Raw genomic sequence first — 113,936 nt, 5'->3', positions numbered from 1 at the left:
TGGCCGCCGACGCCTTCGAGGGTCACGGTGAGCAGGTCCTGGGAAGCCATCATCGGCCCGGTCCGCAGGCCCAGGTGGCCGGCGGGCAAGCCGGGCATGTTGTGCATGCCGAACAGGGCGTCACAGGGAAAGCGCTCCAGCAAGCCATCGGCGAGCATCGCTTCAGCGCCGCCCTGGCCTTCTTCGGCCGGCTGGAAAATCAGGTTGAGGGTGCCGTCGAACCGGCGCGTCGCCGCCAGGTAACGCGCGGCGCCCAGCAGCATGGCGGTGTGACCGTCGTGACCGCAGGCATGCATGCAGCCGGCGTGCTGGCTGCTGTAGGCGACGCCGGTGTTTTCAATAATCGGCAAGGCGTCCATGTCGGCGCGAATCCCCAGGGTACGCGGGCTGCTGCCATTGCGCAGCACGCCCACCACGCCGGTGTGGCCGATGCCGGTATGTACTTCAAACCCCCAGTTCTTCAGGGATTGGGCGACCAGGGCCGAGGTGCGGTTTTCTTCGAACCCAAGTTCAGGGTGGGCGTGGATGTCCTGGCGTACGGCGTGCAGGTCGCTGGCGACATCGCTCAGCCAATCCAGGATGTGCTGGTGTGGGCGCATGGTGACTCTCCTCGCAGGCGGGTATTCCCGTTCTTTTTTGTGGCACCGCCACAGATAACCGCGATGGGCGGGCGAGGACAATCAAAGGTGGTTCCACCCTGTGGAACCTTGTGGCAATAGGTGAGCACGCTTGCTTGAACTGAACTACGAACTGCCCCCAACAGGCTCATCCCTCACAGCGGAATCGCCTATCAGAGTGATAAAGAGCCAGTTTATTCACGTAGCAACATCTACACCATGAGTTCTGGGCACCAAACAACCAGGAGCGATGGGCACGTGGAGGAAAGTTATCCAAATCTCTCAAGCAAAAAACTCTAAAGGTTCAAGAGAAAACAAAAAAACAATATAAAAAACTGTCACTTTTCACAGTATTCAAAATACGCACAAAAAAATAAAACTACCTTCGAGCCACAACATCACAACCCACACCTAGGAAAAATTATCATGAAAAACTTCAGCACAGAAAAATGCCTATTGGCTTGCTTCGTAGTTTTGACTGCAATCACAAACGCCAATGCAGCACTAGACCCGAAATGTTACGACAACATCCAGGTCGCCAAAGGTATCAGCGACACCCCGCTAAAAAACCCCGATGGCAGCGATAAGATGGTAGGTACCAAAAAACCCATCAGCATCGATATTGCGTTTCCAAATCCCTTACCCGCAGGCGGCACCGCCACTTTTGACCTTTCTAAATCAAAAGTACCTAGTGTGGAAATGGAAACCCCTGCCCCAGTGCTTCATCCAGAGTTCACACTAATCTCTTCCACCAAATACACCTACACTTACAAAATCCCCATCCGTGCAAGTGACTATCACGGAAAGTTTACGGTAATAGACACTTACTGCGGCTTTTCAAACTCACAAACCAAGTTGCTCATGCCTGTCAGGTAAATCACCACATCACATATTTGGAAGTGCGGGTTTATGACCGATATTGAGAACCTTCTATCGGACAATCACATCATCGATTTACGATCCTGTCCGCCAATCTGCTTCCCTTGGCTGTTGGTCAGCGCCGAGCCTGCAGTTCTTTACCTTGCGCAGTGGTGAGCTAAACATCACAACAATCGACACCCCTGTCGTTCCCCTATCCACCGCGCCGTATGCGTGCGCCCCAACCCACTCGCCGTCACTTCACTGCGTTCCGGCGTGTCGACCAACGCACTGGTCGGCACGTACTGCTTCACATACCCCAGGCAATAGTCAGCCGGATTGCCCGCCACATACCGACACGAGCAATACTCCTTGGCCGTATACGCCGCGATGATGTCGGGGAACGCTTGCAGGTTGACGCGCTCGTGCCAGGCCCACCCCAGCAAAGCGAGCAACAGCAGGAGAAACAGGCTGATAAACGGACGGCGCCGGATCATGGTTGCACCGCCGCGAGCACGCGCTTGAGCAGTTCGTTGTGGTGATAGCTGCCGTCGCGGTCATCGCCATAGCGCACGATCACCAGCCTTGCCTCGGGCAACACATACAACGCCTGGCCCCAGTGACCCAGGGCCGCGAAGGTATCGTCGGGCGCATCCGGCCAGGGCCGGGCAGCGCCCTGCACTTGACGGTTGAGCCACCAGTGGCCGCCGGGCACCGCTTCGTCCTGACCCGCGATGTACTGCGCCAGGGGTTGGCGATTGAAGTCGACCCAGGCCTTGGGTAGCAACTGCCGCTCGCCCCAGCGCCCGTCCCGCGCCATCAACAAGCCAATCCGTGCCAGGTCGCGGGCGGTCATATAGGCATAGGACGAGGCAACAAAGGTTTCATTGGCGTCGCTTTCCCAAGTGGCGCTGCGAATGCCCAGGGGCGTGAACAGCGCGGTCCACGGGTAATCGACATAAGCCTTGTGGCCGAGCATGCCCTTGAGGGCGGCGGACGCCAGATTGCTGTCGCCGCTGGAGTAGCGAAACGCCTGGCCCGCAGCGCTGAAGGCGTGGGTGTCGGCGGCAAACTCTGCCATGTCGGCACGGCCACGGGTGTAGAGCATGGCCACCACCGAGGATTTCAGCGGCGCGTATTCGTAGTCTTCCTGCCAGTCCAGGCCCGAGGTCCAGTTCAGCAGGTGCGCCAGGGTGATGTTCGGGTGCTGTTTCATCGGTGGATAAAAGCGCGCGACCGGGTCGCTGAGCTTGAAGCGGTTTTCGCCGTAGGCAACGCCAAGCACCGTGGCCAGTAGGCTCTTGCTGATGGACCAGGTCAGGTGCGGCGTGCTTGCGCTAGTGGGTGCGGCGTAGCGTTCATAAATGACTTCGCCGTCGCGGATCACCAACAGTGCGTCGGTGCGGATGCCTTCGCGGGTGATGTCATTGCGGGCCGGGAACGCATAGTCCTCCAGCGCCTTGACGGCGGGACCGGCCAACTGCGGGCCCTGGGACCACTCCCGCGCCGGCCAGGCCTGGGCATGTGCGGTAGCGGTGAACAGCAGCAAGGCGACGCACAACAGGCCTTTGACCATGGACTAGCACTCGGGGGCATTCAGGCCCGCGAGCCTAATGCAGATAAATGACGGTTTGGCGACAGGCCTGGGAGCCACTATATAGCTCCTGTGGGAGCGGGCTTGCCCGCGATGGCCATAGGTATCTACACAACTCTTTCGTGGTTCTTGGGGTGGTGAACATATCCGTTTTTGCGGTTACGGCGGCTATTGGTTCCGCCCTTACGGCGGCTCACTTTTGTAGAGCGCAAAAGTAAGCAAAACGCTCTTGCCCCACCACTCGGTGCCTCGCCTAGGCTCGGCATGCCCGCAGTCAGGCATTGCTCCGTGGGCCCGCCGCGATCGGCCATCCATGGCCGTGTCGCGGCTACCCCGGCATCCATGCCGGGGTGCCCACTGCGCAATACCTGCCTGCGGCCATCGTGGTTTAACGGGGCGCTTAAGATCAAAAGCCAGATCAAAAGCAGAGCAACAGCAAAGCCAGAGCGCGAAGCTGCCTTCCCCTGTAGGAGCTGGCTTGCCTGCGATGGCGGTATATCAGTCGATAAATGTATTGGCTGATGCACCGCCATCGCAGGCAAGCCAGCTCCTACAGAGTACGCGCACGCTTCGATGATCAGGTCGGCTGTCAGGCCGCCTCGCTTTGCTTTTGATCTTAGGCGCCCCGTTAAACCACGCTGGCCGTCAGGGCGGAACCCCAAGTGGCCATGACCGCAGCAATGGATATGTACACAAACCTAAGAATCACTAAAGAGTTGTGTAGATACCTATGCCCCGATGGCGGTATATCAGTCACCGCCTGTATTGCCTGTCCCCCTGCTATCGCGGGCAAGCCCGCTCCCACACACGCTCATCCCACAGTCAGCGGGGGCCTGGGTTCAGGGCTTTTTCCAGGCGTTTGGCGCGGGCGCTGGCGGCGAGGTCCAGCACGGCTTGGTCGCGCTGCCACATGGCGGCCCACGCTCCTTGAGCCATCGCTTGATTGACCTGCGGCTTTAGCGCTTCGAACTGCGCAAACAATCCTCCCAACAACACATGCCCCGCCGCCGATGCGCTGGGCTGGCGAATGACCTCGGCGCAGCCGGCCAGCAGCGCCAATAACTGCAGGCGCAGGGCCTGGGGCCAGTCGCACTCCTGGCCGATGCCATGTAGCCAGGCGGTCATCGCGCTCAGTACATAGCTGTCCTCCAGGGTGCGGAAGGGTTTGACGTAATCGTCCCAACCATCCCCCGGCAAGCGCTCGCAGGCGGCGTGGTCGAGGTGGACGCGGCCGTGGCTGATGTCGGGCATCAAGGCGATCGCGGGCAAGGGTTCTACGCGTACACCGGGCTCGCCGGCCAGCACCACGGCCAGGGTCAGGCGTGGCTTTTCATCAGCGGCCTCGCAGCGGGCGGCGATCAACAGCCAGTCGGCCGCATCGCCGGCGGTGACGAAGTCTTTGCGCCCGCTCAGGCGCAGGTCGTCCAGGCGCGTTTGCATGTCCAGCGGGCGCAGGCTGCGCTGTTCGGTCGCACACAAGGCGCCCAGGCTGTGGGGCGCGCTGGGCCATAACGCGCGCAACGCCGCTTGATAGCCCACCAGGAACGCCAGGCCGGGCGTGGCCATCAGCCGCGCGCCCTGGGTCGCCAATTCAAAGGGCGCCACCTGCCCCAGGCGTTGCAATAAAACGCTGTAGCCCTCGGCCAGGTTGGCGTGGACGGGCAGTCGGTCGGGTCGATCGAGCAAAGCGTGCCAGGGCATGGAGGGCTCCTTGGGGGCTGTCATCTAAGCGTCACCGTAGATTCATGGAGATGACACCGGGGGTACATAGCCTGACTTTGCACAACAAAGTCGACTGGCCGCAACCCTGGCCGGCACCTGGAGACTCGCCATGACTCAGATCGCCCGCATCAGTGACACCGGCAATGAACGCCGTCTGCAAGCCGAACGCCTGATCGGCGCCCAGGCTTTGCAGGAAGCCCAGGCCTTGCGTTTCAGCGTTTTCAGCGGCGAGTTCAATGCCAAGCTCAAAGGCGCAGAACTGGGCTTGGACATGGATGACTATGATGTTCACTGCAGCCACATTGGCGTACGGGACTTGAACACCGGGCGACTGGTTGCCACCACCCGGCTGCTGGATCACCAGGCGGCCAGCACCCTGGGCCGGTTCTACAGCGAAGAAGAATTCAGCCTCCACGGCCTGTTGCATTTGCAGGGGCCGATCCTGGAAATCGGCCGTACCTGTGTCGACCCAGCCTACCGCAACGGCGGCACTATCGCGGTGCTTTGGGGCGAGTTGGCCGAAGTCCTCAACCAGGGCGGCTACAGCTACCTGATGGGCTGCGCGAGCATCCCGATGCATGACGGTGGCATCCAGGCCCACGCAATCATGCAGCGCCTGCGCGAACGCTACTTGTGCAACGAACACCTGCGCGCCGAGCCGAAAAAGCCCCTGCCGAGCCTGGATTTGCCGTCCAACGTCATCGCCGAAATGCCGCCGCTGCTCAAGGCCTACATGCGCCTGGGCGCTAAGATCTGCGGCGAGCCGTGCTGGGACGAGGATTTCCAGGTGGCCGACGTGTTCATCCTGCTCAAGCGCGACGAGTTGTGCCCGCGTTATGCCCGTCACTTCAAGGCGGCCATGTGATGGGCCGCCTGCGGGTCTACGGGCGGATCGCCCGCGTGCTGCTGGTGGTGGCGCTGGGCTTGAGCATGGCCGGGGTGTTTGGCCTGTTCGAACGCTTGGGCGTGGCCAATTCCATGGTGCGGCGCCAGCGCTGGTCGCGGTTTTTCATGGCGCGCCTGAGCAATGCCCTGCCCTTTCGTGTGAGCGTGCACGGTGAGTTGCCGCAACAGCCGATGCTGTGGGTCAGCAACCATGTGTCCTGGACCGATATCCCGCTGCTGGGGATGGTGGCGCCGCTGTCGTTCCTGTCCAAGGCCGAAGTGCGCACCTGGCCAGTGGCGGGTTGGTTGGCCGCCAAGGCCGGCAGCCTGTTTATCCGCCGGGGCTCGGGGGACAGCCAATTGATCCGCAAGCAGATGACCCGGCATCTAGAGCAAAAACACCCGCTGCTGATGTTCCCCGAAGGCACCACCACTGATGGCCGCAGCCTGCGCACCTTTCATGGCCGGCTGCTGGCCAGTGCGATTGATGCCGATGTGGCGCTGCAACCAGTGGCGATCCGCTATCTGCGCGATGGGCAGATTGATCCGCTCGCGCCGTTTATTGGTGACGATGATTTGCTCTCGCACCTGATGCGTCTGTTTGGCAACGATCAGGGCGACGTTGAGATTCATCTGCTCAAACCCATTGCCTGCGCCGGGCAGGAGCGTGCGGCGCTGGCGTACCAGGCGCAGCAGGCGGTGCAGAAGGCGTTGTTTGGAGCGGTGCCGCAAAGCGAGCAAGTGCCGGTTCGGCCGGCGTACGCGGCCTGAGGCAAACACGCAAAAAATGTAGGAGCTGGCTTGCCTGCGATAGCAGTGGCGACTGATACACCGCTATCGCAGGCAAGCCAGCTCCCACATTAGATCGGCGTGGATATTTGACTATCTGCATAGGCCTGCAACTGGGGATAGAACACCCGGAAATCCTCGCTCAACGGCTCATACAGCACCCGCAGTTCCTGCATCGCCCGGTCCAGTTCCTGAGGTTGGCTCAGGCGCCGGGCAATCCCCCGCAGTACGTGCTCCATTACCGCGAACTCGCGGTAAGAACCCAGCCAGTCATCGGCCGCCATATACGGTGCAATCTGCGCCAGGCGCCCTGGCAGCTGCGGTTCGGCCGCCAGCACCCGGTACACCTGGGAGGTAAAGCGTTCCAGCGGCTGGTCGGCATACTGTGCCCAATCGCGCGCCAGGCAATGGTCGAAGAACACGTCGAGGACGATCCCCGCATAGCGGCGCCGGGTCAGGGTGAACCGTGACAACGCCTGCCCGACCAACGGGTGGCTGTCGGTGAAACGGTCAATGGAGCGATGCAGCTGGATCGCCGCCTCGATTTGCGGGTGGTACTGGCCCTGCAGGCGGCCTTTGACGAAATCGCCATAGAGGCTGCCCAGCAGTTGTGCAGGAAGTTGGCCGCCGAGGTGTAGATGTGCGAGATAATTCATGGCGCGCAGTTTAGCACTGCCGCCAACGTATCGTTATAACCCGATATACCGATTTATCTGGTAACAAGATCAAAATCGTATTGGTATATCGGGATATAGCGATTTAAAGTTCGCCTCATCGCGATATAACGTTTTACCCACACCGAGCCCTGCCATGTCCATTGACCTCGACGAAATAATAAAAGCCCTGGCACACCCAGTACGGCGAGACATTCTCAACTGGCTGAAAGACCCGAAAGTGCAGTTCCCCGAACAAGTGCACAACCACGAGTACGGCATCTGCGCCGGCCAGATCGATCAACGCTGCGGCCTGTCGCAGTCTACCGTCTCGGCGCACCTGGCCACCCTGCAACGGGCGGGCTTGATCAGCAGCCAGAAAGCCGGGCAGTGGCACTTTTTCCGCCGCAATGAAGACGTGATCCAAGCGTTTATCCAAGCCATCACCGAAGAACTCAGCCCACCGCTGTAAAGGACCCCACAATGCCTCTCTCGCTACTCATACTGGCCTTAAGCGCCTTCGCCATCGGTACCACCGAATTCGTCATCATGGGCCTGTTGCCCGATGTGGCGGCCGACCTCGGTGTGTCGATTCCAGGCGCCGGCTGGCTGGTGACCGGCTATGCCCTGGGCGTGGCCATCGGTGCACCCTTCATGGCACTGGCCACCGCCAAGCTGCCGCGCAAGGCTGCCCTGGTAGCGCTGATGGGCATTTTCATCATCGGCAACCTGCTCTGCGCCCTGGCCAGTGACTACAACGTGCTGATGTTTGCCCGTGTAGTGACCGCGCTGTGCCACGGCGCCTTCTTCGGCATCGGCTCGGTGGTGGCCGCCAACCTGGTGCCGGCCAACAAGCGTGCTTCGGCGGTGGCCCTGATGTTTACCGGCCTGACCCTGGCCAATGTGCTCGGCGTGCCCCTGGGCACCGCGCTGGGCCAGGAAGCCGGCTGGCGCTCGACCTTCTGGGCGGTGACGGTGATTGGTGTGATTGCGCTGATCGGCCTGATCCGCTTCCTGCCGGCCAAGCGTGATGAAGAGAAACTCGATATGCGCGCCGAACTGGCGGCCCTCAAGGGTGCCGGGATCTGGTTGTCGCTGAGCATGACCGCGCTGTTTGCCGCGTCGATGTTCACCCTCTTCACCTACGTCGCACCGCTGCTCGGCGATGTCACCGGCATCTCGCCCAAGGGTGTGACCTGGACCCTGCTGCTGATCGGCCTGGGCCTGACCGTGGGCAACATCATCGGTGGCAAGCTGGCGGACAAGCGCCTGGCGGCCACCCTGATCGGCGTGTTCATCAGCATGGCCGTGGTGTCCACCGCACTGACCTGGACCAGCGTCGCCATCATCCCCACCGAAATCACCTTGTTCCTCTGGGCCACCGCGTCGTTTGCCGCCGTGCCGGCATTGCAGATCAACGTGGTGACCTTCGGCAAGGCCGCGCCCAACCTGGTGTCGACCCTCAATATCGGCGCGTTCAACATCGGCAACGCCCTGGGCGCCTGGGTTGGCGGCAGTGTGATTGCCCATGGTTTCGGCCTGACCAGCGTGCCATTGGCCGCTGCCGCCCTGGCGATCCTGGCGCTGCTGGTCACGCTGATCACGTTCCGCCAGAGCGGCGATGCCGACCTGGCCCCCGCCACTAATTAACCACTTAGAACAGACGAGTGTTTGCGATGACGACTATTTTCGATCCAATCAAACTGGGTGATGTGCAGCTGTCGAACCGCATCATCATGGCGCCGCTGACCCGCTGCCGTGCCGATGCCGGCCGCGTGCCGAATGCGCTGATGGCTGAATACTATGTGCAGCGGGCCTCTGCCGGGCTGATCCTCAGCGAGGCCACCTCGGTGACGCCGATGGGCGTGGGCTACCCGGACACCCCGGGCATCTGGTCCAACGACCAGGTGCGCGGCTGGACCAACATCACCAAGGCCGTGCACGGCGCCGGCGGCAAGATCTTCCTGCAACTGTGGCATGTGGGGCGGATCTCCCACCCGTCGTACCTGAACGGCGAGACCCCGGTAGCACCGAGCGCCATCCAGCCTGCCGGCCACGTCAGCCTGGTGCGCCCGCTGGCCGACTATCCGACCCCACGCGCCCTGGAAACCGCAGAAATCGCCGATATCGTCGACGCTTACCGCGTGGGTGCCGAGAACGCCAAGGCCGCCGGCTTTGACGGGGTACAAGTGCATGGGGCCAATGGCTACCTGCTCGACCAGTTCCTGCAAAGCAGCACCAACCAGCGCACCGACGAGTACGGCGGCTCTGTGGAAAATCGCGCACGGCTGTTGCTGGAAGTGACCGATGCAGTGATCGAGGTCTGGGGCGCTGGCCGTGTGGGGATGCATTTGTCGCCACGGGCCGACCTCCATGACATGGGCGATGCCAACCTGGCAGAAACCTTTACCTACGTCGCCCGTGAATTGGGCAAGCGTGGCATCGCCTTTATCAGCGCCCGCGAGAAAGACGCCGACGACAGCCTGGGCCCGCACTTGAAAGCTGCGTTCGGTGGCCCGTTTATCGCCAACGAGCGCTTCACCAAGGACAGCGCCAATGCCTGGCTGGCAGCGGGCAAGGCCGATGCGGTAGCCTTCGGCGTTCCGTTTATCGCCAACCCGGACCTGCCGGCGCGCCTCAAAGCCGATACACCGCTGAACGAAGCCATTGCGCAAACCTTCTACACCCCAGGCCCGGTCGGCTATATCGACTACCCGACCCTGGCGCTCTGACCCGCAACAACGCAAAAGCCCCGGCTCACAAGAGCCGGGGCTTTTTATTGGATCTTCAAAACACCGCTGCCCAATGTAGGAGCGGGCTTGCCCGCGATAGCGGTGGGCCAGCCAGCACATCACCTAGCGATAGTTCGCTCCCACAGGTTCGGTAACATTCCTTCACAGCAATGCAACAATATCGCTACAAAATACTTAGCCGGCTACCTTTCAACCTGGCGCCAGCGCGTATATAAAGTCACCCCACAAATAAGCCGGAAGGACGATTGACCGTCCTTGGGCTTTACTATTGACACAAACAGACGTAATTACGCATTTTGTATCAATTGCGCAGGCTGGGGCTCAAGCGCAGCATGTCCAGCCCAATATCCACCAGGCGCTCGGCCTGCTGATACAGCTCGAAACTGTCAGGCACCAGGAGCCACTGGCCAACAAGCCCGTTGATGTAGGCATGAATGCACACCGCCCCACGAGCGGTGTCGAGGTTTTCCGGAAGTTGCCCGCGGTGGACTGCATTGCGCAACGTCAGGCCGATACGCAGGTTGCACTCAAGGCTATGGGTCTGGCGTTGACGGCGCATGTCGCACATTTCGTCGGTAAATTCGCACTTATGGAACAGGATCTCATTAATGCGCCGAGTCTTCGGGTCCAGGGCCACCTGATGAAAAAGATGGATCAGCAGCTTGCGCATGCAGCCCAGCGGATCTACCTCATCCTCGCTTTCACTGGCCCTGGCCAATTCGTCCAGGGGTTCGTGCAGCGTGTCGAGCAGTGCCTGCAACAGGTCCGACTTGTTGCTGAAGTGCCAATAGATCGCGCCCCGCGTCACGCCCGCCCGCGCCGCGATATCCGCCAGCGTAGTGCGCGCAACACCGCGCTCATAAAAGGCTTGCTCGGCGGCTTCAAGTATCTGGCTGCGCGTTTCCTGAGCTTCCTCTTTGGTACGACGAACCATGGCAGTAACACCTCAATCAGGACACGGGCGGTGGTGGATAACCACCTTCTGAATAATTATGGGACGACGCCTTCATGGGCATCGAACGTACTAGAATCGAGGCTTTGGGCATTGCTTTGTAAGGAATCCGCGAAGCCTGTCAAGAGTTTACAAACAACCATGAACGTAAGTATATTGCCTAGCAAGCTACTTATCTACTCACTGTCTGTTTTTTACCCTTCCACACTTCTTGTGCGCATCAAGCGCGCCTGACCCGAGGATCTTCATGCAACTTAAGCCAGCTGTTACCGCTCTGGTCACTGCCGTCGCCCTGGCATCGCTGCTCAGCGGATGTAAAAAGGAAGAAGCGGCGCCGCCCGCTCAAACCCCTCAGGTCGGCGTGGTCACCCTTCAACCTCAAGCCTATACCCTGACCTCCGAATTGCCGGGCCGCACCACTGCGTTCCGCATCGCGGAAGTCCGCCCCCAGGTCAATGGCATCATTCTCAAGCGCCTGTTCAAGGAAGGCGGCGACGTCAAGGAAGGCCAGCAGCTCTATCAGATCGATCCGTCGGTGTATGAGGCGACCCTGAAAAGCGCCCAGGCCAACCTGCAACAGACCAAGTCGATTGCCGACCGCTACAAACAACTGGTCAACGAGCAGGCGGTCAGCCGCCAGGAATACGACACCGCCGTATCCAACCGCATGACTTCCGAAGCCAACCTGCAGACGGCTCAGATCAACGTGCGCTACACCAAGGTGTTCGCCCCGATCTCCGGGCGTATCGGGCGTTCCTCGGTCACCGAAGGCGCATTGGTCAGCAATGGCCAGGCAGACGCCATGGCCGTGATCCAGCAACTGGACCCGATCTACGTCGACGTCACGCAATCCTCCGCCGAGATGCTGAAACTGCGTCGCGACCTGGAAAGCGGCCAACTGCAGAAAGCCGGTGAAAACGCGGCCATGGTCAAGCTGACCCTGGAAGACGGCAGCGAATACACCCAGCAAGGCCGCCTGGAATTTTCCGAAGTGTCGGTCGACCAGACCACTGGCTCGGTAACCCTGCGCGCTGTGTTCCCCAACCCTGATCACACCCTGTTGCCGGGCATGTTTGTCCACGCACAATTGCAGGCCGGCGTGAACAGCAAGGCGATCCTCGCCCCACAACAAGGCGTGACCCGCGACATCCGGGGCATCCCGACTGCGCTGGTCGTCACCGCCGACAACAAGGTCGAACAGCGCGTGCTGGTGGCCAACCGTACCGCCGGCGCCTACTGGCTGGTGGAAAAGGGCCTGAATGCCGGTGACCGTGTGATCACCGAAGGCTTGCAGTTCATCAAGCCGGGCATCACGGTTGAAGCGAAGGAAGCCACCAACGCCAAGCCCGCCGGTTCTGCTCCTGCCGCCGCCGCTGGCAAAGGGGAGTAATACATGTCGAAATTTTTTATCGACCGTCCCATTTTCGCCTGGGTAATAGCCCTGGTGATCATGCTGGTCGGGGCATTGTCGATCCTGAAGTTGCCCATCAACCAATACCCGGCCATCGCGCCAACCGCCATTGATATCCAGGTGACCTACCCAGGCGCGTCCGCACAAACCGTGCAGGACACCGTGGTGCAGGTGATCGAGCAGCAGCTCAACGGTATCGACAACCTGCGTTATGTGGCCTCGGACAGTAACTCCGACGGCAGCATGACCATCACCGCGACGTTCAACCAGGGTACCAACCCGGACATCGCCCAGGTTCAGGTGCAGAACAAGCTGAACCTGGCGACCCCATTGCTGCCGCAAGAAGTGCAGCAGCAGGGGATCCGCGTAACCAAGTCGGTGAAGAACTTCCTGATGGTGATCGGCCTGGTGTCCGAAGACGGCACCATGAGCAAGGATGACCTGTCCAACTACATCGTTTCCAACATCCAGGACCCGATTTCGCGGACATCTGGGGTGGGTGACTTCCAGGTCTTCGGTTCCCAGTACGCCATGCGTATCTGGCTGGACCCGGCCAAGTTGAACAACTTCCAGATGACCCCGGTGGATGTCAGCAGTGCCATTGCGGCGCAGAACGTCCAGGTGGCCACCGGCCAGTTGGGTGGCCTGCCAGCCCTGCCCGGCACTCAGTTGAACGCCACCATCATCGGCAAGACTCGCCTGCAAAGCGCCGAGCAGTTTGAAAAGATCCTCCTGCGCGTGAACAGCGATGGTTCCCAAGTGCGCCTGGGCGATGTCGCCCGTGTCGAGCTGGGTGGCCAGAACTACAGCATCAGCGCCCAGTTCAACGGCAAGCCGGCTTCCGGCATGGCGATCAAACTGGCATCGGGCGCCAACGCCCTGGACACCGCCAAGGCCATCCGTGCCACGGTCGCGTCCCTGGAGCCGTTCTTCCCGCCAGGCATGAAAGCCGTGGTTCCGTATGACACCACGCCGGTGGTGACCGAATCGATTTCCGGGGTAGTCGATACCCTGGTCGAGGCGATCATCCTGGTGTTCCTGGTGATGTACCTGTTCCTGCAAAACTTCCGCGCCACCATCATCACCACCATGACGGTACCGGTGGTGTTGCTGGGTACGTTCGGCATCCTCGCGGCCTTTGGCTTCACCATCAACACCTTGACCATGTTCGGCATGATCCTGGCCATCGGCTTGCTGGTGGACGATGCGATCGTGGTAGTGGAAAACGTCGAGCGGGTGATGGCCGAGGAGCACCTGTCGCCCAAGGAGGCGACGGTCAAGTCCATGAGCCAGATCCAGGGCGCCCTGGTGGGTATTGCCCTGGTCCTGTCGGCGGTATTGCTGCCGATGGCGTTCTTCGGCGGCTCCACCGGCGTGATCTATAAACAGTTCTCCATCACCATTGTGTCGGCGATGGCCCTGTCGGTGCTGGTTGCACTGATCTTCACCCCGGCCTTGTGCGCCACCATGCTCAAGCCGATCGACCCCGAGAAACACGGCCAACCCAAGCGTGGTTTCTTCGGCTGGTTCAACCGTACCTTCGACCGTGGCGTACTGAGCTACGAGCGTGGCGTGGGCAACATGATCAAGCACAAGGCGCCTTCGTTCCTGGTGTACCTGATCATCTTCGCCGGCATGATCTGGCTGTTCACCCGTATTCCAAGCGCGTTCCTGCCCGAGGAAGACCAGGGTGTGATCTTCGCCCAGGTGCAGACACCGGTTGGTTCTTCGGCCGAACGCACCCAGACCGTTATCGACGACATGCGTGCCTTCCTGTTGAACGACAAGGAAGGTGAGCCCGGTGAAGGCAAGGCCGTGCAATCGGTATTTACCGTAAACGGCTTCAACTTTGCCGGTCGTGGCCAAAGCTCGGGCCTGGCATTCGTCATGCTCAAGCCATGGGACCAGCGCGACGCATCGATGTCGGTGTTCGAAGTGGCCAAGCGTGCCCAGGGATACTTCTTCCAGACCTTCAAGGACGCCATGGTGTTTGCCATCGTGCCCCCATCGGTACTGGAGTTGGGTAACGCCACCGGTTTCGACGTGTTCCTGCAGGACCAGGGCGGTGTGGGTCACGATGCCTTGATGAACGCACGTAACCAGTTCCTCGGCATGGCCGCGCAGAGCAAGATCCTGGCCGGCGTACGTCCCAACGGCGTCAACGATGAGCCGCAGTACGAGCTGACCATTGATGACGAGAAGGCCAGTGCCCAGGGCATCAGCCTGTCGAGCATCAACCAGACCCTGGCGATTGCCTTGGGTGGCAGCTACGTCAATGACTTCATCGACCGCGGTCGAGTGAAGAAGGTCTACATCCAGGGTGAGGCCGCTGGCCGGATGTCCCCTGAAGACCTGAACAAATGGTTCGTGCGCGCCAACGACGGGAAGATGGTGCCATTATCAGCAATTGCCTCTGGTAACTGGATCTTCGGCTCGCCGAAACTGTCGCGGTACAACGGCGTAGCGGCGATGGAAGTCCTCGGGACCCCGGCGCCTGGCTACAGCACCGGTGACGCGATGGCGGAAGTCGAGCGCATCGCCAAGCAATTGCCGGCGGGTGTGGGCTATGCCTGGACCGGTCTGTCGTATGAAGAACGCTTGTCCGGCTCCCAGGCGCCTGCGCTGTATGCCCTGTCGTTGCTGGTGGTGTTCCTCTGCCTGGCAGCGCTGTACGAAAGCTGGTCGATCCCGATTGCGGTGGTGTTGGTCGTCCCGCTGGGCGTGATCGGTGCACTGATGGCCACCAGCCTGCGAGGACTGTCCAACGACGTGTTCTTCCAGGTGGGGTTGTTGGTGACCGTGGGCCTGGCCTCGAAGAACGCCATCCTGATCGTGGAATTTGCCAAGGAGCTGCATGAACAGGGCAAGGGCATCGTCGAGGCGGCCATCGAGGCGTCCCGCATGCGTCTGCGTCCGATCATCATGACGTCCATGGCGTTCGTCCTCGGCGTACTGCCGCTGGCGATCTCCTCGGGCGCAGGTTCAGGCAGCCAACACGCAATCGGTACCGGGGTGATTGGCGGTATGATCACTGCCACCGTCCTGGCGATCTTCTGGGTGCCACTGTTCTTCGTGACCGTGTCCGCCATGGGTAGCCGGAAAAAAACTGACAAGTCCGATACACCGAATACTCCTAAAGAGGCTGGCTAATGCGCAAGTCGCTACTCTCCCTGGCAGTCACGGCATTCGTGCTCAGTGGCTGCTCGCTGATCCCTGATTATCAGCAGCCTGAAGCGCCGGTTGCCGCCCAGTTCCCGCAGGGGCCGGCGTACTCGTCGGCCCAGGCGCCGAGCCAGGCCGCTGCCGAGCAAGGCTGGAAGCAGTTTTTCCACGATCCTGCCCTGCAGCAACTGATCCAGGTCGCACTGGTCAACAACCGTGACCTGCGTGTCGCGGCGCTGAACATCGACGCCTTTGCCGCGCAGTACCGCATCCAGCGTGCCGACCTGTTCCCGGCCGTCGGCGCCAATGGCAGCGGCAGCCGCCAGCGCGTTCCGGCACGGGCCTCGCAAACCGGCGAATCGAACATCACCAGTTCCTACTCGGCGACCCTCGGGATCAACGCCTACGAACTGGACCTGTTCGGCCGGGTGCGCAGCCTGAGCGAAGAAGCGTTGCAGAAATACTTCGCCACTGAAGAAGCACGCCGCAGCACGCAGATCAGCCTGGTGGCCAGCGTGGCCAATGCCTACCTGACCTGGCAAGCGGACAAGGAACTGCTCAAGCTGACCCAGGACACCCTGGCCGCCTACGAGCAGAGCTTCAAGCTCACCTCGCGCAGCAACGAAGTCGGCGTGGCCTCGGCCCTGGACTTGAGCCAGGCGCGCACCTCGGTTGAAAGCGCCCGTGTGCAACTGGCCCGCTACACCCGCCAGGTGGCCCAGGACGAAAACAACCTGACCCTGCTGCTGGGCACCGGCCTGCCGGCGAATCTCGCCACCCAGCCGCTGTCCGACGACCTGTTGAGCGAAGTACCGGCCGGCCTGCCTTCAGACCTGCTGCAACGTCGCCCCGACATCCTGCAGGCCGAGCACAACCTCAAGGCTGCCAACGCCAACATCGGCGCGGCACGGGCTGCGTTCTTCCCGAGCATCAGCCTGACCGCCAATGCCGGGACCTTGAGCCCGGACCTCGGTGGCCTGTTCAAGGGCGGCTCGGGTACCTGGTCGTTCGCGCCGCAGATCAACATCCCGATCTTCAACGCCGGTAGCCTGCGCGCCAGCCTGGACTACTCGAAGATCCAGAAAGAGATCAACGTCGCGACCTACGAGAAGTCGATCCAGACCGCGTTCCAGGAAGTCTCCGACGGCCTGGCGGCACGCGCGACCTACAACCAACAGTTGCAGGCCCAGCGTGATTTCGTCGCGGCCAACCAGGACTACTACCGCCTGGCCGAGCGTCGCTACCGCATTGGGGTTGATAGCAACCTGACCTTCCTCGACGCCCAACGCCAGCTGTTCGCTGCCCAGCAAACGCTGATCACCGACCGCCTGGCGCAACTGACCAGCGAAGTGACCTTGTACAAGGCCCTCGGTGGCGGCTGGAACGAACAGACGGCGAAGAATGAGCCGGTGAAAGAAGAAGCGCCGAAGCTCAAGTTGTTCTGATCGGCGTAGCAACACATGAAGCCCACCCTTTGGTGGGCTTTTTCATGGGCGCACAGTTTCGTGCGATCACCGCCCAAAACCCGCCCTCCCCCAATTGAACCGCCCCACACACGCCCCGCACCATGGCCCGCACCTGAAAACCACCAATAACAACAGGTCCCATGCCATGAGCACCTTGCACCCTCGCCGGCTATTGCTGGCTACCGCTGTCGCCAGCCTTGCCCTCCCAGTTGTTGCCCAGGAACACGGCTTTCTGGAAGATGCCAGCGCCAACCTCAACCTGCGCAATTTCTTCTTCAACCGCAATTTCACCAACCCGACCAAGGCCCAGGGCGGCGCGCAGGAGTGGACGCAGAGTTTCATCCTTGATGCCAAGTCCGGTTTCACCCAGGGCACCGTGGGGTTCGGGGTGGATGTGCTGGGCATGTATTCGCAAAAGCTCGACGGCGGCGGCGGCTCCGGCGGCACCCAATTGCTGCCCCTGGACCACGATGGCAAGCCGGCCGATAACTTCGGGCGCCTGGGGGTGGCGTTCAAGGCACGGGTTTCCCAGACCGAGTTGAAAGTCGGCGAGTGGATGCCGGTACTGCCGATCCTGCGTTCGGACGATGGCCGCTCCCTGCCGCAAACCCTGCGCGGCGGGCAGATCACCTCCAAAGAGATCGCCGGCCTGACCCTGTATGGCGGCCAGTTCCGCGCCAACAGCCCGCGTGACGACAGCAGTATGACGGACATGTCGATGTTCGGGAAAACCGCGTTCACCTCCGATCGCTTCAACTTCCAGGGTGCCGAATACGCGTTCAACGACAAACGTACCCAGGTCGGCGTGTGGAATGCCCAGCTCAAGGACATCTACCGCCAGCAATACCTCAACCTGACCCACACCCAGCCCCTGGGCGACTGGACCCTGGGGGCCAACCTCGGCTTCTTCTACGGCCAGGACGACGGCAGCGCCCGGGCCGGCAACCTGGACAACAAGACCTGGTCCGGCCTGTTCTCCGCCAAGTACGGTGGCAACACCTTCTACGTCGGCCTGCAAAAACTCAGCGGCAACAGCGCGTGGATGCGAGTCAATGGCACCAGCGGCGGCACCCTGGCCAACGACAGCTTCAATGCCAGCTATGACAACGCCGAGGAAAAATCCTGGCAGGTACGCCATGACTACAACTTCGCCGCCCTGGGCGTGCCCGGCCTGACCTTGATGAACCGCTACATCAGCGGCAGCAACGTGCACACCGCCACTGTCAACGATGGCAAGGAATGGGGCCGGGAAAGCGAAGTGGGCTACACCGTGCAAAGCGGCAGCCTGAAAAATCTTACAATGCGCTGGCGCAATTCCAGCATGCGCCGCGACTACAGCAACAATGAGTTTGATGAGAACCGGTTGATCGTCAGCTATCCAATCAGCTTGTTGTAGTGACAGGGCGAACGGCAAAAAGCCCGCGCCGTCCGACGACTTTTCTGCACCGGGTGCGCCTACTTTATTACGCCCGGTAACAAAGGATCGACGGCGGCGACGGAACACTTTCATTCAATCGCACGACATACCTACCGCCCCTCCCCCCCCTGGAGGGGCGTTTGCGTTGAACTGAAAGGTACTGACCATGAACACGATCGCGCCACATCACGCCATGCCTGCCCTCCCCCCTCACACGCCGCAGGCCGAGCCCGCCGCCGTGCCAGGCAAAGGCCAACACCAGCCGTTTCCTTCTGCGCGAACCCCTTCACAGGCGCAACCGGAGCTTCCGAATTTTTCCTCGCAGGACAAGCAACTGACGTTGGTCGATGACGGCAACCTCAGAGTCCGCCAGTCCCTGAGCGAAGTACCTCTGGCGCCGGGAAAATCGATCATTGTGAGCGACGCCCTGACATTTGAAACCGGCAACAGCGCCGACACTATTCATCTGAGCAACCACCCTGATGGCCGGCTCAAGGTCGAGGTCAACGGTAAGCCCTACCTGTTTAATGTCAGAGACCCCAAGGACAGTGCGCCCACCAGCCTGCATATCAAAAGCCATGGCGGTGACGACAAGATAAAAATCGACCCCGGCGTCATGCTCCCGGTCAAGGTCGAAGCCGGCGATGGCGACGATGACGTGCAAGCGGGCGGCGGCCCCACCCAGCTGTTTGGCGGCAAGGGCAACGACACCCTGCGCCTGGGCAGCGGCAACGGGTATGCCGAGGGCAACGAAGGTGATGACACGATAGTGGGAGGCACGGGCTCCAACGTCATGTATGGCAATAACGGCAATGACCGGCTGTACGCAGGTGCCGGGGCCGCCCAGAAGCAAAGCTACCTGGATGGCGGCAGCGGTAACGACCAGCTATACGCTGGCGATGGGCATACGGTGATAAACGGCGGCCAAGGTGACGATGTGCTGGTGGGGCACGACCGCACGACCTTCTACAGCGGCAAAGGCCACGACACGATCTGGTCCAACCGGCCGGACAACCGCATCTATGCAAAACCCACTGATCGGCTCTTGGGCGGGTCTGATGCAACGATCACCCCGGTGACGCCAAGCAACGCCGGTAAAGAAGGGTTCCAGGCCCAGGGCACGCAGGCGTTCAAGCAACGGGTCGAAGATGACCTTGAATTGCTGCGCGGCTCGCCCGTGGGCCAGCAAATGCTCGCGGGGATGGACGCCGTGGCTCGACAAAACGGCGCGCCGTTGCCGATTATCGAAGGTTCCAGCAGTCATTTTGACGACCATCTGTCGCCAGAACAGACAAAACAAAGCCATATCAAAGAAGGGGCTGCAGGTCGCCGAATCAACAGCGGCACCCTGCAGTACAATCCGTTCGATATCTACGCCGACCCCAATGTCCCTGCCGCACCCATCGTCACCCTGCAACATGAATCGGCCCATGCCTGGAACGCCGGCACGGGCACCTCTTTCGGCGGCCACACCCAAGAGCAGGTAGGCGCAAACCCTCCAGTGGATACACCCAATGTAGAACGCCAGGCCGTTGGCCTGCCGACTACTGCCGCACCGTTCGACTTTGACAACGACCCACTCACGCCGCCTACTTCAACCAATCCCAAGCCGTTCACCGAGAACGGCTTGCGTGAGGAAATGGGCTATGGCCCGCGTGAGCACTACGCAGACTGACAGTGAACGGGGTACGCGCTTGCTGTATGTTGCCGGCCTCCATACCCCGATCACAAGGATGTGCATCATTGACCCCAGAGCCCCATGAAACTCATTGCCCTCTTGCTTGCCACACTATTGATCAGCCTCAGCGGCTGCATCGGCGCGCCCGTGGCATTGACCCCGCAGACCGCACAACGCCTGCAAAGCCAGGCACCGATCCGTTTCCTGCTGACGTTCGATGATGGCCCCAGCGCCTCGGGCTACGCCAATCCCAGCCGCTCGGTAATCCAGGACCTGGCTCAAAACCCGGTGCTGCCGGGGATCAAGGCAATTTTCTTTTTGCAGACCCAGGCCTGGCGTTCCGGCGGCAGCCCGCGCGGGCGCAAGACCATGGAACGCGAACACGCCGCCGGGCATATCCTGGCCTTCCACACCGCCACCCGCTGGCATAGCAACCATCGCCTGATGAACGACGAAGACCTGGCACAGACCCTGAGCCTGGGCGCCGCAAGCATTGCCTCGATCACTGGCACCGCCCCCAGCCTGGTGCGCCCGCCCTTCTGGAACTATGACAAGCGCACCTTCGCCGCCTATCAGCACCACGGCATGCAAATCCTGCTGACCGACTTGAGTGCCAATGACGGCAAGATCTGGGGCTTCAATGCCAGCCCGAGGCGGCGGGCCAACCTGCTGCGGCAACTATCGCTGGTGCGCGAACGCATTGCGCTGGGCGAACTGCCGACCGTGGACGGGGTGATTCCGGTCGTGGTGACCTTTCACGACATCAACCGCTACACCGCCCGGCACCTGCCGGAATACCTGCAGATCCTGATGGACAGTGCCCAGGCCAATGGCCTGAAGACTGCCGCCGCTCCCTTCTACACCGACCGCGCGAGCCTGGAACGCGCAGCCCTGGCGCGCACGGTGAAGGATACCAACGAGGTGGTGCACTTGCCGGGAGTGTGGAACTGGGTGTGGGACGCCGACGCTCACTGAACGCCACCCTGCTACGGGTCCCGAAAAAACCGGCATCGGTTCCCTTGGGAATCCTTGGCCACCGCTCAGCCACTAGTACTCAACGCACACACTAAAGCGAGAGTACGTAATGGCAATATCAACTGGCTTACAACCGTTAAATCTACCGCCACCAAGCACGCACCCGGTAACACTGGCGGGTAACTCCGTATCGAACCCCATTACGATTCAAAGCCCGCCATTGAAAAAATCACATACGCTCTTTACGCCACATTCAACATTGACAATCGATCAGAACTACGTTGAAAAATATCCCGTCTATACAAACGCATTCGCCCTATTTAGCGACAACACTATAAAAATAACCCATCAAGTCACATGGGAGAAATCCACGGATGATGGATATCTAAACAGAAGCAACGCGCTGCAAGTCGTTACAGGTAATCATTCAGACGTCATAAAGGTTAATCCCGCTTCAGGCGACAACATTCACTTGGAAGTCAATGGCATTCATTACCTATTAAAAATCAACAACCACGAAGATTACCCTGAAGAACTGCACATCAAGTCTAAAGGCGGTGATGATCACATCAGGGTTGATCCTCGCGTCACTATGCCGATTGTCATTGAGGGCGGCAGGGGGCGAGACAGGATTGAAGCCCTTGGCAGTGGTGAAACCCGTGTCTATGGCGGTGCGGGCGATGACGATATCACTCTGGGCAGCGCCAACAGCTACGCCGAAGGCAATAGCGGCAATGACACAATGCGCGGCGGCACAGGCAAGACCGTCATGTATGGCAACAACGGCAATGACCTGATGCTCTCCGGCCCCGGCAGCAAGGGAACGTTCAGTTACATGGATGGTGGCAAGGGCAACGACACCATGATCGGCGCCAGCCCGATTAACCTGATGCATGGCGGCCCCGGTGAAGACGTGATGTACAGCACAAGGCCGACCACCTTCTACACCGGCCGAGGCCGGGACATCGTCCTGGCAAACCATGCAAGCGACCAGATCTACGCTGACGCGGGGGATCGGGTTGCCAGGGTTGCCGGCTCAACCCTAAGACAAGTGCGCATAAGCGATGCGGGGCACAAAGCCTTTAAAGTCGAAGGTTCAGACAAGTTCAAGCAACACACCCAAGACAATCTTGAATTTTTCAGAAACTCGCCGACCGCACAAAATATGCTCTCTGAACTAGACCAGGCAGCCGAACTCAATGGTTCCCCCGTTACTATTCGAGAGACCACCGGCAACACTAGTTATTCATACGGCAACAACTTCACGAGAGAGCATGACAAACAACTAAAAGAATATGACGACCTCGCAGAGTCACCCTTGATAGGTTACATCCAAGGTAATACCAAAGGCTCGGTAGCAACTAGCGCAGCAATCAACAGCAACCCTGGTTTTATCTTCCGAGAGCCGCCGGTCGTTATCCTCTACCATGAAATGGCCCATGCCTATAACGGCGCCCACGGCACCTTCCTCCCAGGCAAAACCGATGGCGAGTCCAATATGGAGCGCCAAGCTGTTGGGTTGCAGACCACTGCTCCCGCCTTTGATTTTGACAACGACCCCACGACGCCCCCCACTCCCACCAACCCCAAGACCTTTACCGAAAATGCGCTGCGTGAAGAAACCGGTTTTCCACGGCGTAACACCTACATTCCAGCGGCTGAAGAGTGACTTGGCATAAGGGCGGGCAAATTGTCGTCAGTCCCGCGACTCCACCCCCAACTCGTCCCACACCGACTCTGCCAGGTGAAACGTCGCATTGGCCGCCGGGATCCCGCAGTAGATCGCACTTTGCATCAGCACTTCCTTGATCTCGGCGCGGGTCACGCCATTGCTGGCGGCGGCGCGCAGGTGCAATTTCAGCTCTTCGCTGCGGTTCATGCCGATCAGCATGGCGATGGTGATCAGGCTGCGGGTGTGCCTGGGCAAGCCCGGGCGGGTCCAGATATCGCCCCAGGCATGACGGGTGATCATTTCCTGGAACTCGCTGTTGAACTCGGTCAGGGCATTGAGACTGCGATCGACATGGGCATCGCCCAGCACTGCACGCCGCACCTCGAGCCCCTCGGCATAACGTTGTTTCTCGTCCACAAAAACGCCCTCAGCGATCCAGCAGGAAGGTCAGTACCCGGTCGCTGAACGCAGCCCCGGCTTGTACGTTGGATAGATGCGCCGCGTAGAACTCGGCGTATTCGGCGCCCGCTACACGCGCCTGGATAAAGTGCCCGCCCGCCGGGGGTGTGACGGCATCTTCAGTGCCGGCAATCACCAACGTCGGCACCTTGATGGACGCCAGTTGCTCGCGCAGATCCGCATCGCGCACCGCGCCACAGTTGGCGGCATAGCCCTGGGGCGATGTGGCCGCGAGCATGTCGGTGATGCGCTTGGCCTGGTCGGGATGAGCCTGGGCAAAATCGGCAGTGAACCAGCGGGCAATCGATGCATCACGCAAGCCCACCATTGCCGCCTGGCCATCGCGCAGAACCATGTCGATCCGCGGGTTCCAGATTTCAGGGGTGCCGATCTTGGCCGCCGTGTTGCACAGCACCAGTTTGAGCAAGCGCTCACCGGCGTTGATGCCCAGCCACTGGCCAATCAACCCGCCCATGGACAGGCCACAGAAATGCGCACGCTGGATATCCAGGGCGTCCAGCAACGCCAGCACGTCACGGCCCAGTTGTTCAATGCTGTAGGGGCCCTCGGTGACCAGGGATTTGCCGTGGCCACGGGTGTCCAGGCGCAGCACCCGAAAATGCTCGGTGAAGGCCGGCATCTGGGTATCCCACATCTGCAGGTCGGTGCCCAATGAGTTGGACAGCACCAGCACCGGTGCGCCTTCAGGGCCTTCCAGTTGGTAGTTCAGTTCGCCATCGGCGAGTCGTACAAATCCCACAGCAGTCTCCTCAGGCAGACAATGCAAAGTGCTCGGCCACGGCGCGGCTGACCCAGGTCTGTGCCAGGCCCAGGTAATGCGCCGGGTCCAGCAGGCGATCCAATTCCAGCGCCGACAGCTCGGCGGTGACTTGCGGCTCATCGGCCAACACTGCGCGCAAATGGCGCTGCTCGGCGACCGCGCGTTTACAGCACTGTTGCAGCAAGTGATGGGCGGTTTCACGGCCCAAACGCTGGGCCAAGACGATGCTTACGGCTTCGGCCAGCACCAGGCCCTGGGTCAGGTCGAGATTGCGCGCCATGCGCTGCGCATCGACTTCCAGGCCTTCGCCCAGCAGCAGCGCCTGATGCAACGCCCCGGACACCAGGCGGCAGATCTCGGGCAGGGTTTCCCATTCGGCATGCCACAGGCCCAGGCTGCGCTCGTGCTCCTGGGGCATGGCGCTGAACATCGTCGCCACCAGGCCCGGCACGCGCGTGGCAGCGCTGATCAGCACCGCCGCGCCAACCGGGTTGCGCTTGTGCGGCATGGTCGAGGAGCCGCCCTTGCCCGGCGCCGAAGGTTCGAACACTTCCCCCGCTTCGGTCTGCATCAACAGGCTGATATCCCGCCCGAGCTTGCCCAGGCTGCCGGCGATCAGGCCCAGCACGGCGGCAAATTCCACCAAACGGTCACGCTGGGTGTGCCAGGGTTGCTCGGGCAGCGTCAGTTGCAACTCTGCCGCCAGGGCTTGCGCCACCGGCATGGCGTGTTCGCCCAGTGCAGCCAAGGTGCCGGATGCGCCACCAAACTGCAGGACCAGCAAGCGCGGCTTCAACTCCAGCAGCCGTTGGCGATTGCGTGTCACCGCCCCCAGCCAACCGGCGATTTTCATCCCCAGGGTGACCGGCGTTGCGTGCTGCAACCAGGTGCGCCCGGCCAATGGCACATCGGCATAGCGCTGCGCCTGGGCCGCGAGCACCGTGCCCAGGCGGGCCAGGTCCGTATCGAGCAGCTCCAGCGCCCGCCGCAGTTGCAGGACCAGGCCAGTGTCCATCACGTCCTGGCTGGTGGCGCCCAGATGCACATAGCGCTCGGCGCCAGCGTCTTCACTGGCAATCAACTTGCCCAGGGCCTTGACCAGCGGGATCGCCGAATTGCCCGCCGTGGCAATCGCCGCGCCGAGGGCGTCCACGTCGTACAACGAGGCCAGGCACGCCTGGGCAATCGGCGCCACGGCGGCCTGAGGAATCAACCCGACCCCGGCCTGCACCCGGGCCAATCCGGCTTCGAAATCCAGCATGCCCTGCAAGCGTCCCTGGTCACAGAACACCTCGGCCATGCTGTCGGCGGTGAAGTAAGCGTCGAACAATTGGTTGCTCGTGCGCAGTGTCATAACTCATCCCTTACAGATCGTGGTGCAGGTACTCCGCCTGTTTCGGCAGGCGCAGGCTGAACAGGAACGCGATGGCCATCATGCCGGTCACGTACCAGTAAAAGGTGTTTTCCAGGCCGATGGATTTCAGGCCCAGGGCCACGTATTCCGCCGAACCACCGAAGATCGCGTTGGCCACCGCATAGGCCAGGCCCACACCGAGGGCGCGCACTTGTGGCGGGAACATTTCCGCTTTTACCAGGCCGCTGATGGAGGTGTAGAAACTCACAATCGCCAGCGCCAGGGTAATCAGCACAAAGGCCAGGAACGGGCTGGTCACGGTTTTCAGGGTCAGCAGGATCGGCACCGTGCACAGGGTACCGAGGGCGCCGAACCAGAGCATCGAGTTACGGCGGCCGATCTTGTCCGAGAGCATGCCGAACAGTGGCTGCATGCACATGTAGAGGAACAGCGCGCCGGTCATGATGTAGCTGGCGGTCTTGGCGTGCATGCCGGCGGTGTTCACCAGGTACTTCTGCATGTAGGTGGTAAAGGTGTAGAAAATCAGCGAGCCGCCAGCGGTGTAGCCGAGCACGGTGATAAACGCAGCCTTGTGATCGCGAAACAGCGCGGCAATGCTGCCGGCGTCCTTGTTTTCACGCATTTCCTTGCTGGTGGTTTCTTTCAGGGAGCGGCGCAGCAGCAGCGATATCACCGCCGCCACGGCCCCGATCACAAACGGAATGCGCCAGCCCCAGGCCCGCAGTTCGTCTTCGGTGAGCAGTTGTTGCAGGATCACCACCACCGACACCGCCAGCAGTTGCCCGCCGATCAGGGTCACGTACTGGAACGAGGCAAAGAAGCCACGCTGGCCCTTGAGCGCGACTTCGCTCATGTAGGTTGCCGTGGTGCCGTACTCGCCGCCCACCGACAGGCCCTGGAACAGTCGCGCCATCAGCAGCAGGGCCGGGGCCCAGGCGCCGATGTCCTTGTAGGTGGGCAGAAAGGCGATGACCAGGGAGCCGGCACACATCATCAGCACCGAGATCATCATCGAATTCTTGCGCCCATGCTTGTCGGCGACCCGGCCAAACAGCCAGCCGCCGATGGGGCGCATCAAAAAGCCTGCGGCGAACACGCCAGCGGTGTTGAGCAGTTGCACCGTGGGGTCGTCGGAGGGGAAAAACGCCGGGGCGAAGTAGATGGCGCAGAAGGCGTAGACGTAGAAGTCGAACCATTCGACGAGGTTGCCGGAAGAGGCCCCGACAATCGCAAAAATCCGTTTGCTGCGCTCTTCTCCGGTGTAGTGACTGGTATTGGTTGTCATGTTGTTTTCACTCGTGGGGAACGGGTTAGAGTCTAGACATACTTTGCAACAACCTCGTTCCGCAAGCAGACCTTTGGATAGCAGTTGCCTGTGCCGGCCCTATCGCAGGCAAGCCAGCTCCCACAGGTGAACGCATTCCACTGTGGGAGCGGGCTTGCCCGCGATGGCGCCCTTGCAGCCAACTCAGTAATCGAAAAACACCGTTTCTTCATCGGTGCCCTGAAGAATCACATTCCACTGATACACCCCCGACGCATCCGCCTTGGCAACCAAGGTGCGGCGCCGCTCTGCCGGCACACACGCCAGCAACGGGTCATCGCCATTGGCTGCCTCGCCGTCGAAATAGATCCGCGTCAGCAAGTGCTTGACCAAACCACGGGCAAACACCAGCACCACCAGATGCGGCGCCTGGGTCGTGCCCTTGAGGCCCGGCACACTGCCCGGCTTGATGGTGCTGAAACGAAAGCGCCCTTGCGCGTCCACCGGCACCCGGCCAAAGCCTTCGAAGTTAGGGTCCAGGGCTTTGTCCTGGTCATCCTCGGGGTGGTCATATTTGCCGGCAGCGTTGGCCTGCCAGACTTCCAGCATCGCATCGTTGACCACCTCGCCATTGCCATCGAGCACTTGCCCGGTGATGGCCACGCGCTCGCCAAGGGTGCCCGCATTCGCCAGGTCTTCGCGGTTCAGCCAGGTCAGGCCGATGTGGTAATACGGTCCGACGGTGTGGGACGTGGTTGCGTTGAGGGTCATGTCATTTCTCCATCGGCGTGGCGTCGCGGCCGCGCAGGACGATGTCCCAGCGGTAGCCGAGGGCGTAATGCGGCACGGTCTTTTCCAGGTCGAAACGGGCGATCAAGCGTTCCTTGGCCGAGGTGTCCGGCACGCAGTTGTAGATCGGGTCGTAGGCCAGCAGCGGGTCGCCGGGAAAGTACATCTGGGTCACCAGGCGCGTCAGCACACTGGGGCCGAACAGCGAAAAGTGGATATGCGCCGGGCGCCAGGCGTTGTGGTGGTTGCCCCACGGATAGGCGCCGGGCTTGATGGTCTGGAACTGGTACCAGCCATCGGCATCGGTGACGGTGCGACCGGTGCCGGTGAAGTTCGGGTCCAGGGGCGCGTCGTGCTGGTCGCGCTTGTGATTGTAGCGCCCGGCGGCGTTGGCCTGCCAGATCTCCACCAGGATGCCCGGCACAGGCAGGCCGTTTTCATCCAGGACCCGACCGTGAATGATGATGCGCTCGCCTTGCGGCTCGCCATCGTGCTGGGCAGTCAGGTCGTTGTCGTGCTCGGCAATGCGCTCGGCGCCGATAGTCGGGCCAGTGATTTCCGACAGCGAATGGGGCAAAAACACCAGCGGCTTGGACGGCGAACGCAGGTTCGTCGACTGGTATGCCGGGTGCAGGTAATCAGGCTGAGTACCCGCTTGCGGGCGCCGGTATCCGGGCTTGTCACTCATGGAGCAATCCTCTTTATTCTTGTAGGTCTCAAACGCGTTCGATCGCCAGCGCCAGGCCTTGGCCGACGCCGACACACATGGTCGCCAGGCCTTTGCTGCCGCCGGTTTTTTCCAGTTGATGCAGTGCGGTCAACACCAGGCGCGCACCGCTCATGCCCAACGGGTGGCCCAAGGCAATGGCGCCACCGTTCGGGTTGACCTGCGGCGCATCGTCCGCCAGGCCCAGTTCACGCAGCACCGCCAAGCCCTGGCTGGCGAAGGCTTCGTTGAGTTCGATCACATCAAAGTCGCTGACCGCCAGGCCCAGGCGCTCCACCAATTTGCGCACCGCAGGCACCGGGCCGATGCCCATCACCCGGGGTTCGACCCCGGCACTGGCCATGCCCAACACCCGGGCGCGGGCGGTCAGGCCGTGTTTTTTCACCGCTTCAGCACTGGCCAAAATCAAGGCGGCCGCACCGTCGTTGACCCCGGAAGCGTTGCCGGCAGTGACGGTCTTGTCCGGGCCGTTGACCGGTTTGAGCTTGGTCAGGGCTTCAAGGGTGGTGTCGGCACGCGGGTGTTCGTCGTGCTCCACCAGGGTCTCGCCTTTTTTATGGGCGACCCGCACCGGTACGATTTCTTCGGCAAAAAAGCCAGCGGCCTGGGCCGCGGCAGTGCGCTGCTGGCTGCGCAAGGCAAAGGCGTCCTGGTCGGCGCGCGAGACGCTGTAGTCATCCGCCACGTTGTCAGCGGTCTGCGGCATGGCATCCACGCCGTACTGCGCCTTCATCAATGGGTTGATAAAGCGCCAGCCGATGGTGGTGTCTTCCAGCTTCATGTTGCGCGAGAACGCCGCATCCGCCTTGCCCATTACGAACGGCGCCCGGGACATCGATTCGACGCCACCGGCAATCGCCAACTCCATTTCGCCACTGGCGATGGCGCGAAAGGCGGTGCCGATGGCGTCCATGCCCGAGGCGCACAAACGGTTGAGCGTGACACCAGGGATGCTCGGCGGCAGGCCGGCCAGCAGCGCGGCCATGCGCGCCACGTTGCGGTTGTCTTCGCCGGCCTGGTTGGCGCAGCCGAGGAACACTTCGTCGACCGCGGTCCAGTCTACCGACGGGTTACGCGCCATCAGTGCCTTGATCGGCAAGGCCGCCAGGTCGTCGGCGCGCACCGTGGACAGGCCACCGCCAAAGCGGCCGATGGGGGTGCGGATGGCATCACAGATAAACACGTCGCGCATCAGGCTTCTCCTGGGGTTTGGCCATGGGCGGCGGCCGTACGGGCTTCTAGGTCGCGCAAGGCGTTCAGTTCGATGTCGGTGGGTTCGGCGCTGATGCTGAGCTGGTCGGCAAAGCGGATCGCCCAACCAGTGGCCGCGACCACTTGCTCGCGAGTAACGCCGGGATGCAGGGCGGTGACCACGAATTCGTGGGTGCCCTCCTCCGGCTCCATGATGCACAGGTCGGTAATGATTCCTACGGGGCCTGCGCCCGGCAGGCCGAGGCGCTTGCGCGAATCGCCGCCTTCGCCATGACCGACCGAGGTGATGAAGTCCAGTTTGTCGACAAACGAACGGGACGACTGCTTGAGGATGATCAGCACGCTCTTGGCAGAACCGGCGATTTCCGGCGCGCCACCGGCACCCGGCAGGCGCACCTTGGGCTGGTGATAGTCACCGACCACGGTGGTGTTGATATTGCCGAAGCGGTCGACCTGGGCCGCACCGAGAAACCCGACGTCGATGCGCCCGCCTTGCAGCCAGTAGCGAAAAATCTCACCGGTGGGGACTACCGTGTCAGCAGTTTCCGCCAATTCGCCATCACCAATGGACAGCGGCAATACCGAGGGCTTGGCGCCAATCGGACCGGACTCATAGATCAACACCACATCCGGCGAAGACGTCAGGCGTGCCAGGTTGGCGGCCTTGGACGGCAGGCCGATACCGACGAAGCATACCGAGCCGTTTTTCAGGCGGCGCGCGGCGGCGACGGTCATCATTTCATTGGTCGAGTAAGTCATTACTTGGCCTCCTGCGCGGCCGCCAGCTTGGCCTGGAATTGACTGAAGTCAGCGGTGCCATGGATGTATTCATCGATCCAGGCGGTAAACGTCCCACGGTCCCGAGCGATTGGGTCCCAGGCTTGATAGAAGCGATTGTCACGCTCGGTGTAACCGTGGGCGTAGGACGGATGCGCGCCACCTGGGACATGGCACACTGCGGTCAGGGCCCAGGTCGGCAGCACGCAGGCGTTCATCGGGGCGTTGAGGTCATCGACGATTTCTTCGACGGTGACAATGCAACGCTTGGCCGCCAATGCCGCCTCTTTCTGCACCCCGAGGATCCCCCACAACAGCACGTTGCCCTTGCGGTCGGCCTTTTGCGCATGGATCACGGTGATGTCCGGGCGCACCGACGGCACCGCCGCCAGCACTTCGCCAGTGAAGGGACAGGTCACGGTCCTGATCAGCGGGTTGACCTTGGGCAAGTCGGAACCGGCATACGCCCGCAGCACAGCGAACGGCAGGCCGGATGCGCCGGCCACATAGGCGTTGGCCAGGTCCGCATGGCTGTGCTCTTCGATCTCCAACGGTTGCGGCCATTGCTTCTCGACCGCGTCCCGCAGGCGGTGCAGGGACCCTACGCCAGGGTTGCCGCCCCAGGAGAAAATCAACTTGCGCGCACAGCCGGCCCCGATCAGTTGGTCGTAGATCAGGTCGGGCGTCATGCGTACCAGCGTCAGGTCTTTCTTGCCCTGACGAATGATTTCATGACCTGCCGCTGTAGGGATCAGGTGGGTAAAGCCTTCGAGCGCGACGGTGTCGCCATCATTGACGAACTGCTTTACCGCATCAGCCAGCGAAAGGATTTCAGCCATGGGGTTGGGCTCCCGATGTAGGTCGAAAAAGGCGCTGGAGGCAGCGCCGAAGTGCTTGAAGAGTAAGCCGGGGTCAGGGGCCAAACAATCCGATAATCGACTAACCGTTCGATAATCGAACAGATTGTTGCCTGGCTATCAATCACCTCAAATCCCCTGTAGGAGCCGGCTTGCCGGCGATGGCGATCCTGAAATCACTGCAAGGCTCCAAGGCCTCATCGCCGGCAAGCCGGCTCCTACATCAGGTGGCGTCGGCGTGGCTGACGAAGCCCTTGATCAGCACCGCCGTGGTGGCCAATGCAGCGGGAATCACCAACGCCGTCAGTACCTGCTCGAAATTCCAACCCAACCCCAACAACGTGGCGCCCATCCACGCGCCGAGGATCGCGCCAAAACGCCCAATCCCCAGCATCCAGGACACCCCGGTCGCCCGCCCCTGGGTCGGGTAAAACCGCGCAGCCAGCGAAGGCATGGCCGATTGCGCGCCGTTGACACACATCCCGGCGATCAACACCAGGGTCGCCAGGAGAGTGATGTTGCCCAGGCTCTGGCCCACCGCGTAGGCAAACACCCCCGCCAGTAAGTAGAAAGTACCGATGACCTTGTGCGGATTGAACCGATCCATGGCCCAACCCACGCCCACGGCGCTGAGCACGCCACCAAACTGGAACAGCGCTCCGATGAACGCTGCCTGTTCCATGCTGGCGCCGCTGTCGCGCATCAGGGTCGGCAACCAACTGGTCAACAGGTACACAATCACCAGGCCCATGAAGTAAGTCAGCCACAGCAACAGGGTGCCGGCGCTGTAGGTGCCGGAGAAGATCACCGCGAACACATTGCGCGCCTTGACGGTTTTTTGTTCCGGGACACTGAAGCTGGCGGCCTGGGCGACGGTGACCGGGTCGATGGGTGCCAGGGCCTTGCGCACCTTGTCCGTGCCGCGATTGCGCACCACCAGGTAGCGCGCCGATTCCGGCAACCACAGCACCAGTACGCCTACCAGGATCAACGGCAGGATGCCGCCGAGCAGCAGCAGGCTGTGCCAGCCGAACATCGGGATCAGCTTGGCCGAGATAAACCCGCCACCGGCCATGCCCAGGTTGAAGCCGCAGAACATGCTGGTCACCAGCAACGATTTGTGACGCTCCGGGGTGTATTCGGACAGCAGGGTCGTCGCATTCGGCATACCGGCGCCAAGGCCCAGGCCGGTCAGGAACCGCAACACCAGCAGTTGATCAACGTTGCTGCTGTAGGCCGAAGCCAGGCTGAACGCGCCGAACACCAGCACCGCGCCCACCAGCACCACCTTGCGCCCGAAACGGTCGGCCAAGGGCCCGGAGCCCAGGGCACCAAACACCATGCCGATCAACGCGGCGCTCATCACCGGGCCGAGGCTGGCACGGTCGATGCCCCAATCCTGGGACAGCGCCGGCGCAATAAAGCCCATGGCCGCGGTGTCCAGGCCGTCGAGAAAGACAATCAGGAAACACAGGATCACCACCCGCCATTGATAGCGGGACAGCGGTTGCGCATTGATAAAGGACTGCACGTCCAGACACGTACCAACAGAAGGCGAAGGCTGATTCATTATTTTTATTTCCACACCGATGGCGGGCGGACGACGGTGAGTCGTCATTATTATTGGGGCGAAACCAGAACTGCGGCGGTAGGCGCCGTCGCGGTCAATCACGCTGCCGCGACATTAATAAGCCAGGGCAAACACCGTCAATTCGTCAAACCGGGATCTGTGCGGTCACCGAACAGCTTAAGCAAACAGCTGGGCGCTCAGCTCCTGGCTAGCAGAGAGCATGCTCGGCAGGAAGCGCTGCTCTAGTTCGCTACGGCTGACCCGCCCGGCGTGGGTGCTGACGTTCAGCGCGGCCAGCACCTGGCCAGACGCGTCATACACCGGCACGGCAATGGAACGCAGGCCCTGCTCCAGTTCCTGGTCGACAATGCACCAGCCTTGCTGGCGCACTTGCTGCAGGCATTCAAGCAAGGCTTCGGGGGTGGTCAAGGTGCGGCTGGTCTTGGTTTGCAGGTCGGCATGGTCGAGGTAGTCCTGCAACGACGCATCATCCAGGGCGGCCAGCAGTATCCGGCCCATGGAGGTGCAATAGGCCGGCAGCCGGCCACCGACCGACAGATCCACCGAGATCAGGCGCTGGGTCGTGGCGGAACGGGCGATGTAAAGGATGTCGTCACCTTCCAGGGTCGCCATGTTGCAGGCTTCGTGCAGTTGCTCGCTCATGCGGTCCAGGTAAGGCTGGGCCGAAACCGCCAGGGGCGTGGAAGACAGATAGGCATGCCCCAGGGTCAAGACCTTGGGCAATAGGGAATAGGTGCGCCCGTCCGTGGTGGCGTAGCCGAGCTTGATCAAGGTGTGCAGGCAACGTCTGACGGCAGCGCGGGGGATTTCCGTGCGGTGGCTGATCTGCGCGATGGTCAAGTGGCGCTTGCGCTCTTGGAATGCCTGGACCACCGCCAATCCGCGGGCCAGGGAGGTCATGAAATCCGGATCGCCGGTAAACGCCTGGATGCGCTTGGCCGGAGACGCAACGATCGGCGGCGCCACTGAGGCAAAGGAGTTGCGCAATTGATCGTTCATTTCAGGTCCTTTCTCTTATTTTCGACCGCCATTACAAGCCGGCAGGCCACGGATGTACAAGGCAAGGGCGCCAACATTGGGCGATTATCGGACGGTGATTCGATAATCGCAATTTACAGCCAGGTTGCGCCGGGGATGCCGCTGCACTGAACAATTAATGCCAAGCTTAATTTCAACTGTCACATGCAGGTAATTAAGCAAGTGTGGCGCCAAGTTCTCGACACTATTGGTCTGATGTTTCAAAAGGCAAAGTTGACGATTTTTAACTTGTTGGCGATAGTCTTATCCAAATGCGCCGCTATAATGCACCCTGTGACAATGTAGAGCTGGCCTGACGCGTGATCTTCGATCCCGCCGAACCTGGCCTTTGCCTTGTCCAGGCCTTGGTCGCAAGTACCCAGCCCTGAAAATCAAAACTGTTGCTACGACAGTTGTTCTTCCCCGGTGCCGTGGCCGCGTGTAATACAGAAGTGGTAGATCGTTGCCCTTTACTGATATCGCGCTTCACCGGAATCAAACTCAACTCAATTAGGTAACAATGTGACGAAAGACGAACTGCGCGCGGAACTTGAGCGCCAGGAACAACGTTACAAGGATGTTTACGGCGGGGAAGTCACCACCTACGCCGCCCAACCAGAGCCGGAGCGCAAACCATGGCGCAAACGAGCCAGCCTGCTCGACCAGGCGTTTGCCCAGGAAATCCAAAAGATCGAAAAGGACCTCAAGACCGAAGAGCCATAAGCCTGTCGGACTGAGCCTTCCTGGCAAGTCATTGCCCTGCCAGCACCTCCTGGCAGGGGCGCCTTGGGCATGCCCTCCAATCGTCAGTTTCGGCGACCTTGCGAAATTTCATACAAGCGTTTCAGACACTTCACCCAAAGTGTCGCACCCCGCTCTGCCCCCTGTATTCTTTACAAATCAATGAGTTGCCAAACCCCCGAAATATCTGGTAGCCGCACCCCGCTGCCAAACTAATTCGTTGAAGAATGTTACCGGCGAGCAGCTAGTGCATAGATTACTGAGGTTTTCTGGCATAATCGCGCCCCCTTACGACCGGGTCATAAAACCTTCATGATCGATTTATTCAGCGGACTGGATGCCTGGGTTCTTGTGAGCCTATTGCTCGCCCTCGCCTTTGTCCTCGCCTTCGAGTTCATCAATGGCTTTCATGACACCGCTAACGCGGTGGCCACAGTCATCTATACCAAAGCGATGCCGCCGCACCTGGCCGTATTCTTTTCCGGGGTGTTCAACTTCCTTGGCGTGTTGCTCGGCGGGGTAGGCGTTGCCTATGCCATCGTGCATCTGCTGCCGGTGGAGTTGCTGATCAATGTCAACACCGGCCATGGCCTGGCCATGGTGTTTTCATTATTAGCCGCGGCCATCACCTGGAATCTCGGCACCTGGTACTTCGGGATCCCGGCATCCAGTTCCCACACCCTGATCGGTTCGATCCTCGGTGTTGGCCTGGCCAATGCCCTGATCAACGACATTCCGCTGGCAGACGGGGTCAACTGGCAGAAAGCCATTGATATCGGTGCCTCGCTGGTGTTCTCGCCCATGGCCGGCTTCCTGGTCGCAGCCCTGGTGTTGATTGGCCTTAAATGGTGGCGTCCGCTGTCCAAGATGCACAAGACTCCGGACCAGCGCCGCAAGCTCGACGACAAGAAACACCCGCCGTTCTGGAACCGCCTGGTACTGGTGATTTCCGCGATGGCCGTGAGTTTCGTGCATGGTTCCAACGACGGTCAGAAAGGTATCGGCCTGATCATGCTGGTGCTGATTGGTATCGTGCCCGCGCAGTTCGTACTCGATCTGGGCAGCACCACTTACCAGATCGAGCGAACCCGCGACGCCACCCTGCACCTCAACCAGTTCTACCAGCGCAACCACGAAACCCTCGGCGAATTCCTTGCCCTGGGCAAAAGTGTCAGAGACGACCTGCCCGGCAAGTTCCGTTGCAACCCGCAACAGACCGAACCGACCATCAACGCCCTCCTTGGCACATTGAAGGGTGTATCCGACTACCACTCCTTGACCTCCGAGCAGCGCATTGAAGTCCGTCGCTACCTGCTGTGCCTGGACGATACCGCGAAGAAAGTCGGCAAGCTGCCAGGCCTTGATTCCCGCGAGAAGTCGGACCTGGAAAAACTGCGTAAAGACCTGACTGCCACCACCGAATACGCCCCGTTCTGGGTGATCCTTGCCGTGGCCCTGGCCCTTGGCCTGGGCACCATGGTGGGCTGGAAGCGCGTGGTACTGACCATCGGCGAGAAAATCGGCAAGCAGGGCATGACCTATGCCCAGGGCATGTCGGCGCAAATCACCACCGCCACCATGATTGGTTTTGCCAATATCTTCGCCCTGCCGGTGTCCACCACCCACGTGCTGTCTTCGGGTGTGGCCGGGACAATGGTCGCGAACAAGAGCGGCCTGCAAGGCGGCACCGTGAAGACCATCCTGATGGCCTGGATCCTGACTCTGCCGGCCACGGTGAGCCTGTCGGCCGGGTTGTTCTGGCTGGCGTCCAAGGCGTTGGGCAGTTAACCGACAACGCAATTAAAAAAGGCGTGACCTGCGAGGGTCGCGCCTTTTTTTGTGCTTCTGTGGGACAGGGAGCTAAATACCGGGCAAAAAAAAGGGCGACCGAAGTCGCCCAAAATGCCTTGCGTGCTCATGTAACCCGGAAAAACCTATGGTTTTTTACGCTTGTTAGCGTCTTTCCAGATAAAAAATCCAAACCCTACAAAAAACAGCACCATGAGGCCGACAGTCAGCACCCCGGCAAAAACCACATTATCGAAAAACATGACCGGCCTCCTGCTCTTGCCCTGTTGCGATGGGGCTAAGTTAACCAAGAAGTCGGGGGGAGAAATTGACGGGGATCAATGTCGCCCGCAACGGGGCGTAAAGAAGGGAAATAACTGACCTGAATCAACAGATTCAGGGCATTTCAGCGCTTTTTGCCTTTGTTTTTCGACTTTTTCTTCGCCTTGCCCAACGGCATGGCCTGCTCGAACGCCTGGCGCACGTCATTAAGGCGCTTGTCATTGAGGTCATGGACCCGTTTGGCCCGCTCGGCATTCAGGTCGATCAGCTTGTCGTCACTCATGGCATGGCTTACGTGGTGGCTGGAGTGCCTCAATAATGCGGCCTGGCCCGCCCGGGGGTCAAACCTCGACGTCCACCCACAACCCCTGGCGGGGTGCGTCCTCGATCAGCGGCGCGACCGGTACCGTATTGTCGGCGTTGAGCTCATCACCCGGGATGGCCAGGTGCTGCTCGGGATCTTCGTCGGCCTCGCGCCGGCGTTTCTGCTGTTCCTGCTGGCGTCGTTGTTCCTCGCGCAGCATCAGGGTCGATTGCTCGGCGTCGCGGTGCTTGAGGTCGATGGTGCTTTCGTTGGAGCTCGGCTGCGCAGGCACCACCGGCGGGATATCGGGCTTTGGGCGCACGGGGTCGAGTTGTGACGTGACCGGCACAACACTCAAGGGCAAGATCGGTGGCAGCATAATTATTAGTCTCCTGTCAGCAGGCTGTCGGCTGGTGCACTGGCGACTTGAGCCTGGGGCCGCCAACTTGTGACCCAGTCGTCAGTTACCCGTGCCCTGCCACCCGTCGAATCGCCCTCTTTGATCCCTGCAAGCGGAGTAGTTTTTGTCAGAGTCCTTTGGCTGGGGGCCTTGTTCCGTTAGAATAGTCGGCTTTTTCACGGCGGGAGTCAGGCAGCATGGCGCAGCAGTATCAACCGGGGCAACGCTGGATTAGTGACAGCGAAGCAGAGCTGGGGTTAGGCACCGTTCTCGCACAGGACGGCCGCTTGTTGACCGTGCTCTATCCGGCCACTGGCGACACCCGCCAGTATGCGCTACGGAATGCGCCCCTCACTCGCGTGAGGTTTTCGCCGGGTGACACCATCACCCACTTCGAAGGCTGGAAAATGACCGTGCGCGAGGTCGACGATGTCGACGGCCTGCTGGTCTACCACGGCCTCAATGGGCAGAACGAGCAGGTCACCCTGCCGGAAACCCAACTGTCGAATTTCATCCAGTTCCGCCTCGCCAGCGACCGTCTGTTCGCCGGCCAGATCGACCCGCTGGCCTGGTTCTCCCTGCGCTACCACACCCTGGAACACACCAGCCGCCAATTGCAGTCCGCGCTCTGGGGCCTGGGCGGCGTACGTGCGCAGCCGATTGCACACCAATTGCACATTGCCCGCGAAGTCGCTGACCGTATCGCGCCACGGGTGCTGCTGGCCGACGAAGTGGGCCTGGGCAAGACCATCGAAGCCGGCCTGGTGATCCATCGCCAACTGCTGTCCGGGCGCGCCAATCGCGTGCTGATCCTGGTCCCGGAAAACCTGCAGCACCAATGGCTGGTAGAGATGCGCCGGCGTTTCAACCTGCAGGTCGCGCTGTTCGACGAAGAACGTTTTATCGAAAGCGATGCCAGCAACCCGTTCGAAGACACCCAGCTTGCGCTGGTGGCCCTGGAATGGCTGGTGGACGACGAAAAAGCCCAGGACGCGCTGTTCGCCGCCGGCTGGGACTTGATGGTGGTCGACGAAGCGCACCACCTGGTCTGGCACGAAGAAAAAGCCAGCGCTGAATACCAACTGGTCGAGCAACTGGCCGAGACCATTCCCGGCGTGCTGCTGCTGACCGCAACCCCGGAACAACTGGGCCAGGACAGCCACTTCGCCCGTCTGCGCCTGCTGGACCCGAACCGTTTCCACGACGTCAAAGCCTTCCGCGCCGAGAGCGAGAACTATCGCCCGGTGGCCGAAGCGGTCCAGGAATTGATGGACAAGGGCCGCCTCTCGCCGGCCGCGCACAAGACTATCCAGGGCTTCCTCGGCAACGAAGGCGAAGCGCTGCTGGCTGCCGTCAACGATGGCGACACCGAAGCCAGTGCGCGCCTGGTGCGTGAGCTGCTGGATCGTCACGGCACCGGCCGCGTGCTGTTCCGTAACACCCGCGCCGCGGTGCAAGGCTTCCCTGAGCGCAAGCTGCACGCCTACCCGTTGCCGTGCCCGGACGAGTACCTGGAACTGCCGTTGGGCGAGCATGCCGAGCTGTACCCGGAAGTCAGCTTCCAGTCGCAGCCCGATATCGAAGAAGAAAACCGCTGGTGGCGCTTCGATCCGCGCGTCGAGTGGTTGATCGACCAGTTGAAGATGCTCAAGCGCACCAAGGTCCTGGTGATCTGCGCCCACGCCGAAACCGCCATGGACCTGGAAGACGCCCTGCGCGTGCGTTCCGGCATCCCGGCCACGGTGTTCCACGAGGGCATGAACATCCTCGAGCGGGACCGCGCCGCTGCCTACTTCGCCGATGAAGAGTTCGGCGCCCAGGTGCTGATCTGTTCGGAAATCGGCAGTGAAGGCCGCAACTTCCAGTTCGCCCACCACCTGGTGCTGTTCGACCTGCCATCGCACCCGGACTTGCTGGAGCAACGCATCGGGCGTCTGGACCGGATCGGCCAGAAGCATGTGATCGAACTGCACGTGCCGTACCTGGAAACCAGCCCGCAAGAGCGGCTGTTCCAGTGGTACCACGAAGCCCTGAACGCCTTCCTCAATACCTGCCCGACCGGCAACGCCTTGCAGCACCAGTTCGGCCCGCGCCTGCTGCCGCTGCTGGAAAATGCCGACGACGGCGAATGGCAAGCGCTGATCGACGAAGCCCGCGCCGAACGCGAGCGCCTGGAAGCCGAGCTGCACACTGGCCGCGACCGTTTGCTGGAGCTCAACTCCGGTGGCGCTGGCGAAGGTGACGCACTGGTCGAGGATATCCTGGAGCAAGACGACCAGTTCACCCTGCCGATCTATATGGAAACTCTGTTCGATGCGTTTGGCATCGACAGCGAAGACCATTCGGAAAACGCGCTGATCCTCAAGCCCAGCGAAAAAATGCTCGACGCCAGCTTCCCCCTCGGCGACGACGAAGGCGTGACCATCACCTACGACCGCAACCAGGCGCTGTCGCGCGAAGACATGCAGTTCATTACCTGGGAGCACCCGATGGTCCAGGGCGGCATGGATCTGGTGCTGTCCGGCTCCATGGGCAACACCGCCGTGGCGCTGATCAAGAACAAGGCGCTCAAGCCGGGCACCGTGTTGCTGGAGCTGCTCTACGTCAGCGAAGTAGTGGCGCCGCGTTCGCTGCAACTGGGTCGCTACCTGCCGCCGGCAGCACTGCGCTGCCTGCTGGATGCCAATGGCAATGACCTGTCGGGCCGGGTGTCCTTCACCACTCTGAACGACCAGCTGGAAAGCGTGCCCCGGGCCAGCGCCAACAAGTTCGTACAGGCCCAGCGCGACCAACTGACGCCTCGGATCAACGCCGGCGAAGAGAAAATCGCCCCGCGCCACGCCGAACGTGTGGCCGAGGCGCAACGCCGCCTGGCAGCGGACACCGACGAAGAACTGGCGCGCCTGACCGCCCTGCAAGCCGTCAACCCGACCGTGCGCGACAGCGAACTGGTTGCCCTGCGCCAACAGCGCGAGCAAGGCCTGGCCATGCTCGACAAGGCGGCGCTGCGGCTGGAGGCGATTCGGGTGTTGGTCGCCGGTTAATCCGCGCCCTGCCCTGATGAACAAAAAGGCCCGCGCAATGCGGGCCTTTTTTATGGGGTTTTGCGGGCCTCATCGCAGGCAAGCCAGCTCTCACAGTGATCGGTGCGCTAACTGACAACTCGGTTAACTGTGGGAGCTGGCTTGCCTGCGATGGCATCACCTCGGTTTCAAGCTGTAGCCGCCGCTGCCGGCACCTCAACCCTCCCCAACCCATCCTTCATCCGCTTGGCATCGCGCACAAAACACCGTGAAGCCTGGAACAGAAACAGCATGGTCAGGAACAACGCTACCGGGATCAGGTACATAGCGTCATGCAGGCCCACGGCCTTGAACGCCTCGGTCATTTGCTCGGCACCCGCCGCGTACATCGCCGCATGGGCAAAGTGATCAGACAGTGCGCCCACCACCACCGGCCCCATGCCACCGCCCAGCAGATACAGGCCGGCGAAGAACAACGCCATGGCCGTAGCCCGCAGGCGTGGCTCCACCACGTCCTGGATCGCCGTGTACACACAGGTGTAGAAGTTATAGGCGAACAGCCAGCCCACACTGAACACCGCGACAAACACCCCAATCTCGATACGCCCCGCATGCAGGGCCCAGGCCGTGCATACCGTGGAGATGATCAGGCTGAAGGCGGCAAACAGCAGCCGACCGTTGGCAATGCGCTGGTGAATCTTGTCCGCCACCAGGCCGCCCAGGGTCAGGCCGAACAGGCCCGTCACGCCGACAATCACCCCGGTCGCCACGGCCGCTTCTTGCAGTGGCATCAAAAAGTAGCGTTGCAGCATCGGCACCAGGAACGAGTTGCAGGCATAGGTCGCAAAGTTGAAACACAGCCCCGCCAGCACCAGCCACAGGAAGGTGGGTACCGCCAACACGCGGCGGATCGGCCGGTCGACTTTCTCCTGGGAAACCTGCACGGTTTCGGCCGCACCGCGCTTGGGTTCCTTGATGTAAAACATGAACACCGCGAGGATCAGCCCCGGGATGGCCGCAATAAAGAACGGCGCTCGCCAGCTGTCGAACGCCTTGACCATCGCGCCGATGGTGAAGAACGCCAGCAACAGCCCCAGGGGCAGGCCCAGCATGAAAATCCCCATGGCCCGGGCGCGACGGTGGGCCGGGAACAGGTCGCCGATCAGCGAGTTGGCGGCCGGCGCATAACTGGCTTCGCCAATGCCGATGCCCATGCGCACCAGCAGGAAGGTCCAGAAGCTGCCGACCATGCCGTTGACTGCCGTCAACGCGCTCCAACTCGCCAGGCCCCAGCCCATCAGCTTGCTGCGCGAACCGGTATCGGCCAGGCGCCCCAGGGGCAAGCCGGCAATGGCGTAGACGATGGTGAACGCGGTGCCGATGATGCCGAGCTGGAAGTCACTGAGGTGCCATTCCATGCGGATCGGCTCGATGATGATCGCCGGGATCGTGCGATCAAAGAAGTTGAACAGGTTGGCCAGGAACAGCAGGAACAGAATGCGCCAGGCATTCGCCGCTTGGGTCGAGTTCTGCATGGGTCCGTCTCTTTTATTGTTATAGAGGCTCGATGCCGACGCATCCTGCCCGGAACCTGCAATCTAGTCAGGCACGGCGCGGTTGTCTGTAATGATTCGTAAAGCTGATAGGGCGTAATTTCATCCTGGACAGCGGGGTTTTGCCCGGCAAAAAAATAAGCACCCGCCCCCCTTCCCAAGCGCCTTGGCAGGAATAGAATAGCGAGCCTTCCGCAGTTCCCCCCTTACCTCTTATTGATGACGTGCCATGTCCGATGCCAGTCCGTGTCTGAATTGCGGTGCCTGCTGTTCACACTTTCGCGTGTCTTTCTTTTGGGGCGAATGCGCCTCATCAGGCGGCACCGTGCCCGATGAACGGGTGGTACAGATCAACCCCAGCCGGGTGGCGATGATCGGCACCGACCAGAAACCGGCACGCTGTTGCAGCCTGGAGGGCGAAGTGGGCAGCGGCACCCGCTGTTCAATCTATGAGCAGCGTTCCAGCGTGTGCCGGGAGTTCGAGGCGTCGTGGAGCCAGGGTGAAGTCAACGTCGACTGCGACGCCGCACGCGCGGCATTTGGCCTGGCGCCGCTGGAACAGCCGCCTTACGAGTTTGAGCTGCCCATCAGCGCTTAGCACCATTGGCTATGGCCAGCATGCCAAAATCGAAGAAATCAAAATGCCATTACGGCTTGCGATTCCGTTGAGCCTTCTATACTCGATTCCATAGGTCATCGCCGCGCGCAGTGACACGAGATGACTCTGTAACGGGACATGCTATGGAATGGCTGGGTCTGCATTTTTTTACCCCCCTTCCCGAGAGCGGGCATTTATTAGTCGATTGCACCCATAACCCCTTCCTGGTGCTACTGGCGTACCTGGTTGCCTGCGCAGCGGGCTTCGGCACCCTGGACATGGCCGAACGGGTCGGCCACGTCGACAACCTGACGGCAAAACGCCGCTGGCGCTGGATCGGCGCCGGTTGCCTGGCTGGCGGGATCTGGTCGACGCACTTCATCAGCATGCTGGCGTTCCAGGCGCCCATCGCCATCCATTACGAACTGTTCATGACCTTTGCTTCGTTGCTGATCGCCATGATCGCGGCGATGTTCGCCATGCAAACCCTCAGTCATGCACAACTGCGCTTTCATCAGTACCTGGTGGCGTCCATCTGGATGGGCCTGGGCATCGCCCTGATGCATTACGTGGGCATGTCCGCCATGCGCTCCGAGGCCCAGGTGTATTTCTCCAGCGGGCTGTTCGGGGTATCGATAGCAATCGCCATTGGCGCCAGCCTCGCGGCCTTGCTGCTGTCCCGCTACCTGCGCAATGGCAGCGGGATGTTCCACCAATTGCTCAAGTACGGTGCCAGCCTGGTGCTGGGCGCCGGCATTATCAGCATGCACTTCACCGGCATGGCCGCCATGCAATTGCTGGTGCCCACCGAGGCCGCGCCGTCGTTGCCGATCGATAACAACCCCATGCAGCTGGGGCTGTCGGTGGCTGTCATTACGTTGCTGGTGATCGGCAGCAGCATCAGCGCGGCCCTCGCCGACAAGAAACTGCAGCACAAGGAGCGCGACCTGCGGCGAGTCAATGCCTTGCTGAGCGAGCTGGACCAGGCGCGGGCGTCCCTGCAGCAAGTGGCCCATTACGACGCCTTGACCAGCCTGCTCAATCGCCGGGGCTTCAACCAGATCTTCGCTGAAAAACTCGCGCAGAAAACCCAGGCTGGGGGCATGCTGGCGGTGATCTTCCTCGACATCGACCACTTCAAGCGGATCAACGACAGCCTGGGCCACGACGCCGGCGACGAACTGCTGACGGTGCTGGCTGGCCATATCAAGAGTTCGGTGCGCAGCCACAATGATGTGGTGGCACGGTTCGGCGGCGATGAGTTCTGCATCCTGATCAACATCCATCATCGCGATGAAGCGCGGCACATGGCCCAGCGCATCATGCAAAAAATGAAAGAGCCCATCGAACTGGCCGGCCGACGCATGGTGATGACCACCAGCATCGGCATCAGTGTATTTCCCGAGGACGGGACCACCAGCGAGGAACTGCTGAAAACCGCCGACCTGGCGCTGTACCAGTCCAAGGATGGCGGGCGCAACAGCCTCAACTTCTTCAGTTCCAACCTCAAAACCCGGGCCTCTCTTGAACTGCAGTTGGAAGAGGAGCTGCGTAACGCGTTACGCAGCCAAAAAGAACTGGTCCTGCACTACCAACCCATCCTGGACCTGCGCAAAGGCAAGGTCACCCGGCTCGAAGCCCTGGTGCGCTGGCAACATCCCCTGCATGGCTTGCTGGCGCCAGACCGGTTTATCGGCATTGCCGAAAACAACGGCCTGATCGCCGAGCTGGACAACTGGGTACTGCGCCAGGCCTGTGCCGACCTGGGCTGGCTGACGGACCAGGGCCACCCGGACCTGACCATGGCCGTCAACTGTTCGGCCCTGAACCTGGCCCGTGACGAGTTGGCCGATGAGATCGAATACGCCTTGCGCAGCAGTGGCATCGCCGCCAGCCGCCTGGAGCTGGAAGTCACGGAAAATGCCTTGATGGGCAACATCAGCAGCACCCTGGTCCTGCTGCGGCAAATCCGCGCGCTGGGTGTCGCGCTGTCCATCGATGACTTCGGCACCGGCTATTCCTCGCTCTCCTACCTCAAGCGCCTGCCCCTCAATACACTGAAGATCGATCGCTCCTTTATCCAGGACATCCCCAAGTCCACCACCGATATGGAGATTGTCCAGGCGATCATCGGCATGGCCCACACCCTACATTTGCAGGTGATCACCGAAGGCGTGGAAACCCCGCAGCAACTGGAGCTGCTGGTCAAGCATGGCTGCGATTACGTGCAGGGCTACCTGCTCAGCGCGGCGGTGCCGGCCAGTGAAGTCAGCGCGGTGATCACCGCGCTTGACCAGCACAACCCGCTCACACCGCTAAGCCTGGCGGGCGGCAAGGACGCCTCTTCGGTTGTACGTCCCATCCGCTGAAGCGCAGCAGCCTTGGCATTTCGCCATCATTTTGATTAAAGAACGCCGACGAACGGCCGATTCATGAGAGTCCGGCGTCGCTTTTCCCTAGAAACAATAGGGTTAAGACTGATCGCCGAGGCCTAAAACGCACTGTAAAAGTCGCGAACTCTCACTCGGTGATGGCTCTTTAATGCTTTCCAGCCATCCGTCCAGGCACATGGCGCACAATGACTTCTAAAAATAACCCTGTTACTGCGGTATCCGACGTGTTGCTCACAGCTCCTGCGGAAAAACCCTCAGGCTCAAAGTCATTGCACAGTCAACGTGCGCTGGGCACCCAGCAATACCTGTACTTCACCGAGACCAACACCGACCGCATCCTCGACAACCTCGACGGCCTGCGCGACATGGTCTTCCCGCGCCCGCCGCACCTTGAGGGTGACAGCGAGTTGCGCAGCGAGCAGGAGTTTCCCTCGGTCTGCCTGATCGGCCTGGGGCGCTGCGGTTCCAACATCGCCCTGGATGTGGCGGAGTTGGTGTACAACGCCCGCAAGTTCTACCTGAACGAGTTCAGCACCGAAGACAAATCCTACGTTGAAAAGGGCTACAGCCCAGCCCAATGGATCCGCAACAACCTGCGCCTGGGCGCCAGCAAGGCCAGCAAGCCGGTGTTCCTGGTAGAACCATTGGTGATGCTCGGCGACCTGGACAAGGACATTGCCGGGCGCATCCGCTTCTCGCGCAAGGGCGAGAAAAGCGGCTTTTTGCGCGACTACAGCAAGATGAAGATCATGGACCTGTCGGAAGTGCATGCCGGCGGCGCCGGTAACGCCCCGATCCTGGGCCAGTACCTGGCCAAGATCATCCTCAATAAGGATACCCAGCGGTTTTCCAGCCCCGACTGGAAGATGATCCACTCGTACCTGATCGACTCCTGCGGGATCAAGGCCAACCAGTCGCGCCTGTATTTCTCGATTTTCAGCGCCGGCGGTGGCACCGGCTCGGGCATGGCCTCGGAGTTTGGCCTGGCCCAGCAACACTCGTACATGAACAAGACCTTCGACACCAAGCCCGCCGACGAGCACGACAGCAAGAGCGGCCATGCCTTCGTGTTCGAGCCGATCTTCACCAGCGGCATCTGTGTGCTGCCGAACATCTCCGATCACCGCAGCGAAATGTCCGAGGCGCTGCATATCAACGCCGGTCGGCTGCTGTGCAAGTACCTGTCAGAGGAATGGGACTTCTCGTACAACTTCGACAATGAAGACAGCAGCGAGGCCAGCGTCAAAGGCCGTATCCGCCCGTGGAACGCGATGATGCTGATCTCCAACGACATCATGCGTTACGCCGAAGAAAGCGACGACGGCAACATCCAGAACATTGACGTCAATGCCATGGAAAAACACGCCAACCAGTACATCTCACAGCAGATCTTCAACATTCTGACGGCCCAGGCGGTGACGACCGACTACGACCAGAACTATTTCCGCCGTGCCGGCATCGATATCGGTGAAACCATTCGCCTGGACGCCAACGACCTGTTCATGAGCCTGGCCGGGCCGGTGGCAATTGCCTATGCCGAGTCGGTCGTGCCGGAAACCCCGGCGCCGAGCAACGACAAGTTCAAGGTGTTTGAAAAAGAACCCCAGCGCCTGAACATCGATGACCTGTTCTTCCGCTCCATCGACCTGCCCCACTTCAATAAGGTCACCCAGGCCATCGAAGGCATCAGCCTGTTGCCGATCGAATCCAAGCGCTATAAGGCGTCCCTGGAGCAATACAAGAATTCCGGCTATGACGCGGCGGCCCTGCATGACCTGCACTTCTTCAAGAACTGCTCGTCGGTGGTGTCTATCGTCTCCCTGCCCAAGGACTACAAGCTGTCCTATATGGACCTGAACCGGCTCAAGACCCACCTCAACAGCCTGTTCCCCAACACCACGCTCAAGCGCTACGCCCTGGTGATCGGCGCTTCGGCCAACCTGTCGCTGACCACCCTGATCGCCAAGAGCCCGTGCCTGTCGGATGATTTCCTGACGTTGATCGTGGCCTTTATCAAACGCTGCTTTGCCCGCAACCCGTACCGTTTCGACGAGACGCTGGACAACTCGATCCTGGATTTCATCATCCACGAAGACTTCGACGAGGACCGTATCGACGAGTTGCTCAACGAATTCGAGAACCCGGCGAAAATCCTCGATACCAACTGGTACGCGATCAAGCCGATGTATGAGAAGAAGTACCGCGAGCTGATCAACGACAAGGAGAAGTTTGTCTCGATCAACGACATACGTCTGTCGCGCGATTGCGTGAAGAAGGCGATCAAGTACCTGCGTGAGATTTATCGTCACCGGATTGGCAAGACCAAGGTTATTTCCTTGAATAACCATACGGGCAAGACCGCCTAGACCGCGGCGCGGCCTTCGCGAGCAAGCCCGCTCCCACAGTTGACCGAGGTCTACCCTTGGAATGCGGTCGACTGTGGGAGCGGGCTTGCTCGCGAAAGCGGTCTGCCAGGCGACAATATCCATAACCTTGCCACACCAAGAAACAATTCCCCCGGCCATTCGCGGCCCGCAAAACTGTTCCCATGACGTTTACGTCACCCTCCCTTGTGACCTTTCTTCACGGCCAGTTGCCATCATGGGCAAAGCGGTTACTCCGCTACACACTTTTAAAGGCGCGAAACTCGCACCATTTCGGTGCCTGCGTTTAGTTTGATGCCCTTTCCTGGATCAGAATCCACGGCGAAACCACCACCGCCCACAGGCTCGGATTACGCTCCACCAGGTCCAATGCCCGCGTCGCAGACACTTCGCCAAGGCTCCCCGAGGCCAGCCAGGCAGCCACTTTGTCCCGACTGTCCTCGGCCATCCCCTCGGCCGCTTCGATCAAATCCAGACCGGCGTCGACCCACAATAGGGCACCCTTGGCGAAGAACGGTTCAAGCTCCTTCCAGGAAATTTCCGCGGTTTCGCCGAGCAGCTTGGCATAGAGGGTGCTAGGTTCTTGCGTCATGGGAACTCACCTGAGGAAAAAATCGGCGCAATCATACCGTCGAGGCTTCCCCAGAAAAACCCAGTTGCAATTGAGGCACCGATTGAAAGTGTCAGGAACGCCAAGGATTGCCCGAGACTCTGGCATTCACCCGCCGCAATTCTGTCTTTTTCTTTCATTTAAGCGACATACCCGGGGTTTGCCCCCAGCAGCTAGCTTTTCAAGCGATCAACCGGCGCTCTACACTGTACCGGTACAGTTGCCAGGCCGCTGCCGGGGGGATATCCGAGATATCTGATCCGGTTCTGTAGCCCACAAGGCCGCTAGAACTATAAAAAATACAACAGTAAGAGTGGAGCACTATGAATAAGGCTACTAAGCAGATTTCCAAACTGTTTGCCGCTATGGTCCTGGCTGGGGTTGCCGGCCATTCGTTCGCAGCTGACACCATCAAGATCGGTATTGCCGGCCCTAAAACCGGCCCTGTGACCCAATACGGCGATATGCAATTCATGGGTGCCAAGCAAGCCATCAAGGACATCAACGCCAAGGGCGGTGTCGACGGCAAAATGCTCGAAGCCAAGGAATACGATGACGCTTGCGACCCTAAACAAGCCGTTGCCGTAGCCAACAAAGTGGTCAACGACGGCGTCAAGTTCGTGGTCGGCCACCTCTGCTCCAGCTCCACTCAACCTGCAACCGACATCTACGAAGACGAAGGCGTGATCATGATCACCCCGGCGGCCACCAGCCCGGAAATCACCGCCCGTGGCTACAAGCTGATCTTCCGTACCATCGGCCTGGACAGCGCCCAGGGCCCTGCGGCCGGCAACTACATCGCCGACCACGTCAAGCCAAAGGCCGTCGCAGTCCTGCACGACAAGCAACAATACGGTGAAGGCATCGCCACTGCGGTCAAGCAGACCCTCGAAGGCAAAGGCATCAAGGTTGCCGTGTTCGAAGGCCTGAACGCCGGCGACAAGGACTTCTCCTCGATTATCCAGAAGCTCAAGCAAGCCAACGTCGACTTCGTCTACTACGGCGGCTACCACCCAGAACTGGGCTTGATCCTGCGCCAGGCCCAGGAAAAAGGCCTGAAAGCCAAGTTCATGGGCCCGGAAGGCGTGGGCAACGACTCCATCTCGCAAATCGCCCAGAAAGCCTCCGAAGGCCTGCTGGTCACCCTGCCGAAATCCTTCGACGCCGACCCTGCGAACAAGGCCATCGTCGACGCACTCAAGGCTGACGGCAAAGACCCAAGCGGTCCGTTCGTGTTCCCGGCCTACTCGGCGGTTGAAATCATCGCTGGCGGCATCGCTGCTGCAAAAAGCGAAGACACCACCAAAGTGGCCGAGGCCATCCACGCGGGTACCTTCAAGACCCCGACCGGCGACCTGAGCTTCGATAAGAACGGCGACCTGAAAGACTTCAAGTTCGTGGTCTACGAATGGCACTTCGGCCAACCAAAAACCGAAGTATCCCCTCAGTAAGCCAGGCGTTACTGGACAACAAGCCCACTGTGCAAGCAGTGGGTTTTGTTTTACGAGGTTTATGGGCCACGCACCCGCGATCCGGGCGCTGGCTCACCTGAAAATCTTAAAACCGTCACCAGCGGTTCGCTGGCAAATGCTTTGTGCAAATGTGCTCACAGAACACAGCACCAGGCTGGAAGATGACTCCACCAGTGAAATGCGTATCGGGTTTTTAGGAGCGCTGTAATGCCTGAGATCTATCATTTTTTCCAACAGCTGGTTAATGGCCTGACCATTGGCAGCACCTATGCCTTGATAGCCATTGGCTACACAATGGTTTACGGCATCATTGGAATGATCAACTTCGCCCACGGCGAGGTGTACATGATTGGCTCCTACGTGGCGTTCATCGCCATTGCCGGGCTGGCCATGATGGGTATCCACTCCCTGCCGCTGTTGATGACTGCCGCGTTCCTTGCGTCAATCGTCGTAACCAGTGCCTACGGCTACAGTATCGAACGCGTTGCATACCGCCCCCTGCGTGGCAGCAACCGCCTGATCCCGTTGATTTCCGCCATCGGCATGTCGATTTTCCTGCAGAACACCGTATTGCTGTCCCAGGACTCCAAGGACAAGTCCATTCCCAACCTGATCCCGGGGAGCTTTTCCTTCGGTCCAGGTGGCGCACAAGAAGTGCTGATTTCCTACATGCAGATCCTGGTCTTCGTCGTCACCCTGGTGGCCATGCTGGGCCTGACCCTGTTCATCTCCCGCTCCCGTCTGGGGCGCGCCTGCCGGGCCTGTGCCGAAGACATCAAGATGGCCAACCTGCTGGGCATCAACACCAACAACATCATTGCCCTGACCTTCGTCATCGGCGCCGCACTGGCCGCCGTCGCTGCCGTGTTGCTGAGCATGCAGTATGGCGTGATCAACCCCAACGCCGGCTTCCTGGTGGGGCTCAAAGCCTTCACTGCGGCGGTCCTCGGCGGCATCGGCAGTATTCCGGGCGCGATGCTCGGCGGGCTGGTGCTGGGTGTGGCCGAAGCGTTTGGTGCCGATATCTTCGGCGACCAGTACAAGGACGTGGTGGCCTTCGGTCTATTGGTTCTGGTGCTGTTATTCCGGCCGACCGGCATCCTGGGCCGTCCGGAGGTTGAGAAAGTATGAGCAGATATCTTAAATCGGCGTTTTTCAGCGCCTTGCTGGTATGGGCCGTGGCCTTTCCGGTACTCGGGCTCAAGTTGAGCATTGTCGGGATCAACCTTGAAGTACACGGCACCGGGCCGGTGACGCTGACCATCATTGCCCTGTGCTCGGTGCTGATGTTCCTGCGGGTGCTGTTCACCCAGCAGGTCGGGGCACTGCTCAAGTCCAATCGTGGCCCGCTGGTCTCGCCCAAGGTCAGCCAGTTCCTGACCCTGCCGCGCACCCAGCGCTACATCATCATCGGCCTGATCGTGGCCGCGTTGATCTGGCCATTCTTCGGCTCCCGTGGTGCGGTGGATATCGCCACCCTGATCCTGATCTACGTGCTGCTGGGCCTGGGCCTGAACATCGTGGTGGGCCTGGCCGGCCTGCTCGACCTGGGTTATGTGGGTTTCTACGCGGTGGGTGCCTACACCTACGCGCTGCTCTCGCACTACCTGGGCTGGAGCTTCTGGATCTGCCTGCCTCTGGCCGGCATGGCAGCGGCGACGTTCGGCTTCCTGCTGGGCTTCCCGGTGTTGCGCTTGCGCGGTGACTACCTGGCCATCGTGACCCTGGGTTTTGGTGAGATCATCCGTCTGTTCCTGCGTAACCTCACTGATATCACCGGCGGCCCCAACGGCATCAGCAGCATTCCCAAGCCAACGTTCTTCGGCTTGTCGTTTGATCGCTCCGCTGCCGAGGGCATGCAGACCTTCCACGAGTACTTCGGGATTGCCTACAACCCGGTGAGCAAAGTGGTGTTCCTGTACCTGGTCGCCCTGTTGCTGGCCCTGGCCGCGCTGTTCGTGATCAACCGCCTGCTGCGCATGCCGATCGGGCGTGCCTGGGAAGCGCTGCGTGAAGACGAAATCGCCTGCCGTGCGCTGGGCCTGAACCCGACCATCATCAAGCTCTCCGCCTTCACCCTGGGTGCCGCGTTCGCCGGTTTCGCCGGCAGCTTCTTTGCCGCTCGCCAAGGCCTGGTGACACCGGAGTCGTTCACCTTCATCGAGTCGGCAATCATCCTCGCCATCGTGGTATTGGGTGGCATGGGCTCGCAGTTGGGCGTGATCCTCGCGGCCATCGTGATGATCCTGCTGCCGGAACTGATGCGTGAATTCAGCGAGTACCGCATGTTGATGTTCGGCGCCATGATGGTGCTGATGATGATCTGGCGCCCTCAAGGCCTGCTGCCCATGCAACGTCCACATATGGAGCTGCGCAAATGAGCCGCGAGATCCTGAAAGTCGAAAACCTGAGCATGCGCTTCGGCGGCTTGCTGGCGGTCAATGGCGTCGCCCTGACCGTCAAAGAGAAACAAGTGGTCGCGTTGATCGGCCCCAACGGCGCCGGCAAGACTACGGTGTTCAACTGCCTGACCGGTTTCTACAAGCCGGCCGGTGGCAGCATCCTGCTGGACGGCCAGCCGATCCAGGGCCTGGCCGGTCACCAGATTGCCCGCAAGGGCGTGGTGCGGACCTTCCAGAACGTGCGGTTGTTCAAGGACATGACCGCCGTGGAAAACCTGCTGATCGCCCAGCACCGGCACCTGAACACCAATTTCTTCGCGGGCCTGTTCAAGACCCCGGCGTTTCGCAAGAGCGAGCGCGAGGCCATGGAATACGCCGCGTACTGGCTGGACAAGGTCAACTTGACCGAGTTTGCCAACCGCCCGGCCGGCACCCTGGCCTATGGTCAGCAACGTCGCCTGGAAATCGCCCGCTGCATGATGACCCGCCCGCGGATCCTGATGCTCGACGAACCGGCTGCGGGCCTCAACCCCAAGGAAACCGAAGACCTCAAGGCGTTGATCGGTGTGCTGCGTGAAGAAAACAACGCCACCGTGCTGCTGATCGAACACGACATGAAACTGGTCATGAGCATTTCCGACCATATCGTCGTGATCAACCAGGGCACGCCATTGGCCAACGGGACGCCGGAGCAGATCCGCGACAACCCGCAAGTGATCAAAGCCTATTTGGGGGAAGCGTAAATGCTGCAATTCGAAAACGTTTCCACTTTCTACGGCAAGATCCAGGCCCTGCACGACGTCAACGTGGAAGTGCGCCAGGGCGAAATCGTCACCCTGATCGGCGCCAACGGTGCCGGCAAGTCCACCCTGCTGATGACCCTGTGCGGTTCGCCCCAGGCTCACAGCGGCAGCATCCGCTACATGGGTGAGGAACTGGTGGGCCAGCACTCGGCGGCGATCATGCGCAAGAGCATTGCAGTGGTCCCGGAAGGCCGTCGGGTGTTTGCCCGCCTGACCGTGGAAGAGAACCTGGCCATGGGCGGGTTCTTCACCGACAAGGGCGACTACCAGGAGCAGATGGACAAGGTGCTGCACCTGTTCCCTCGGCTCAAGGAGCGCTTCAGCCAGCGCGGCGGCACCATGTCCGGTGGCGAACAGCAAATGCTTGCCATCGGTCGTGCGCTGATGAGCAAGCCCAAGCTGCTGTTGCTGGACGAGCCTTCCCTGGGCCTGGCGCCGATCATCATCCAGCAGATCTTCGATATCATCGAGCAGCTGCGCAAGGACGGTGTGACGGTGTTCTTGGTGGAGCAGAACGCCAACCAGGCGTTGAAAATTGCCGACCGCGCCTATGTGCTGGAAAACGGCCGGGTGGTGATGCAGGGCAGCGGCGAACAACTGCTGACCGATCCGAAAGTGCGCGAGGCGTACCTGGGCGGCTAAAAACGGTTGCTGGATGAACAGGACCAACATGTGGGAGCGGGCTTGCCCGCGATGGCGGTGTGTCAGTGCTGGATGTATTGGCTGACACGCCTCTATCGCGAGCAAGCCCGCTCCCACATTTGCTTTGTGTGAATCGTAGATTTCGCGCTGTTTTAAAGTTTTCTTCGATCCACCTGTAACAATCCCCTCCCCCCTTTCTCTAGTGGGGTAAGCAAGCACAAACGCTTCCTTACCACCTCACTGCTGGAGAAACACCATGACCGCTACCACCCGCTCGCTGCCCGTCGCCGCCCTCGCCCTGGCCCTGGGTTCTGCCTTGAGCCTGAGCGCCCTGACCACTGTCGCCCATGCCGACGAGGCCAAGATGGAAAAATGCTTCGGCGTCGCCCTCAAAGGCAAGAACGACTGCGCTGCAGGCGCCGGCACCACCTGTGCAGGCACTTCGAAAACCGACTACCAGGCCAACGCCTGGAAGCTGGTTCCCGAGGGCACCTGCGTGAAGATGGAAAGCAAAACCTCGTCGACCGGCTTTGGCCAACTGGAAGCCTTCAAAGCCAAGTCCTGAACTATCCCCACGCCTGAGTATCGACGATGATTCTTTCATCCTTGCCTGACATCTCCGGGGCTCAGGCCCCCGGCCTGCCCCGGCGGGCCGGGCTGGGGCTCAAGAGCGAGCACTTCCAGGAAGTGCTCGCCACCCGGCCCGACATTGGTTTTTTTGAAGTCCACGCCGAAAACTACATGGTGGCCGGTGGGCCTTTTCATCATTACCTGGGATTGATCCGCGAGCAGTACCCGCTGTCGCTGCACGGCGTCGGCCTGTCCATTGGCGGCGAAGGCCCGCTGAGCCAGGAGCACCTTGCACACCTGGCAGCACTGGTGGCGCGCTATCAACCCCAATCCTTTTCCGAGCACCTGGCCTGGTCAAGCCACGGCCCGGTGTATCTCAACGACTTGCTGCCCCTGGCCTATGACGACGCCGCCCTTAAACGCGTGTGCGCACACATTGACCAGGTACAAACCGTGCTCAAGCGGCGCATGTTGCTGGAGAACCCGTCGACCTACCTGCAGTTCCAGTGCTCCACCCTGGACGAAACAGACTTCATCAGCGAAGTCATCCGGCGCACCGGCTGCGGCTTGCTGCTGGACGTAAACAATGTGTATGTGTCCTGCGTCAATCATCAGCAGGATCCGTTGGCCTACCTTGATGCTTTGCCTTTGCACACCGTGGGTGAGATTCATCTGGCCGGCTTTGCCGAAGACACCGACAGCCTGGGTGATCGCCTGCTGATTGACGATCATGGCGCCCCCATCGACAACGCGGTGTGGCAGTTGTATCAGCAAGCCTTACAACGCACCGGACCGGTTGCGACGCTGATTGAGCGCGACAACGATGTGCCAGCCTTCAGTGTGTTGCACGCCGAAGCCCGGCAAGCCGACCAGCATCTACTGACCGCGGCGGTGCACCCATGAACAACCTGCAAAGCCAGTTTGCCCAGGCACTGCTGGCGCTGTACCAACCATGCCCGGATGGTTTGTTCAGCAGCAATGGCGCCGATCCTGCCAGTCGTTTTGCGGTGTATCGCAACAACGTCCACAGCTCGTTGATCAACGCCCTGGCCGACAGTTATCCCGTGACCCTGCAACTGGTGGGCGATCGATTTTTCCGGGCCATGGCCGGGATGTATGTCCAGGCGTATCCACCCACCAACCCGCTGCTCAACGAGTACGGCAGTGACTTGGCCGACTTTATCCAGGGCTTCGCCCCTGCCGCCAGTGTCCCGTACCTGGCTGACGTCGCGCGGCTGGAGCGCTTGCGGATCAACGCCTATCACGCTGCCGACGCACCCGTCGCCGACTCGCAGGCCGTCATAAACCAGCTGCAACAGTTGCCTAGCCTGGGCAACGTGCGCCTGCAATTGCATCCATCCGTTACCACCCTGCAATCGAACTACGCCGTGGTGGCGTTATGGGCCGCGCATCAAACCAGCGACACCGTCGCCAGACTCGACCCGTGGCACGGGCAATGCGCGCTGATCCTGCGCAATGGCCTGGAGGTGGAGGTGTTTTGCATCGACAGCGGCTGCGTGGCGTTTATCAACAGCCTGAACAACCAATGGCCCCTGGAAATGGCGATGGCGTACGCCCTCGACGCAGCGACTGAGTTTGACCTGCACCAATGCCTGGGACTGCTGATCAGCCACCGCGCCATCACCCATATCAAGGTACAACCATGAACACTGCCGCCCCGAGCCTGATGTCCCGCGTCATTCAGGCCTTTGAAAAAATCCCCTACAGCCTGATCGCTCTTGTCGCACGTTTTTCCATTGCGGCGGTGTTCTGGAAGTCCGGCCAGACCAAGGTCGAGGGCTTGGCCATCGACCTGGTCGATGGCACCTTCGAACTGGGTATGCCACACCTGGCAAGCTCCACTGTGCCGTTGTTTCAAAGTGAATATCGGATACCGTTTGTGCCAGCTGAAGCAGCCGCGTACATGGCCACGTGCGCCGAGCACTTTTTTCCGGTCCTGATTCTGCTGGGGCTTGCCACGCGCCTTTCAGCCCTGGCGTTACTGGGCATGACCCTGGTGATCCAGCTGTTTGTCTACCCGGATGCCTACCCGACCCACGGCACTTGGATCGCGTTGCTACTGGTGCTGATGGCCAAGGGGCCAGGACGCGTGTCCATTGATCACTGGATCGCACGGCGCTGGCGTTAAAGCCGGTCCAACGCCTCGCCGTTGCGCTTGAACCAGCCCACCAGGTAATCGGCCAGCACTTGGGTACGGCGTGGCAGCCCGCCCTGATAGGGGTGGACCAGGTACATCGGCATACTGCGGGTCTGATAATCGCGCAGGATCCAGCGTAGTCGGCCGTCAGCCAATTCCATCTGCAACAGGTAGGACGGCAGCCGCGCGACACCCGCGCCAACCAGCGCGGCTTTTTTCAGCAGGTTGTAGTGGTTGGAGGCAAAGGTGCCATCCACCCGCACTCGCAACAATTCGTGTTGCTGGTGATACAGCCACTCCTCGCGACCGCTGTAGTGGCTGTTGAGCAAGCAACGGTGGCCAACCAGGTCAGCCGGCACCAGCGGTTCACCATTTTGCTCCAGGTAGGCCGGGCTGGCGCAGGTCATTTCATGCCAGGCCAGCAGAGGCTTGGCGACCAGGCGCTCATCATTGGCAACCTCTGAGCGCACTGCCAGGTCAAACCCATCCCTGGCCAGGTCGCGATAGCTATTGTTGAGGTCCAACTCGATCTGGACTTGTGGATACTGCCTGGAAAAATCCAACAGCAGGCCGTCGAAAAACGTTTCGCCCAAGGACACCGGAACCGTCATACGCACGGGCCCGGCCAAATCATCCTTGAGCCGCGCCAATGCCTGTCGGGCACGCTCGACCTGGACCACCAGCCCCTGGGCCTGGGGCAACAATGCCGCACCCGCCGCCGTCAGGCTGAGGCGGCGGGTGGTGCGGTGCAGCAACACCACCGAGTATTGCGCCTCCAACTGGCTGATGCGCTTGGACAACTGCCCCTTGCTGCACCCCAGTTGCTGGGCGGCCAGGGTAAAACTGCCGGCCTCGATCAATACCGCAAACGCCGCCAGATCATCCATCTCGCTCATGGATTGTTTCCATTTGAAAACCAAAGGTTGCCTATTAGTGCGCTTATCCGCAGAAAAAACCACTCTAGACTCAAGGCTCACCTAAACCCCTTGAGGAACCACACCATGAAAATCCTGTTGATCGGCGCCAGCGGCACTGTGGGCTCGGCGGTCAAGGCCGAACTGTCCCAGCGCCATGAAGTGATCAGCATCGGGCGCAAGAGCGGCGACTTTCAGGTCGACATCAGCGACAGCGCCTCGATCCGCCGACTGTTTGTACAAACCGGCCAGTTCGATGCCTTGGTGTGCGCCGCCGGCAGCGTCAACTTCGTGCCCCTGGGGGATATGGAGGCCAGCCATTTCGACCTCGGCCTGCAAGACAAGCTGATGGGTCAGGTCAATCTGTTGCTGATCGGCCGCGAGTTTGCCAACGACGGTGCGTCGTTCACCTTTACCAGCGGCATTCTCAACCGCGACCCGATCCGCACAGGCGCCTCGGCGGCACTGGTCAATGGCGCTATTGATGCTTTCGTCAAAGCGGCAGCGATTGAATTGCCGCGGGGCCTGCGGATCAACTCGGTCAGCCCGACCGTGTTGGTGGAAGCCATGGGCAGCTATGCGCCTTACTTCAGGGGTTTTAAGCCGGTTCCGGCGACGGAAGTGGCTTTGGCCTACGCCAAGAGTGTGGAAGGTTTACAGACCGGACAGACCTACATCGTCGGTTGATCACTTGAGCAGCGACGGCATCATCTCTAACAACTGGTTGCGGGGGATGGAGAACCTCAGGCCCGGACCGTAGAGCACACCTTGGACCGTCGCCGTATTGAGCTGCCGGCCATTGAGGTACAGGGTCATCTGCTTATGCATGGCCGCCTGGGTCAGCGCTTTCGTGCGCTCCCTGGCTTCCGGCGTCAGCGTCACGTCGACCTCGATAAACTCGGGTTGGAGGGCGCCGGCTCTTTTCAGGGTCAAGGTCATATCGGAGAAGTCGGTCTGTGAGGTGTAGAACAGCTTGGCCGGTACCTCGGCCCAGGCCAGGGGTGCCACGCAGGCCAGGGCGAAAAGGGTCCATCGAATGTTCATATGAATGCGCCTTTCGAAAAACTTAAACTTGGCATAAGGCTTCCGTAACATCCACGGAAAAGGCTTAATTTCAGGCTCCGTTAAAATGCTGCAACCTAATCGCCCATCACCGGCTTGTGATGCAGCGCCAGCCTGCGTAACGTGGCGGCACTTATCAGGAGACCCGATAATGCTTGCCGCCCGTACCCTTGCTCTGTTTGCCCTGTTGCCCCTGCTCACCGCCTGCCAGTTGTTCGACCGCGATGCGGCCAAGCCGTCCATGACGGGCCTGACTCGCATGCAGGGCGAATTGACCGCAGTGGGCGACAAATTGCTGTTCCAGCCCTGCCATGATCAGCGCAACTATGTGGTCAACGACACCGGCGGCACCAGCATCCTCCAGGAAGCTGCGTCCCTGGCCGGCCAGCAAGGGGCCTTGTTTGCCGACCTGCGCGGCAAGTTCTCCGGAGTCGCCAGCGGCACCCAGGGCCAGGTGGACCTGCAGCAACTGTACCGCGTCGAACGTTCGACCTCGGCCTGCGACGACCCGGACTTCAAGCGCATGATCCTGCGCGCCAATGGCCACAAGCCGGCGTGGGCATTGAACGTCACCAATAAGGGCATGGTCTTGCAACGCGAGGGGCAGCCACCGTTGCCGGTGCCTTATGTCGAAGAACAACTGGGCGACGGCCGCTTCAACCTCACCACCGAAGCCAACGGCCAGCAGATTGAACTGTGGGTCGCGCCCCAACGCTGCATCGATAGCGTCAGTGGCAGCCTGCAGCATATGAGCGCCGAACTTCGGATCAACGGTCAGGTGCAGCGTGGCTGCGCGGCGTTTGGCGGCTCGCGAGACGACTGATTCAGCCCTGCGCTGTTTTAGCATGACGGGAAACCGCCGTTGGGGCTTATAATCGCCGGTTTGCAAAACCGCCGGCCCTACCAAACGCCGCATACCGGATCCTGTCATGCTACGAATCACCGAACTCAAGCTGCCCATCGACCATCCCGAAGAAGACCTGCGGCCTGCCATTGTGCAGCGCCTGGGCATCGCCAGTGATGATCTGCTCGATTTCACCCTGTTCAAACGCAGCTACGATGCACGCAAGAAGTCGTCGGAGCTGTGCTTCATCTACACCGTAGACCTTGAGGTCAAGGGCGAGGCCGCCCTGCTGCTCAAGTTCGCTGACGACCGCAATATCAATGCCGCCCCCGATGTCAGCTACAAGGTCGTCGGCCAGGCACCGGCCGACCTGAGCGAGCGACCGATTGTGGTCGGCTTCGGCCCTTGCGGGATCTTTGCCGGGTTGTTGCTGGCGCAAATGGGCTTCAAGCCGATCATCCTCGAGCGCGGCCGCGAAGTGCGCCAGCGCACCAAGGACACCTGGGGCCTGTGGCGCAAAAGCGTACTCAACCCCGAGTCCAACGTGCAGTTCGGCGAGGGCGGTGCCGGGACCTTTTCCGACGGCAAGCTCTACAGCCAGATCAAGGACCCGAAATTTCACGGGCGCAAGGTCCTGCACGAGTTCGTCAAGGCCGGCGCGCCAGACGAGATCCTCTACGTCAGCAAACCGCACATCGGTACCTTCCGCCTGACCGGCGTGGTGGAAAACATGCGCCAGCAGATCATCGCCCTGGGCGGTGAAGTGCGTTTTGAACAGCGGGTCACCGACGTGCTGATCGAAGATGGCCAGTTGAATGGCGTGGTGGTCGCCGGTGGCGAGCAGATCCTTTCCAAGCATGTGATCCTCGCCCTCGGCCACAGCGCCCGCGACACTTTCCGCATGCTCCACGGCCGTGGCGTGTACATGGAAGCCAAGCCGTTTTCGGTGGGTTTCCGTATCGAACACCCGCAGTCGCTGATCGACGCCGCACGCCTGGGCAAATATGCCGGGCACCCGAAACTGGGCGCAGCCGACTACAAGCTGGTGCACCACGCCAAGAACGGCCGTTCGGTGTACAGCTTCTGCATGTGCCCAGGCGGCACGGTGGTGGCAGCCACCTCCGAGCCGAATCGAGTCGTGACCAATGGCATGAGCCAGTATTCGCGTAACGAACGCAATGCCAACTCCGGGATCGTGGTGGGTATCACGCCGGAAGTGGACTACCCGGGCGGCCCGCTGGCCGGGATCGAGTTGCAGGAGCGCCTGGAGTCCCACGCGTTCATCCTCGGCGGCAGCAACTACGAAGCACCGGCGCAACTGGTGGGTGATTTCATCGCCGGCAAGCCGTCCACGGCTATTGGTAGCGTGGAACCTTCCTACAAGCCAGGCGTAGCCCTGGGCGACTTGGCCCTGGCCTTGCCAGACTTCGCCATCGAGGCCATCCGCGAAGCGTTGCCGGCCTTTGAGAAGCAGATCAAGGGTTACTCGTTGCATGACGCGGTATTGACCGGGATCGAGACCCGCACTTCATCGCCGCTGCGGATCACCCGCGACGCGTCGATGCAGAGCTTGAATGTCAAAGGCCTGTTCCCGGCCGGCGAAGGTGCTGGCTATGCCGGTGGGATCCTGTCGGCCGGCGTTGACGGGATTCGGATTGCCGAAGCCGTGGCGCGCAACATCCTCGGGATCGAAGCCTGAGCAAACGCCCTCCACTGTGGGAGCGGGCAAGCCCGGCTCCCACAGTGATCATCGTGCGCCAGACGGTTTAGATATTGGCGCGCAGGATACTGTCCGGCAACGGCTCGCCCCGCTCGACACTGGCGGCAACCGCGTCGATCAACTCTTCCAGTTCATACCCCTGCCCGACCAGCCACGCATCGTCGTAGTAGGTCGTGGCATAGCGCTCGCCACCATCACACAGAATCGCCACGATAGACCCGGACTCCCCTGCCGCCTGCATCTGCTGCGCGGCAACCAGCGCGCCGATCAGGTTGGTGCCGCTGGAACCCCCGACCCGCCGGCCCAAGCGTTGCGCCAGGTAATGCATGGCCGCCAGCGACAAGGCATCCGGCACCTTGACCATCGCATCGATCACCTTGGGCAGGAACGATGCCTCCACCCGCGGCCGGCCGATGCCCTCGATCCGTGAACCGCAGTCCAGGCGCAAACTGGCGTCACCGCTCTGGTAATACTCGAAGAACACCGAACGCTCGGCATCGGCACACAAGACTCGGGTGCAATGCTGGCGATAACGCACATAGCGCCCCAGGGTCGCCGTGGTCCCGCCGGTACCCGGGCTGGAAATCAGCCAGCTCGGCTCTGGATGGCGCTCGAAGCGCAGTTGCTGGAAGATCGATTCGGCAATGTTGTTATTCGCCCGCCAGTCCGTCGCGCGTTCGGCATAGGTGAACTGATCCATGAAGTGCCCGCCACTTTCCTGCGCCAGGCGCTCGGATTCGGCGTAGATCTGCGTGGGATCCTGCACCAGGTGGCTCTTGCCACCGTAGAAGGCGATCTGCGCAATTTTCTCCTGGGACGTGGTGGCCGGCATCACCGCAATGAACGGCAGGCCCAGCAAACGCGCGAAGTACGCCTCGGAGATCGCCGTCGAGCCACTGGAGGCTTCGATCACTGGCGCGCCGGGCTTGAGCCAACCGTTGCACAGCGCATACAGGAACAGGGAGCGAGCCAGCCGGTGCTTGAGGCTGCCGGTGGGGTGGCTGGACTCATCCTTGAAATACAACTCGATCCCCGGCAAGCCCGGTAAAGGCAGCGGGATCAGGTGGGTGTCGGCGCTGCGCTGGAAGTCCGCCTCAATAATGCGGATGGCCTCTCGGGCCCACGGACGATGGTCGCTCATGCTCAAGTTCCATTAGGTTTTCAGGCTGAATGTTAGGGTCTTTCCTACACTGCTCACAGATACAGTCATGACTCAATTCGACACACAATTGCTAGTCTTTGACGCAAGCCCTACCACGACGCTTTTATATAACAAAAAAGAATATAACTTTTGTTTTAACAACTAACAGTACGGGTTAGGGTACGCCCCTATTGAACTTTGATTGGAGAGCATCCCTTGCCTCTGCGTAGCACGTTTACCCGTTTCTTCCAGCTTGAAGCGGCCAGCGGCCTGTTACTGATCGCTGCAGCCGCCTTGGCGCTGATCATCAACAACTCGCCGCTGTCCCATCTCTACAACAGCTTTCTTGACGTGCCCGTCGCCGTACAAATCGGCGCCCTGCAAATCGCCAAGCCGTCGCTGCTATGGATCAACGACGGCCTGATGGCCCTGTTCTTCCTGCTGATCGGTCTGGAGGTCAAGCGCGAGTTGCTCGATGGCCACTTGTCCAAGCCTTCCCAGGTCGTGCTGCCAGGCGCTGCAGCCATCGGCGGCATGGTGGTGCCGGCGCTGATCTACTGGGCGCTGAATAAGGATAACCCGGCGGCGCTGGGCGGCTGGGCCATCCCGATGGCCACCGATATCGCCTTTGCCCTTGGCGTGTTGGCCCTGCTGGGCAAGCGTGTACCGGTGTCGCTGAAGCTGTTCCTGATGACCCTGGCGATCATCGATGACCTGGGCGCCATCATCGTCATCGCGATTTTCTATTCCAGCGAACTGTCCACCGCGTCGCTGGCAGGGGCAGGTGCCTGCCTTGTCGCGCTGATAGCCATGAACCGCCTGGGCGTGGTCAAGCTCGGGCCGTACCTGATCATCGGTCTGATCCTGTGGGTCTGCGTGCTCAAGAGTGGGGTTCATGCCACCCTGGCTGGCGTCACCCTGGCGTTCTGCATTCCGCTGCGCACCAAGAACGCCGAACCCTCGCCCCTGCTGGGCCTGGAACACGCGCTGCACCCATGGGTGGCCTACGGCATCCTGCCGCTGTTCGCGTTTGCCAACGCCGGCGTGTCGCTGGCCGGGGTCAACCTGGAGAGCTTTACCCACCATGTGCCAATGGGTATCGCGGCCGGCCTGCTGGTGGGCAAGACGGTCGGTGTGTTTGGGCTGACCTGGCTCGCGGTGAAAACCGGGCTGGCTGCCCTGCCGACCGGCGCCAATTGGGGCCAGGTCATGGGCGTGGCCATCCTGTGCGGTATCGGCTTCACCATGAGCCTGTTTGTCGGCTCGCTGGCGTTCGTGCCGGGCAGTAGCGAATACGCCGGGATGGACCGGATGGGTATTCTCACGGGCTCGATCCTGGCGGCATTGATTGGTTATGCAGTGACGGCGATGGCCAGTCGTAAGCAAGCGGCTACCAGCGCTTAACGCGCTGGCACGCTCAACTTAGCACCCAATAAAAAACCCCGCCCGGTCACCCGGTCGGGGTTTTTCTTTGACCGCCGGCCCCTTAACGGGTAACGCGGCTGGTACCGTCTACAGTCATGATGCGCACACGGTCACCAATGCGGAAGATCTCGTTTTCCTGCACGGCCTGGACGTAGGCGCGCATGCTGCCGTCGTCTTCGCGCACGGTGATTTCCACGCCCTGGGTGCGGGTCAGGCCTTCTTCGGTGGCCGAGCCCAGCAGGCCGCCGGCCACGGCACCGATAACAGCCGTCACGATGCTGCCACGGCCGCCACCGATGGCGCTACCGCCAACACCGCCGATGACTGCGCCTGCTGCGCCGCCGATTGGGGTCTTGGTGCCTTCGATCTTGACCGGACGCAGGGATTCAATGGTGCCCATGCGCACGCTCTGCACACGACGTGCTTCGTCACGGGAGTACGAGTCGCCGGTCAGACTGGAGGCGCAGCCACCCAGCAGCAACGACATGGTGGTAAAGCAGGCAACCAGCAAAACAGACTTACGCATAGCATCAACTCCATAGGACATATCTTAATTAGACTCCGCTGCTTGACGCCTGTCACGGCAAGGCCCGGAGAAAATTGCTTTCATTCAGCCCCAGTACAGACAGGCTGTACCGCGAAAATCGACGAACGGTAGCAACCGCATCCAGACAAGGAGTTTCATGGACTACTTCATCATTGTAGCTACCACCGCCGCCGGCCTGTATTTCCACTGGTGGCTGTACCGGCGAATCAAGCGCTGGGTGGACCGCGACCTGGCGCTGTCCCTGGCTGGAGACGATCAGCACAAGCGCATCTTTATGCTGCAACAGTTGGACCGCGCCAAGGCTGAGAAGGTCAAGCGTAAGGATTTGCCGCAGTGGCTGCAGGACGCAGCCCGGCAATACACACCACTAGCCCCGGAGTAGAGACCTCGGCAAGAACACCAAGATCAAAGGTGAGAGCTGTCGAGCTCTGGCGAGGCTGCGATAGGGGGTGTATCAGACAACCTGAAGTGGGCAGCGCCGCCATCATCGCAGCCTTGCCCGGGCTCGGGTGCTTAAAGGGCCCTCAGGGCGCCAGTCGCTCGCGGGTCCAGTCGGCACCCTGCAAACGATAGTTCAAGCGATCATGCAAGCGGCTCGCCCGACCCTGCCAGAACTCGATGCGCTCGGGCAGCAGGCGATAACCACCCCAGTGTTGCGGACAATCCGGCTGGGTCTCGCTGAAACGCTGCTCGGTCAGCGTGAGCAAATCCTGCAATTGCTGGCGATCACGGATCACCTGGCTTTGCGGGGAAGCCCAGGCGCCGATGCGGCTACCCAGGGGACGCACCTGATAATAGGCGTCCGACTCCTCGGGCGTGACCTTGACCACCCTCCCCTCGATACGCACCTGGCGCTCCAGGGTCGGCCAGAAGAAGGTCATGGCAGCAAACGGGCGGGCTGCCAATTGCTGGCCCTTGGCACTCTGGTAGTTGGTGAAGAAGGTAAAGCCCTGGGCATCCAGCCCCTTAAGCAGCAAGACGCGGCAGTGAGGCCGGCCCTCCTGGTCCACGGTCGCCAGGGTCATGGCATTGGCCTCCACCGGTGGCTGCTCGGTCTTGACCGCATCGTTGAACCACTGGTGGAACAAGGCAAACGGCTCGTCCGGGGCCTGGGCCTCGCTCAAACCGTCCCGTGTGTAGTCACGGCGCATATCAGCCAGTGCCTGGGTCATGCGGCTTTATCCTTCTCGCTCAACTACTCAGTTTTTTGCCTGGTCGTTTGCCGCTACTTTTTTCGCTGGCGTTGCATCCTTGGCGGCAGCTGGCTTTTTGGCAGCCGGCTTGGCGGCGGCTTTCTTCGCGGCCGGCTTGGCGGCGGCCTTCTTGGCAGGTGCTTTCTTGGCGGCAACGGCTTTCTTGGCGACCGGTGCTGGGGCAACAACGTCCTGTACCGCAACCAGCTCAGGCTTCGGTGGGTTTGGCGAGTTGTACTTGCTCAGCAGTGCCAGCATGGTGGTGCGCTGGGTAAACATGATCTCCATGCGACGGTTCAAGGCACGGCCCTGGGTGCTGTCGTTGGCGGCGCGGGGCATCAGGTCACCCATGCCACGCAGCATCAGGCGGTCCTGCTTCAGGCCGCTGAGGCTGAAGATCGAGGCAATGGACTGCGCACGCTCCTTGGTCAGGGGCTGGTTCTGCACGGTATCGATGTGACCCAGGACGAGCACGGCAGTCTTCGGATCCTTTTCAACGGCCTTGGCGACACGGGTGAACGGGCCCAGGGTCACTGGCAACAACATTGCAGGGCGTTTCGGGTTGTACGAACCATCGACCGGGGCAATCACCACCAGCACGTTGTCGCGACGTTCCAGTTGCAGGTTGCTGTCCTTGATCGCGGCACGCAGGCGCGGCTCGTAGTCGTCCAGCCAGGCCTGGGTGATTTTCGGGTCGGGCATCGGGATGTTGGTCACATCGACTTTGCTCAGCGGTTTTGGCTTGCTTTCAAACGGCCACCACCATTTGGTATCGCTTTCAGTCTTGGCGACCACCGGGGCAGCAGCCGCGGCTGGCGTTGCCGCCTGCAGATCGGCCTTGAGGTCTGCCTTGGCATCAGCCGCCTTGGCATCGGCCTTGGCGGTAACATCCTTGGTCGCCGACTTGTCGAACCCGAATGACCACCAATGCTCGCCAGACGCATCATTTTGTGGAGTTTGTGCACAGCCAGTAATAGTGAGGCAGAGCGCCAGTGCCAAGGACTTGTTCGATAACATGAGATATCCACAAAATGAGAAAACACAGGGGTCTGGATGACCCGTTAAACAGACGCTTCACGAAGTTTAAAGTAACAATACTTTTCAAGCGCCTTTTGTAGGTGCCTTTTTAACAAAAAAACGCCAGACAGCAAGCTATTTACAGACAACCGGCCAATATTCTTACCAACTTTTGCGCGCGCGGGTCCATAAGTACATACGGCCCCAGAGTATTGGTCACGAAACCAAATGCTACATCATGTTCCGGATCGGCAAAGCCCACAGAGCCACCGGCCCCGGGATGCCCAAATGCACGTGGGCCAAGGCCGAAGGTCGCATTGGGCACATCTGGCTGGTCCAACATGCAACCCAGGCCAAAACGGGTTTGCGTCAATAAGGTTTTATCCGGCCCGATACTGTGCTCGCGGGTCAGTTGTTCAAGCATCTCGGCTTCCAACAAACTTCCATCCAACAAACCACTATAAAACCCGGCCAAACTGCGCGCATTGCCATGCCCATTTGCCGCCGGCTGCTGCATACGACGCCACTCGGGTTTATTAGTGCTGGTTAGTATAGAGGGCGGATTGGTAAACGCCCGGGTAGTCATTGCCGCAGGTTCGCGCAGGGTGACCTGTAATAGCCTCTGGGCTGCCTCATCCCCCATGTTGCCTTTGCTCCGGGCAATGTGGGCGACGCGATAGAACTCTGCGTCGGCCAACCCGACATGGAAGTCCAGGCCCAACGGGCGGGCAACCCGGGCCACAATCGACTCCCCCGGCCCACGCCCATCGGCGCGACGCAGCAGTTCACCGACCAGCCAGCCATAGGTGATGGCGGCGTAGCCATGGCCCTCGCCGGGTGTCCACCAGGGAGCCTCGGCGGCCAGGGCAGCGGTCATCAAGGGCCAGTCATACAGGGCCTCGGCGGGCAATATTTCACGCAGCGCTGGCAGCCCGGCCTTATGGCACAGTAGTTGGCGCAAGGTGATGTTTTCCTTGCCTGCCGCGGCGAACTCCGGCCAGTAGTTGGCAACCGGGGCGTCCAACTGCAATTTGCCTTCGGCAACCAGTTGCAGGGCGGTGACGGCGGTGAAGGTCTTGGTGCAGGAGAACAGGTTGGCAATAGTGTCGCTATGCCAGGCCTCGGCACCGTCCTTGTCGGCGGTGCCGGCCCACAGGTCGAGGACGGTTTCGCCGCCAATCTGCACACACAGCGCCGCACCACGCTCCTGAGGGTCGTCAAACAGTGCGCCGAAGGCTTCACGCACTGCTTCGAATTGAAGCTCGTAATGACCCTGAATCTGCACCTGCATCCCCCTCGGAAAAGACTTGCGTTAAATGGCGCCCATTGTTCCAGTCATTACGGGGTTTGGGAACCCGTTGCCGCGTGGGCGACCTTGGCTTTTTCGGCTTCCCGACCCAATTGCTGGATCGCCGCCAGATTGCTTTTACGCACACTGTCGACGAAGCCCTGGAACGGCACATCGGTGATCCCCACCAGGCCGAAATGGCCATTTTCACCGTCCAGCAAACGCCCGGTCACCGGCTGGTCGAGGTACTGGAACCAGTGCACACCGACAATCGACGGCTCGGCCATGGCCTGCTTGAGGAAGGTCGCATAGGCCGGGCCGCGCGCCTCTTCCCTGGCCAATGGCGTCAAGCCGCCCCAGAACGGGCCACGGTCGGCCGAGCCGACGTTGAACTCGCTGATCAGTACCGGCTTGTCCAGCGCGCGCAGGGCGGCGAAGTCATGACCGTCCTGGGGCTTGAGGGTGTACATGTTGAAGCTCAGCACATCGCAATACTGGGCGCAGGACGCCACGGCTTCCGGCGTGCTGACCGCATAGCGGCCACCCAGCAGCAACTGGTTGGGCGCGTGCCATTTCAGCGCATCGGAGATGGTCTTGAAGTAGGCGTCGGCGAAAGTCTTCTGGAAATACTGGAAATCAGCCTCGATTTCCGGATGTTCGGGGTTGGGAACCGGCGGCTCGAAGCCTGGATCTTCCATCAACTCCCAGCCAGCCAGGTGAATGCCCCAGGCTTTGGACAGGCCGTCTTCGTTGCGATATTTATCGCGCAGTTGCTTGAGGAACGCACGTTTGGCCGGCACATCGGTAGTCATGCGCAGGGTGCCGTAGGCCAGGGCATAACGGGATTTTGCATCATTGCCAGGACCGGCCCACGCCAGTTCGTTATCGGCAAAGAAGCCGATCAACCAGGGATCGTCGCGATGGTCACGGGTGGCAATCGCCACGGCCCGCTCGGTGGCCATGGCAAAGCGCGGGTCGAAGGGATCGGGCATGCCTCCCCACCAGTCGATCCCGGTGCTGATACTGGTGTAGTCGCCAATGATCGACAGCGCCAAGGTGTAAGGCACGCGATCTGCGCCAACCAGCTGCGGGGCGCTCCAGTTGCCGACGGTATTGAAACCCCAGGCCTGCAGGCGGTCCAGGGTGTGGCCGACCCAGCGCGCCTGGTCGAAACCTTCGGAGCCATAAGTGCGTTGCAGATTGGCCCCGTAGAAATCGTACCAGCGCCCCACATTGAAGCCGCGCCCGACATCCGCGCCATTGCCGCCACGGTTATCGCCACTGCCATAATATTTGTCGAAAGGCTCACCCGCCTTGGGCAGTGCGCCAAACATCCACTCGCGCCCGGCGACATAGGTCTGGCTGTTGGCCGGGCTCACGGTGTTGACGCCCAGGGAGTAGAACGGATGCCCCAGCGGAGTCACCAGGTACCAGCGCCCGTCGCGCTTTTCGGTGCGAAAGAAACCGCTGGCGTCAAAGGCCGGGCCCTTGGTCCAGCCGCCAAACTTGTCCAAATCGGCCTTGTCACGCTCCGCGAGCCAGCCCCTGAGCAGTTGCTGCTCCTTGGCGGCCGCAGCCTTGAGTTGCTCGTCGCTGCTGACTTTTTCCGGCCAGCGCGCGCGGGTGGACTGCCCATAGGCATCCACCAGCTCACTGTAGGCGGCCTTGAGCACCGGTTCGCTGTCCTGCACGCCAAAGCGTTCCAGCAGGATGCTTTGCGGCGCGACCGGCTGGATCATCGATAGAGTGACCGAGACCACCTGGCTGCGATCGATTTCCCCAGCGCTGGCGGCCAGCATCACACGCTGCCCGTCCACGGTGATCGGCATCGGCGGCCCGGCCTTCATGCCCTGGCTCAAGGGCGAATTGGCTTGCAGCGGCACCAGCAGGGTTTGCGCAGGCCCCGCCGGCAAATCGATACGACTGACCAGGGTCTTGCCGTCGCTGCTCTGCACCTTGACGTACAAGGTCAGCGCCCAGTCCATCGCACTCTGGATGCGCAGGCTCATGGCAGTCGATTGCGACCAGTCCCACACCCCGCTCTGCGGGCTGAGCACCAGGCTCGGCTGTGCCGCCGGATTAAAGGTGATGCGGCGCAGCACCTCGCCTTCCGGGGTCTGCTCGGCGTTGTATTGCGGCAAGCTGGCGTCCTGGGTCGCCACCTTGACCACATCGGCCGGCCGGACAAAGTTGAACAGCGTCTGTTGCCCGGCCGGCGCGGCCAGCAATGGCGCGGCGAACAACAAGGCAAAAAGAGCAGGCAGCGTGCGGATCATACGAACAAGGTTCTCCCAATCGGCCGGTGAATGGCCTGATGACATACATGAGATAGACCACGAAGTGGGCGAATTCGCCCACTGTGGATTAAGAAATTTCGCGCCGGAAAGGCGGCAAGGCATTCAGGATAGCCTTGCCATAGCGCTGGGTGACCAGACGGCGGTCGAGCAAGGTGATGGTGCCCCGGTCCTCCTCGGTACGCAGCAAGCGGCCACAAGCCTGGACCAGCTTCAACGAGGCGTCCGGCACCGAGATTTCCATGAACGGATTGCCGCCCCGGGCTTCGATCCATTCGGCCAGCGCCGCCTCGACCGGATCGTCCGGCACCGAGAACGGGATCTTCGCGATCACCACGTGTTCACAGTAGGCGCCGGGCAAGTCGACACCTTCGGCAAAGCTCGCCAGGCCGAACAACACGCTGGAGTCCCCGCCATCGACCCGTGCCTTGTGCTTGTTCAGGGTTTCCTGTTTCGACAGGTTGCCCTGGATAAACACCTGCTTGCGCCAGTCACGGTCGAGGCCGTCGAACACGTCCTGCATCTGCTTGCGTGACGAAAACAGCACCAGGGTGCCCTTGGAACCTTCCACCAGCGATGGCAGGTCACGAATGATTGCTGCGGTATGGGCCGGCGCGTCCCGTGGGTCGGCCTTGAGGTCCGGCACCCGCAGCACACCGGCGTCGGCATGATGGAACGGGCTGGGGACCACGGCGGTGACGGCTTTTTTCGGCAGGCCGGCGCGCATGCGGAATCGGTCGAAGGTGCCCAGGGCGGTCAGGGTGGCCGAAGTCACCAGGGCGCCGTAGGCCACGTTCCACAGGTTGCGTCGGAGCATTTCTGCGGCGAGGATCGGGCTGGCGTTGACCTCGATATCGAACAGCGCGCCGCTCTCCGACAGCGTCAGCCAGCGGGCCATGGGCGGGTTATCTTCCGGGTCTTCAACGGTGAAGGCGGTCCATAACTCCCAGTTGCCCTGGGCGCGGGACAGCAGGCTGCCAAACAACGGATACCACTCTTCGGCCTGGTTGCTGGCGATGCCGATATTGACCTCGCCATCCATGCCTTCCTTGAGCAGGTCGGTCAGGCGCGTGAACAGATCGGTGAGGCGTGAGAAGCCCTTCTTCAGCTCCACGCCCATCTCGCGCATATGCTCGGGGATCAGCCCGCCGACAAAACGATGGCGCGGCCGTTCGCGGCCTTCGACGTCTTCGCCAGGCTTGAAGTCCGCCACCTGCTCGCAGGCGCTGAACATGAACTGTTGCTGGGTCTTGATCTCCCGCGCCAGCTCCGGCACCTGCTCGATCAGCTTGCCCAGGTCGCCCGGCAGCGGATGCTGGGCCAGCAGCTTGGTGAGGTTCTTGGCGGTGGTTTCCAGCCAGTCGGCAGTGGAACGCAGGCGCGTGTAGTGGGCAAAGTGGCCGATGGCCTTGTCCGGCAAGTGGTGGCCTTCGTCGAACACATACAGGGTGTCGCGCGGGTCCGGCAGCACAGCGCCGCCGCCCAGGGCCAGGTCGGCGAGGACCATGTCGTGGTTGGTGACGATCACGTCGACCTTGCCCATGCCTTCGCGGGCCTTGTAGAAGGCGCACTGGCCGAAGTTGGGGCAATGCCGGTTGGTGCACTGGCTATGATCGGTGGTCAGGCGCGCCCAGTCGGCGTCTTCCAGGGCGTTGGGCCAGCTGTCGCGGTCACCATCCCACTTATTACCGGCCAGCTTTTCGATCATGCTGGTAAACAGCTTCTGGCTGGCCTCATCGACTTCGATCTTGAAACCTTCTTCTTCGAACAGCGAGGCCGTGGCGGTTTGCGCGTGGCCTTCCTGCAGCAGCACATCCAGCTTGGACAGGCACATATAGCGGCCACGCCCCTTGGCCAGGGCAAAGGTGAAGCTCAGGCCGCTGTTGCGCATCAGGTCCGGCAGGTCTTTGTAGACGATCTGCTCTTGCAGGGCCACGGTGGCGGTGGCAATCACCAGGCGCTTGCCGGCGGCCTTGGCAGTAGGAATCGCCGCCAGGCTGTAGGCCACGGTCTTGCCAGTACCGGTGCCGGCCTCGACGGCCACGACCGCAGGGTCGCCACTGCGCCGGCCTTCATCGTCGGTGTCGATATCCCCGAGGACCTTGGCCACTTCGGCGATCATCAGGCGCTGGCCGTAGCGCGGTTTCAAGCTCTTGGCTTCGAGAAAACGCGAGTAGGCGCCCTGGATCGTGGTTTTGAGTTCAGTGCTGATCATGGATAGTCGGGCGCAAAAAACGCTGGATAAATTTTCAGTGGTTCGGATCGGCCGCTATCATACCCCGCTAATTAATCCCGCGCAGAACGGAGTACCTCAATGACCGTGTTTAGCCTTGCCTACACCCTGCATGTATTGGCCGCCCTGGTCTGGGTCGGTGGTATGTTTTTCGCCTGGATGATCCTGCGCCCAGCCGCTGTGGCGGCGCTTGAGGGGCCGGCGCGACTTAAACTGTGGATGAATGTGTTTCCGCGTTTTTTCGTGTGGGTTTGGGTCGCGGTGCTGATCTTGCCGATCAGTGGCGTTGGATTGTTGCAGTTGCGCTTCAACGGGTTTGAAACCGCACCGCGTTATGTACAGGTGATGATGGGCCTGTATGTGGTGATGACGGCGCTGTTTATCCGCATCCAGGCGTTACAACTGCCTGAACTGCGCACGGCCGTGGCGGCCGAGGACTGGGCGACTGGCGCGCAGGCGCTGGGAAGAATCCGAAAGTTGGTAGGGATCAATCTGATTGTTGGGTTGGTAGTGGTGGGTGTGGCTTCGGCCCGGCCGATGTTCTGAGGGTGTTCCTCAGTGCCTCATCGCGGGCAAGCCCGCTCCCACACTTTGATTTGTGAATACCTTAAAAAGGTGGGAGTGGGCTTGCCCGCGATAGGGCCGGTGCCAATCGCTCAAAGCCGCTGGATGCTCACTGAACCGGCAGGCCCCGCCGGCCCAGCCTGGCCTTCCAACCCCGGCCGGCCTTTCTCGCCGCCGTCGGCGCGATACACCAGGCAGCCCTTGGACACCCCGCCCTTGCCCGGCTTGCCGGCCACACCTGGCAAGCCGCCTGCACCGCCATCGACCCAGACCTTGATCTGCTCGCTCGGATAGTCCAGCGGCAATTCAATACGCACCGCCGCGCCTGCGGCCCCCGGCAGGCCGTCACCGCCGTTGTCACCATTGGCGCCACGCCCGGCCGAGCCCCAGGTGCACCCCGGGTCTTCACCGTTGGCGCCATCCAAGCCGCTATAACCTTGGGCTCCGGTGCCACCACGGGCATCGACGGACAGTTCCGCCGCGCTCAATTGGTTGATCCGCAAGGTCAGGTCACGCCCAGGCCGGGCCGGTTTTTCATGGGTGCCGGGCGCGCCACGGGAGGTGATCTGGCTGCCATGTTCCAACTGCGCATGCTGCACCTGCAATTGCAAGGCCCTGGCGCTGGGCACGATGGCGATCCGCGCTTCGCGGCCCAGGTGCAATTCGTCGACAGTGACCTGGGTGATATTGGCCGGAATCAGCAAAGTGCCATAGTCGGCCACTTCCAGGCGCTCCAGCTGCAGCACGCTGGTGCTGTTGGGCAAGCGCAGCAACGAGTTGGTCTCGACACTGACGCTTTCGGCCAGGGCGATGGGGCTGACCAATAGGGCCAGGAGTAAAACCTTACGCATGATTGGCATCCTTGTTGTCGTGGTCAGCCGCAGGCGCAGGCAGGCTCTTTATATGGAACATCCCCAGCAACAGGATCAGCAGGCGGTCACGCCAGGGGTGGGCACGATGTTTGACGCTGGCGTTGAACAACACCAACTCCAGAAGATGGACCAGCAACAACAGGCTGCCGACCAGGTTGACCAACAGATGAAATGGATTGGTCAGCGGTTTGAACAGATTGACCAGCACAACCGCCCAGAACAGCAACGCCAGCAACTTCCCCACTCGCAACAACAGCTTCATGCCCTACGCCCCCTGCACATTATTCTTTGGGCGCACAGTAACGAGTTCTACAGGCGATTTGCCAGTGAAGGATTAAAAAACTTGAGAAGGCGGCGACTTGGTGGCCAGATCGCCGAGATTCATCGGACACAGCCGTAAGAAATGCCCCTGGCAACACCCAGGGGCATATCAGAAATGTCTTAGCGGTTGATTTGAATTTCCACGCGGCGATTCAGGGTACGACCGTCGGCGGTTTTGTTGTCGGCCACTGGATGGGTTTCACCGGCGCCCGTCACCGACACAAAGTTGCTACGGGGCACACCGGCGCCGACCAGGTAATCAGTGACCGAATGCGCGCGTTTTTCCGAGAGCCTTTGGTTGTAGGCATCTTTGCCGACGCTGTCGGTATGCCCGCTAACCCGCAGTTGGGCGCTTGGCGCTTCCTGTTTCAGGCGTGTGGCAACCGTGTCGAGCTTGGTTTTGTCAGCGGCCGTCAGCCGAGCCGAATCGAACTCGAAGTGCACATCACGAATCACGATGGTCTCTTCCTTGAGCACCACCACTTCTTCGACGACGACCGCCTCAGGTACTGGCGGGCAGCCATTGGCATCGACCTGTATGCCCTTGGGGGTGCCCGGGCACTGATCGCGGCTGTCCGGCACGCCGTCGCCGTCTTCGTCAGCGTCGCCATGGACCCAGCAATAGGCGCCGGCCATGCCGCCGATCAATAACGCGCCACCGCCGGCCCATGAAGAGCTTTCAGTAGCGCCCAGTGCAGCACCCGTCACGCCGCCGAGGGCAGCACAGGTGGGCCAGTCGGTTTTTTGCAAGCCTGCGCAACCTGTCAATACTCCGGTTAGCAGAACCAAAGGTAGAGCTGTCCGCATGATGCTCATTTGATTTCTCCTGAGGGGATCGGCCGCAAGCCGATGGGTGGAGTAAAGACCGCGATTTTCATCTGCGCCAGGCCGCCAACCCCCGTATTCATTGGCCGAAGTGGCTTCTGGCGAGCAACAGGCCAGCGTGCGCTCTAGGCCCGCACGCTCAAGCAGGCTAGTCTTCACGGTTCTGATGTGAGGATCTTCGATGACCGCCGGCAATTCTTCCCGTACGCCGCAGCAAGCACTCGCTGCCCTGCTTGATCGCCAAGCCCCCAAACGCCTGCTGGTATTGGGCGCCGGCCACTTCCCTGCGCTGGATGCATTCAAGCAGGCCCACCCAGACACCGTGGTCTGCACCGCAGGGCCTGGACCATTGCCACCCGAGTTGGCCGCCCAGCGATTTGACCTGGCCCTGGTGGTCGACTGCCTGGAGCACCTGTCAAAACGTGCAGGGTTGGAGCTGCTGGGCGGCGTGCGCAACCTCAACGCCAGCCGCATCGCCGTCCTCGCCGACCTGGCGGCCTGCAGCTGGAAGGACACTGATTTTTTCTCCCTGGCCTTGCAGACCAGCGAGCATTTTTGCCGCGACAATCAGGTACTGACGCTGTTTACCTACGATCTGCTTGAATACAAACAGGTGCCGGACTGGCTGAACGCCCGGTTCTGGGCCAACCCGGAAAACTTCGGAAAGTATTGGTGGTAACCATGAGTACATCCATTTGCCCTTGCGGCAGCGGCAACTTGCTGGATGCCTGCTGCGGCCATTACCACACTAGCCACCCCGCGCCCTGCGCCACCGCGTTGATGCGCTCACGCTACAGCGCCTATGTGCTGGGGCTGGTGGATTATCTGGTGGCGACTACGCTACCGGCACAACAGAACGGCCTCGACCGTGATGCCATTGGGGCCTGGAGCGCGCAAAGCACCTGGCTGGGTCTGGAGGTGGAAAGTTCCGAGGTGTTTGGGGGGCAGCCGGAACATGCCTTCGTTACCTTTACCGCGCGCTGGCATGACAGCACCGGCGAACACAGCCACCGGGAACAGTCGTCTTTCGTACAGAACGACGGGCGCTGGTACTTTATTGATCCTACGGTGGAGGTGAAGGCCGGGCGTAATGATGCCTGCCTGTGCGGCAGTGGGCAGAAGTTCAAGAAGTGCTGTTCCAGTTACCTGTAAAAACCACGGACACCGCGCTAAACCACACAACTCTCGTCATCGTTGACGACCATCGCCGGCAAGCCGGCTCCTACAAGGGATTGAGCCATGGTCAGCCGATTACGAACCTATAGCTGTTTACTGATACTGACCGTTGGCCTCTCGGGCTGCGCGTCCTGGTTCGCCGATGACACACCGGCACCACAAATCCACCTGGTCAAGGTCGAGTTGGTGCGGGCCAAGCTGCTGGAGCAGAAGTTCAAGCTGCACTTTCGCGTGGATAACCGTGACGACTCGGACCTCACCGTGCGCGGCCTGATCTACAAAATCAGCCTGGCTGACGTGGAACTGACCGAGGGCGAATCCAACGAGTGGCTGACCATACCGCCCAATGGCCGGGGATTTTTCAAGGTCACGGTGCGCACCAACCTGTGGCCGCAGGTGCGGGAAATCGCCGACCTGTTGAAAAACCCGGACCGCCCCATCCCCTATCGCCTGGAAGGTGAGCTGAAAACCGGATTATTCATCGGTAACGACGTGCACGTGATGCGCAATGACGAGATAATCCCCGGCGATTTTATTCCGGAGCGACACCAATGACTCAGCAACCCCATGTCCATGGTCCCGACTGCAACCACGATCACGATCACCACGATCACGACCATGGCCATGTCCACGGCCCGAACTGCGGCCATGCCCATCAGGAACCGGTGCGCAACGCCCTGAAGGACGTTGGCCGCAACGATCCATGCCCATGCGGCAGCGAGAAGAAGTTCAAGAAGTGCCACGGCGCCTGATACGCGTCCCGCAGGAGCCGGCAAGCCGGCTCCTACAGTTCTATCGATAGACGCAAATATTTCATTGAATTTTCGGCAGGTGGACACTACCTATACCTACAGGCACATCAGCGGGCGCCCTGTCCGTTCAAGCATCACCAATCCTGGAGAGCTTCATGATCGACCTGTATTACTGGACCACCCCCAACGGTCACAAGATTTCGTTGTTCCTGGAAGAAGCCGGCCTGCCCTACGAGGTGCACCCGATCAACATCGGCCAGGGCGACCAGTTCAAGCCAGATTTCCTGAAGATAGCTCCCAACAACCGTATTCCCGCCATTGTCGACCGGCAACCGAGCGACGGGGGCGCACCGATTTCCCTGTTTGAATCCGGCGCCATCTTGCTGTACCTCGCGGAAAAAACCGGCCAGTTCCTGCCCAAGGACCTGCGCGGTCGCCAGGAAGCGTTGCAATGGCTGTTCTGGCAAATGGGCGGCCTGGGCCCGATGGCGGGGCAGAACCACCATTTCAGCCAGTTCGCCCCGGAAAAGATCCCTTACGCCATCAAACGCTACGTGGATGAAACCGCACGCCTCTATGGCGTGCTGGACCGGCGCCTGGCCGACCGCAGTTTCGTCGCTGGCGAGGCCTACAGCATTGCCGATATGGCGATCTACCCGTGGATCGTGTCCCACAAATGGCAGAGCCAACGCCTGGAAGACTTCCCCCATCTGCACCGCTGGTTCAACCTGATCAAGGAACGTCCGGCGACGGTGCGGGCCTATGACCTGGTGCAGAAGGTCAACCCGCCGAAATCCTGATCATGCCCTGTAGGAACTGGCTAGCCGGCGAAGATCGTCAACGAAAACGCCGGGTGCCTGGATAAGCGTGGCGCCTGGCAGTTTTTCGCCGGCAAGCCGGTTCCTACAAGGCTTTGTGAGTGTTTGAAAAAATTAGCATCGCCTCCCGCTTGCGTCGGTTCGCCGCGCTCACTAACGTAGCGCCTTTACTGACGCTACCCCCCGCAGGAGCTTTGCCATGGCCTCGCCAGCCCTCTCACGTTTTCTTCCCCGGTTCGGCGTTGCCGCGGCAGTGGCCAGTGCCTTGGGCCTGGCCGGTTGCCAGTCACTGAACAGCCAGGACACCCTGCCCCCCGTTTCCGGCGTGCAGCCGCTCAAGGGCCTGGCGCAGAATGTTTCCGTGCGGCGCAACAGCCAGGGCATGCCGCTGATTGAAAGCAATACCTTTCACGACGCGCTGTTCGCTCTCGGTTACGTGCACGCTAGCGACCGGATCAACCAGATGGTCACCCTACGGCTGCTGGCCCAGGGCCGCCTGGCAGAGATGTCCGGGCCGGACGTGCTGGATGTCGACCGCTTCATGCGCGCCGTCAACCTGAAGAAAAGCGCCAGCGAGCTGTACAACGCCTCCTCGCCGCGTCTCAAGCGCTTCTTTGAAGTGTATGCCCGCGGGGTCAACGCCTACCTGTTCCGCTACCGCGACAAACTGCCGACGGACCTGGCCCAGACCGGCTACAAGCCCGAATACTGGAAACCGGAAGATTCGGCGCTGCTGTTCTGCCTGCTCAATTTCAGCGAATCAGCCAACTTGCAGGAAGAGTTGTCCGCCCTGGTACTGGCGCAAAAAGTCGGCGCCGACAAACTCGCCTGGCTGACCCCAAGCTACCCGGACGAACCGCTGCCTACGGCAGAGTCCGACAAGCTCAAGGGCATCAATCTCGGGCAGATTCCCGGCGTTGCCGCGCTCACCAGCCTCAACGAGCACCTGGCCAGCCTCAACACCCTTGGGGTTTCCACCTCCAGCAACTGGGCCATCGCCCCGCAACGCAGCCGCAGTGGCCGCAGCCTGCTGGCGAACGATCTGTCGACGCCGCTGCAGGCACCCTCCCTGTGGAATTTCGTACAAATCCGCGCGCCGAAATACCAGGCCGTCGGGGTGTCGATCGCCGGGATTCCTACGCTGCTGTCAGGTTTCAACGGCAAAGTGGCCTGGAGCATGAGCCAGGTGTCCGGCGATACCCAGGACCTGTTCCTGGAGAAGGTCAAGCGCCAGGGCAGCGCGCTGTACTACGAGCACAACGGCAAATGGCTACCGGCCATCGTGCGTAACGAAACCTTCTTCGCCAAGGGCCAGCGGCCAATTCGCGAGGCGGTGTACGAAACCCGCCACGGCCCGCTGCTCAACAGCGCCCAGTCGCTGACCAGCGGCTACGGCCTGGCCCTGCAAACCGCCGACTTCAAGGACGACAAGAGCCTGGATGCGTTTTTCGACCTGTCCCGGGCGCAGAACGTGGAAAAAGCCTCGGACGCCAGCCGGGAGATTCGTGCGATCCCGCTGAACATGGTGTTTGCCGACGCCAGCAATATCGGCTGGCAGGTCACCGGGCGCTTCCCCAACCGTCGCGAAGGTGAAGGCCTGTTGCCATCCCCAGGTTGGGACGGGCGCTTTGACTGGGACGGCTATGCCGATGCGATGCTGCACCCCTATGACCAGGACCCGCCACAGGGTTGGGTCGGCACGGCCAACCAGCGCAGCGTGCCCCATGGCTATGGCATGCAACTGTCCAACTCCTGGGCCGCGCCGGAGCGCAGCGAGCGCCTGGCGCAGCTGGCCGGCAACGGCAAGCACGACAGCCGTAGCGTGATTGCCATGCAGTACGACCAGACCACGCTGTTCGCCGCCAAACTTAAAAGCATGTTCCAGGCACCGGGCATGGCCCAGCCTCTGAAACAGGCGATCGATGCCCTGCCGGCCGCCGAACGAGCCAAGGCTCAGAAGGCCCTGGGCCGCCTGATGGCGTTCGACGGGCGGCTGGCGGCCACCTCGGCCGACGCGGCGATCTACCAACTGTTCCTGCAGGAAAGCGCCAGGCAGATTTTCCTCGACGAACTGGGCCCGGAATCCAGCGCCACCTGGAAAGCCTTTGTCAGCAACGCCAACCTGTCCTACGCGGCCCAGGCCGACCATCTGCTGGGGCGTGAAGACAGCCCGTTCTGGGATGACCTGCGCACCCCCGGCAAAGAAGACAAACCGGCGATTCTCGCCCGCAGCCTGGCCGCCGCGATCAGCGCCGGCGACAGTCAGTTGGGCGCCGATCACAAGGCTTGGCAGTGGGGCAAACTGCACAGCTACACCTGGAAAAACACCAGCGGCCAGACGATTCGCGGCCCATTGGCAGCAGGTGGCGATCACACTACGTTGAACGCTGCGCCCTACAACTGGGGGCAGGATTTCGCCACCACCCAGGTCCAGGCCCTGCGCATGATCGTGGATTTTGGCCAGGTGGAACCCATGATGGGCCAGGGCGGGATCGGCCAATCCGGCAACCCTGCCAGCCCGTACTATGCCAACGGCATTGATCCGTGGCTCAAGGCGCAGTACCTGAGCTTCCCGATGCAGCCGCAGAACTTTGACAAGGTGTATGGCAAGACCCGATTGACCCTGGTCCCAGGGAAATAACCCCATGTAGGCGCTGGCTTGCCAGCGCCTACAGTTCGTGAGCGGCCCGCACTGCAATGGTGCGCAAGATCTGTAGCGCCCGATATCGGGCGCGCCTCACGTCGCCCCTCGTGTAATCCCACCAATTAAAAAGACTATTCAGAACTATGGTGCAGAAATTGCTACTTGCGATACGTCTGACACCGTTCAGTAACAGTCCTAATCGCGCCACAAGCGCTTATCTTGGTTTCCAGGGATTACATAATGAAAAAAGCATTGCTGACCCTTTCTGCACTCGCGCTGTGCATGGCCGCCGGTACCGCCTTGGCCAAGGAATACAAAGAATTGCGTTTTGGTGTGGACCCTTCCTACGCGCCGTTTGAATCCAAGGCCGCCGACGGCAGCCTGGTGGGCTTCGATATCGACCTGGGCAATGCTATTTGTGCGGAGCTGAAGGTCACCTGCAAGTGGGTAGAAAGTGACTTTGACGGCATGATCCCCGGCCTCAAGGCCAAGAAGTTCGACGGTGTGATTTCGTCCATGACCGTGACCCCGGCCCGCGAGAAGGTCATCGACTTCTCCAGCGAGCTGTTTTCCGGCCCCACTTCCTACGTGTTCAAGAAAGGCTCCGGCCTGAGCGAAGACATCGCGTCCCTCAAGGGCAAGACGGTCGGCTATGAACAAGGCACCATCCAGGAAGCCTATGCCAAGGCCGTGCTGGACAAAGCCGGGATCAAAACCCAGGCCTACCAGAACCAGGACCAGGTGTACGCCGACCTGACCTCGGGCCGCCTCGATGCCTCGATCCAGGACATGCTGCAGGCCGAACTGGGCTTTTTGAAATCGCCACAAGGTGCCGATTACGAAGTCAGCAAACCAGTGGACAGCGAAATGCTGCCATCCAAGACTGCCGTGGGCATCGCAAAAGGTAACAAAGAGCTGAAAGCTCTCTTGGATAAAGGTATCAAAGCGTTACACGATGATGGCACCTACGCCACTATCCAGAAAAAACACTTTGGCGATCTGAACCTCTACAGCGGCAAGTAACGCTGCGGCGCCCACCCCGGAACGGGGTGGGCGCACTCTCGATGGCCAAAGGCGTACCCCATGTTTGAAGACCTGTTGCAGACCCTCGGGCTTGGTGCGTTCAGCTTGCAAGGGTTTGGCCCACTGTTGCTGCAAGGCACCTGGATGACCATCAAATTGTCAGTGCTGTCCCTGGCGGTCAGCGTCGTGCTGGGCCTGCTCGGCGCCAGTGCCAAGTTGTCGAGCCTGGCGCTGTTGCGCATTCCCGCGCAGCTCTACACCACCTTGATTCGCGGGGTGCCGGACCTGGTGCTGATGCTGCTGATTTTCTACAGCCTGCAAACCTGGCTGACCAGTTTCACCGACTACATGGAATGGGAATACATCGAAATCAACCCGTTCGGCGCCGGGGTGATTACCCTGGGTTTTATCTACGGTGCGTATTTCACCGAGACTTTTCGCGGTGCGATCCTCGCCGTGCCCCGCGGCCAGTTGGAAGCCGCCACGGCCTATGGCCTCAAGCGCGGGCAGCGCTTTCGCTACGTGACCTTCCCGCAAATGATGCGCTTCGCCCTGCCGGGCATCGGCAATAACTGGATGGTGATGCTCAAGGCCACGGCGCTGGTGTCGATCATCGGCCTGGCTGATGTGGTCAAGGCCGCCCAGGATGCCGGCAAAAGTACCTACCAACTGTTCTTTTTCCTGGTGGTCGCGGCCTTGATCTACCTGGCCATCACCAGCGCGTCGAACTTCGTCCTGCGCAGGCTCGAAGCCCGTTACGCCGCAGGCTCACGGGAGGCAGTGCGATGATTGAATTGTTGCAGGAGTACTGGCGCCCCTTCCTCTACAGCGATGGCAACCACATGACTGGGCTGGCCATGACGATGTGGCTGCTCACGGCCTCGATCTGCATCGGCTTCGTGGTGTCGATCCCACTGTCCATCGCCCGCGTCTCGCGAAACCGCTGGGTGCGCTGGCCGGTGCAGTTCTATACCTACCTGTTTCGCGGCACACCGCTGTATATCCAACTACTGATCTGCTACACCGGCATCTACAGCCTCGCCGCCGTTCGCGCACAACCGGTGCTGGATGGTTTTTTTCGCGACGCAATGAACTGCACGCTCCTCGCATTTGCCCTCAACACCTGCGCCTACACCACGGAGATTTTCGCCGGGGCCATCCGCAGCATGGCCCACGGCGAGGTCGAGGCGGCGAAAGCCTATGGCCTGAGCGGCTGGAAACTGTACGCCTACGTGATCATGCCCTCGGCCCTACGCCGCTCGTTGCCGTACTACAGTAATGAAGTGATCCTGATGCTGCACTCGACGACGGTAGCCTTTACCGCGACGATCCCGGACATCCTCAAAGTGGCCCGGGACGCCAACTCGGCCACCTTCCTCACTTTCCAGTCGTTTGGTATCGCTGCGCTGATCTACCTGACCGTGACCTTTGCCCTGGTCGGTCTGTTTCGTCTGGCGGAGCGTCGCTGGCTGGCCTTTCTCGGGCCAAGCCACTAAGGAGCCCCTATGCGGCAACAGATTCATCCCCTTCTCGCACCGGTGCTAGGCACGGCACGGCAGATCCACAGTTTCCACTTCGGGCCAGAGCAGGCCGAAGGCAAAATCTACATCCAATCCTCGCTACACGCCGACGAACTGCCTGGCATGCTGGTGGCCTGGCACTTGAAGGTGCGCCTGGCGGAACTGGCCGCGGCCGGCCGCCTGCGCAGCGAAATCGTGCTGGTGCCAGTGGCCAACCCGGCGGGCCTTGAGCAAGTACTGATGGACATGCCCCTGGGCCGCTACGAGCTGGAGAGCGGGCAGAACTTCAATCGCCTGTTCTTCGATCTCAGCGAAGAAGTCGGCAATCAGGTCGAGGGCCTGTTGGGGGATGATCCCAGGCGCAACGTCGCACTGATCCGCGACAGTCTGCGCCAGGCCCTCGACCGCCATGTACCAGCCACACAACTGCAATCCCAGCGCCTGGTGCTGCAACGCCTGGCCTGTGACGCCGATATGGTGCTGGACCTGCATTGCGACTTCGAAGCCGTGGCCCACCTTTACACCACCCCCGAGGCCTGGCCGCAGGTCGAGCCGCTGGCCCGTTATATCGGCGCCGAAGCCAGCCTGTTGGCCACCGATTCGGGCGGACAATCCTTCGATGAGTGTTTCACCCTGCTCTGGTGGCAGTTGCAGCAACGTTTTGGCGAGCGTTTCCAGATCCCCCTGGGCAGCTTTTCCGTGACCCTGGAGTTGCGCGGCCAGGGCGATGTCAATCACGGCCTGGCCAGCCTCGATTGCCAGGCGATCATCGACTACCTGATCCGATTTGGCGCGATCAGCGGCGATCCTGCGCCCCTGCCCGACTTGCCCTACCCCGCTACGCCGCTGGCCGCCGTCGAACCAGTGGCGACCCCGGCGGGCGGCTTGCTGGTGTTCCACGCGTTGCCAGGGCAATACCTGGAGGCCGGGGAACTGGTGGCCGAGATCATCGACCCCATTCACGACCACGTCACGCCCATCCACTGCCGCCATGCCGGCCTGATGTATGCCCGCTCGCTGCGGCGCATGGCCACGGCGGGCATGGTGATTGCCCATGTCGCCGGCCTTACGCCCTATCGCAGCGGCTATTTACTATCGCCTTGAGGATGCACGCCCCATGTATAAACTGACCGTTGAAGGCCTGCATAAAAGCTATGGCGACCATGAGGTGCTCAAAGGGGTTTCGCTCAAGGCCAAAAGCGGGGATGTGATCAGCCTGATCGGCGCCAGCGGCTCTGGCAAAAGCACGTTCCTGCGTTGTATCAACTTCCTTGAACAACCCAATGACGGCGCCATGAGCCTTGATGGCCAGCCGATCCGCATGGTCAGCGACCGCCACGGCATGCGCGTGGCCGACGAAGCCGAGCTACAGCGCCTGCGCACCCGCCTGGCGATGGTGTTCCAGCACTTCAACCTGTGGAGCCATATGAGCGTGCTGGAGAACATCACCATGGCCCCACGCCGGGTCTTGGGTTGCAGCAAGAAGGACGCTGAGGACCGTGCCCGGCGCTATCTGGACAAGGTTGGGCTGCCCGCACGGGTGGCGGAGCAGTATCCGGCGTTCCTGTCGGGTGGCCAGCAGCAACGGGTGGCCATCGCCCGTGCCCTGGCGATGGAGCCGGAGGTGATGCTGTTCGACGAGCCGACATCGGCCCTGGACCCGGAGCTGGTGGGCGAAGTGCTGAAGGTGATCCAGGGGTTGGCCGAAGAGGGGCGGACCATGATCATGGTGACCCACGAGATGAGTTTCGCGCGCAAAGTGTCCAGCCAGGTGCTGTTCTTGCACCAAGGCCTGGTGGAGGAGGAAGGCACGCCGGAAGACGTGCTGGGCCATCCGAAAAGCGAGCGGCTGCAACAGTTCCTGCGCGGCAACCTGTAGGAGCCGGCTTGCCGGCGATAACGGAGTCTCAGGTACCGATGCTGTAAAAACTTAGACCGCATCGCCGGCAAGCCGGCTCCTACAAAGGGCGAGGCGTCAGGCCACTGGCGCGGGTGGTGGCTCGTCCGGCAGGGTGGGTACGCCAGGCTCGGTAGGTTGTTCCGGGGTATCGGGGTCAGGCTGGCCTGGGATGCCGCCGGCGGCGGGGTCGGCCATCAGGGACCAGGCCAGAACACCAATCTGATTGGGTTCCAGCCGAGCAAGTTCGGCGCTGATTCGCGGGTCGATCTTCATAGGGTACTCCTCAAGCGTGGCTCGACGCGCTGTGCACGCGCCGAGGCAGTACACCCAATAGAGTGCCTGCCCGCTGACAAATTCCCTTGAGCTGTAAGACGTTTCTATCAGGTGCGTGGCAGAGTGACGCCGCGCTGGCCCTGGTACTTGCCGCCACGGTCCTTATAGGACACTTCGCACTCTTCGTCGGATTCGAAGAACAGCATCTGCGCCACGCCTTCATTGGCGTAGATCTTGGCCGGCAAGGTGGTGGTGTTGGAGAACTCCAGGGTCACGTGGCCTTCCCACTCAGGCTCAAGCGGCGTCACGTTGACGATAATGCCGCAGCGCGCGTAGGTGCTCTTGCCCAGGCAGATGGTCAGGACGTTGCGCGGGATCCGGAAGAACTCGACGGTGCGCGCCAGGGCGAAGGAGTTTGGTGGGATGATGCACACGTCGCTCTTCACATCGACAAAGCTCTTTTCATCGAAGTTTTTCGGATCGACGGTGGCCGAGTTGATGTTGGTGAAGACCTTGAACTCATCGGCGCAACGCACATCGTAGCCGTAGCTGGAAACCCCGAATGAAATCAGGCGTTCGGCGCCTTCACCGCGCATCTGGCGCTCGACGAAGGGTTCGATCATGCCGTGCTCTTGCGCCATGCGGCGAATCCACTTGTCCGATTTGATGCTCATGGCGGGTGTCCTGAATAGCGAGGTGGAAAATTCTGTTGGGCATCTTACCGGGGCTGGCCTCGCGGTTCAAAGGACGCGGGGGTTTTTCTTGATTAAGTTGCGCCGGGCAACTGTCAGCCGTACGGGGCGGGCCTTGGCCCTGAATTTAAGGGCCGCAGGCCTGTAAAAGGCACCGCCAGTCACGAAAATAGAGAAACCTTCGGAAATACCATTGGCACGTTCCGGAAAAAGGGTTAAGGTGGCGCCACTGTGCTGCTTGTGTCACTGAGAATCTCTACACGATATGTTGAATTTCGATCCAACCATCTCCAAGAATTTTTCCTGCTCTTTGCACTCAGTCTCGGCCAGGGCTTTTCCTGAGTCGCAGTTAACTTTGTCCAAGGAGATACACCATGTCTAATCGCCAAACTGGTACCGTTAAGTGGTTCAACGATGAAAAAGGCTTCGGCTTCATCACTCCACAATCCGGTGACGACCTGTTCGTTCACTTCAAAGCTATCCAATCCGACGGCTTCAAAAGCCTGAAAGAAGGCCAACAGGTTTCTTTCATCGCTACCCGCGGTCAGAAAGGCATGCAAGCTGAAGAAGTTCAAGTTATCTAACTTGTACTGACTTAGTCGAAAGAACCCCGCCCTTAAAAGCGGGGTTTTTTTATGCCTGGGATTTGATACTGACCTTGCCAGCGAGGGCCGCCCTCAAGGTCGCCATCGCCGGCAAGCCGGGCTCCCGCAAGGGGATTGGCACAACGCAAAACGCCCGGTGCATTCCCATGCACCGGGCGTTCTCATAGCTACCTTACAAGCCGCTACTGAAACAACGACTCACTCGACAAGCCATTTTTCTCCAGGATCTCCCGCAAGCGCTTGAGACCCTCTACCTGGATCTGCCGCACCCGCTCACGGGTCAAGCCGATCTCCAGGCCAACATCTTCCAGGGTGCTGCTTTCATGGCCACGCAGGCCAAAGCGGCGAATCACCACCTCGCGCTGCTTGTCCGTCAGCTCTGAAAGCCATTGATCGATACTTTGCGACAAGTCATCGTCCTGCAACAGCTCACACGGATCCGTGGGTCGGTCATCCGTAAGGGTGTCCAGCAAGGTTTTATCCGAATCCGGACCCAGCGAGACATCGACCGAAGACACACGCTCGTTAAGCCCGAGCATGCGCTTGACCTCTCCCACTGGTTTTTCCAGCAGGTTGGCGATCTCTTCAGGCGAAGGTTCATGATCAAGTTTCTGGGTAAGCTCGCGTGCCGCCCGCAGGTACACGTTAAGCTCCTTGACGACATGAATCGGCAACCGGATGGTCCGGGTCTGATTCATGATTGCGCGCTCAATGGTCTGGCGAATCCACCACGTCGCGTAGGTCGAAAAGCGAAAACCCCGCTCGGGGTCAAACTTCTCTACCGCCCGGATCAAGCCGAGGTTGCCCTCTTCGATCAGGTCCAACAGGGAAAGCCCACGATTGACGTAGCGTCGGGCGATTTTCACCACCAGGCGCAGGTTGCTTTCAATCATGCGCTTGCGCCCAGCCGGATCTCCCTTTTGCGACAATCGCGCAAAATGGACTTCTTCTTCGGGAGTGAGCAAGGGGGAAAAGCCGATTTCATTGAGGTACAACTGGGTCGCATCGAGCGCCCGGGTGTAATCAATATACTTATGCTGTTTTAACGCTGTGGAGTTTTTGGACTTGGTACGAACTGAAGGTACAGCGGGTCCCTCATTCGACATCGATTCCGTACCGATGCCGGTCTCCATAAGGAGAACCTCATCGTCGATGTCAAACTCCGGCGCTTCTTTACTGAGAGCCATTGTTATAGTCCTTTGGTGAGTTCGACCTCAAGCTCAAGCGACGCCTTTATCCTTGGCAACGCTGGAGCCTGCTCCTTCTACGTGAGGGAACAGGCTGACAACACATCAACGCCGGGGTAGGAATTGCAGTGGATCTACAGGTTTACCTTGGCGGCGAATCTCAAAGTGCAGTTTCACCCGGTCTGTACCAGTCGACCCCATTTCGGCAATTGTCTGTCCGACTTTGACCTGCTGCCCCTCCCGAACCAACAACCTGCGGTTATGACCGTAGGCACTGACGTAGGTATCGCTGTGTTTGATGATGACTAATTCGCCGTAGCCCCGTAGACCACTCCCGGCGTATACAACAGTCCCATCAGACGCAGCTAAAACAGGCTGTCCCAAATCTCCGGCGATATCAATGCCTTTATTCAAACTACCGTTTGAAGAGAATTTTCCAATAAGAATGCCATTTGAGGGCCATCCCCAACCGGTCGGTGCCGGTCCCGCAGGTGGCAACGGCGCGGGTGCCGGCTTGCTCGCAACCTTAGGCGCAACGGTGCCTGCAGGCCGGGTGAAGACCGTCGTCTTGCTGGAAGAAGAGGCCGATGAACCGGATTTTGTCACAACTGCCGTGGGCGCCGAACCCGTGCGCCCATCGAAACGGATGGTTTGCCCCGGATGTATCGTATAAGGCACAGGAATGTTGTTACGCGCGGCCAGCGCCTTGTAGTCCCAGCCATAACGGAAGGCGATCGAGAACATGGTATCGCCCTTACGCACCACGTATTGCCCGGTGGTCACCGTCGGCCGTTGCGGTGCCGCATTATTGCGGTCAACCACGCGCGCGCCGCTGCCTGTGCTGGAGCAGGCAGCCAGCAAGGAACTCAAGACAAGGCCAATCACCAGTCGCTGAAAGCTAGTTTTACTCATACGCTGCGCAATGACTGTGAGACTCACCCGCCGCTCCCTTTGTGGTGGCTGAAACATGAACGCCTGTATCAGGCTTGAAATATGTCGCAAGTATAACTGGCTGCCAGACTTTAACCGGCAACAAGGTAGAAACGAAAAATTCATCTCGTTTAATAACTACCCAACTTGATGTTGACTCGATGAACCCCGCTGTAAGACACATACCCAGCAATAGAATTCACTACACCGTGACAATTGTTCAGGCCAGCGGCCCATTAAGTAACGGAACGAAACGCACTGCCCCCAGGACATGCCGGGAAAAACCCTCTTCTTCGCGCACGATCAACATCAACTGTTGCACTTCGCCCGATCCCACCGGAATCACCAGGCGCCCGCCCGGAGCCAATTGGTCCAGAAGTGCCTGAGGTACATCGGTGGCCACCGCAGTCACGATGATGCCGTTGTAGGGCGCCAAGGCCGGCCAGCCTTCCCAGCCATCACCCCAACGAAACACTACGTTGCGCAGGTTCAGCTCCACCAGGCGCTCCTTGGCCCGGTCCTGCAGGACCTTGATCCGCTCGACGGAAAACACCCGCTCCACGAGTTGCGAGAGCACGGCAGTCTGGTAGCCGGAGCCGGTGCCAATCTCCAGCACTTTGTCCAAGGGACCCGCCGCCAACAACAGCTCACTCATCCGCGCCACCATATAGGGCTGGGAGATGGTTTGGTTGTGGCCAATCGGTAGCGCGGTGTCTTCGTAGGCGCGATGGGCCAGGGCCTCATCGACAAACAGATGGCGCGGGGTACGGCGGATGACTTCCAGCACCTGGGCGTTGGACAGTCCCTCTTCATAGAGTCGCTGGATCAAACGCTCACGGGTGCGTTGGGAGGTCATGCCGATGCCCCGGCGCAACAGGTCGTCCTGTTCACGAGCCATCAGCGCAGCCCCTCCAGCCAGGGATCGAGACCACCGAAGGCATCATTGAAGGTGCGATCGAGTTGCAGCGGGGTAATCGAAACATAACCTTGCATCACCGCATGAAAGTCCGTGCCCGGCCCGCCATCCTCGGCGTCGCCCGCTGCGGCAATCCAGTAGCCTTCCCTGCCACGGGGATCCACCACTTTCAGCGGTGCCGCAGCGCGGGCGCGGTGGCCCAGGCGGGTCAATTGGATGCCGCGAATATGGTCCAGGGGCAGATTGGGAATATTGACGTTGAGCACCGTACGCGGTGGCAGCACCAGGGTGCCGTGGGCCTCAACCAGCTTGCGCGCAAAATAAGCGGCGGTCGCCAGGTTATCCACCTGCCGCGACGCCAGCGAAAAGGCAAAGGCCGTCCGCCCCAGGAAGCGCCCTTCCAGGGCCGCCGCCACGGTGCCGGAATACAGCACGTCATCGCCCAGGTTGGCGCCCAGGTTGATCCCGGAAACCACCAGGTCCGGCTCATCGGCCAGCAAGCTGTTGATGGCCAGGTGCACGCAATCGGTCGGCGTGCCATTAACGCTGATAAAGCCGTTGGCCAGGGTCTGCGGGTGCAAGGGACGGTCGAGCGTCAGCGAACTGCTGGCGCCACTTTTGTCCTGGTCCGGGGCAACCACCACGCACTCGGCATAATCTGCCAGCGCAGCATGAAGCGCGGCAAGGCCGGGTGCGGTGACCCCGTCGTCGTTAGATATCAGAATACGCATGGGCTGTCCGTCTGCCCCACCGGCACCAGATCAACAAGCTCGCGCACCAAGACAGTGGCGAAGCATCCGGCCGGCAGGACGAATTCCAATTGCAGAATGTCAGTCTCGGGATAATGCCACGTCAACCCGCCAATGGGCAGTCGCAGAATGCGCCGTTCCTGGCTCATGCCGGCTTTGGCCAGCCACTCGCACAGGTGCGCCTCGCTCGCGGCGACAGCTTGCTCCAGCTCATGGGTTGCGCCAGCGGCGGGCGAATCGCCTTCACCCCACTGTGGGCCGGTGGGATGCAGGTCGAGGATGGCCAGGCGCGGATCGCTGCACTCCGCCTCCCCCGCCGGGAAAAAGCTGCGGCTGTCGGTGAACGCCAGCAGGTCACCGACCTGGGCGCGCTGCCATGATCCATCGGCAACCCGCGCCGCCAACACCTTATTGAACACAAAGCTGCGCGCGGTCGATAGCAGGCGCGAACGTACGTTGCGCTGTTCCGGCAACACCTTGCGGGCCGCCCAGTCGCGGGCATCGACGACGTTACCGCCATCATGGCCAAAACGCTGGGCGCCGAAATAGTTGGGGATACCGTGCTTGGCGATCAATTGCAGGCGCGCATCAATCGCGCCGTGGTCGCCGGCCAGTTGGGTCAGGCGCAGGGTAAAACCGTTGGCCGCATGGGCGCCACGCTGCAACTTGCGTTTATGACGGGCGGCCTTGAGGATTTTCAGGGTGTCGTTTTCCGCCGCACTCAGGTCTGGGTCGGCCTTGCCCGGCAGTTGCACGCTGAACCACTGGCGCGTCAGCGCCTGGCGATCCTTGAGGCCGGCATAGCTCACCGTGCGCAAGGGCACGCCGGCAGCCTTGGCAATACGTCGCGCAGCCTCTTCAGTGTTCAGGCCGCGCTTTTCCACCCACAACCACAGGTGCTCACCCTCGCCGGTCAGCGGGATATCCAGCACTTCATCCACTTGGAAATCTTCGGCAGTCGCCTTGAGCACCGCGCTGCCCAGCGCCTCGCCATAGGCCCGCGGGCCCAACAGTTGCAGTTCGTTCATGCGCGCAGCAACAAGGCGACAGAGTGCACCGCAATGCCCTCTTCACGACCGGTAAACCCGAGTTTTTCGGTGGTGGTGGCTTTCACGTTGACTTGATCCAGTTCTATTTGCAGATCGGCGGCAATCACTGCGCGCATCGATTCGATATGCGGGGCCATTTTGGGTGCCTGGGCAACGATGGTGTTATCGACGTTGCCGACCTTCCAGCCCTTGGCATGGATCAGGCCGACCACATGCCGCAGCAGCACGCGACTGTCCGCGCCCTTGAAAGTGGGATCGGTGTCCGGAAAGTGTTTGCCGATATCTCCCAATGCAGCCGCGCCGAGCAAGGCATCGCTCAAGGCATGCAGCACAACGTCGCCGTCGGAATGAGCCAGCAACCCATGGTGGTGCGCAATGCGCACGCCGCCCAGGGTGATGAAGTCGCCTTCGGCGAAACGGTGCACATCATAGCCGTGGCCAATACGCATAAAAAAACGCCCCGAGTTAATTCAGGGCGTGATTCTACCTACTTTTGCCAGACATTAACCGAGCAAAGCACGTCCATGATGACGCAAGTGGTCATCGATGAAGCTGGCGATAAAGAAGTAGCTGTGGTCGTAGCCCGGTTGCAGGCGCAGCTCCAGCGGATGGCCGGCGGCCTTGGCGGCTTGTTGCAAGGCTTCGGGCTTGAGTTGAGTGGCGAGGAAGTCGTCGCGATCACCCTGGTCCACCAGCAGTGGCAGTTTTTCCGAGGCTTCGCTGATCAGCACGCAGGTATCCCATTCACGCCACTTGGAGCGCTCTTCCCCCAGGTAGCGGGAAAAAGCTTTCTGCCCCCAAGGGCAATCCATCGGATTGTTGATCGGCGAAAACGCCGACACCGACTGGTAGCGCCCCGGATTGCGCAAGGCGCATACCAGCGCACCGTGGCCGCCCATTGAATGCCCGCTGATGCCGCGCTTGTCGGACGCCGGGAAATGCGCTTCAACCAACGCCGGCAATTCCTGCACGACATAGTCATGCATCCGATAGTGCTTGCTCCACGGTTGCTGCGTGGCATTCAAGTAAAACCCGGCACCCAGGCCAAAGTCCCAGGCATTGTCCGGGTCGCCCGGCACACCCGGCCCACGGGGGCTGGTGTCCGGGGCGACGATGATCAACCCCAGCTCAGCCGCCATACGCTGCGCGCCGGCCTTTTGCATGAAATTCTCATCGGTGCAGGTCAAGCCCGACAGCCAGTACAGCACCGGCAACTTGCCGCCTTGCTCCGCCTGCGGTGGCAGGTAGACGGCGAAGGTCATATCGCAATCAAGCACCTCGGAATGATGCTTATAGCGTTTGTGCCAGCCGCCGAAGCTCTTCTGGCATGACAGGTTTTCCAGACTCATGGCCGACCTCAGAAATGGATGACGGTACGAATGCTCTTGCCTTCATGCATCAGGTCGAATGCCTTATTGATATCTTCCAGGCCCATGGTGTGGGTGATGAAGGTATCCAACGGGATTTCGCCGGTCTGGGCCATTTCCACGTAGCTTGGCAACTCGCTGCGGCCACGCACGCCACCGAAGGCCGAACCGCGCCAGACACGACCGGTCACCAGTTGGAATGGACGGGTGGATATTTCCTGGCCAGCCCCGGCGACCCCAATGATTACCGACTCGCCCCAGCCTTTGTGGCAGCACTCTAGGGCCGCACGCATCAGCTGGACATTGCCGATGCACTCGAAGGAAAAGTCCACACCGCCGTCGGTCAAATCGACAATCACATCCTGGATCGGCCGGTCGTAGTCTTTCGGGTTGATACAGTCGGTGGCACCCAACTGCTTGGCGATCTCGAACTTGGCCGGGTTGATGTCGATGGCGATGATACGACCGGCCTTGGCTTTAACTGCACCGATCACGGCCGACAAACCAATCCCGCCCAGGCCGAAAATGGCCACGGTGTCACCCGGCTTGACCTTGGCGGTGTTAATCACGGCACCGATACCAGTGGTGACGCCACAGCCCAGCAGGCAGACTTTTTCCAGCGGCGCTTCTTTGGGAATCTTGGCCACGGAGATTTCCGGCAACACTGTGTACTCGGAAAAAGTCGAAGTCCCCATGTAGTGGAAGATCGGCTGCCCTTTGTAGGAAAAACGCGTAGTACCGTCTGGCATCAGGCCTTTGCCCTGGGTCGCGCGGATGGCTTGGCACAGGTTGGTCTTGCCCGACAGGCAGAACTTGCACTTGCCACATTCCGGGGTGTACAGCGGGATCACGTGGTCGCCCACCGCCACCGAAGTCACACCCTCGCCAATCGCTTCGACCACCGCGCCGCCTTCGTGGCCCAGGATCGATGGGAAGATGCCTTCCGGATCGGCGCCCGACAGGGTGTAGGCGTCAGTGTGGCAAACCCCGGAAGCGACCACGCGCAACAGGACTTCACCGGCCTTGGGCATGGCCACATCCACTTCCACGATCTCCAGTGGTTTCTTGGCTTCAAAGGCGACAGCGGCGCGTGACTTGATCATCCGGGTTTCTCCTGGGGCTTAAAAGTAAGACGAACAGTGTAAAACACGGCCCATTGATTAATAATCCAGGCAAAAGCAAAACATTATTGCTGTACTGGGATAATCACCATGCTGGAAAACCGCTGGGAAGGCATCGATGAGTTCGTCGCCGTCGCCGAATGCAGCCAATTTACTGCGGCTGCCGAACGCCTGGGCGTGTCCTCGTCCCATATCAGCCGCCAGGTCGCACGCCTGGAAGAACGCCTGCAAACCCGCCTGCTGTATCGCAGCACCCGGCGCGTTACGCTGACCGAGGCCGGGCAAACCTTCCTGCAACATTGCCAACGCCTGCAGGATGGGCGCGAAGAGGCCCTGCGCGCCGTAGGCGACCTGACCAGCGAACCCAAGGGTATGTTGCGCATGACCTGCGCCGTGGCTTATGGCGAACGCTTTATCGTGCCGCTGGTCACGCGCTTCATGGGGCTGTATCCGCAATTGCGCGTGGATATAGAGCTGAGCAACCGCCCCCTCGACCTGGTGCATGAAGGCCTGGACCTGGCGATTCGCCTGGGCCGCCTGCAAGACTCGCGAATGGTCGCCAGCCGCCTGGCCCCCAGACGCATGTATCTCTGTGCGTCGCCGTCCTACCTGGAACGGTATGGGCGCCCCCATAGCTTGTCGGAATTGAGCCGGCATAACTGCCTGGTCGGCAGCTCGGATATTTGGCAATTGGCCCAGGATGGGCGCGAATTTTCCCAAAGGGTGCAGGGAAACTGGCGCTGCAACAGTGGGCAGGCGGTGCTGGATGCGGCGCTGCAAGGGGTGGGGTTATGCCAGTTGCCGGATTATTACGTGCTGGAGCACTTGCACAGCGGCGCGCTGGTTTCACTACTTGAGTCCCACCAACCGCCGAATACTGCAGTGTGGGCGCTGTATCCGCAGCAGCGGCATTTGTCGCCGAAGGTGCGCAAGTTGGTGGACTACCTGAAGGAAGGGCTGGCTGGGCGGCCGGAGTATGGCGGGTGATCTGGGGCGTCAGGCCTGGCCTCATCGCAGGCAAGCCAGCTCCCACACCTGACCGCGTATCCCTGTTGGAATGCGGTCAGGTGTGGGAGCTGGCTTGCCTGCGATGAAGTCACCTCGGTCCAGCAGCCTACCGGCGATTAGCCCACCGCAACCTGAGCCACTCCAGATCCTCCGGCCGGGTCACCTTGATATTGTCCGCGCGCCCTTCCACCAGGCGTGGCGCCTGGCCGGACCATTCCATGGCCGAGGCTTCGTCAGTGATGACCGCGTCAGCCACCAGGCTATCAGCCAAGGCGCGGTGCAAGGCCCCCAGGCGGAACATTTGCGGGGTATAGGCTTGCCAGATCAGGCTGCGATCAATGGTTTCCACCACCCGCCCCTGCTTGTCGACACGCTTGAGGGTGTCGCGGGCCGGTACGGCCAGCAAGCCGCCCACCGGGTCATCCGCCAACTGCGCCAACAACGTGTCGAGATCCTCGCGGCTCAGGTTCGGCCGTGCGGCATCGTGCACCAGCACCCAGTCGTCATCGCTGGCGCCCAGGGCATTGAGTTGCAGCAGTGCATTGAGCACCGAGCCTGAGCGCTCCGCCCCGCCGTCCGCGCGCTGGATACGCGGGTCACCAGCACACGCCAGGTTGGGCCAGTAAGGATCATCGACAGCCAGACTGACCACCAGCCCCTTGAGGCTCGGGTGGTCGAGGAAACAGCCAAGGCTGTGTTCGAGAATAGTGCGCCCGCCCAACTGCAGATACTGCTTGGGACGGTCCGCGGCCATGCGGGCACCGACGCCCGCGGCAGGAATCACGGCCCAGAAGGCCGGCAAACAGGCGTTCATTGGGCCAACTGGTAGAGGGTTTCACCCTCCTTGACCATGCCCAATTCATGACGAGCCCGCTCTTCAACGGTCTCCATGCCTTTTTTCAACTCAAGCACTTCGGCATCGAGCACACGGTTGCGCTCCAGCAACACCTCGTTCTCGGCGTGCTGCGCGGCAATTTGCTGGGTCAGGTCGGTCACCTGCGCCAGGCTGCCATTGCCCACCCAAAGGCGGTACTGCAGGCCAGCCAGCAGCAAGAGCAAGACGAGGAACAACCAATTGGGACTGCGCATCGAATATCGGGTATCCAGTGAAAAAAGACAGCCATGCAAAACTTTTGAAGCAACTGATAGCACGAAGCCTGGAAGACCCAGGCTTGTGCTTGATAGGCATCAGATTAGTGCGCAAATTCACTCTATAGCGAGTTTTCCGACACAATCCGTTGTCTTTTTACCATCAACTACTCAGCCGCGAAACTCACCACGGCCGTTGTATTTGGCTTTACCGCCCAATTGCTCTTCGATACGCAGCAGTTGGTTGTACTTGGAAACGCGGTCGGAGCGGCACAGGGAACCGGTTTTGATCTGGCCCGCCGAGGTGCCCACGGCCAGGTCGGCAATGGTCGAATCTTCGGTTTCACCGGAGCGGTGCGAGATCACGGCAGTGTAGCCCGCAGCCTTGGCCATCTGGATCGCTTCCAGGGTTTCGGTCAGGGTGCCGATCTGGTTGAACTTGATCAGGATCGAGTTGGCGATCTTCTTGTCGATGCCTTCTTTCAGGATCTTGGTGTTGGTCACGAACAGGTCGTCGCCCACCAGTTGGATTTTCTCGCCGATCTTGTCGGTGAGGATTTTCCAGCCGTCCCAGTCGGACTCGTCCAGGCCGTCTTCGATCGAAATGATCGGGTAGCGCTGGGTCAGGCCCTTGAGGTATTCAGCAAAACCTTCGGAGTTGAACACCTGGCCTTCGCCGGACAGGTTGTACTTGCCGTCCTCAAAGAACTCGCTGGCCGCGCAGTCCAGGGCCAGGGTCACGTCGGTGCCCAGCTTGTAGCCAGCGTTGGCCACAGCTTCGGAGATCACTTTCAGTGCATCTTCGTTGGACGCAAGGTTCGGTGCGAAACCACCTTCGTCACCCACCGCAGTGCTCAGGCCACGGGCCTTCAGCACAGCTTTGAGGTGGTGGAAAATCTCGGTGCCCATGCGCAGGCCTTCGGAGAAGGTCTTGGCGCCGACTGGCTGCACCATGAATTCCTGGATATCGACGTTGTTGTCTGCGTGTTCGCCACCGTTGATGATGTTCATCATTGGCACCGGCATCGAGTAGACGCCTGGGGTACCGTTCAGGTTGGCAATGTGCGCGTACAGCGGCAGGTCCTGGTCCTGAGCAGCGGCCTTTGCAGCAGCCAGGGATACAGCGAGGATCGCATTGGCGCCGAGGCTGCCTTTGTTTTCAGTGCCATCGAGCTTGATCATCGCGTGATCGAGGGCTTTCTGGTCCAGCGGGTCCTTGCCCAGCAACAGGTCGCGGATCGGACCGTTGATGTTGGCTACTGCCTTGAGGACACCCTTGCCCAGGTAACGGCTCTTGTCGCCATCACGCAGTTCCAGCGCTTCGCGCGAACCTGTGGAAGCACCGGACGGCGCGCAGGCGCTGCCGATGATGCCGTTATCGAGAAGCACGTCGGCTTCGACGGTGGGGTTGCCACGGGAGTCGAGAACTTCACGACCTTTGATGTCGACGATTTTTGCCATTGTTGTAAACACTCCAAAGTTGACGAAAACGACGCAGCTGAAGGAAATCTTTTGACCGACCGCAAGGGTGGAACAACGGGGCAGGCTTGCAGACGACAAGACTCAGGCCCGGGGGCCTGAGCATAAAGCGCGGAAAGTTTACCGGAGAAACGCGGGTTACGCGGTCTCTACCGTCGGAAAACTCTTGACCAGTTCGTCCAACTGCTTGAGCTGGGCCAGGAATGGCTCCAACTTGTCCAGGCGCAGGGCACAAGGACCGTCGCACTTGGCGTTGTCCGGATCCGGGTGGGCTTCCAGGAACAGGCCAGCCAGGGACTGGCTGATACCGGCCTTGGCCAGGTCCAGTACCTGGGCACGTCGGCCACCGGCGGAATCGGCGCGACCACCCGGCATTTGCAGCGCATGGGTCACGTCGAAGAATACCGGGTATTCGAACTGTTTCATGATGCCGAAACCGAGCATATCCACCACGAGGTTGTTGTAGCCGAAGCTCGAACCACGCTCGCAGAGGATCAACTGGTCATTACCCGCTTCCACGCACTTGTTCAGGATGTGTTTCATTTCCTGGGGAGCGAGGAACTGGGCTTTCTTGATATTGATCACAGCGCCGGTCTTGGCCATCGCGACGACCAGGTCGGTCTGGCGCGACAGGAAGGCCGGCAACTGGATGATGTCGCATACCTCGGCGACCACTGCAGCCTGCTCGGGCTCGTGGACGTCGGTAATGATCGGCACGCCGAAGGCTTGCTTGATGTCCTGGAAGATCCGCATGCCTTCTTCAAGGCCCGGGCCGCGATAGGAGGTCACGGACGAACGGTTGGCCTTGTCGAAGCTGGCCTTGAACACATAAGGGATACCCAGTTTCTCGGTAACCTTTACGTACTCTTCACAGACCTGCATCGCCATGTCACGGCTTTCCAGCACGTTCATGCCGCCAAACAGCACCATGGGCTTGTCGTTGGCAATTTCGATATCGCCTACGCGAATGATCTTCTGGGCCATCAGGTTTACGCCTTCTTCTGATGTTGCGTCAGTGCAGCCTTGACGAAACCGCTGAACAACGGGTGACCGTCGCGCGGAGTCGAGGTGAACTCAGGGTGGAACTGGCAAGCGACGAACCAGGGATGATCCGGGGCTTCAACCACTTCAACCAGCTTGCCATCACCGGAGCGACCGGAGACTTTCAGGCCGGCTTCTTTGATCTGCGGCAGCAGGTTGTTGTTCACTTCGTAACGATGACGGTGACGCTCGACGATCACGTCCTTGCCATAGCAGTCGTGTACCAGCGAGCCGGACTCCAGCAGGCAATCCTGTGCGCCAAGGCGCATGGTGCCGCCCAGGTCGGAGCTTTCGGTACGGGTTTCGACAGCGCCAGTGGCATCTTCCCACTCGGTGATCAGGCCCACGACCGGGTGGCCGCTGGTGTGATCGAACTCGGTGGAGTTGGCGTCTTTCCAGCCCAGCACGTTACGAGCGAACTCGATAACGGCCACTTGCATGCCCAGGCAGATACCCAGGTACGGCACCTTGTTCTCACGAGCGTACTGCACCGCAGTGATCTTGCCTTCCACGCCACGCAGGCCGAAACCGCCTGGCACGAGGATCGCATCGACGCCTTCGAGCAGCGCGGTGCCCTGGTTTTCGATGTCTTCAGAGTCGATGTAACGCAGATTGACCTTGGTACGGTTGCTGATACCGGCGTGACTCATCGCTTCGATCAACGACTTGTACGCGTCCAGCAGCTCCATGTACTTGCCGACCATGGCGATGGTGACTTCGTGCTCAGGATTGAGTTTGGCGTCAACCACCGCTTCCCACTCGGACAGGTCCGCGCCATTGCACTGCAGGCCGAAACGCTCGACCACAAAATCATCCAGGCCCTGGGAATGCAGAATGCCCGGGATCTTGTAGATGGTGTCGGCGTCTTCCAGGGCAATCACCGCACGTTCTTCAACGTTGGTGAACTGGGCGATCTTGCGACGCGAGGAAATGTCGATCGGGTGATCGGAACGGCACACCAGCACATCCGGCTGCAGGCCGATGGAACGCAGTTCCTTGACCGAGTGCTGGGTAGGCTTGGTTTTGGTCTCGCCAGCGGTGGCGATGTACGGTACCAGCGTCAGGTGCATCAGCATCGCGCGCTTGGCGCCGACTTCAAAACGCAACTGGCGGATGGCTTCGAGGAACGGTTGGGATTCGATGTCACCCACGGTGCCACCGATCTCGACCATCGCCACGTCGGCATCGCCTGCACCCTTGATGATGCGGCGCTTGATTTCGTCGGTGATGTGCGGGATCACCTGGATGGTTGCACCCAGGTAGTCACCACGGCGCTCCTTGCGCAGCACGTGCTCGTAGACACGGCCGGTGGTGAAGTTGTTGTTCTGGGTCATGGTCGTGCGGATGAACCGCTCGTAGTGGCCCAGGTCCAGGTCGGTCTCGGCGCCGTCGTGGGTGACGAACACTTCACCGTGCTGGAACGGGCTCATGGTGCCCGGGTCGACGTTGATGTACGGGTCCAGCTTGAGCATGGTGACCTTAAGTCCCCGCGCCTCCAGGATGGCCGCCAACGAAGCGGAGGCAATGCCTTTCCCCAATGAAGAAACAACACCGCCCGTGACGAATATGTAGCGCGTCATGAAAAACCCTAGAAGTCTGCGTTAAAGCGGTCGGAGCCGCCGGGGAAAGCGAAGGAAGGCCGAAGCCCCCGATCACCTGCATTAATCACAGTGCACCTTTCAAAAAAACCGCCGCGTTGTGACAGACCAGCAATGGAACACCGGTACGTTGATCGCTACACATTTTTTGGAATCGCCCAGCAAAGACTGCTTGGTAATCGGCAACGACTGTGTTTCAGGAGAATCCACAGAAGTTGTATCAAGAAGGGAGCGTAGTCTACCGGAAAGGCGCTATCAGCTCAAACCTTGATCGCAGGTTGGTGGCGCCCAATGTAATTGCCAGTCATCCCCCTGCCCTGTCGAGGCCCTTGCCAGGTTGGCCACGGCCACCAGACGGGTGCCTTGGTACAGCAGCGGCAATCTGCCACGGATAAAGCCTGGCACAGCACTTTCGTTGAGCAAACGCTTGAGGTCACGCCGGCCACGACCTGGCACTTCCATGACTTCACCACCCTGGCGGTAACGGATGCCCAAAGGGCCTTCAGGGGCATGCCCGCTGAAATACAACTGGCCGTTGCCCGGTAACTGTAGTGGGTTTTGCGGGTGCGACCAGCTTAGCGGCGTATCAGAAATTTCCGACCAATCGGCAGGCATCCACCAGATGCGATCGTTGCAACGGTGCAATTGGCCATCGGCCAAACGCCACACGGGCTGTGCGTCCGACTTGGCATCGCGCAAGGTGTGCCAGCCAATCCAGTGCTCGCTGTCGGGCAACAACGTCAGCGGCGCCAGCCAGTACCGTAGGGCGTTGCGCTGCCGAGCGTCGGAAAGATCTCGCAGCGGCGCAAGTGCCAATGATGGCAACGGTAGCCAGGCAAGCGCCGATGGCCGCTGCGCAGCCTGCACATCCAATTGCGCCAATTCATCGAGCAGCTCTTGGGCCTGCGCCAGATGCCCAGCGGTTCGCGCCAGGGTATTCGCGGCCTGGGGCCAGCGGGCGGTGAGCAGTGGGAATACTTGATGACGCAGGTAATTGCGGGAGAAACGTGAGTCGCCGTTGGAGGGATCCTCGATCCAATTCAACTGCTGTTCGCGGGCGTAGGTTTCCAGCTCGGCTCGCGACATGTCCAGCAGCGGCCGCACCAGGTGCCCTTTACCCAAGGGACGCAGGGCTGGCATGCCGGTGAGGCCCCGCAGCCCAGCGCCCCGCAGCAGGCGAAACAGCAGGGTTTCTGCCTGATCGTCACGGTGCTGGCCGGTGAGTAGCAGTTCACTTGGGCCAATTATCTCGGCGAACGCCTGGTACCGCGCGTCACGGGCCGCACGTTCCAGGCTTGCACCTGGCTGCACTTGCACATGCATGACCCGCAGCGGCACACCTGCGGCATCACAGACCGCCTGGCAATGGGCTGGCCAGCCGTCAGCCGCAGCCTGGAGACCGTGATGGACATGGATAGCCTGCAGAGGTGGCAGGGATTGGTTTTTTGCCAGGTCAGCGAGTAAGTGCAGGAGGACGGTGGAGTCGAGTCCGCCAGAGAAAGCGATGTGCCAGGCCGAGGCGTTGCGCCACGGGGCCAGGGCTTGCAGGAGTTCGGCGGTTAGAGTTGGTTTCATCGCACGTTACCGCCGCAAAACTGGAATACGTTAGCCAAGCATACACAACGCAAATGTGGGAGCGGGCCTGCCCGCGATAGCGGTGTACCAGTCAACCAATCTGGCACTGACACATTGCTATCGCGGGCAAGCCCGCTCCCACATGGGTAATGCCGTGGCTTAGAGGCCGTAGCTCATCAGGCGCTCGTAACGACGGGCCAGCAGCGCTTCGTTGTCGAATTTTTTGAGCATATCCAACTGCGCGCAGAGTTCGGCGCGGATGGTCGCCGATGCGGCAGCCGGGTCGCGGTGTGCGCCGCCCAGGGGCTCGGCGATCACTTTGTCGACGATGCCCAGGCCTTTCAGGCGATCAGCGGTGATCCCCATGGCTTCGGCAGCATCCGGGGCCTTTTCTGCGGTTTTCCACAGGATCGAGGCGCAACCTTCCGGCGAGATCACAGCGTAAGTCGAATACTGCAGCATGTTCAGTTGGTCGCAGACGCCAATGGCCAGCGCACCGCCAGAACCGCCTTCACCGATCACGGTCGCGATGATCGGGGTTTTCAGGCGTGCCATCACTCGCAGGTTCCAGGCAATCGCTTCGCTCTGGTTGCGCTCTTCAGCGTCGATGCCTGGGTAGGCGCCCGGGGTGTCGATAAAGGTCAGGATCGGCATCTTGAAACGTTCAGCCATTTCCATCAGGCGGCAGGCCTTGCGGTAGCCTTCCGGGCGCGGCATGCCGAAGTTGCGACGCACTTTCTCGCGCACTTCACGGCCTTTCTGGTGACCAATCACCATCACCGGCTGGTCGTCCAGGCGAGCAATACCGCCGACAATCGCCGCGTCATCGGAGAAGTGACGGTCGCCATGCAACTCGTCGAACTCGGTGAAGATGTGATCGATGTAGTCCAGGGTGTACGGACGGCGCGGGTGGCGGGCCAGGCGCGCGATCTGCCAGCTGGTCAGCTTGCCGAAGATGTCTTCGGTGAGCGTCTTGCTCTTGTCTTGCAGGCGGGAGATTTCATCGCCGATATTCAGCGAATTGTCATTGCCGACCAGGCGCAGCTCTTCGATCTTGGCTTGCAGGTCAGCGATCGGCTGTTCGAAATCAAGAAAATTCGGGTTCATAAGCGTCCGTCTTGGGTCGACGGCCAGGGAGTGCCTGGCCAGCCGGTTGTCTATTCGCGCCCTACCTTAAGGGAGAGGCGCGTCAAGGTCGAGATTAAATGTCGAGTCGAGGTCAGGGGTACAAGGGCAGCCCTGACCGTCAACGGTATTGGAGGAAGACGTTGTCACGCCCGAACTGGTCACGCAATGCTTGAATCAAGCCATCGGCCGGGTCAATTCGCCACGTCTCACCGAACTGCAACATCGCCTTGGCATCGCTGCCGGTGTACTCCATGGTCACCGGGCACGCGCCACGGTGACGCTTGAGCAAGTCCCCCAGCCAGCGTAGCTGATCGCCCTTGAGCGCTTCGGTTTTCACCTTCAAGCGCAGGCTTTCGGCCAGGTTGGTGCGGGCATCTTCCATGCTCATTACGCGTTTGATCCGCAGGCGCAGGCCGCCGGAGAAGTCATCGTTGCTGACCTCCCCTTCCACCACCACCATCGCGTCGGTCTGCAACAGCGACTGTGCAGAATGAAACGCGTCGGCAAACAGCGACGCCTCGATACGCCCGGAGCGGTCATCAAGGGTGATGAACCCCATCTTGTCGCCCTTTTTGTTCTTCATCACCCGCAGGGCAATGATCATCCCGGCGACAGTCTGGGTATCGCGCGCCGGCTTCAGGTCGATGATGCGCTGGCGGGCAAAACGACGGATCTCGCCTTCATATTCGTCAATCGGGTGACCGGTGAGGTACAGGCCCAGGGTGTCTTTTTCACCCTTGAGGCGTTCCTTGAGGGTCAGCTCCTTGGCCTTGCGGTGGTTAGCGTACACATCGGCATCTTCTTCGACGAACAGCCCGCCAAACAGGTCGGCATGCCCGCTGTCGTGGGTGCGGGCGGTCTGCTCGGCGGCCTTGATCGCTTCTTCCATGGCGGTCAGCAGCACCGCGCGGTTGCGGTCGATATTGGCCTGGTAGGCCTTCGGCTCGTCATGGAAATACGGACCGAGACGATCGAGTGCACCGCTGCGGATCAGGCCATCGAGGGTACGCTTGTTGATGCGCTTGAGGTCGACCCGGGCGCAGAAGTCGAACAGGTCCTTGAACGGACCATCCTGGCGCGCCTCGGTGATTGCCTCGACCGGGCCTTCGCCCACCCCCTTGATCGCGCCCAGGCCATAGATGATGCGGCCTTCGTCGTTCACGGTGAACTTGAACTCCGAGGCGTTCACATCCGGCGCGTCGAGCCGCAACTTCATGGTCCGCACTTCTTCGATCAAGGTCACGACCTTGTCGGTGTTGTGCATATCCGCCGACAGCACCGCCGCCATGAACGGCGCCGGGTAGTGGGCCTTCAGCCACGCAGTCTGGTACGACACCAGGCCGTAGGCGGCGGAGTGGGATTTGTTGAAGCCATAACCGGCGAATTTTTCCACCAGGTCAAAGATGTTACCGGCCAGGTCAGCGTCAATGTTGTTGGTGGCGCAACCTTCAATGAAACCGCCGCGCTGCTTAGCCATTTCCTCGGGCTTTTTCTTACCCATGGCCCGGCGCAGCATGTCCGCGCCGCCTAGGGTGTAGCCGGCCATGACCTGGGCGATCTGCATCACCTGTTCCTGATACAGGATGATGCCGTAGGTCGGTGCCAGTACCGGCTTGAGGCCTTCGTACTGGTAGTCGGAGTGCGGGTAAGCCAGTTCGGCGCGCCCGTGCTTACGGTTGATAAAGTCATCAACCATGCCCGATTGCAGTGGGCCCGGACGGAACAGGGCCACCAGTGCGATCAAGTCTTCCAGGCAGTCGGGCTTGAGCTTTTTGATCAGCTCCTTCATGCCGCGGGATTCAAGCTGGAACACCGCAGTGGTTTCAGCTTTTTGCAGCAGCGCGTAGGTCGGCTTGTCGTCCAGCGGGATAAAGGCGATATCCAGCGGCGCCTCATCGACCTTGGCACGCTCGCGGTTGATGGTCTTGAGCGCCCAGTCGATGATAGTCAGGGTCCGCAGGCCGAGGAAGTCGAACTTCACCAGGCCGGCCGCCTCCACGTCGTCCTTGTCGAACTGGGTTACCAGGCCATCGCCTTCTTCGTCGCAATAGATCGGCGAAAAGTCTGTCAACTTGGTCGGAGCGATTACCACGCCACCGGCGTGCTTACCGACGTTACGCACCACGCCTTCGAGCTTGCGGGCCATGTCCCAGATTTCGGCGGCTTCTTCATCGACCTTGATGAAGTCACGCAGGATTTCTTCCTGCTCGTAGGCCTTTTCCAGGGTCATGCCGACTTCAAAGGGGATCATCTTCGACAGACGATCCGCCAGGCCGTAGGACTTGCCCTGCACCCGCGCCACGTCGCGGATTACCGCCTTGGCCGCCATGGAGCCGAAGGTGATGATCTGGCTTACCGCGTTACGGCCGTATTTCTCGGCCACATATTCGATTACCCGATCACGACCATCCATGCAGAAGTCGACGTCGAAGTCGGGCATCGATACCCGTTCCGGGTTCAGGAACCGTTCGAACAGCAGGTCATATTCCAGCGGGTCAAGGTCAGTGATCTTCTGCACATAAGCTACCAGCGAGCCAGCACCCGACCCCCGGCCAGGCCCCACCGGCACGCCGTTGCTTTTGGCCCACTGGATAAAGTCCATTACGATCAGGAAGTAACCGGGGAACCCCATCTGGATAATGATATCCAGCTCGAAATTCAGCCGGTCGACATACACCTGGCGTTTGGCTTCGTAGTCTTCGGTAGTGTCCTTGGGCAGCAGGACGGCAAGACGCTCCTCCAGGCCATCGAAGGACACCTTGCGAAAGTATTCATCGATGGTCATGCCATCGGGAATCGGGAAGTTGGGCAAAAAGTGCTTGCCCAGCTTCACTTCGATATTGCAGCGCTTGGCAATTTCGACGGAGTTTTCCAGGGCCTCGGGCAAATCGCTGAACAGCTCAGCCATTTCCTCGGCACTTTTGAGGTACTGCTCTTCGCTGTAGTTCTTCGAGCGCCGTGGATCGTCCAGCGCCCGGCCTTCGCCGATGCACACGCGGGTTTCGTGGGCTTCGAAGTCTTCCTTCTTGATAAAGCGGACATCGTTGGTGGCTACCAGCGGCGCACCCAGCTTTTCGGCCAGGGCCACGGCAGCGTGCAGATGTTCTTCATCGTTGGGGCGATTGGTGCGCTGGACCTCCAGGTAGAAGCGGTCGGGAAAGACTTGCATCCACTCACTGGCCAGCACCTCGGCCTCGTGCGGGTTACCGCCCAGCAACGCGATCCCGATCTCGCCCTCTTTGGCGGCCGACAGCATGATCAGCCCTTCGCTGGCCTCGGCCACCCATTCGCGCTCGATGATGATCGAGCCATTGCGCTGGCCGTCGATAAAACCACGGGAAATCAGTTCGGTCAGGTTGCGATAGCCCACGCCGTTCATCGCCAGCAGGCTGATGCGGCTCAAGGCGTTATCCGGATCTTTGTTGGACAGCCACAAGTCGGCGCCGCAAATCGGCTTGATGCCGGCGCCCATGGCGCTCTTGTAGAACTTGACCAGGGAGCACATGTTGTTCTGATCGGTCACCGCAACGGCCGGCATGTTCATGCCCACCAGGGTTTTGACCAGTGGTTTGATCCGTACCAGGCCGTCGACCAGGGAGTATTCAGTGTGCAGGCGCAGGTGAACGAATGAAGCCGGCATAGTGATCCTGTCTAGATACGTGTGAAAACAACAAGGCCCGGATTGTACCGGGCCTTGAGTAAAACATCAGCCTGCGCCTAAATCTCGGCCAGGCTTTCGCGCACCTCGTAAGCCAGGCGTACCGGGGCAAACGAGCGGCGGTGGATCGGCGTCGGGCCCAATCGGGCGAGGGCTTCCAGATGAACGGGCGTCGGGTAGCCTTTATGGCCACCGATGCCATAGCCTGGGTAGATCAACTCGAACGCCGCCATTTCACGGTCGCGACTGACCTTGGCGAGAATCGAGGCAGCGGCAATCGCCGGAACCTTGCTATCACCCTTGACCACCGCTTCGGCCGGCATCGCCAGCTTCGGGCAGCGATTCCCGTCGATCATCGCCAGTTTCGGGGTGATGTGCAGGCCCTCGACGGCGCGCTGCATGGCCAGCATCGTGGCATGCAGGATGTTCAACTCGTCGATTTCCTCGACCTCTGCCCTGGCGATATGCCAGCTGAGGGCCTTTTCGCAAATTTCGTCAAAAAGTTTTTCACGACGGGCCTCGGTGAGTTTCTTCGAGTCGTTGAGGCCGAGAATCGGGCGATTCGGGTCAAGGATCACCGCCGCCGTGACCACCGCACCGCACAGCGGACCACGCCCGACTTCATCGACACCGGCAACCAGTTCGTGGGTTTGGGCGACCAGGCTGAAATCCAGGCCTATTTGCGTCTTCATAGGGTTTCCTGCTGGCGGTCGATCAAGGTCAATACGGCATCTGCGGCCTGGTTCGACGCATCACGGCGCAAGGTACGGTGAATTTCGTCGAACCCACGGGTCTGCTCTTCACCACCGTCGATCAACGGCAGAATGGTCTGGGCCAATGCTTCGGGGGTTGCAGCGTCCTGCAGCAACTCCGGCACCAACAGGCGCTGGGCAAGCAGGTTGGGCAAGGAGATGTAGGGACTTTTGACCATGCGCTTGAGAATCCAGTAGGTCAGCGGCGCCAAGCGATAGGCCACGACCATCGGGCGCTTGTAGAGCAAGGCCTCCAGCGTGGCGGTACCAGAGGCGATCAACACCGCGTCACAGGCGGCCAGGGCCAGATGCGAACCACCATCGAGCAGCGTCAACGGCAAGTCGCGCCCCACCAGCAAGGCTTCGATCTGTGCACGGCGCTGCGGGCTGGCGCACGGCAGTACAAATCGCACTCCTGGCTTCAACGCCTGCAGGCGCTGGGCCGCATCGAAAAACAGTGCGCCGAGGCGACCGACCTCACCGCCACGGCTGCCGGGCATCAACGCCACCAGCGGCCCGTCGGGCAGGCCCAACTCGGCGCGCGCAGCGGCGCGATCCGCCTGTAGCGGGATGGTGTCGGCCAGGGTATGGCCGACAAACCTTACCGGCACGCCCTTCTCTTCATAGAACCGCGCCTCGAAAGGCAGTAGGGTCAGCATCAGGTCGCAGCCTTCGCGGATCTTCAGCACGCGCTTCTGCCGCCACGCCCACACGGACGGGCTGACGTAATGCACGGTCTTGATTCCGGCCTGACGCAGTTTGAGTTCGATATTGAGGGTGAAGTCCGGTGCGTCGATACCGATAAAGACGTCAGGTTTTTCGGCAATCAGGGTCTGGATCAGCAGTTTGCGCCGAGCCAGCAGCTCGCGAAGGCGCCCCAGCACTTCCACCAGCCCCATGACCGACAAACGCTCCATGGGAAAGTAGGAAGTCAGGCCTTCGGCCTGCATCAGCGGGCCGCCGACCCCAATAAACTCAACGGCTGGATGCTGCGCCTTGATGGCGCGCATCAGGCCAGCGCCGAGGATATCGCCGGAAGCTTCTCCGGCCACCAATGCAATACGCAGCGTGGCCATGATCAGCGGGTGATGCCGCGAGTCGATGCCTGGATCGAATCACGGAAGATGGCAACCTCTGGAAACAGCGCCGCTGGCTCGGCCAGTTCGGCCAATGCCTGCTCAACCGTCAGGCCCTGGCGATACACCACCTTATAGGCGCGACGCAGGGCGTGAATGGCCTCTTCGCTGAAACCCCGGCGGCGCATGCCTTCGAAGTTCATGCTGCGGGCTTCGGCAGGGTTGCCAAATACCGTGACGAACGCCGGCACATCCTTGCCAATAGCAGTGCCCATGCCGGAAAAGCTGTGGGCGCCGATATGGCAGTACTGATGCACCAGGGTAAAACCAGACAGGATCGCCCAGTCGTCAACATGCACATGGCCGGCCAGTGCAGTGTTGTTGACCAGGATGCAGTGGTTGCCAATAACGCTGTCGTGTCCGATATGCGCGTAGGCCATCACCAGATTGTGATCACCCAGGGTAGTTTCTGCCCGGTCCTGCACAGTGCCACGATGAATGGTCACGCCTTCACGAATGATGTTGTGATCACCGATTACCAGGCGGGTTTCTTCACCCTTGTACTTCATGTCCGGCGTATCTTCACCTACCGAGGAAAACTGGTAGATGCGGTTGTGTTTGCCAATGCGGGTCGGCCCCTTGAGGATCACGTGCGGCCCGATGACTGTTCCCTCGCCGATTTCCACACCTGCGCCGATGATCGACCAAGGGCCGACCTCAACGTCGGCGGCCAGCACGGCCGTCGGATCGATGATTGCGCGAGGGTCAATCAAACTCATAGTTTGCGTTCCGCACAGATGATTTCGGCGGAACACACAGGCTTGCCGTCAACGGACGCCTGGCATTCGAATTTCCAGATCTGGCGCTTGCAGCTCACGAACTTGGCTTCCAGGATCAACTGGTCGCCTGGGGTGACCGGGTTGCGAAAGCGCAGCTTGTCGGAGCCCACGAAATAGTAAAGCGTGCCGTCGGCAGGCTTCAGGTCGAGCATTTTAAAACCCAGGATACCAGCGGCCTGCGCCATCGCTTCGATGATCAACACGCCCGGCATGATTGGATGCGCGGGGAAATGACCATTGAAGAATGGTTCGTTGATGCTGACATTCTTGTAGGCACGAATGCGCTTTTCCTCAACATTCAGTTCCACTACACGGTCCACCAGTAGGAACGGGTAACGGTGAGGCAGGTATTCGCGAATCTCGTTGATGTCCATCATTTCGGGGGGAAGCCTGTAATAAAGATTGGGAGCGCGCGGACTAAGGCACGCCCCTCTAGCAAATCAAGAAGGCAGTCTAGCTGCTGTGCACACTTGATATGGAAATGGTATCAGCCATCTGATGAAACATTACTGCCAGGGGTCACGTCCCCAACACGCTTTTCCAGATGTTTCAGGCGCCGCGCCATGTCGTCGAGCTGCCTTAAACGGGCCGCGCTCTTGCGCCACTCGGCCGCGGGTTGCATCGCTGTACCGGAAGAGTAGGCCCCTGGCTCGGTAATCGAGTGGGTCACCATCGTCATGCCGGTAATGAATACGTTGTCACAGATTTCAATATGGCCCACCAAGCCGACACCGCCGGCCAGCATGCAATGCTTGCCGATCTTGGTGCTGCCGGAGATGCCGACGCACGCGGCCATGGCCGTGTGATCGCCAATCTGTACGTTGTGGGCGATCTGGATCTGGTTATCCAACTTCACACCATTGCCAATCACCGTATCGGCCAAGGCCCCGCGATCGACAGCAGTGTTGACACCGATCTCCACATCGTCACCGATCAGCACACCGCCGACCTGGGCGATCTTCTGCCAGATGCCCTTCTCATTGGCAAAGCCGAAGCCTTCGCCGCCGATCACGGCACCCGACTGAATCACTACCCGCTGCCCGATACGCACATCGTGGTACAGGGTCACGCGCGGCGCGAGCCAGCCGCCTGCGCCGATTTCGCTGCGAGCACCGATAAAGCAATGGGCACCAACAGTCACGCCGGCACCAATGCGCGCACCACTTTCGATAACCGCAAAAGCACCGATGCTGGCCGCAGGATCCACCTGTGCATCATTGGCAATGACCGCAGAAGGATGGATACCAGGGGCAGCCTTGGGTTTCGGGTCGAACAAGTGGGAAACCCGCGCGTATGCGGCATAAGGGTCGGCCACCACCAGCGCATCCCCGGCAAACGTCTCGGCGTCAGCGGCCTTCAGCAATACGGCTGCGGCCTGGCTGTCGCCCAGGTATTTACGGTATTGGGGATTTGCGAGGAAGCTCAACTGAGCTGGGCCAGCCTCCTGCAAGGTGGCTAGCCCAGTGATTTCCTTCTCCTTGGAGCCACGCAAGGTAGCCCCCAGGAACTCGGCCAATTGACCGAGTTTGATAGTCGCGGTCATGGCTTACTTCAGCTGGTTCATGCGCTCGATCACCTGGCGGGTGATGTCGTATTGAGGCTTGACGTCAATCACGGCGCCACGCTCGAAGACCAGGTCAAAGGCACCTTTCTTGATGACCTCTTCCACGGCGCTGTCGAGTTTAGGCTTCAGTTGCTTGAGCATTTCACGGTCAGCAACAGCCTTGGCTTCGTTCAGCTCCTTGGATTGGAACTGATAGTCACGGGCCTTTTGCTTGAACTCAAGCTCCAGACGCTCGCGCTCGCCTTGCTGCATTTTATCGCCACCGGCGACCAGGCGGTCCTGGATACCCTTGGCACTGCTTTCCAGGGTCTTGAGCTTGGTCAGTTGCGGACCAAATTTTTTCTCGGCATCCACGGCGTACTTCTTGGCCGCATCGGATTCCAGCAGGGCCATCTGATAGTTCAGGACGGCGATTTTCATTTCGGCAAACGCCGGGGTTGCGACCAGCACGGTTGCCAGAAGAACCAATTGAGTCAACTTACGCACGATGCACTCCTACAGAATCCGTTGTCGTTATCTTGGGTCGGACGCTTAGAACGTCTGGCCGAGGGAAAATTGGAAAATCTGGGTTTCAGCGTTATCCGGTTTCTTGACTGGCATCGCCAAGGCGAAGCTCAACGGGCCCAGGGCGGTAATCCAGGTCACACCCACACCCACGGAACTGGCCAGATTGCTCAGGCTTACGTCGTTGCACTGGGTGTTGGACTTCAAGCCGCTAGGGTTACGGATCTGCTCGCACTTGGAGTCGAATACGTTACCCACATCCCAGAAGACCGAGGTCCGCAGGGAGCGCTGGTCCTTGACGAACGGCAGCGGGAACAGAATTTCCGCACCACCTTGGATCAGCACGTTACCACCGAACGGCAGCGGATCATTGTCTGAGTCACGCACGGTGCCGACGTTACCGGTTTCAGCAACACCACGGCTTGGCGTACCACGTGGACCCAGGGTGCTGTCCTTGAAGCCACGTACCGAGTTGAAGCCACCGGCATAGTAGTTCTCGTAGAACGGCAAGCCATCGGTCGAACCGTAGCCATCACCATAGCCCAATTCCGTGTGCAGGCGCATGGTGTAGTTATCGCTCAACGGCGTGAACAACTGGCCACGGTAGTCGAGCTTGAAGAACGACAGGTCGCTACCTGGTGTGGTGGCTTCCAGGGTCAGGCTCTGGGAGTGACCACGGGTGGCCAGCACGCCTTTGTTCAGGGTGGACTCGGACCAACCGGCCGAGGCCTTGAAGTTGAGGAACTTGTCACCTTCGCGGCGGGTGAAGTCGAAGATCTCATCGACGGTGTAGACACCGGTCTTGATCTCATCCTGCTGCGCGGTCAGGCCGAAGGTCAGACGCGAGGTCTCACTGATCGGGTAGCCCACGTTCACACCGGCACCCAGGCTGTCGATCGCATAGCTTGCAACGTCGACGTCGAGGTCTTTGTAGTCGGTGGTGCGGTAGAAGGCGTTATAGCCCAGGCTCACACCGTCAGCAGTCCAGTAGGGGTCCACATAACCGAAGTTGTAGCGGCTCTGGTATTCGCTGCGGGTCAGGCCGATGGATACTTTGTTACCGGTACCCAGGAAGTTGTTCTGGGTGATCGAGCCACCGAGGATCAGGCCGGCACTCTGTGCAAAACCGACGCTGGCGGTGATCGAACCGGACGCTTGCTCTTCCACTGCGTAGTTCACGTCGACCTGGTCATCCACACCCGGTACGGCCGGGGTTTCGACGTTGACTTCCTTGAAGAAGCCCAGGCGCTCAAGACGGGTCTTGGACTGGTCGATCAGGTAGGTCGAAGCCCAGCCACCTTCCATCTGACGCATTTCACGACGCAGCACTTCGTCCTCGGACTTGGTGTTGCCACGGAAGTTGATGCGGTTGACGTAGGCACGCTTGCCCGGATCGACGACAAAAGTGATGTCCACGGTGTGGTCATCATCATGTGGGGTCGGCACGCCGTTCACGTTGGCGAAGGTATAGCCTTCGTTACCCAGGCGACGGGTGATCAGTTCGGAAGTGGTGGTCATCAGCTTGCGCGAGAACACCTGGTCTTTTTGGACCAACAGCAGGGACTTGACCTGGTCTTCAGGCACTTTCAAGTCGCCGCTGAGCTTCACGTCACGAACGCGGTACTTCTCGCCTTCGTTGACGTTGACGGTGATGTACACGTGCTTCTTATCCGGGGTGATGGACACCTGGGTCGAAGCGATATCCATGTTGATATAGCCACGGTCCAGGTAATAGGAGCGCAAGCGCTCCAGGTCACCGGAGAGTTTTTCACGGGCGTACTTATCATCGTTCTTGAAGAACGACAGCCAGTTGGTGGTCTTGAGCTCGAACAGGTCGATCAGGTCTTCGTCGGCGAACTTGGTGTTACCCACCACGTTGATGTGCTGGATCGCCGCCACGGTGCCTTCGTTGATGTTGACCTTCAGGCCGACACGGTTGCGCGGCTGCGGCACCACTTCGGTTTCCACGGAAGCCGAGTAGCGGCCTTGGGCAACGTACTGACGTTGCAGCTCGTTACGCACGCCTTCGAGGGTGGCGCGCTGGAAGATCTCGCCTTCGGCCAGGCCGGATTGCTTGAGACCTTTCATCAAGTCTTCAGTGGAGATCGCCTTGTTGCCTTCGATCTCGATACTGGCGACAGAAGGTCGCTCGACGACAGTGATGACCAGGACGTTGCCTTCACGACCCAGTTGGATGTCTTGAAAGAAGCCGGTTTTGAACAGCGCACGAGTGGATTCCACCAGGCGACGGTCGTCAGCCTGTTCCCCAACGTTCAACGGCAAGGCGCCAAAGACGCTACCCGCGGAAACCCGCTGGAGGCCGTTGACGCGAATATCGGAGATGGTGAAGGACTCGGCGTGAACTTCGGCGATCATCAATACGGTGAGAACCGCAGTTAGCAGCAGACGTTTCATGAAGTCCTTTCTTATTCCAACTGGCAATAAACAAACTGCCGCAAAATGCGGCAGATTCGCAATTCAGCGAAGCGTTACAGACGTCCCAGATCGTTGACCAGGGCTAACAACATCACCCCAACCACCAAACTGATACCGATCTGTATCCCCCAACCCTGCACCCGATCCGACAAGGGGCGACCACGCACCCACTCGACGAGATAAAACAACAGATGCCCCCCATCCAGTACTGGAATGGGCAACAAATTCAGAACCCCAAGGCTAATACTCAGATAAGCCAGGAAATTCAGGAAATCAGCAACACCCGACTGGGCAGAAGCGCCCGCCACTTTAGCAATGGTTATCGGTCCACTCAAGTTTTTTACCGAGAGCTCGCCGAACAACATTTTCTTCAGCGAATCGAGGGTCAGTACGCTCATGGTCCAAGTGCGTCGTGCACCCTCGCCAATTGCCGCCAACGGCCCGAAGCTGACCTCTCGCACCATCGATGGCGGCCATTCGACACCTTTGACCCCCGCCCCCAGATACCCGCCGGCCGCCTTGGCCTCTCCGCGCACCGCAAGGGTAACAGGGACGTCGATTTGAGCACCGTCGCGCTCAACTTTCAGCACAATTTTCGTATCAGGACGTACACGAACCAGATCAACCACTTGCTGCCAGTCGCCCAGCGCCTGACCATCAAGGGCCAGCAAACGATCACCGGTCTTCAGGCCGGCAGCCTGGGCCGGCCCCTTGGGATCGAGCTCCGCCAGTACCGGCGGCAGCGCCGGACGCCATGGGCGAATCCCCAGGGACTTGATCGGGTCAGGCTCGTCAGCGCCCTTGAGCCACTTGTCCAGTACCAGCTCGCGCGGCGTCTCGGCCGTGGAGTCCTGCTCGCGCACCACCAGCTGTACGGTGCCACTCTCACCCAGGCGGCGAACCAACTGCAGATTGACCGCCCCCCAGCCTGTAGTCGGCTCACCATCAATAGCAACAATTTCCTGCCCGGCGCTCAAACCAGCCTTGGCTGCAATGCTGCCCGCCTCCACCGCACCGATAACCGGGCGCACCTGCTGGCTGCCCAGCATTGCCAGGACCCAGAAAAACACCATGGCCAACAGGAAGTTGGCGATCGGGCCAGCCGCCACGATGGCAATACGCTGACGAACGGTCTTGCGATTGAAAGATTGGTCCAGTTGATCAGCCGGCACTTCGCCTTCACGCTCGTCGAGCATCTTGACGTAGCCACCCAGGGGAATGGCGGCAATCACGAATTCGGTGCCCTTGCGGTCGTGCCAGCGCAGCAGCGGCATGCCAAAACCCACGGAAAAACGCAGGACCTTGACGCCACAACGGCGCGCCACCCAGAAATGACCAAATTCGTGAAAAGTGACCAGCACACCCAGAGCAACCAGGGTGCCGACAATCATGTAGAGCGCACTCATCTAATCTCTCCGCATTCCAATCCCGCGCCTGCCGACTAACCTGCGTGGCGTTTCAACCATTGCTCGGCCAAGACCCGGGCCTTGGCATCCGCCTCGAATACGGCGCCCAAATCATTTACGGCAACCACCGGCTCGAGACTCAAAATTTCCTCGATGATACTCGCGATCTGTGGAAAGCGGATGCGCCGATCAAGAAACGCAGCAACCGCGACCTCGTTGGCCGCA

Annotated in this window: 108 protein-coding genes and 1 pseudogene (2 of these 109 only partly in view); 47 read left to right on the top strand and 62 right to left on the bottom strand. The window is 60.5% G+C overall.

What is annotated here, in order from left to right:
• Window positions 1-599, bottom strand: partial view of a M20 aminoacylase family protein gene (locus ACO77H_RS06305; RefSeq protein ID WP_432755166.1) — the 5' portion only. 577 nt of this gene lie to the left of the window's left edge; the window shows 599 of its 1,176 coding nt (coding positions 1-599); it begins with the start codon at window positions 597-599; its stop codon lies off the left edge, out of view.
• A gap of 444 nt (window positions 600-1,043) precedes the next feature.
• On the opposite strand from ACO77H_RS06305, the gene ACO77H_RS06300 reads away from it, so the two are divergent.
• Entirely contained in the window at window positions 1,044-1,493 is a 450-nt protein-coding gene (locus ACO77H_RS06300; RefSeq protein ID WP_169955535.1) for a hypothetical protein, read from the top strand.
• A 167-nt stretch (window positions 1,494-1,660) separates the two neighbouring features.
• On the opposite strand, the gene ACO77H_RS06295 is transcribed toward ACO77H_RS06300, so the two are convergent.
• The 3 genes from ACO77H_RS06295 to ACO77H_RS06285 all read right to left on the bottom strand — a co-directional run bounded on the left by ACO77H_RS06295 (window position 1,661) and on the right by ACO77H_RS06285 (window position 4,770).
• Window positions 1,661-1,972: an amidase gene (locus ACO77H_RS06295; protein ID WP_169955534.1), complete on the bottom strand. Its 312-nt coding sequence runs from the start codon at window positions 1,970-1,972 to the stop codon at window positions 1,661-1,663.
• The gene (locus ACO77H_RS06290) at window positions 1,969-3,051 is read right to left on the bottom strand and encodes a serine hydrolase domain-containing protein (RefSeq protein ID WP_432755165.1); all 1,083 of its coding nucleotides are present in this window, start codon (window positions 3,049-3,051) and stop codon (window positions 1,969-1,971) included. The genes ACO77H_RS06295 and ACO77H_RS06290 overlap by 4 nt, the downstream gene beginning before the upstream one ends.
• Before the next feature lie 840 nt (window positions 3,052-3,891).
• Window positions 3,892-4,770 (bottom strand): acyl-CoA dehydrogenase family protein, encoded by an 879-nt coding sequence (locus ACO77H_RS06285; protein WP_172314590.1) that lies wholly within the window; start codon window positions 4,768-4,770, stop codon window positions 3,892-3,894.
• 130 nt (window positions 4,771-4,900) lie between these two features.
• On the opposite strand from ACO77H_RS06285, the gene olsB reads away from it, so the two are divergent.
• Complete coding sequence (gene olsB, locus ACO77H_RS06280; protein WP_057439788.1) at window positions 4,901-5,656, top strand: L-ornithine N(alpha)-acyltransferase; 756 nt, start codon at window positions 4,901-4,903, stop codon at window positions 5,654-5,656.
• On the top strand, window positions 5,656-6,447 hold the full coding sequence (locus ACO77H_RS06275; RefSeq protein ID WP_170042891.1) for a lysophospholipid acyltransferase family protein: 792 nt from the start codon (window positions 5,656-5,658) through the stop codon (window positions 6,445-6,447). Before olsB ends, ACO77H_RS06275 begins: the two co-directional genes overlap by 1 nt.
• An 89-nt stretch (window positions 6,448-6,536) precedes the next feature.
• Here ACO77H_RS06275 and ACO77H_RS06270 read toward each other — a convergent pair whose 3' ends face one another.
• Window positions 6,537-7,121, bottom strand: a complete 585-nt coding sequence (locus ACO77H_RS06270) for an ACP phosphodiesterase (RefSeq protein ID WP_169955530.1) — start codon at window positions 7,119-7,121, stop codon at window positions 6,537-6,539.
• A 154-nt stretch (window positions 7,122-7,275) separates the two neighbouring features.
• Here ACO77H_RS06270 and ACO77H_RS06265 point away from each other — a divergent pair, with 154 nt between their 5' ends.
• From ACO77H_RS06265 to ACO77H_RS06255, 3 genes are read left to right on the top strand one after another with little or no spacing between them, the layout of a single operon-like run.
• Entirely contained in the window at window positions 7,276-7,590 is a 315-nt protein-coding gene (locus ACO77H_RS06265) for an ArsR/SmtB family transcription factor (RefSeq protein WP_029297039.1), read from the top strand.
• Window positions 7,591-7,601: 11 nt separating this feature from the next.
• Window positions 7,602-8,768, top strand: coding sequence for an MFS transporter (locus ACO77H_RS06260; protein ID WP_169955529.1), 1,167 nt, complete (start codon window positions 7,602-7,604; stop codon window positions 8,766-8,768).
• A gap of 26 nt (window positions 8,769-8,794) precedes the next feature.
• A complete protein-coding gene (locus tag ACO77H_RS06255) occupies window positions 8,795-9,850 on the top strand; it encodes an alkene reductase (protein ID WP_432755164.1) in 1,056 nt (351 codons plus the stop codon).
• A gap of 322 nt (window positions 9,851-10,172) precedes the next feature.
• On the opposite strand, the gene ACO77H_RS06250 is transcribed toward ACO77H_RS06255, so the two are convergent.
• Complete coding sequence (locus ACO77H_RS06250) at window positions 10,173-10,805, bottom strand: TetR family transcriptional regulator (RefSeq protein ID WP_032858025.1); 633 nt, start codon at window positions 10,803-10,805, stop codon at window positions 10,173-10,175.
• A 265-nt stretch (window positions 10,806-11,070) separates the two neighbouring features.
• Between ACO77H_RS06250 and ACO77H_RS06245 the strand changes: the two genes are divergently transcribed.
• From ACO77H_RS06245 to ACO77H_RS06215, 7 genes are all read left to right on the top strand, one after another.
• Entirely contained in the window at window positions 11,071-12,213 is a 1,143-nt protein-coding gene (locus tag ACO77H_RS06245) for an efflux RND transporter periplasmic adaptor subunit (protein ID WP_169955527.1), read from the top strand.
• Window positions 12,214-12,216: 3 nt separating this feature from the next.
• On the top strand, window positions 12,217-15,384 hold the full coding sequence (locus ACO77H_RS06240) for an efflux RND transporter permease subunit (RefSeq protein ID WP_169955526.1): 3,168 nt from the start codon (window positions 12,217-12,219) through the stop codon (window positions 15,382-15,384).
• A complete protein-coding gene (adeC, locus tag ACO77H_RS06235; RefSeq protein ID WP_170042893.1) occupies window positions 15,384-16,841 on the top strand; it encodes an AdeC/AdeK/OprM family multidrug efflux complex outer membrane factor in 1,458 nt (485 codons plus the stop codon). The genes ACO77H_RS06240 and adeC overlap by 1 nt, the downstream gene beginning before the upstream one ends.
• Window positions 16,842-17,007: 166 nt before the next feature.
• Entirely contained in the window at window positions 17,008-18,258 is a 1,251-nt protein-coding gene (locus ACO77H_RS06230; RefSeq protein ID WP_432755163.1) for an OprD family porin, read from the top strand.
• 187 nt (window positions 18,259-18,445) lie between these two features.
• Window positions 18,446-19,954, top strand: a complete 1,509-nt coding sequence (locus tag ACO77H_RS06225) for a M91 family zinc metallopeptidase (protein WP_432755162.1) — start codon at window positions 18,446-18,448, stop codon at window positions 19,952-19,954.
• A gap of 84 nt (window positions 19,955-20,038) precedes the next feature.
• Complete coding sequence (locus ACO77H_RS06220) at window positions 20,039-20,932, top strand: polysaccharide deacetylase family protein (RefSeq protein ID WP_432755161.1); 894 nt, start codon at window positions 20,039-20,041, stop codon at window positions 20,930-20,932.
• A 109-nt stretch (window positions 20,933-21,041) separates the two neighbouring features.
• On the top strand, window positions 21,042-22,601 hold the full coding sequence (locus ACO77H_RS06215; protein ID WP_432755160.1) for a M91 family zinc metallopeptidase: 1,560 nt from the start codon (window positions 21,042-21,044) through the stop codon (window positions 22,599-22,601).
• A gap of 27 nt (window positions 22,602-22,628) precedes the next feature.
• Here the strand turns inward: ACO77H_RS06215 and pcaC are convergent, their stop codons facing one another.
• The 11 genes from pcaC to pcaR form a co-directional block, all read right to left on the bottom strand.
• Window positions 22,629-23,021, bottom strand: a complete 393-nt coding sequence (gene pcaC, locus ACO77H_RS06210; RefSeq protein WP_169955521.1) for a 4-carboxymuconolactone decarboxylase — start codon at window positions 23,019-23,021, stop codon at window positions 22,629-22,631.
• Between the two features lie 10 nt (window positions 23,022-23,031).
• Window positions 23,032-23,823 carry a 3-oxoadipate enol-lactonase gene (gene pcaD, locus ACO77H_RS06205; RefSeq protein ID WP_169955520.1) on the bottom strand — a complete coding sequence of 264 codons (792 nt, stop codon included), beginning with the start codon at window positions 23,821-23,823 and terminating at the stop codon, window positions 23,032-23,034.
• Window positions 23,824-23,833: 10 nt separating this feature from the next.
• Window positions 23,834-25,198 (bottom strand): 3-carboxy-cis,cis-muconate cycloisomerase, encoded by a 1,365-nt coding sequence (locus ACO77H_RS06200; RefSeq protein ID WP_432755159.1) that lies wholly within the window; start codon window positions 25,196-25,198, stop codon window positions 23,834-23,836.
• 10 nt (window positions 25,199-25,208) lie between these two features.
• Window positions 25,209-26,504, bottom strand: a complete 1,296-nt coding sequence (locus ACO77H_RS06195) for an MFS family transporter (protein WP_169955518.1) — start codon at window positions 26,502-26,504, stop codon at window positions 25,209-25,211.
• A 183-nt stretch (window positions 26,505-26,687) separates the two neighbouring features.
• Entirely contained in the window at window positions 26,688-27,254 is a 567-nt protein-coding gene (pcaG, locus tag ACO77H_RS06190) for a protocatechuate 3,4-dioxygenase subunit alpha (protein ID WP_169955517.1), read from the bottom strand.
• Window position 27,255: 1 nt separating this feature from the next.
• Window positions 27,256-27,960, bottom strand: a complete 705-nt coding sequence (gene pcaH, locus ACO77H_RS06185; protein WP_169955516.1) for a protocatechuate 3,4-dioxygenase subunit beta — start codon at window positions 27,958-27,960, stop codon at window positions 27,256-27,258.
• 28 nt (window positions 27,961-27,988) lie between these two features.
• Entirely contained in the window at window positions 27,989-29,194 is a 1,206-nt protein-coding gene (pcaF, locus tag ACO77H_RS06180) for a 3-oxoadipyl-CoA thiolase (protein WP_170043064.1), read from the bottom strand.
• Window positions 29,191-29,970, bottom strand: a complete 780-nt coding sequence (locus ACO77H_RS06175; protein ID WP_169955515.1) for a CoA-transferase subunit beta — start codon at window positions 29,968-29,970, stop codon at window positions 29,191-29,193. The genes pcaF and ACO77H_RS06175 overlap by 4 nt, the downstream gene beginning before the upstream one ends.
• Entirely contained in the window at window positions 29,970-30,827 is an 858-nt protein-coding gene (locus ACO77H_RS06170) for a CoA transferase subunit A (RefSeq protein WP_432755158.1), read from the bottom strand. Before ACO77H_RS06170 ends, ACO77H_RS06175 begins: the two co-directional genes overlap by 1 nt.
• A 241-nt stretch (window positions 30,828-31,068) precedes the next feature.
• Entirely contained in the window at window positions 31,069-32,415 is a 1,347-nt protein-coding gene (locus ACO77H_RS06165) for an MFS transporter (protein ID WP_170042899.1), read from the bottom strand.
• A 177-nt stretch (window positions 32,416-32,592) separates the two neighbouring features.
• Window positions 32,593-33,435, bottom strand: a complete 843-nt coding sequence (gene pcaR, locus ACO77H_RS06160) for a pca regulon transcriptional regulator PcaR (RefSeq protein ID WP_029297080.1) — start codon at window positions 33,433-33,435, stop codon at window positions 32,593-32,595.
• Window positions 33,436-33,975: 540 nt separating this feature from the next.
• Between pcaR and ACO77H_RS06155 the strand changes: the two genes are divergently transcribed.
• Window positions 33,976-34,176: a hypothetical protein gene (locus ACO77H_RS06155; RefSeq protein ID WP_169955512.1), complete on the top strand. Its 201-nt coding sequence runs from the start codon at window positions 33,976-33,978 to the stop codon at window positions 34,174-34,176.
• A gap of 330 nt (window positions 34,177-34,506) precedes the next feature.
• A complete protein-coding gene (locus tag ACO77H_RS06150) occupies window positions 34,507-35,982 on the top strand; it encodes an inorganic phosphate transporter (protein WP_115127556.1) in 1,476 nt (491 codons plus the stop codon).
• Between the two features lie 146 nt (window positions 35,983-36,128).
• On the opposite strand, the gene ccoM is transcribed toward ACO77H_RS06150, so the two are convergent.
• The 3 genes from ccoM to ACO77H_RS06135 all read right to left on the bottom strand — a co-directional run bounded on the left by ccoM (window position 36,129) and on the right by ACO77H_RS06135 (window position 36,947).
• Window positions 36,129-36,245: a cytochrome c oxidase subunit CcoM gene (gene ccoM / locus ACO77H_RS06145; protein ID WP_029297086.1), complete on the bottom strand. Its 117-nt coding sequence runs from the start codon at window positions 36,243-36,245 to the stop codon at window positions 36,129-36,131.
• A gap of 143 nt (window positions 36,246-36,388) precedes the next feature.
• Window positions 36,389-36,547, bottom strand: a complete 159-nt coding sequence (locus tag ACO77H_RS06140; RefSeq protein ID WP_170058354.1) for a hypothetical protein — start codon at window positions 36,545-36,547, stop codon at window positions 36,389-36,391.
• Between the two features lie 58 nt (window positions 36,548-36,605).
• On the bottom strand, window positions 36,606-36,947 hold the full coding sequence (locus ACO77H_RS06135; RefSeq protein ID WP_029297088.1) for a hypothetical protein: 342 nt from the start codon (window positions 36,945-36,947) through the stop codon (window positions 36,606-36,608).
• A 218-nt stretch (window positions 36,948-37,165) separates the two neighbouring features.
• Here ACO77H_RS06135 and rapA point away from each other — a divergent pair, with 218 nt between their 5' ends.
• Window positions 37,166-40,012, top strand: coding sequence for an RNA polymerase-associated protein RapA (gene rapA, locus ACO77H_RS06130; protein WP_169955510.1), 2,847 nt, complete (start codon window positions 37,166-37,168; stop codon window positions 40,010-40,012).
• 167 nt (window positions 40,013-40,179) lie between these two features.
• On the opposite strand, the gene ACO77H_RS06125 is transcribed toward rapA, so the two are convergent.
• Window positions 40,180-41,526: an MFS transporter gene (locus ACO77H_RS06125; RefSeq protein ID WP_115127555.1), complete on the bottom strand. Its 1,347-nt coding sequence runs from the start codon at window positions 41,524-41,526 to the stop codon at window positions 40,180-40,182.
• Window positions 41,527-41,773: 247 nt separating this feature from the next.
• Here ACO77H_RS06125 and ACO77H_RS06120 point away from each other — a divergent pair, with 247 nt between their 5' ends.
• The 3 genes from ACO77H_RS06120 to ACO77H_RS06110 all read left to right on the top strand — a co-directional run bounded on the left by ACO77H_RS06120 (window position 41,774) and on the right by ACO77H_RS06110 (window position 46,901).
• Window positions 41,774-42,142: a YkgJ family cysteine cluster protein gene (locus tag ACO77H_RS06120; protein WP_169955508.1), complete on the top strand. Its 369-nt coding sequence runs from the start codon at window positions 41,774-41,776 to the stop codon at window positions 42,140-42,142.
• Between the two features lie 143 nt (window positions 42,143-42,285).
• Window positions 42,286-44,511: a putative bifunctional diguanylate cyclase/phosphodiesterase gene (locus ACO77H_RS06115; protein ID WP_432755157.1), complete on the top strand. Its 2,226-nt coding sequence runs from the start codon at window positions 42,286-42,288 to the stop codon at window positions 44,509-44,511.
• A gap of 209 nt (window positions 44,512-44,720) precedes the next feature.
• Window positions 44,721-46,901: a hypothetical protein gene (locus ACO77H_RS06110; protein ID WP_169955506.1), complete on the top strand. Its 2,181-nt coding sequence runs from the start codon at window positions 44,721-44,723 to the stop codon at window positions 46,899-46,901.
• A 304-nt stretch (window positions 46,902-47,205) separates the two neighbouring features.
• Here the strand turns inward: ACO77H_RS06110 and ACO77H_RS06105 are convergent, their stop codons facing one another.
• Both ACO77H_RS06105 and ACO77H_RS06100 read right to left on the bottom strand, forming a co-directional pair.
• Complete coding sequence (locus tag ACO77H_RS06105; RefSeq protein WP_170042903.1) at window positions 47,206-47,511, bottom strand: DUF2288 domain-containing protein; 306 nt, start codon at window positions 47,509-47,511, stop codon at window positions 47,206-47,208.
• Window positions 47,508-47,669 (bottom strand): hypothetical protein, encoded by a 162-nt coding sequence (locus ACO77H_RS06100; RefSeq protein ID WP_169955504.1) that lies wholly within the window; start codon window positions 47,667-47,669, stop codon window positions 47,508-47,510. The genes ACO77H_RS06105 and ACO77H_RS06100 overlap by 4 nt, the downstream gene beginning before the upstream one ends.
• Before the next feature lie 183 nt (window positions 47,670-47,852).
• Between ACO77H_RS06100 and ACO77H_RS06095 the strand changes: the two genes are divergently transcribed.
• The 9 genes from ACO77H_RS06095 (at window position 47,853) to ACO77H_RS06055 (ending at window position 55,567) form a co-directional block, all read left to right on the top strand.
• The gene (locus tag ACO77H_RS06095; protein WP_169955503.1) at window positions 47,853-48,980 is read left to right on the top strand and encodes a branched-chain amino acid ABC transporter substrate-binding protein; all 1,128 of its coding nucleotides are present in this window, start codon (window positions 47,853-47,855) and stop codon (window positions 48,978-48,980) included.
• A 228-nt stretch (window positions 48,981-49,208) separates the two neighbouring features.
• Window positions 49,209-50,132: a high-affinity branched-chain amino acid ABC transporter permease LivH gene (gene livH, locus ACO77H_RS06090; RefSeq protein WP_169955502.1), complete on the top strand. Its 924-nt coding sequence runs from the start codon at window positions 49,209-49,211 to the stop codon at window positions 50,130-50,132.
• Window positions 50,129-51,382 carry a high-affinity branched-chain amino acid ABC transporter permease LivM gene (locus tag ACO77H_RS06085; protein ID WP_029297111.1) on the top strand — a complete coding sequence of 418 codons (1,254 nt, stop codon included), beginning with the start codon at window positions 50,129-50,131 and terminating at the stop codon, window positions 51,380-51,382. Before livH ends, ACO77H_RS06085 begins: the two co-directional genes overlap by 4 nt.
• Window positions 51,379-52,146, top strand: a complete 768-nt coding sequence (livG, locus tag ACO77H_RS06080; RefSeq protein WP_169955501.1) for a high-affinity branched-chain amino acid ABC transporter ATP-binding protein LivG — start codon at window positions 51,379-51,381, stop codon at window positions 52,144-52,146. Before ACO77H_RS06085 ends, livG begins: the two co-directional genes overlap by 4 nt.
• Window positions 52,147-52,848, top strand: a complete 702-nt coding sequence (locus tag ACO77H_RS06075; RefSeq protein ID WP_029297115.1) for an ABC transporter ATP-binding protein — start codon at window positions 52,147-52,149, stop codon at window positions 52,846-52,848.
• Window positions 52,849-53,104: 256 nt separating this feature from the next.
• Window positions 53,105-53,413: a BufA1 family periplasmic bufferin-type metallophore gene (locus tag ACO77H_RS06070; protein ID WP_170042904.1), complete on the top strand. Its 309-nt coding sequence runs from the start codon at window positions 53,105-53,107 to the stop codon at window positions 53,411-53,413.
• Between the two features lie 26 nt (window positions 53,414-53,439).
• The gene (gene bufB / locus ACO77H_RS06065) at window positions 53,440-54,321 is read left to right on the top strand and encodes an MNIO family bufferin maturase (RefSeq protein WP_432755156.1); all 882 of its coding nucleotides are present in this window, start codon (window positions 53,440-53,442) and stop codon (window positions 54,319-54,321) included.
• Window positions 54,318-55,085 carry an HvfC/BufC family peptide modification chaperone gene (locus ACO77H_RS06060; RefSeq protein ID WP_432755155.1) on the top strand — a complete coding sequence of 256 codons (768 nt, stop codon included), beginning with the start codon at window positions 54,318-54,320 and terminating at the stop codon, window positions 55,083-55,085. The genes bufB and ACO77H_RS06060 overlap by 4 nt, the downstream gene beginning before the upstream one ends.
• The gene (locus tag ACO77H_RS06055) at window positions 55,082-55,567 is read left to right on the top strand and encodes a DoxX family protein (RefSeq protein WP_432755154.1); all 486 of its coding nucleotides are present in this window, start codon (window positions 55,082-55,084) and stop codon (window positions 55,565-55,567) included. Before ACO77H_RS06060 ends, ACO77H_RS06055 begins: the two co-directional genes overlap by 4 nt.
• Here the strand turns inward: ACO77H_RS06055 and ACO77H_RS06050 are convergent.
• A complete protein-coding gene (locus ACO77H_RS06050) occupies window positions 55,564-56,472 on the bottom strand; it encodes a LysR family transcriptional regulator (protein ID WP_169955496.1) in 909 nt (302 codons plus the stop codon). The two genes, ACO77H_RS06055 and ACO77H_RS06050, sit on opposite strands and share 4 nt — an antisense overlap.
• Before the next feature lie 105 nt (window positions 56,473-56,577).
• Between ACO77H_RS06050 and ACO77H_RS06045 the strand changes: the two genes are divergently transcribed.
• Window positions 56,578-57,177, top strand: a complete 600-nt coding sequence (locus ACO77H_RS06045) for a short chain dehydrogenase (RefSeq protein WP_169955495.1) — start codon at window positions 56,578-56,580, stop codon at window positions 57,175-57,177.
• On the opposite strand, the gene ACO77H_RS06040 is transcribed toward ACO77H_RS06045, so the two are convergent.
• A complete protein-coding gene (locus ACO77H_RS06040) occupies window positions 57,178-57,534 on the bottom strand; it encodes a hypothetical protein (RefSeq protein ID WP_169955494.1) in 357 nt (118 codons plus the stop codon). It lies immediately after the preceding gene.
• Window positions 57,535-57,703: 169 nt separating this feature from the next.
• Here ACO77H_RS06040 and ACO77H_RS06035 point away from each other — a divergent pair, with 169 nt between their 5' ends.
• Together ACO77H_RS06035 and ACO77H_RS06030 are read left to right on the top strand one after the other, a co-directional pair.
• Window positions 57,704-58,375, top strand: coding sequence for a COG3650 family protein (locus tag ACO77H_RS06035; protein ID WP_169955493.1), 672 nt, complete (start codon window positions 57,704-57,706; stop codon window positions 58,373-58,375).
• Window positions 58,376-58,481: 106 nt separating this feature from the next.
• Complete coding sequence (locus ACO77H_RS06030; protein WP_169955492.1) at window positions 58,482-60,095, top strand: NAD(P)/FAD-dependent oxidoreductase; 1,614 nt, start codon at window positions 58,482-58,484, stop codon at window positions 60,093-60,095.
• A gap of 67 nt (window positions 60,096-60,162) precedes the next feature.
• Here the strand turns inward: ACO77H_RS06030 and ACO77H_RS06025 are convergent, their stop codons facing one another.
• Window positions 60,163-61,257: a PLP-dependent cysteine synthase family protein gene (locus ACO77H_RS06025; protein ID WP_169955491.1), complete on the bottom strand. Its 1,095-nt coding sequence runs from the start codon at window positions 61,255-61,257 to the stop codon at window positions 60,163-60,165.
• A 216-nt stretch (window positions 61,258-61,473) separates the two neighbouring features.
• On the opposite strand from ACO77H_RS06025, the gene nhaA reads away from it, so the two are divergent.
• On the top strand, window positions 61,474-62,661 hold the full coding sequence (gene nhaA / locus ACO77H_RS06020; protein ID WP_169955490.1) for a Na+/H+ antiporter NhaA: 1,188 nt from the start codon (window positions 61,474-61,476) through the stop codon (window positions 62,659-62,661).
• A gap of 82 nt (window positions 62,662-62,743) precedes the next feature.
• Here nhaA and ACO77H_RS06015 read toward each other — a convergent pair whose 3' ends face one another.
• A complete protein-coding gene (locus ACO77H_RS06015; protein WP_029297142.1) occupies window positions 62,744-63,208 on the bottom strand; it encodes a glycine zipper 2TM domain-containing protein in 465 nt (154 codons plus the stop codon).
• Window positions 63,209-63,365: 157 nt separating this feature from the next.
• Between ACO77H_RS06015 and ACO77H_RS06010 the strand changes: the two genes are divergently transcribed.
• The gene (locus tag ACO77H_RS06010) at window positions 63,366-63,611 is read left to right on the top strand and encodes a hypothetical protein (RefSeq protein ID WP_432755153.1); all 246 of its coding nucleotides are present in this window, start codon (window positions 63,366-63,368) and stop codon (window positions 63,609-63,611) included.
• A 142-nt stretch (window positions 63,612-63,753) separates the two neighbouring features.
• Here the strand turns inward: ACO77H_RS06010 and pdxH are convergent, their stop codons facing one another.
• From pdxH to dinG, 5 genes and pseudogenes are all read right to left on the bottom strand, one after another.
• Window positions 63,754-64,401 (bottom strand): pyridoxamine 5'-phosphate oxidase, encoded by a 648-nt coding sequence (pdxH, locus tag ACO77H_RS06005; protein WP_169955488.1) that lies wholly within the window; start codon window positions 64,399-64,401, stop codon window positions 63,754-63,756.
• Between the two features lie 27 nt (window positions 64,402-64,428).
• The gene (locus ACO77H_RS06000) at window positions 64,429-65,439 is read right to left on the bottom strand and encodes an OmpA family protein (RefSeq protein WP_169955487.1); all 1,011 of its coding nucleotides are present in this window, start codon (window positions 65,437-65,439) and stop codon (window positions 64,429-64,431) included.
• A gap of 139 nt (window positions 65,440-65,578) precedes the next feature.
• Window positions 65,579-66,724: a serine hydrolase gene (locus tag ACO77H_RS05995; protein WP_170042910.1), complete on the bottom strand. Its 1,146-nt coding sequence runs from the start codon at window positions 66,722-66,724 to the stop codon at window positions 65,579-65,581.
• A gap of 65 nt (window positions 66,725-66,789) precedes the next feature.
• Window positions 66,790-69,003, bottom strand: a pseudogene (locus tag ACO77H_RS05990) (beta-galactosidase); the annotation flags it as partial.
• A gap of 88 nt (window positions 69,004-69,091) precedes the next feature.
• The gene (gene dinG / locus ACO77H_RS05985; RefSeq protein ID WP_032858113.1) at window positions 69,092-71,236 is read right to left on the bottom strand and encodes an ATP-dependent DNA helicase DinG; all 2,145 of its coding nucleotides are present in this window, start codon (window positions 71,234-71,236) and stop codon (window positions 69,092-69,094) included.
• Between the two features lie 99 nt (window positions 71,237-71,335).
• On the opposite strand from dinG, the gene ACO77H_RS05980 reads away from it, so the two are divergent.
• Complete coding sequence (locus tag ACO77H_RS05980; RefSeq protein WP_170042912.1) at window positions 71,336-71,800, top strand: CopD family protein; 465 nt, start codon at window positions 71,336-71,338, stop codon at window positions 71,798-71,800.
• Between the two features lie 110 nt (window positions 71,801-71,910).
• On the opposite strand, the gene ACO77H_RS05975 is transcribed toward ACO77H_RS05980, so the two are convergent.
• The 3 genes from ACO77H_RS05975 to ACO77H_RS05965 all read right to left on the bottom strand — a co-directional run bounded on the left by ACO77H_RS05975 (window position 71,911) and on the right by ACO77H_RS05965 (window position 73,827).
• Entirely contained in the window at window positions 71,911-72,669 is a 759-nt protein-coding gene (locus ACO77H_RS05975) for a collagen-like protein (RefSeq protein WP_170058342.1), read from the bottom strand.
• On the bottom strand, window positions 72,662-72,952 hold the full coding sequence (locus ACO77H_RS05970) for a DUF1145 domain-containing protein (RefSeq protein ID WP_432755152.1): 291 nt from the start codon (window positions 72,950-72,952) through the stop codon (window positions 72,662-72,664). The genes ACO77H_RS05975 and ACO77H_RS05970 overlap by 8 nt, the downstream gene beginning before the upstream one ends.
• Window positions 72,953-73,131: 179 nt before the next feature.
• Window positions 73,132-73,827 carry an OmpA family protein gene (locus tag ACO77H_RS05965; RefSeq protein WP_432755151.1) on the bottom strand — a complete coding sequence of 232 codons (696 nt, stop codon included), beginning with the start codon at window positions 73,825-73,827 and terminating at the stop codon, window positions 73,132-73,134.
• A 190-nt stretch (window positions 73,828-74,017) separates the two neighbouring features.
• Here ACO77H_RS05965 and ACO77H_RS05960 point away from each other — a divergent pair, with 190 nt between their 5' ends.
• From ACO77H_RS05960 to ACO77H_RS05910, 11 genes are all read left to right on the top strand, one after another.
• Window positions 74,018-74,515: a DUF6231 family protein gene (locus tag ACO77H_RS05960; RefSeq protein ID WP_169955479.1), complete on the top strand. Its 498-nt coding sequence runs from the start codon at window positions 74,018-74,020 to the stop codon at window positions 74,513-74,515.
• Between the two features lie 2 nt (window positions 74,516-74,517).
• Entirely contained in the window at window positions 74,518-74,988 is a 471-nt protein-coding gene (locus ACO77H_RS05955) for a YchJ family protein (RefSeq protein WP_432755150.1), read from the top strand.
• Window positions 74,989-75,075: 87 nt separating this feature from the next.
• Window positions 75,076-75,567, top strand: a complete 492-nt coding sequence (locus ACO77H_RS05950) for an LEA type 2 family protein (RefSeq protein ID WP_169955478.1) — start codon at window positions 75,076-75,078, stop codon at window positions 75,565-75,567.
• Window positions 75,564-75,764 (top strand): SEC-C metal-binding domain-containing protein, encoded by a 201-nt coding sequence (locus tag ACO77H_RS05945; protein WP_003189235.1) that lies wholly within the window; start codon window positions 75,564-75,566, stop codon window positions 75,762-75,764. The genes ACO77H_RS05950 and ACO77H_RS05945 overlap by 4 nt, the downstream gene beginning before the upstream one ends.
• Before the next feature lie 155 nt (window positions 75,765-75,919).
• Complete coding sequence (locus tag ACO77H_RS05940) at window positions 75,920-76,564, top strand: glutathione S-transferase N-terminal domain-containing protein (RefSeq protein ID WP_169955477.1); 645 nt, start codon at window positions 75,920-75,922, stop codon at window positions 76,562-76,564.
• A 217-nt stretch (window positions 76,565-76,781) separates the two neighbouring features.
• On the top strand, window positions 76,782-79,223 hold the full coding sequence (locus tag ACO77H_RS05935) for a penicillin acylase family protein (protein ID WP_432755149.1): 2,442 nt from the start codon (window positions 76,782-76,784) through the stop codon (window positions 79,221-79,223).
• Window positions 79,224-79,466: 243 nt separating this feature from the next.
• Entirely contained in the window at window positions 79,467-80,249 is a 783-nt protein-coding gene (locus ACO77H_RS05930) for a transporter substrate-binding domain-containing protein (protein ID WP_169955475.1), read from the top strand.
• 60 nt (window positions 80,250-80,309) lie between these two features.
• Window positions 80,310-81,038 carry an ABC transporter permease gene (locus ACO77H_RS05925; RefSeq protein ID WP_169955474.1) on the top strand — a complete coding sequence of 243 codons (729 nt, stop codon included), beginning with the start codon at window positions 80,310-80,312 and terminating at the stop codon, window positions 81,036-81,038.
• The gene (locus tag ACO77H_RS05920) at window positions 81,035-81,745 is read left to right on the top strand and encodes an ABC transporter permease (protein WP_169955473.1); all 711 of its coding nucleotides are present in this window, start codon (window positions 81,035-81,037) and stop codon (window positions 81,743-81,745) included. The genes ACO77H_RS05925 and ACO77H_RS05920 overlap by 4 nt, the downstream gene beginning before the upstream one ends.
• 9 nt (window positions 81,746-81,754) lie before the next feature.
• Window positions 81,755-82,873 carry a succinylglutamate desuccinylase/aspartoacylase family protein gene (locus ACO77H_RS05915; RefSeq protein WP_432755148.1) on the top strand — a complete coding sequence of 373 codons (1,119 nt, stop codon included), beginning with the start codon at window positions 81,755-81,757 and terminating at the stop codon, window positions 82,871-82,873.
• Window positions 82,874-82,886: 13 nt separating this feature from the next.
• Window positions 82,887-83,648 (top strand): ABC transporter ATP-binding protein, encoded by a 762-nt coding sequence (locus ACO77H_RS05910; RefSeq protein ID WP_170058334.1) that lies wholly within the window; start codon window positions 82,887-82,889, stop codon window positions 83,646-83,648.
• Window positions 83,649-83,744: 96 nt separating this feature from the next.
• On the opposite strand, the gene ACO77H_RS05905 is transcribed toward ACO77H_RS05910, so the two are convergent.
• Together ACO77H_RS05905 and dcd are read right to left on the bottom strand one after the other, a co-directional pair.
• Complete coding sequence (locus ACO77H_RS05905; protein ID WP_029297182.1) at window positions 83,745-83,942, bottom strand: hypothetical protein; 198 nt, start codon at window positions 83,940-83,942, stop codon at window positions 83,745-83,747.
• 107 nt (window positions 83,943-84,049) lie between these two features.
• Window positions 84,050-84,616 carry a dCTP deaminase gene (dcd, locus tag ACO77H_RS05900; RefSeq protein WP_003219273.1) on the bottom strand — a complete coding sequence of 189 codons (567 nt, stop codon included), beginning with the start codon at window positions 84,614-84,616 and terminating at the stop codon, window positions 84,050-84,052.
• A gap of 392 nt (window positions 84,617-85,008) precedes the next feature.
• Between dcd and ACO77H_RS05895 the strand changes: the two genes are divergently transcribed.
• Window positions 85,009-85,218: a cold-shock protein gene (locus ACO77H_RS05895; protein WP_002554837.1), complete on the top strand. Its 210-nt coding sequence runs from the start codon at window positions 85,009-85,011 to the stop codon at window positions 85,216-85,218.
• Window positions 85,219-85,421: 203 nt separating this feature from the next.
• On the opposite strand, the gene rpoS is transcribed toward ACO77H_RS05895, so the two are convergent.
• The 8 genes from rpoS to ACO77H_RS05855 all read right to left on the bottom strand — a co-directional run bounded on the left by rpoS (window position 85,422) and on the right by ACO77H_RS05855 (window position 92,540).
• Window positions 85,422-86,426, bottom strand: a complete 1,005-nt coding sequence (rpoS, locus tag ACO77H_RS05890) for an RNA polymerase sigma factor RpoS (protein WP_038446486.1) — start codon at window positions 86,424-86,426, stop codon at window positions 85,422-85,424.
• Window positions 86,427-86,531: 105 nt separating this feature from the next.
• Window positions 86,532-87,365 (bottom strand): peptidoglycan DD-metalloendopeptidase family protein, encoded by an 834-nt coding sequence (locus ACO77H_RS05885; RefSeq protein ID WP_169955470.1) that lies wholly within the window; start codon window positions 87,363-87,365, stop codon window positions 86,532-86,534.
• A gap of 211 nt (window positions 87,366-87,576) precedes the next feature.
• Entirely contained in the window at window positions 87,577-88,212 is a 636-nt protein-coding gene (locus tag ACO77H_RS05880; protein WP_169865481.1) for a protein-L-isoaspartate(D-aspartate) O-methyltransferase, read from the bottom strand.
• Between the two features lie 41 nt (window positions 88,213-88,253).
• Window positions 88,254-89,003 carry a 5'/3'-nucleotidase SurE gene (gene surE, locus ACO77H_RS05875; protein WP_029297237.1) on the bottom strand — a complete coding sequence of 250 codons (750 nt, stop codon included), beginning with the start codon at window positions 89,001-89,003 and terminating at the stop codon, window positions 88,254-88,256.
• Window positions 88,991-90,049 (bottom strand): tRNA pseudouridine(13) synthase TruD, encoded by a 1,059-nt coding sequence (gene truD, locus ACO77H_RS05870; RefSeq protein ID WP_170042918.1) that lies wholly within the window; start codon window positions 90,047-90,049, stop codon window positions 88,991-88,993. The genes surE and truD overlap by 13 nt, the downstream gene beginning before the upstream one ends.
• A complete protein-coding gene (ispF, locus tag ACO77H_RS05865) occupies window positions 90,046-90,519 on the bottom strand; it encodes a 2-C-methyl-D-erythritol 2,4-cyclodiphosphate synthase (RefSeq protein ID WP_029297241.1) in 474 nt (157 codons plus the stop codon). Before ispF ends, truD begins: the two co-directional genes overlap by 4 nt.
• 54 nt (window positions 90,520-90,573) lie before the next feature.
• The gene (gene fghA / locus ACO77H_RS05860; RefSeq protein WP_432755147.1) at window positions 90,574-91,419 is read right to left on the bottom strand and encodes an S-formylglutathione hydrolase; all 846 of its coding nucleotides are present in this window, start codon (window positions 91,417-91,419) and stop codon (window positions 90,574-90,576) included.
• 8 nt (window positions 91,420-91,427) lie between these two features.
• Window positions 91,428-92,540, bottom strand: a complete 1,113-nt coding sequence (locus ACO77H_RS05855; protein WP_169955467.1) for an S-(hydroxymethyl)glutathione dehydrogenase/class III alcohol dehydrogenase — start codon at window positions 92,538-92,540, stop codon at window positions 91,428-91,430.
• A 108-nt stretch (window positions 92,541-92,648) separates the two neighbouring features.
• On the opposite strand from ACO77H_RS05855, the gene ACO77H_RS05850 reads away from it, so the two are divergent.
• On the top strand, window positions 92,649-93,545 hold the full coding sequence (locus ACO77H_RS05850) for a LysR substrate-binding domain-containing protein (RefSeq protein ID WP_169955466.1): 897 nt from the start codon (window positions 92,649-92,651) through the stop codon (window positions 93,543-93,545).
• Window positions 93,546-93,672: 127 nt separating this feature from the next.
• Here ACO77H_RS05850 and ispD read toward each other — a convergent pair whose 3' ends face one another.
• The 17 genes from ispD to ispC form a co-directional block, all read right to left on the bottom strand.
• Window positions 93,673-94,380, bottom strand: coding sequence for a 2-C-methyl-D-erythritol 4-phosphate cytidylyltransferase (ispD, locus tag ACO77H_RS05845; protein WP_169955465.1), 708 nt, complete (start codon window positions 94,378-94,380; stop codon window positions 93,673-93,675).
• Window positions 94,377-94,655, bottom strand: a complete 279-nt coding sequence (gene ftsB / locus ACO77H_RS05840) for a cell division protein FtsB (protein ID WP_029297251.1) — start codon at window positions 94,653-94,655, stop codon at window positions 94,377-94,379. Before ftsB ends, ispD begins: the two co-directional genes overlap by 4 nt.
• Before the next feature lie 171 nt (window positions 94,656-94,826).
• On the bottom strand, window positions 94,827-96,116 hold the full coding sequence (gene eno, locus ACO77H_RS05835) for a phosphopyruvate hydratase (protein WP_169955464.1): 1,290 nt from the start codon (window positions 96,114-96,116) through the stop codon (window positions 94,827-94,829).
• A 156-nt stretch (window positions 96,117-96,272) separates the two neighbouring features.
• A complete protein-coding gene (gene kdsA / locus ACO77H_RS05830) occupies window positions 96,273-97,118 on the bottom strand; it encodes a 3-deoxy-8-phosphooctulonate synthase (RefSeq protein ID WP_010212442.1) in 846 nt (281 codons plus the stop codon).
• 5 nt (window positions 97,119-97,123) lie between these two features.
• Window positions 97,124-98,755, bottom strand: coding sequence for a CTP synthase (locus ACO77H_RS05825; RefSeq protein ID WP_169955463.1), 1,632 nt, complete (start codon window positions 98,753-98,755; stop codon window positions 97,124-97,126).
• Window positions 98,756-99,028: 273 nt separating this feature from the next.
• Entirely contained in the window at window positions 99,029-100,348 is a 1,320-nt protein-coding gene (gene tilS / locus ACO77H_RS05820; RefSeq protein WP_432755146.1) for a tRNA lysidine(34) synthetase TilS, read from the bottom strand.
• A gap of 159 nt (window positions 100,349-100,507) precedes the next feature.
• Window positions 100,508-101,455: an acetyl-CoA carboxylase carboxyltransferase subunit alpha gene (locus ACO77H_RS05815; protein WP_029297260.1), complete on the bottom strand. Its 948-nt coding sequence runs from the start codon at window positions 101,453-101,455 to the stop codon at window positions 100,508-100,510.
• Window positions 101,456-101,594: 139 nt separating this feature from the next.
• On the bottom strand, window positions 101,595-105,116 hold the full coding sequence (gene dnaE, locus ACO77H_RS05810) for a DNA polymerase III subunit alpha (RefSeq protein WP_169955461.1): 3,522 nt from the start codon (window positions 105,114-105,116) through the stop codon (window positions 101,595-101,597).
• A gap of 77 nt (window positions 105,117-105,193) precedes the next feature.
• Window positions 105,194-105,826 (bottom strand): ribonuclease HII, encoded by a 633-nt coding sequence (gene rnhB, locus ACO77H_RS05805; protein ID WP_170042922.1) that lies wholly within the window; start codon window positions 105,824-105,826, stop codon window positions 105,194-105,196.
• Window positions 105,823-106,962 (bottom strand): lipid-A-disaccharide synthase, encoded by a 1,140-nt coding sequence (lpxB, locus tag ACO77H_RS05800; RefSeq protein WP_169955459.1) that lies wholly within the window; start codon window positions 106,960-106,962, stop codon window positions 105,823-105,825. Before lpxB ends, rnhB begins: the two co-directional genes overlap by 4 nt.
• Window positions 106,963-106,964: 2 nt before the next feature.
• Window positions 106,965-107,741, bottom strand: coding sequence for an acyl-ACP--UDP-N-acetylglucosamine O-acyltransferase (lpxA, locus tag ACO77H_RS05795; RefSeq protein WP_169955458.1), 777 nt, complete (start codon window positions 107,739-107,741; stop codon window positions 106,965-106,967).
• Complete coding sequence (gene fabZ / locus ACO77H_RS05790) at window positions 107,738-108,178, bottom strand: 3-hydroxyacyl-ACP dehydratase FabZ (protein WP_029297270.1); 441 nt, start codon at window positions 108,176-108,178, stop codon at window positions 107,738-107,740. The genes lpxA and fabZ overlap by 4 nt, the downstream gene beginning before the upstream one ends.
• Window positions 108,179-108,288: 110 nt before the next feature.
• Window positions 108,289-109,344: a UDP-3-O-(3-hydroxymyristoyl)glucosamine N-acyltransferase gene (gene lpxD / locus ACO77H_RS05785; protein ID WP_169955457.1), complete on the bottom strand. Its 1,056-nt coding sequence runs from the start codon at window positions 109,342-109,344 to the stop codon at window positions 108,289-108,291.
• Window positions 109,345-109,347: 3 nt separating this feature from the next.
• Entirely contained in the window at window positions 109,348-109,851 is a 504-nt protein-coding gene (locus tag ACO77H_RS05780) for an OmpH family outer membrane protein (protein ID WP_003219314.1), read from the bottom strand.
• 45 nt (window positions 109,852-109,896) lie between these two features.
• On the bottom strand, window positions 109,897-112,284 hold the full coding sequence (gene bamA, locus ACO77H_RS05775) for an outer membrane protein assembly factor BamA (protein ID WP_169955456.1): 2,388 nt from the start codon (window positions 112,282-112,284) through the stop codon (window positions 109,897-109,899).
• Between the two features lie 74 nt (window positions 112,285-112,358).
• Complete coding sequence (rseP, locus tag ACO77H_RS05770) at window positions 112,359-113,711, bottom strand: sigma E protease regulator RseP (RefSeq protein ID WP_169955455.1); 1,353 nt, start codon at window positions 113,709-113,711, stop codon at window positions 112,359-112,361.
• Window positions 113,712-113,746: 35 nt separating this feature from the next.
• A protein-coding gene (ispC, locus tag ACO77H_RS05765; protein WP_432755145.1) for a 1-deoxy-D-xylulose-5-phosphate reductoisomerase crosses the window boundary here: on the bottom strand, window positions 113,747-113,936 show its 3' end. It continues 1,001 nt past the right edge of the window; only the last 190 of its 1,191 coding nucleotides appear in the window; its start codon lies off the right edge, out of view; its stop codon occupies window positions 113,747-113,749.

The sequence above is a fragment of the Pseudomonas sp. WMBT8 genome, from assembly GCF_050916005.1.
GTDB lineage: Bacteria > Pseudomonadota > Gammaproteobacteria > Pseudomonadales > Pseudomonadaceae > Aquipseudomonas.
Note: the sequence above shows the minus strand (reverse complement) of the source record. Positions and strands in the feature narration are given on the sequence as shown.

Coding starts and splice junctions, on each gene's coding strand:
- ACO77H_RS06300 (WP_169955535.1), top strand. CDS start 1,044: ATGAAAAACTTCAGCACAGAAAAATGCCTATTGGCTTGCTTCGTAGTT.
- ACO77H_RS06105 (WP_170042903.1), bottom strand. CDS start 47,511: ATGACGCAAGAACCTAGCACCCTCTATGCCAAGCTGCTCGGCGAAACC.
- ACO77H_RS05965 (WP_432755151.1), bottom strand. CDS start 73,827: ATGAGCATCATGCGGACAGCTCTACCTTTGGTTCTGCTAACCGGAGTA.
- ACO77H_RS06165 (WP_170042899.1), bottom strand. CDS start 32,415: ATGAATCAGCCTTCGCCTTCTGTTGGTACGTGTCTGGACGTGCAGTCC.
- ispD (WP_169955465.1), bottom strand. CDS start 94,380: ATGAACGCCTGTTTGCCGGCCTTCTGGGCCGTGATTCCTGCCGCGGGC.
- ACO77H_RS05850 (WP_169955466.1), top strand. CDS start 92,649: ATGCTGGAAAACCGCTGGGAAGGCATCGATGAGTTCGTCGCCGTCGCC.
- ACO77H_RS06025 (WP_169955491.1), bottom strand. CDS start 61,257: ATGAGCGACCATCGTCCGTGGGCCCGAGAGGCCATCCGCATTATTGAG.
- ACO77H_RS06125 (WP_115127555.1), bottom strand. CDS start 41,526: ATGCAGAACTCGACCCAAGCGGCGAATGCCTGGCGCATTCTGTTCCTG.
- eno (WP_169955464.1), bottom strand. CDS start 96,116: ATGGCAAAAATCGTCGACATCAAAGGTCGTGAAGTTCTCGACTCCCGT.
- surE (WP_029297237.1), bottom strand. CDS start 89,003: ATGCGTATTCTGATATCTAACGACGACGGGGTCACCGCACCCGGCCTT.
- ACO77H_RS06135 (WP_029297088.1), bottom strand. CDS start 36,947: ATGCTGCCACCGATCTTGCCCTTGAGTGTTGTGCCGGTCACGTCACAA.
- kdsA (WP_010212442.1), bottom strand. CDS start 97,118: ATGGCCCAGAAGATCATTCGCGTAGGCGATATCGAAATTGCCAACGAC.
- ACO77H_RS06275 (WP_170042891.1), top strand. CDS start 5,656: ATGGGCCGCCTGCGGGTCTACGGGCGGATCGCCCGCGTGCTGCTGGTG.
- truD (WP_170042918.1), bottom strand. CDS start 90,049: ATGAACGAACTGCAACTGTTGGGCCCGCGGGCCTATGGCGAGGCGCTG.
- ACO77H_RS06170 (WP_432755158.1), bottom strand. CDS start 30,827: ATGGCTGAAATCCTTTCGCTGGCTGATGCGGTAAAGCAGTTCGTCAAT.
- rapA (WP_169955510.1), top strand. CDS start 37,166: ATGGCGCAGCAGTATCAACCGGGGCAACGCTGGATTAGTGACAGCGAA.
- pcaG (WP_169955517.1), bottom strand. CDS start 27,254: ATGACCCTCAACGCAACCACGTCCCACACCGTCGGACCGTATTACCAC.
- ACO77H_RS06000 (WP_169955487.1), bottom strand. CDS start 65,439: ATGTTATCGAACAAGTCCTTGGCACTGGCGCTCTGCCTCACTATTACT.
- ACO77H_RS06055 (WP_432755154.1), top strand. CDS start 55,082: ATGAACACTGCCGCCCCGAGCCTGATGTCCCGCGTCATTCAGGCCTTT.
- ACO77H_RS05910 (WP_170058334.1), top strand. CDS start 82,887: ATGTATAAACTGACCGTTGAAGGCCTGCATAAAAGCTATGGCGACCAT.
- ACO77H_RS06270 (WP_169955530.1), bottom strand. CDS start 7,121: ATGAATTATCTCGCACATCTACACCTCGGCGGCCAACTTCCTGCACAA.
- ACO77H_RS06265 (WP_029297039.1), top strand. CDS start 7,276: ATGTCCATTGACCTCGACGAAATAATAAAAGCCCTGGCACACCCAGTA.
- ACO77H_RS06225 (WP_432755162.1), top strand. CDS start 18,446: ATGAACACGATCGCGCCACATCACGCCATGCCTGCCCTCCCCCCTCAC.
- ccoM (WP_029297086.1), bottom strand. CDS start 36,245: ATGTTTTTCGATAATGTGGTTTTTGCCGGGGTGCTGACTGTCGGCCTC.
- ACO77H_RS05940 (WP_169955477.1), top strand. CDS start 75,920: ATGATCGACCTGTATTACTGGACCACCCCCAACGGTCACAAGATTTCG.
- ACO77H_RS06255 (WP_432755164.1), top strand. CDS start 8,795: ATGACGACTATTTTCGATCCAATCAAACTGGGTGATGTGCAGCTGTCG.
- ACO77H_RS05970 (WP_432755152.1), bottom strand. CDS start 72,952: ATGAAGCTGTTGTTGCGAGTGGGGAAGTTGCTGGCGTTGCTGTTCTGG.
- ACO77H_RS06200 (WP_432755159.1), bottom strand. CDS start 25,198: ATGACACTGCGCACGAGCAACCAATTGTTCGACGCTTACTTCACCGCC.
- ispF (WP_029297241.1), bottom strand. CDS start 90,519: ATGCGTATTGGCCACGGCTATGATGTGCACCGTTTCGCCGAAGGCGAC.
- ACO77H_RS05905 (WP_029297182.1), bottom strand. CDS start 83,942: ATGAAGATCGACCCGCGAATCAGCGCCGAACTTGCTCGGCTGGAACCC.
- lpxD (WP_169955457.1), bottom strand. CDS start 109,344: ATGACCGCGACTATCAAACTCGGTCAATTGGCCGAGTTCCTGGGGGCT.
- ACO77H_RS05935 (WP_432755149.1), top strand. CDS start 76,782: ATGGCCTCGCCAGCCCTCTCACGTTTTCTTCCCCGGTTCGGCGTTGCC.
- bamA (WP_169955456.1), bottom strand. CDS start 112,284: ATGAAACGTCTGCTGCTAACTGCGGTTCTCACCGTATTGATGATCGCC.
- ACO77H_RS05955 (WP_432755150.1), top strand. CDS start 74,518: ATGAGTACATCCATTTGCCCTTGCGGCAGCGGCAACTTGCTGGATGCC.
- dnaE (WP_169955461.1), bottom strand. CDS start 105,116: ATGCCGGCTTCATTCGTTCACCTGCGCCTGCACACTGAATACTCCCTG.
- fghA (WP_432755147.1), bottom strand. CDS start 91,419: ATGAGTCTGGAAAACCTGTCATGCCAGAAGAGCTTCGGCGGCTGGCAC.
- ACO77H_RS06110 (WP_169955506.1), top strand. CDS start 44,721: ATGACTTCTAAAAATAACCCTGTTACTGCGGTATCCGACGTGTTGCTC.
- ACO77H_RS05895 (WP_002554837.1), top strand. CDS start 85,009: ATGTCTAATCGCCAAACTGGTACCGTTAAGTGGTTCAACGATGAAAAA.
- fabZ (WP_029297270.1), bottom strand. CDS start 108,178: ATGATGGACATCAACGAGATTCGCGAATACCTGCCTCACCGTTACCCG.
- ACO77H_RS06035 (WP_169955493.1), top strand. CDS start 57,704: ATGCTTGCCGCCCGTACCCTTGCTCTGTTTGCCCTGTTGCCCCTGCTC.
- dinG (WP_032858113.1), bottom strand. CDS start 71,236: ATGATCAGCACTGAACTCAAAACCACGATCCAGGGCGCCTACTCGCGT.
- livH (WP_169955502.1), top strand. CDS start 49,209: ATGCCTGAGATCTATCATTTTTTCCAACAGCTGGTTAATGGCCTGACC.
- ACO77H_RS06095 (WP_169955503.1), top strand. CDS start 47,853: ATGAATAAGGCTACTAAGCAGATTTCCAAACTGTTTGCCGCTATGGTC.
- rnhB (WP_170042922.1), bottom strand. CDS start 105,826: ATGAAGACGCAAATAGGCCTGGATTTCAGCCTGGTCGCCCAAACCCAC.
- ACO77H_RS06215 (WP_432755160.1), top strand. CDS start 21,042: ATGGCAATATCAACTGGCTTACAACCGTTAAATCTACCGCCACCAAGC.
- ACO77H_RS06260 (WP_169955529.1), top strand. CDS start 7,602: ATGCCTCTCTCGCTACTCATACTGGCCTTAAGCGCCTTCGCCATCGGT.
- ACO77H_RS06045 (WP_169955495.1), top strand. CDS start 56,578: ATGAAAATCCTGTTGATCGGCGCCAGCGGCACTGTGGGCTCGGCGGTC.
- ACO77H_RS06010 (WP_432755153.1), top strand. CDS start 63,366: ATGGACTACTTCATCATTGTAGCTACCACCGCCGCCGGCCTGTATTTC.
- ACO77H_RS06140 (WP_170058354.1), bottom strand. CDS start 36,547: ATGAGTGACGACAAGCTGATCGACCTGAATGCCGAGCGGGCCAAACGG.
- ACO77H_RS06240 (WP_169955526.1), top strand. CDS start 12,217: ATGTCGAAATTTTTTATCGACCGTCCCATTTTCGCCTGGGTAATAGCC.
- ACO77H_RS06120 (WP_169955508.1), top strand. CDS start 41,774: ATGTCCGATGCCAGTCCGTGTCTGAATTGCGGTGCCTGCTGTTCACAC.
- pdxH (WP_169955488.1), bottom strand. CDS start 64,401: ATGACCCAGGCACTGGCTGATATGCGCCGTGACTACACACGGGACGGT.
- ACO77H_RS05980 (WP_170042912.1), top strand. CDS start 71,336: ATGACCGTGTTTAGCCTTGCCTACACCCTGCATGTATTGGCCGCCCTG.
- ACO77H_RS06285 (WP_172314590.1), bottom strand. CDS start 4,770: ATGCCCTGGCACGCTTTGCTCGATCGACCCGACCGACTGCCCGTCCAC.
- ACO77H_RS05915 (WP_432755148.1), top strand. CDS start 81,755: ATGCGGCAACAGATTCATCCCCTTCTCGCACCGGTGCTAGGCACGGCA.
- ACO77H_RS05975 (WP_170058342.1), bottom strand. CDS start 72,669: ATGCGTAAGGTTTTACTCCTGGCCCTATTGGTCAGCCCCATCGCCCTG.
- ACO77H_RS06040 (WP_169955494.1), bottom strand. CDS start 57,534: ATGAACATTCGATGGACCCTTTTCGCCCTGGCCTGCGTGGCACCCCTG.
- ACO77H_RS06060 (WP_432755155.1), top strand. CDS start 54,318: ATGAACAACCTGCAAAGCCAGTTTGCCCAGGCACTGCTGGCGCTGTAC.
- ACO77H_RS06195 (WP_169955518.1), bottom strand. CDS start 26,504: ATGACAACCAATACCAGTCACTACACCGGAGAAGAGCGCAGCAAACGG.
- olsB (WP_057439788.1), top strand. CDS start 4,901: ATGACTCAGATCGCCCGCATCAGTGACACCGGCAATGAACGCCGTCTG.
- rseP (WP_169955455.1), bottom strand. CDS start 113,711: ATGAGTGCGCTCTACATGATTGTCGGCACCCTGGTTGCTCTGGGTGTG.
- ACO77H_RS05855 (WP_169955467.1), bottom strand. CDS start 92,540: ATGATCAAGTCACGCGCCGCTGTCGCCTTTGAAGCCAAGAAACCACTG.
- ACO77H_RS06115 (WP_432755157.1), top strand. CDS start 42,286: ATGGAATGGCTGGGTCTGCATTTTTTTACCCCCCTTCCCGAGAGCGGG.
- pcaH (WP_169955516.1), bottom strand. CDS start 27,960: ATGAGTGACAAGCCCGGATACCGGCGCCCGCAAGCGGGTACTCAGCCT.
- adeC (WP_170042893.1), top strand. CDS start 15,384: ATGCGCAAGTCGCTACTCTCCCTGGCAGTCACGGCATTCGTGCTCAGT.
- ACO77H_RS05925 (WP_169955474.1), top strand. CDS start 80,310: ATGTTTGAAGACCTGTTGCAGACCCTCGGGCTTGGTGCGTTCAGCTTG.
- ACO77H_RS06075 (WP_029297115.1), top strand. CDS start 52,147: ATGCTGCAATTCGAAAACGTTTCCACTTTCTACGGCAAGATCCAGGCC.
- ACO77H_RS05945 (WP_003189235.1), top strand. CDS start 75,564: ATGACTCAGCAACCCCATGTCCATGGTCCCGACTGCAACCACGATCAC.
- ACO77H_RS06230 (WP_432755163.1), top strand. CDS start 17,008: ATGAGCACCTTGCACCCTCGCCGGCTATTGCTGGCTACCGCTGTCGCC.
- ACO77H_RS06220 (WP_432755161.1), top strand. CDS start 20,039: ATGAAACTCATTGCCCTCTTGCTTGCCACACTATTGATCAGCCTCAGC.
- dcd (WP_003219273.1), bottom strand. CDS start 84,616: ATGAGCATCAAATCGGACAAGTGGATTCGCCGCATGGCGCAAGAGCAC.
- ACO77H_RS05960 (WP_169955479.1), top strand. CDS start 74,018: ATGACCGCCGGCAATTCTTCCCGTACGCCGCAGCAAGCACTCGCTGCC.
- ACO77H_RS05880 (WP_169865481.1), bottom strand. CDS start 88,212: ATGACCTCCCAACGCACCCGTGAGCGTTTGATCCAGCGACTCTATGAA.
- ACO77H_RS06050 (WP_169955496.1), bottom strand. CDS start 56,472: ATGAGCGAGATGGATGATCTGGCGGCGTTTGCGGTATTGATCGAGGCC.
- tilS (WP_432755146.1), bottom strand. CDS start 100,348: ATGAAACCAACTCTAACCGCCGAACTCCTGCAAGCCCTGGCCCCGTGG.
- ftsB (WP_029297251.1), bottom strand. CDS start 94,655: ATGCGCAGTCCCAATTGGTTGTTCCTCGTCTTGCTCTTGCTGCTGGCT.
- ACO77H_RS06295 (WP_169955534.1), bottom strand. CDS start 1,972: ATGATCCGGCGCCGTCCGTTTATCAGCCTGTTTCTCCTGCTGTTGCTC.
- bufB (WP_432755156.1), top strand. CDS start 53,440: ATGATTCTTTCATCCTTGCCTGACATCTCCGGGGCTCAGGCCCCCGGC.
- ACO77H_RS06100 (WP_169955504.1), bottom strand. CDS start 47,669: ATGAAAGAAAAAGACAGAATTGCGGCGGGTGAATGCCAGAGTCTCGGG.
- ACO77H_RS06290 (WP_432755165.1), bottom strand. CDS start 3,051: ATGGTCAAAGGCCTGTTGTGCGTCGCCTTGCTGCTGTTCACCGCTACC.
- livG (WP_169955501.1), top strand. CDS start 51,379: ATGAGCCGCGAGATCCTGAAAGTCGAAAACCTGAGCATGCGCTTCGGC.
- lpxA (WP_169955458.1), bottom strand. CDS start 107,741: ATGAGTTTGATTGACCCTCGCGCAATCATCGATCCGACGGCCGTGCTG.
- ACO77H_RS06085 (WP_029297111.1), top strand. CDS start 50,129: ATGAGCAGATATCTTAAATCGGCGTTTTTCAGCGCCTTGCTGGTATGG.
- ACO77H_RS06070 (WP_170042904.1), top strand. CDS start 53,105: ATGACCGCTACCACCCGCTCGCTGCCCGTCGCCGCCCTCGCCCTGGCC.
- ACO77H_RS06015 (WP_029297142.1), bottom strand. CDS start 63,208: ATGCGTAAGTCTGTTTTGCTGGTTGCCTGCTTTACCACCATGTCGTTG.
- lpxB (WP_169955459.1), bottom strand. CDS start 106,962: ATGGCCACGCTGCGTATTGCATTGGTGGCCGGAGAAGCTTCCGGCGAT.
- ACO77H_RS06250 (WP_032858025.1), bottom strand. CDS start 10,805: ATGGTTCGTCGTACCAAAGAGGAAGCTCAGGAAACGCGCAGCCAGATA.
- ACO77H_RS05825 (WP_169955463.1), bottom strand. CDS start 98,755: ATGACGCGCTACATATTCGTCACGGGCGGTGTTGTTTCTTCATTGGGG.
- ACO77H_RS06245 (WP_169955527.1), top strand. CDS start 11,071: ATGCAACTTAAGCCAGCTGTTACCGCTCTGGTCACTGCCGTCGCCCTG.
- ACO77H_RS06175 (WP_169955515.1), bottom strand. CDS start 29,970: ATGACTTACTCGACCAATGAAATGATGACCGTCGCCGCCGCGCGCCGC.
- ACO77H_RS05950 (WP_169955478.1), top strand. CDS start 75,076: ATGGTCAGCCGATTACGAACCTATAGCTGTTTACTGATACTGACCGTT.
- pcaR (WP_029297080.1), bottom strand. CDS start 33,435: ATGAACGATCAATTGCGCAACTCCTTTGCCTCAGTGGCGCCGCCGATC.
- rpoS (WP_038446486.1), bottom strand. CDS start 86,426: ATGGCTCTCAGTAAAGAAGCGCCGGAGTTTGACATCGACGATGAGGTT.
- ACO77H_RS06150 (WP_115127556.1), top strand. CDS start 34,507: ATGATCGATTTATTCAGCGGACTGGATGCCTGGGTTCTTGTGAGCCTA.
- ACO77H_RS05920 (WP_169955473.1), top strand. CDS start 81,035: ATGATTGAATTGTTGCAGGAGTACTGGCGCCCCTTCCTCTACAGCGAT.
- ACO77H_RS05930 (WP_169955475.1), top strand. CDS start 79,467: ATGAAAAAAGCATTGCTGACCCTTTCTGCACTCGCGCTGTGCATGGCC.
- ACO77H_RS05815 (WP_029297260.1), bottom strand. CDS start 101,455: ATGAACCCGAATTTTCTTGATTTCGAACAGCCGATCGCTGACCTGCAA.
- ACO77H_RS06030 (WP_169955492.1), top strand. CDS start 58,482: ATGCTACGAATCACCGAACTCAAGCTGCCCATCGACCATCCCGAAGAA.